This is a genomic window from Halomonas smyrnensis AAD6, from assembly GCF_000265245.1.
GTDB lineage: Bacteria > Pseudomonadota > Gammaproteobacteria > Pseudomonadales > Halomonadaceae > Halomonas > Halomonas smyrnensis.
The window spans coordinates 336004-444267 of the sequence record NZ_AJKS02000001.1; the positions used below are offsets into that span (position 1 = coordinate 336004).

Sequence of the window (108264 nt, forward strand, 5' to 3'; positions counted from 1 at the left end):
GTTCGCCGGCGCCATGGACCAGATCCTCGCCGCCCGCGGCAGCGACTTGCGCACCGTCGCCGAGCAGACCCAGAGCGGCGCCGAAGAAGGCTGCGACGTCGGCGTCTTCGTGACCCGTCCGATCGCCGACATCTCGAACAACGCGCAGGGCTGAGGAGGCATCACCCATGGCATTCGACGCGATCTTCCAGCCGATCGAGATCGGCAACCTCATCATTCGCAACCGCGTGGTCAGCACCGCCCACGCCGAGGTCTACGCGACCGACGGCGGCATGACCACCGACCGCTACGTCAAGTACTACGAAGAGAAGGCCAAGGGCGGCTGCGGCCTGTGCATCTGCGGCGGCTCCTCGGTGGTCTCCATCGACAGCCCGCAGGCCTGGTGGAGCTCGGTGAACCTGTCCACCGACCGCATCATCCCGCACTTCCAGAATCTGGCCGACGCCGTGCACAAGCACGGCGGCAAGATCATGATCCAGATCACCCACATGGGTCGTCGCTCGCGCTGGGACGGCTTCAACTGGTCGACCCTGCTGTCGCCGTCCGGCATCCGCGAGCCGGTGCACCGCTCTACCTGCAAGACCATCGAGGAGGAGGAGATCTGGCGCATCATCGGTGACTTCGCCCAGGCCGCGCGCCGGGCGAAGGAAGGCGGCCTGGACGGCGTCGAGCTGTCCGCCGTGCACCAGCACCTGATCGACCAGTTCTGGAGCCCGCGCGTCAACAAGCGCACCGACCAGTGGGGCGGCAGTTTCGAGAACCGCATGCGCTTCGGCATGGAAGTGCTCAAGGCCGTGCGCGCCGAGGTCGGCGACGACTTCACGGTCGGCCTGCGCATCTGCGGCGACGAGTTCCACCCGGACGGCCTGTCGCACGACGACATGAAGCAGATCGCCGCCTACTACGATGCCACCGGCCAGGTGGACTTCTTCGGCGTGGTCGGCTCGGGCTGCGACACCCACGACACCCTGGCCAACGTCATCCCCAACATGTCCTTCCCGCCGGAGCCGTTCCTGCACCTGGCGGCGGGCATCAAGGAAGTGGTCTCCAAGCCGGTGATCCACGCCCAGAACATCAAGGACCCGAACCAGGCCAGCCGCATCCTCGAGGGGGGCTACGTGGACCTGGTGGGCATGACCCGCGCGCACATCGCCGACCCGCACCTGATCACCAAGATCAAGATGGACCAGGTCGACCAGATCCGGCAGTGCGTCGGCGCCAACTACTGCATCGACCGCCAGTACCAGGGGCTGGACGTGCTGTGCATCCAGAATGCCGCGACCTCCCGCGAGTACATGGGCCTGCCGCACATCATCGAGCCGAGCGAAGGCAGGAAGCGCAAGGTGGTGGTGGTCGGCGGTGGCCCCGGCGGCATGGAGGCGGCCCGCGTGGCCGCCGAGCGTGGCCATGACGTGACCCTGTTCGAGGCCGCCGAGGCCATCGGCGGGCAGATCACCACCGCCGCCAAGGCGCCGCAGCGCGACCAGATCGCCGGCATCACCCGCTGGTACCAGCTCGAGCTGGCCCGCCTCAACGTCGACCAGCGCCTCGGCACCTATGCCGACGAGGCCACCATCAAGGACCTCAAGGCCGACATCGTGGTGCTGGCCACCGGCGGCAAGCCGTACCTGGACCAGCATCCCGAGTGGGGCTACTCCGAGAACCCCGAGGAGAGCCTGATCGTCAGCACCTGGGACGTGCTCAACGGCAAGGTCGAGCCGGGCAAGAACGTGCTGATCTACGACGCCCTGTGCGAGTTCGCCGGCATGTCCGCGGCCGACTACCTGGCCGACAAGGGCGCCAAGGTCGAGATCGTCACCGACGACATCAAGCCCGGTGCGGCGGTCGGCGGCACCACCTTCCCGACCTACTACCGCAGCCTCTACGAGAAGGAGGTGATCATGACCTCCGACCTGATGCTGCATAAGGTCTATCGCGAGGGCGATTCCCTGGTGGCGGTGCTCGAGAACGAGTACACCGGCCAGCAGGAGGAGCGCGTGGTCGATCAGATCGTGGTCGAGAACGGCGTGCGCCCGGACGAGGGGCTCTACTACGCGCTCAAGCAGGAGTCGCGCAACAAGGGCCAGGTGGATCTCGAGGCGCTGTACGACATCAAGCCGCAGCCCTGCCTGAGCGAGGACGGCGACGGCTTCCTGCTGTTCCGTCTGGGCGACTGCACCGCGCCGCGTAACACCCATGCCGCGATCTACGACGCCCTGCGCCTCTGCAAGGACTTTTAACCCCTCGCTGGAAGTCCGAAGCTTGGAGCTGGAAGGAATCCCCGCGCGTTGCGCCCTTTCTTTCAGCTTCCGGCTTGCCGCTTCCGGCTCGCCGATGAGGTGAGCGTCATGCTCGATATCCTATTGCCGATCCTGATCTTCGCCGCGCTGGGCCTGGCGGCGATCGGCGTCGTCCGGCGCGTGCGCCTGTGGCGCCAGGGGCGTCCCTCACCCGTGCCGCTGGTCAAGGGGCTGGCCTCCGTGCCGCGGCGCTACCTGGTCGACCTGCACCATGTGGTGGCCCGCGACAAGGTCATGTCCAACACCCACGTCGCCACCGCCGGCGGCTTCGTCGCCGCGGCCGTGCTGATGGTCCTGGTGCACGGCCTGGGCCTGGCAGAAGGCGTGCTCGGCTGGGGGCTGCTGGCCGCCAGTGCCACCATGTTCGTCGGCAGCTGCTTCGTGGCACGCCGTCGCCGTAATCCGCCGTCCCGGCTCTCCAAGGGCCCGTGGATGCGCCTGCCCAAGAGCCTGATGGCTTTCTCGCTGAGCGTCTTCGCCATCACCCTGCCCGCCGTGGGCCTGCTGCCCGACAACTTTTTCGAAGGGAGCGTCAGCTGGGTGCTGGCGCTGGCGCTGTCCGCCGTGCTGGTCTGGGGCCTGGGCGAGATGGTCTTCGGCATGGCCTGGGGCGGGCCCATGAAGCACGCCTTCGCCGGCGCCCTGCACCTGGCCTTCCACCGTCGCGCCGAGCGCTTCTCCACGAGGGGGGGCGAGGGCAAACGCTCCACCGGCCTCAAGGCCCTGAACCTGGACGACCAGGACGCCACCCTGGGCGTCGAGAAGCCAAGCGACTTCACCTGGAACCAGTTGCTCGGCTTCGACGCCTGCGTGCAGTGCGGCCGCTGTGAGGCGATGTGCCCGGCCTTCGCCGCCGGCCAGCCGCTCAACCCCAAGAAGCTGATCCAGGACATGGTGGTCGGCATGGCCGGCGGCAGCGACGCCAATTACGCCGGCAGCCCCTATCCCGGCCAGCCGGTGGGCGAACACCAGGGCTCGCCCCAGGGCCCGATCGTGGCCCGCGAGGGCAAGGCCCTGGTGGACGCCGAGACCCTGTGGTCCTGCACCACCTGCCGCGCCTGCGTCGAGGAGTGCCCGATGATGATCGAGCACGTCGATGCCATCGTCGACATGCGGCGCTTCCTGACCCTCGAGCACGGCAACACCCCCAACAAGGGCGCCGAGGTGCTCGACAACCTGATCGCCACCGACAACCCGGGCGGCTTCGCGCCCGACGCCCGCATGCACTGGGCCGCCGACCTCGAGCTGCCGCTGATGGCGGATCGCGGCGAGGCCGAGGTGCTGCTGTGGCTGGGTGACGGCGCCTACGACATGCGCAACCAGCGCACCCTGCGCTCGCTGGTCAAGGTGCTGCGCGCCGCCGACGTCGACTTCGCGGTGCTCGGCAACGAGGAGCGCGACAGCGGCGACGTGGCCCGTCGCCTGGGCGATGAAGCGACCTTCCAGAGCCTGGCCAAGCGCAACATCGCCACCCTGTCGAAGTATCGCTTCCAGCGCATCGTCACCTGTGACCCGCACAGCTTCCACGTGCTCGGCAACGAGTACGGCGAGCTGGGCGGCCCCGGGATGCCGGCCCAGTACGAGGTAAGTCACCACAGCACCTACATCGCCGAGCTGTTTGATGCCGGTCGCCTGCACGTCAAGCCCTGGAAGGGCGGCGGCGTGACCTTCCACGATCCCTGCTACCTGGGCCGCTACAACGGCGAGTACGAGGCGCCGCGCAGCGTGCTCAAGGCGCTCGGCATCGAGCTCAAAGAGATGGAGCGCTCCGGCTTCCGCTCCCGCTGCTGCGGCGGTGGCGGCGGCGCGCCGATCACCGACATCCCCGGCGAGCGCCGGATTCCCGACATGCGCATGGGCGACGTGGGCGAGACCGGCGCCGAGCTGGTGGCCGTGGGCTGCCCGCAGTGCACCGCGATGCTCGAGGGCGTGGTCGATGCCACCGCCGAGGTGCGCGACATCGCCGAACTGGTCGCCAGCGCCCTGACCGAGGCGCCCGAGGCGTTCGCCGGCGCGGCCCAGCAATCATCGAACCGGCCCCAGGCCGTGGAGGTGGCGTGATGAGCGATATCGTCCGTCGTGATCCGCGCAAGGCGTGGATCGCCCGTAACCGGCTGCACCCGCAGCATCGGGAAGTCCTGGCCGAGCTTGGACAAAGTGCCGGCCAGGGCGCGACCAGCGAGTGGATGGGACCGGCGGGCATCGTCCGCCGCAATCCGCATGCCGTGGGCTTCATGGGCCCCAACGGCATCAAGCGCATCGACCGCAGCGGCGTCCAGCAGGGCGCCGGTGGCGGCGCGGCCGCCAAGTCGGCCGCCCAGAGCAAGCCGCTGGTCGAGATCGAATCGCCGGCCTTCCTGGTGGCGGTGGTGCCGGACATGGCCGGCGGCCGCCTCTCCGGCCACGACCGCGACCTGCTGGGCCTGGCCCGGCAGCTGGCCGACGCCGATCCGAACGCCCGGGGCGCGGTGCTGGCGGTGGTCTTCGGCGGGTACAACCGCGAGGGGGGCGGCGAGCTGAAAGAGCACGGCTTCGGCGAGGCCGGCGTCGACCGCCTGCTCAGCCTCGACGATCCCCGCTTCGACGGCTTCGCCCCGGAGGCTCGCCTCGGCGCGCTGCTGGCGGTGGAGGAGGCCTGGACGCCGCGCCACTGGCTGGTGCCGGACTCCAGGCTCGGCGGCGCCGACCTGGGCCGCCGCCTGGCGGCGCGGCTCGGCGAGCGCCCGGCCACCGGCGTGTGGCAGCTCGAGCCCGACGCGACTGCCGAGCTCGGCTGGCAGTGCACCGCCCGCGGGGCGGCGGCCACCCTCGACATCCAGCGGCCGCTGCCGCGCATCACCCTCGCACTCGAGGAGTGCGCCGAGCCGGTCGACGACAACCGTCACGCGGCCGAGGCGCTGAGCCTGCCGCAGGAGCTGCCGTCGCCGATCTCGCGCATCGAGGACCTGGGCCAGGTGCCCGTCGATCCGGCGGGCGTGGCGCTGGCCGAGGCCGAGTTCATCCTCTCCGCGGGCAACGGCATCCGCGACTGGGACGGCTACCACACCGCCGCCGAGGTGCTCGGCGCGACCGAGGGCGCGTCCCGCGTGGCGGTCGATGACGGCTTCATGCCGCGCGATCGTCAGGTCGGCGCCACCGGCACCTGGGTCACCGCCCGGGTCTACGTGGCGGTCGGCATCAGCGGCGCCATCCAGCACCTGCAGGGGATCCAGACCTGCGACAAAGTGGTGGCGATCAACATGGATCCCGGCTGCGACATGATCAAGCGGGCCGACCTGGCGGTCATCGGCGACTCGGCCGAGGTGCTCGCGTCGCTGGTGACCATGGTCAAGCAGCAACGAGAGGAGAAGCGCGATGCGGCCTGAAGCCCGAGTCGATGCCTCGCTGGAGATCACCGTACTGGTCTCCGTGGGGCGCCATCCCGTCACCGGTCGCGCGCGTCGCGCCGACCAGGACGCCCGGGCGGTGGAGCTGGCCCGCGGCGTGGCCGACGCCAGCGTCCGGCTGCTGCACGCCGGCGGCAAGGAAGCGGACAGCGAGCCGGCCCTGCGCGGCTACCTGGGCATGGGCTTCGACGCCCTGACCCTGGTCGAGCAGCCCGAGGGCGCCGATGCGCTGCCCGCGCTCGCCGATGCCCTCAACGAGGCGCCGCCGCAGCTGGTGATCACCGGCGAGCGCGCCGAGCAGGGCGAAGGCTCCGGCCTGCTGCCTTATCTGCTGGCCGAGCGCCTGGGCTGGCCGGTGGTCAGCGGTCTGGCGGCGGTGGAAAGCGTCGAGAACGGCGTCGCCACCCTGCTGCAGGCGCTGCCCCGCGGCCAGCGTCGCCGGCTCAAGGTGCGCCTGCCGGCCATCGTCACCGTCGACGGCGCGGCACCGGCACCGCGACAGAGCGCCTACGGCCCGGCCCGTCGCGGCCACCTGGCCGCGGTGCCGGGCAGCGTGACCGTGGACGAGGCCTGGGCGAGCTGGGAGACCCAGCCGGCCCGCAAGCGGCCCAAGCGCCTGAAGATCGTCAAGGCCGCCTCGGCCCGCGACCGCTTCAAGGCCGCGGCCGCCAAGGCCGAGGGCGGCGGGGGCCAGGTGCTCACCGACGTCACCGTGGAAGAGGGCGCCGAGGCGATTCTCAAGCTGTTGAAGGAAGAGGGCGTGCTGCGCTAGCCGCAGCGTCTCTCGCCAGGCACCAAAGCAAAAGCCCCGGTCGATGACCGGGGCTTTTTTCGTGGCGCGATGCGTGACTCAGATCTGCTGGCTGGCGTTGGTGAAGCCCATCAGCGAGATGTTCAGGTCGCGGCGATTGCCGCGCGGGCCGATCAGGCTCAGGGTGGCGTTGCTGCCCCCGCGCAGCTGCTGCATCAGCGACGGCTCCAGCGGCAGGTCGGCGCGGCAGCCCGGCTGGTCGCAGACCTGGTAGGGGAAGGGCACGCCTTCGCCGCCGTCCACGCTGAGCTGCAGGCCCGGCGCCAGGCGCACGCCCAGCGGCAGCAGGAAGGTCATGATCGGCGCCTCGGCCTGGGGCGGCTGGGCGATGATCACGCGCATCACCGGCTGGTCGTCATCCGGGTTGGTGACCAGCTGGGTCATGCTGCACGGGGCGTTCTGGCCGTCGGTGGGGCAGCGCACTTCCCAGCTCTGGTACTGCTCGCTCTCGAAATTGCCGCCCTGGCCCTGGCCGGACATGCTGGTCTGGGCGAGGGCCGAGGAGGCCAGCGGCAGCAGGCACAGCAGGCCGATCAGGCCCGACACGAGTCGTTTGGACATTGGGGTTCTTTCTCCTGACGGTGTGAGACGGGTTTGACGCTCGTGGCCCCGGGCGCCGAGCGGTGCCCGGGCATGGTGCTACCACCATGCCCGGAACCGGCGGCGAGGTCGAGCCCCGGGGGGGCCGGAACGGGGCTCGATAACGCCGACGCCCCCGGCGGGAGGTCCCGGCCGGGGGCATCGAAGGAGAGCGGATCGACGGATCAGGCGGCCCGGGCGGTGCCCAGGGCGCGCTGCTCCTCGCGCAGGCTCTTGACCAGCCCCGCGGCCATCAGCAGCAGCACCAGGGTGAAGGGCAGGCCGGTGGCCACGGCGCCGGCCTGGAGGGCGCCGAGGGCCTTGTCGCCGCCGCCATAGAGCAGCACGCCGGCGATCACGCCTTCCAGGGTGGCCCAGAACACCCGCTGGGTGCGCGGGGCGTCGACCTTGCCGCCGGCGGTGATGTTGTCGATCACCAGCGAGCCGGAGTCCGAGGAGGTGATGAAGAACACCAGCACCAGCACGATGGCCATGGTCGAGGTCAGGGTGGTCAGCGGCAGGTGCTCGAGCATCTGGAACATCGCCAGCGACACCTCGCCGATGCCGTCGGCCAGCGCGCCGACGCCGCCCGCGGACTGGGCCAGGGCGTTGCCGCCGAAGGCGCTCATCCACACGACGGTGACCAGCGTCGGCACCAGCAGCACCGCCATCAGGAATTCCCGCACCGTGCGGCCGCGCGAGACCCGGGCGATGAACATGCCGACGAACGGCGACCAGGAGATCCACCAGGCCCAGTAGAACACGGTCCAGCCGTGGAACCAGGTGTCGTCCTCGCGGCCGATCCAGTTCGACAGCGGCACCAGGTGCGTCAGGTAGGCCACGCCGGTGTCCCACAGGCCGTTGACGAACAGCAGGGTGGAACCGGTGATGACCACGAACGCCAGCAGCAGCAGGGCGATCACCATGTTGATGTTGGAGAACAGCTTGACCCCGCCGTCGATGCCCCGCCACACGGAGAACAGCGCCACCGCGGTGACCGCCACGATGATGGCGAGCTGGGTGCCGAGGGTGTTGGGCACGTCGAACAGGTAGTTGAGGCCGCCGGCGGCCTGGGAGGCGCCGAAGCCCAGCGAGGTGGCCAGGCCGAAGATGGTGGCCAGCACCGCGAGGATGTCCACCAGATGGCCGAACCAGCCGCGGGTGCGCTCGCCGAGCAGCGGCGTGAAGGCCGAACGCAGGGTCAGCGGCAGGCCGCGGTTGTAGGCGAAGAAGGCCAGCGACAGCCCGACCACGCCGTAGATCGCCCAGGGATGGAGGCCCCAGTGGAACATGGTGGCGCCCATGGCGGCGCTGGCGCCTTCCGGGGTGCGGGCGGCGACGTCGAGCGGGGTGCCGTACCAGTCGGTGTAGTAGGCGACCGGCTCGGCCACGCTCCAGAACATCAGGCCGATGCCCATGCCGGCGGCGAACAGCATGCTGAACCAGGACACCAGCGAGTGATCCGGCCGGGCGCCGGGGCCGCCCAGGCGAATGCGGCCCAGCGGCAGCACGATCAGCGCCAGGCACAGCACCACGAACGCGTTGCCGGCGATCATGAACAGCCAGTCGAAGTGCTCGATGGCGAAGCCGCGCGCCGCCCCCAGCTGGGTGTTGGCGGAGTCGGGGTAGACCAGCGCGTAGAGAATGAAGCCGAGAATGGCCAGCGCAGACAGCGGGAACACGGGGTTGTGGAAGTCCAGCCCCATCATCTGCTTGTTGTCCTGTCCGGCCGACAGGACAGGGTCGTCATCGTGAGTCATGCGTATTCCTCGGTTGTTGTTGTGTGCCGCTCCGGGCGGCGCCGACCATTCTTGTCGTCGGGCCGGTTCGAGGAGTGTCGTGAAAGCGACCTGTAGCTGTGCGTCGACAGCAAGTGGCCTCAGGGGGTCGCGGATGGACATGACGAAGCCGCTCGAGGAGCGTTCCGGCCAGGCGAGAGGGGTAGGGTCGGGAGGACGGTCTTGTACCGTGAGTCCACAAAAACCATGAAGGAAGCCAGCCACATGAGTTCTAACAACCGCGGAGTCGTCTACAAGGGCCCGGGCGAGGTCGCCGTCGAGTCCATCGCCTACCCGGAACTCGCCCTCGGCAATCGCAAGTGCGAACACGGCGTGATCCTCAAGGTCGTCACCACCAACATCTGTGGCAGCGACCAGCACATGGTGCGGGGCCGTACCACCGCCCCGGAAGGCCTGGTGCTGGGGCACGAGATCACCGGCATCGTGGTCGAGTGCGGGCGCGACGTTGAATTCCTGAGCCCGGGCGACATGGTGTCGGTGCCGTTCAACATCGCCTGCGGCCGCTGCCGCAACTGCAAGTCGGGCCAGACCGGCATCTGCCTGAACGTCAACCCGTCGCGTCCGGGCGCGGCCTACGGCTACGTCGACATGGGCGGCTGGGTCGGCGGCCAGACCGAATACGTCATGGTCCCCTACGCCGACTTCAACCTGCTGAAGTTCCCGGACGCCGACCAGGCCATGGAGAAGATCAAGGACCTGACGCTTCTGTCCGACATCTTCCCGACCGGCTTCCACGGCTGCGTCACCGCCGGCGTCGGCCCGGGCTCCACCGTCTACATCGCCGGCGCCGGCCCGGTCGGCCTGGCCGCCGCGGTCTCCGCCCAGCTGCTGGGTGCCGCCTGCGTCATCGTCGGCGACATGATCGAGGACCGCCTGGCCCAGGCCCGCAGCTTCGGCTGCGAGACCATCGACCTGACCGAAGACGGCGACATGGCCGACAAGATCGAGGTCATCCTCGGCGAGCGCGAGGTCGATGCCTTCGTCGACTGCGTCGGCTTCGAGGCCCATGCCTGCGGCTGCAACCACGGCCAGGAAGCGCCGGCCGCGGTGCTGAACTCCGCCATGTCGGTGACCCGCGCCGGCGGCCAGATCGGCATCCCCGGCCTGTACGTGACCGAGGACCCGGGCTCTGCCGACGCCGCCGCCCAGCAGGGCAGCCTGAGCATGCGCTTCGGCCTCGGCTGGGCCAAGTCGCACAGCTTCCACACCGGCCAGTGCCCGGTGATGAAGTATCACCGTCCGCTGATGCAGGCGATCCTGTTCGGCAAGGTGAACATCGCCGACGCGGTCAACGTGCAGATGATCACCCTGGACCAGGCGCCGCAGGGCTACGCCGACTTCGATGGCGGTGCGGCCAAGAAATTCGTCATCGACCCGCACGGCAGCGTGGCTGCCTGAGACCTTCGGGAATAGGACCTCCGGGAGCAAGACGCCCGGGATATAGGATGTCGTGGTACGAGGGCGTCTGACTCTCTCCATGACGGCGCCCCTCGGGGCGCCGTCATGCGTTGGGGGGAGAGGTGGGGAGAGCGGCGGCGACGCTCCCGAGGCGACATCGAACAGCAGGCTCGCCGGCATTGCGGCGGTCGCCGCGGAGTGCCAATCTTGGCGCTATCCGGGGGGGCGCCGAGCCCCGCATCGTCACGATCGGCGGCCACCACCGAACCCGAACACCAACAACAGGGGGAACCCGCCATGATGATTGTCGACCTGATCGACGGGGATGACTTCCGCGACCGCCTGGTGGCGCTGGACATTCATGTCCCCAGGGACGCCTGCCCCGAGACCTGTGCCCGTCTGGCGCGGCTCAAGCATGACGAGGCCGGCGTGCCGGGGCTCGAGGCGCTGGTGCGAGAGCTGATGGCCCAGACCGACGTGATGCTGCCCGCGGTGCGCGAGGCCATCGAGCAGCACCTGATGGAGCTGCCGAGCGGAGACGGCGAACCGGCCTGAGGGCCGCGGCCGCTTCCTCGAGCCGTCGAACGAACGCGCCCCGCCCGGAGGTCCGGGCGGGGCGCATTGGTGTCTGGCCGCTCGTGTCGGCGCCGACGCGGCGACGATAGAGAGGGACCCGTCGAGGCGGGTCCTTGCGATGGCGGGCGCGAGCGGGGACGAGATCAGCCGTTGGCGATCTGCAGGTCGGGCCGGCTGTGGCCCAGGTTCTCCAGCATGCGCTCGCTGTACCAGTTGACGAAGTCGATGACGCCATACTCGTAGGTCTCGGAGTACGGGCCCGGCTGGTAGCTCTTGGAGTTGATGCCGCGCTGGTTTTCCTCGGCCAGGCGACGGTCCTGGTCGTTGGTGGCGTCCCACACCTTGCGCATCTGCTCGGGGTGGTAGTCGACGCCTTCCACGGCATCCTTGTGCACCAGCCACTTGGTGGTCACCACCGTCTGCTGCGGGCCGATCGGCATGACCCGGAAGACGAGGGCGTGATCGCCCATGAAGTGGTTCCAGGAGTTCGGCAGGTGCAGGATGCGCAGCGAGCCCAGGTCGGCGCTCTGCAGGTTGCCCATCAGCTTCTGGCAGGCGCGCTTGCCGTCCATGGTCATCGATTCCGCGCCGTCCAGCAGCGGGGTGCGGGTCAGGCGGTTGCGACGATCCAGGCGGGTCAGCTTGTAGGGCACGCACTGGGCTTCCCAGTCGGCCTGCTTGCGCGCGACCAGGTCCTTGTAGGCCGGGGTGGCGCGGGGATCGTCGGTGTCGTCGAACTCCTGCAGGGAGTTGAGCAGCTCCGGGTGGGCGCCGTTGCAGTGGTAGCACTCGCGGTTGTTCTCGAGCACCAGCTTCCAGTTGCACTGCTCGACGATGCTGGATTCCACGGCGACCTTGAGGTTTTCCATGTCGTAGGGCGCCAGGTAGTGGTCCAGCGTCTCGAGGAAACCGTCGATCGCCGGGGCCTCGTCGGCCAGGCTGACGAAGATGAAGCCGCCGCCGGTGCGCACGTGAACCGGCTTGAGGCCGTGATCGGCGAGGTTGAATGCCTGGCCCATCTCGGTGCCGGCGAACAAAAGGCGGCCGTCCAGCTCGTAGGTCCACTGATGGTAGGGGCAGACCAGCTTGGCGACCTTGCCCTTGTCGGTCACGCACAGGCGCGAGCCGCGGTGGCGGCAGACGTTGTGGAAGGCGTGCACTTCACCGTCGTTGCCGCGCACGATCACCACCGGGTTGTCCCCGACCTCCAGGGTCATGAAATTGCCCTTGGCGGGAATCTCGGAGGTCATGCCCGCGAACAGCCACTCCTTCTCGAAGATTTCCTGCATGTCGAGGGCGAACAGCCGCTCGTCGTTGTAGAAGGGCTGAGGCAGCGAGTAGTTGTGCTGACGCTGCTTCAGCATCTCGGCGGTGGCCTCGCGTGCCGGGGCCAGGGGGTCATCCAGGCGGGCAGGTGACAGTGAATCCATGGTGGGACGCTTCCTCATTGCTGGGCTGCTGTGACAGCCTCGGGATTGTTGAAATGCGGGCCAAGGTCTAGCGAATTCACGCCCCGGTGGGGCCGCGGCGGGTGAGGTGAGTTTGAAACAGCGTCAGCGGGGGGGGTTGTCCACCGGCGACGCGTGATGATGCAACAGCGACCAGGGGGGGAGAAGAAATGTCGCACAGGTGGACCTGTCGGGTATGGCCATGTCGCTGACAGGCAAGTGGGGGAGCGCAGGCGTGCGCAGAATTCTGCCAACGGCAGGCGGTGTCTCCGCCGTCGGACCGAGCGCTTCACGCTGCAGCCCCAGGCGACCCCAGGCGATACCATCATGACAATGAACTATCTCAATCCCGTCAATCCCGTCACCACCCAGACCTGGACCAACGGCCGCCACCAGGTGCGTTGCGTCAAGGTGATCCAGGAGACCTGGGATACCCGCACCTTCTGCTTCATGGCCGAGCAGCCGGTGATGTTCTTCTTCAAGCCGGGACAGTTCGTGACCCTGGAGCTGGAGATCGACGGCGAGCAGGTGATGCGCTCCTACACCATCTCCAGCTCCCCGTCGGTGCCCTACAGCTTCTCGATCACCGTCAAGCGCATGCCGGGCGGCGTGGTCTCCAACTGGCTGCACGACAACCTCAAGGTCAACGACGAGCTGGCCGTGCACGGCCCGGTCGGCAAGTTCAACATCATCGACTATCCGGCCGACAAGGTGCTGATGCTGTCCGGCGGCGTGGGCATCACCCCGCTGATGTCGATGGTGCGCTGGCTGTTCGACACCAACGCCACGGTGGACCTGCAGTTCGTGCACAGCTCGCGCACGCCCCAGGACATCATCTTCCACCGCGAGCTGGAGCACATCTTCTCGCGGATCCCCGAGTTCAAGATGCACATCGTCTGTGAGCGCAGCGACGAGCTGGGCGAGGCCTGGTCCGGCTTCCGCGGCTACCTGAGCCAGGCGATGCTGGAGCTGATGGCGCCGGACTTCATGGACCGCGAGATCTTCTGCTGCGGCCCGACGCCGTACATGAACGCGGTCAAGCGCCTGCTCCAGGAAAACGGCTTCGACATGAGCCACTACCACGAGGAGGCCTTCGGCGCCACGCCGCAGGACGTGCAGGAAGACGTCATCGAGAACGTGGAGCAGGCCGAGGCCGAGGCCGAGGAGCTCGACGTTTCCGACATGCTGAGCGTCGAGTTCAGCACCACCGGCAAGAGCGTGCGCATCCAGCCGGGCGAGACCGTGCACACCGCCGCCGCCAAGCTGGGCCTGCATATCCCCAAGGCCTGCGGCATGGGCATCTGCGGCACCTGCCGCGTGGCCGTGACCGAGGGCGAGGTCGAGATGGAGCACAACGGCGGCATCACCGACGAGGACGTCGCCGAGGGCTACATCCTGTCCTGCTGCAGCACGCCCAAGACCAACCTGGTCGTGGACTACTGAGGTGGGTATTTCGAGCTCAAGCCTGAAACGGCATGGCGGCATGGGGCTCTTTCCTGACGGCACCTGCCGCGTGGCCGTGACCGAGGGCGAGGTCGAGATGGAGCACAACGGCGGCATCACCGACGAGGACGTCGCCGAGGGTGACATCCTGTCCTGCGGCAGCACGCCCAAGACCAATCGGGTCGTGGACTACTGAGGCGGGTATTTCGAGCTCAAGCCTGAAACGGCATGGCGGCATGGGGCTCTTTCCTGACGGCACCTGCCGCGTGGCCGTGACCGAGGGCGAGGTCGAGGTCGAGATGGGGCACAACGGCGGCATCACCGACGAGGACGTCGCCGAGGGTGACATCCTGTCCTGCTGCAGCACGCCCAAGACCAATCGGGTCGTGGACTACCAGCACGCCGGACGCCGATGTCGCGGAGGCGAATGTCGTGCGGCACGCCGACAGCCCCGACGCCCGGGTTCGTGGCTTTTCATTTTGCGGCCGTTCAGGTGTTGGCAGGGGGCTCGACGATCCGGCCTCATGAGGCTCGGCGACGCTGGCCTGTCACCGGACCCGCGTTGCGCCCTGTCGTCCCGTGTCGGACACTAGCGGCGATCCGGCGAGAGCGAAGAGTCCCCTTCCCATGCGTCATTCCCACGACAACGAGCCCCTGTCCGTCGGCTTCGTGCTGCTGCGGCGTTTCACCCTGATGCCCTTCGCGGCCTTCGTCGACTGCCTGCGCCTGGCCGCCGACGAGGGCGACCGCTCGCGCCAGCTGCGCTGCCATTGGGTGTTCATGACCAGCGGCGGGCACGACGCCATGTCCAGCTGCGGCGCCGCCATCACGCCCTGCTCGCCGTTTCGCGATCCGCGCGACTTCGACTACATCGTGGTCATCGGCGGCGTGCAGGACGAGCACGACGCGGTGGACGAGGCGGCGCTCCATTACCTGCAGGGCGTGGCCGAGGCCGGCGTGCCGCTGGTGGGGGTATGCACCGGCGTCTTCGCGCTGATTCAGGCGGAGCTGATGAGCGGGCGGCGCTGCTGCGTGAGCTGGTACCACCACGGCGACCTGGCCCACCGCTTCCCCGACATCGAGCCGGTGGCGGACCGGCTGTTCATCGACGACGGCGACCGGCTGACCTGCGCCGGCGGCATCGCCTCGGCGGACCTGGCCGCCTACCTGGTCGAGCGCCACCTGGGCAAGGCCTGGGCGATGAAGAGCCTGCACATCATGCTGATCGACGAGGCGCGACGCGGCGAGCATCCCCAGCCCCAGCCGGTGGTCTTCGACAAGGTGGAGGATCGCCTGGTGCGCCGCGCCATCACCATCATCGAGCAGCACCTGGGCGAGGCGATCACGGTGGACGAGCTGGCGCGGCGGGTGGGCTCGTCGCGGCGCAACATCGAGCGCAAGTTCCGCGAGGAACTGGGCATCGGGCCGCAGAAGTTCGCCCGCGACCTGCGCCTGCGCTACGGGCTGTGGCTCCTGCACTACACCGCCAAGAGCGTCACCGAGATCGGCGAGCGCTGCGGTTTCGCCGACACCGCGCATTTCTCGCGCCACTTCCGCGAGGCCTTCGGCGACACGCCCACCGCCCTGCGCAAGGCCGCGCAGCGCGGCGAGACGCCGGTGGATCCGTTCTTCCTGCATATCGCCTCCCGCGAGGGGGCGAGCGGTCAGGCGTAGCAGGGGGTGGCGCTTTTTGCCGAAAGTCACCCGTTCTATTCTTTAGAGAAGTCACTATAAAACCGTCTTCTACATCGTGATGTCGCAGACATCACGGTGAAGATGTCGCATTCGTTCAATCTCCTTGAGGCGGGTTGTCGTATCTCTGTATGTGAAGGCCCGGGCGGGCCTTCACGACAACGTCATGACAACAACAAGCCATCATAAGGAGAGTTTCCATGTCGTCCTCTCAGGCCGCGAGGCCGGGTCTCGCGCTGGCCCTGCTGCCCATCGTGCTGACGTTCGGCGTGCTGGGCGTTCAGCTGTTCGCGTTCGGGGATTTCACGCCCCACGTGCCGCTGATCATCGGCATCGCCATCACCGCCCTGGTCGGGCGTTATCTCGGGCTGCGCTGGCAGCAGCTGGAAGCGGGCATGCTGCACGTGGTGAGCATCGGCCTGCCCGCGGTGGGCATCCTGATGCTGGTGGGCATGATCACCGGCGTGTGGATCGCCAGCGGCACCGTGCCGACGCTGATCTACTTCGGCCTGGAGCTGCTCAGCCCGCAGGTGTTCCTGGCCGCCGCGGCCCTGCTGTGCGCCGTGGTCTCGGTGTCGCTGGGCACGTCCTGGGGCACCGTAGGCACGGTGGGCCTGGCGCTGATGGGCATCGGCGCCGGCTTCGATATCCCGGCCTACTGGACCGCGGGCGCGGTGGTCTCCGGTGCCTTCTTCGGCGACAAGGTCTCGCCGCTGTCCGATACCACCAACCTGGCCCCCGCCGTGACCGGTGTGAACCTGTTCGATCATATCCGCAACCTGATGCCGACCACGCTGCCGGCGATGGTCATCGCGCTGGTGATCTATCTGCTGGCGGGGCAGGGCCTGGTCGGCGAGGAGGCCGCCTCGCTCGAGCGCATCGCCTCGATCACCCAGGGGCTCTCGCAGCATTTCGAGATCAGCGTGCTGTCGCTGCTGCCGGTGTTGGTGGTGATCGGTCTGGCCGTGATGCGCCTGCCGGCGCTGCCGGTGCTGTTCGTCGGGGTGGTCCTCGGCGGGGCGACGGCCTGGCTGCTGCAGGGCGAGGGGGTAAGCGCGCTGTTCGGCTTCGCCTTCTCGGGCTATGCCATCGACACCGGCGTGGCCGAGATCGACGGCCTGCTCAACCGCGGCGGCCTGCAGTCGATGACCTGGGTGATCACGCTGCTGCTGATCGCGCTGTCGTTCGGCGGCATCCTCGAGCGCACCGGCTGCATGCACGCCATCATCGCGGCCATCATGCGCCGGGTGAAGCGCTTCGGCGGCCTGCAGACCTCGGCCATCGTCAGCTCCATGAGCACCAACCTGGTGGCCGGCGACCCCTACCTGGCGATCACCCTCACCGGGCGCATGTTCGGCCCCGTCTATCGCGGCAAGGGCGTCTCGATGCTCAACCTGTCCCGCGCCACGGAGGAGGGCGGCACCCTGATCTCGCCGCTGATTCCCTGGAACGCCGGCGGCGCCGTGGTGATCACCTCGCTGGGGCTGAGTGTCGCCGACGGCAACATGGGCGACCTGATGTACATCCCGCTGGCCTTCGCCTGCTGGCTGTCGCCGCTGATCGGCGTGCTCTACGCCTGGCTGGGCTGGTTCTCGCCGCGCGCGAGCGAGGCCGAGCAGGCCCGGTGGCAGGCCGACGGCGAGCCGATCATGGCGGTCGAGGAGGGCGATCGTCGTTCCCTCGATGGCGTCGGTTCCAGCGTCGCCGGCTAGGGGCGACGAGGCCATTCAACGGGGCCGGTGCATCTGCACCGGCCCTTTGTATAGGGCATGTAGAAATACAAAATCCGCCGAAAAATTAAATGATTAAAAATCAGTTATTTGAAAAAGCTGGCGGGAATTTGTCGGTAAATCTGTCGCATATATTCAATCTTTGAGCGACGGGCTTGGCTATCAATGTACCCAAGGTGAAACGAGTGAGACCGCGGTGTCTCGTTCAACGAAGATGATGTCGTTTCCAGAACGCCTCGATCGCCGCCTTCTTTTAACGTTGTGACGCTAACCCCAGGGTGATGACGAATGAATGACAACAACCTGACAATGACCGATCCCCAGATCGCTGCCGCCATCGGTGACGAGCTGGCGCGCCAGGAAGCCCACATCGAGCTGATCGCCTCCGAGAACTACGCCAGCCCCCAGGTGATGGCGGCTCAGGGCAGTCAGCTGACCAACAAGTACGCCGAAGGCTACCCGGGCAAGCGCTACTACGGCGGCTGCGAGTACGTCGACGTGGTCGAGCAGCTGGCCATCGATTACGCCAAGGAACTGTTCGGCGCCACCTACGCCAACGTCCAGCCGCACTCCGGCTCCCAGGCCAACGGCGCCGTCTTCCAGGCGCTGGTCACCCCGGGCGACACCGTGCTGGGCATGAGCCTGGACGCCGGCGGTCACCTGACCCACGGCGCCAAGCCGAACTTCTCCGGCAAGCACTACAACGCCGTGCAGTACGGCATCGACGAGAACGGCCGCATCGACTATGAGCAGGTCGCCGAGCTGGCGCGCGAGCACCAGCCGAAGATGATCATCGCCGGCTTCTCCGCCTACTCCCAGATCATCGACTGGGCCAAGTTCCGCGAGATCGCCGACGAGGTGGGTGCCTACCTGCTGGTCGACATGGCCCACATCGCCGGCCTGGTGGCCGCCGGGGTCTACCCGAGCCCGATGTCCCACGCCCACGTGGTCACCACCACCACCCACAAGACCCTGCGTGGCCCGCGTGGTGGCCTGATCCTGTCCGCCGAGGGCAACGCCGACATCGAGAAGAAGCTGCAGTCCGCGGTCTTCCCGGGCATCCAGGGCGGCCCGCTGGAGCACGTCATCGCCGCCAAGGCGATCTGCTTCAAGGAAGCCATGGCGCCCGAGTTCAAGACCTACCAACAGCAGGTGCTGAAGAATGCCAAGGCCATGGCCGGCGTGTTCATCGAGCGCGGCTTCGACATCGTCTCCGGCGGCACCGACGATCACCTGTTCCTGGTCTCGCTGATCAAGCAGGGCGTGACCGGCAAGGACGCGGACGCCGCCCTGGGCCGTTCGCACATCACCGTCAACAAGAATGCCGTGCCGGGCGACCCGCAGAGCCCGTTCGTCACCTCCGGCCTGCGCCTCGGCACGCCGGCCGTGACCACCCGCGGCTTCAGCCAGGCCGACTGCGAGGCCCTGGCCGGCTGGATCTGCGACATCCTCGACGTGCTGGAAAAGCAGGAAGACACCTCCGCCATCGAGGCGGAAGTCCGCGGCAAGGTGGCCGAGCTGTGTGCCCGCCACCCCGTCTATGCCAAGGCCGTCGCCGAACAGGCCGATACCGCCACCGCGTGAGCCCGTTCCCCGCCGGTGAACCGGCGGGGCCCTTGAGGAGTAGACCCCTATGCAACGTTATTCAGGTTTCGGGCTGGTCAAGCACGCGCTGAGCCACCACGAGAACTGGCAGCGCCAGTGGCGCAACCCGACGCCCAAGAAGTCCTACGATGTCATCATCGTCGGCGGCGGCGGCCACGGGCTGGCCACGGCCTATTACCTGGCCAAGCAGCACGGCATCACCAACGTCGCCGTGATCGAGAAGGGCTGGCTGGGCGGCGGCAACACCGCGCGCAACACCACCATCGTGCGTTCCAACTATCTGTGGGACGAGGCGGCGGCGCTCTACGAGCATTCCATGAAACTGTGGGAAGGCCTGTCCCAGGACCTCAACTACAACGTCATGTTCTCCCAGCGCGGCGTGCTCAACCTGGGCCACACCCTGCAGGACATGCGTGACATCCAGCGCCGCGTCAACGCCAACCGCCTGAACGGCGTCGACGGCGAGGTAGTCACCCCGGAGCAGATCAAGGAGATCGAGCCGCTGCTGGACACCTCCAAGCGCGCTCGCTACCCGATCCTCGGCGCCTCCTGGCAGCCCCGCGGCGGCGTGGCCCGTCACGACGCCGTGGCCTGGGGCTTCGCCCGCGGTGCCGACGCCCTGGGCGTGGACATCCTGCAGCAGACCGAGGTCACCGGCTTCAAGATCCGCGACGGCCAGATCTTCGGGGTGCACACCAACCGCGGTGACATCGAGGCCAAGACCGTCGGCTGCGTGACCGCCGGCAACTCCGGCGTGATGGCCAAGATGGCCGGCATCAAGCTGCCGCTGGAATCGCATCCGCTGCAGGCGCTGGTCTCCGAGCCGCTCAAGCCGGTGCTCAACACCGTGACCATGTCCAACCACGTGCACGGCTACGTCAGCCAGTCGGACAAGGGCGACCTGGTCATCGGCGCCGGCATCGACGGCTACAACGGCTACGGCCAGCGCGGCAGCTACCCGACCATCGAGCACACCCTGCAGGCGATCGTCGAGATGTTCCCGATGTTCTCGCGGGTGCGCATGAACCGTCAGTGGGGCGGCATCGTCGACACCTGCCCGGACGCCTGCCCGATCATCTCCAAGACCAAGGTCAAGGGCCTGTACTTCAACTGCGGCTGGGGCACCGGCGGCTTCAAGGCCACGCCGGGCTCGGCCAACGTGTTCGCGGCGAGCCTGGCCAAGGGCGAGATGCATCCGATCGCCGCCCCGTTCTCCATCGACCGCTTCAATACCGGAGCGCTGATCGACGAGCACGGCGCCGCCGGCGTGGCCCACTGATTTCCGCAGAGGAGAGCCGACATGTTCTATATCCATTGCCCCTACTGCGGCGAATACCGCGAGGAAGAGGAATTCCATCCGAAGGGTGAGGCGCACATCGCCCGCCCGGCGGATCCGGAGAACTGCAGCGACGACGAATGGGGCGACTACCTGTTCTTCCGCGACAACCCCCGTGGCATCCACCACGAGCTGTGGGTGCACGCCGTGGGCTGCCGCAAGTTCTTCAACATCACGCGCAACACCGTGAGCTACGAGATCCTCGAGACCTACAAGATGGGCGAGCAGCCGACGTACACCGCCGAGCACCCCGAGGGCCGGCCGTCCGCTGAAGCCGAAACGGCATCGCTTCGTGAAGGAGTCCGCGCATGAGCCAGCCCAACGCTCAAGAGAACCGTCTCGCCCAGGGCGGCCGCATCGACCGCAGCCGTCGGCTGAGCTTCACCTTCAACGGGAAGACGTATCAGGGCCATGCCGGTGACACCCTGGCCTCCGCCCTGCTGGCCAACGGCGTCGACATCGTCAACCGCAGCTTCAAGTACTCGCGTCCCCGCGGCATCTTCGCCGCCGGCGCCGAGGAGCCGAACGCGCTGGTCCAGCTCGGTGTCAGCGAGGCCGGCCAGGTGCCGAACGTGCGCGCCACCCAGCAGGCGCTGTACGACGGCCTGACCGCGCGCAGCACCAACGGCTGGCCGAACGTCCAGCGCGACCTGATGGGCCTGGTCGGCAAGCTGGGCGGTGGCTTCATGCCGCCGGGCTTCTACTACAAGACCTTCATGGCTCCGGCCTCCATGTGGATGACCTACGAGAAGGTCATCCGCAAGGGCGCCGGCCTCGGTCGCAGCCCGCTGGAAAGCGATCCGGACATCTACGATCACATGCACCAGCACTGTGACGTGCTGGTGGTCGGCGCCGGCCCGGCCGGCCTGGCTGCGGCCCTGGCCGCCGCCAGGAGCGGCGCGCGGGTGATCGTCGCCGACGAGCAGGAAGAGATGGGCGGCACGCTGCTCGATTCCCGGGAGCTGCTCGACGATAAGCCGGCCGAGCAGTGGGTCGCCGAGACCGTCGAGGCGCTGTCCAACATGGACAACGTGACCCTGCTGCCGCGCACCACCGCCAACGGCTATCACGATCACAACTTCGTGACCCTGCACGAGCGCCGCACCGAGCACCTGGCCGACACCGCGCCGCTCAAGGATGGCCTGCGTCAGGTCCGCTCGCGCCTGCATCGCGTGCGTGCCGGCCGCGTCGTGCTGGCCACCGGCGCCCACGAGCGTCCGCTGGTCTACGGCAACAACGACGTGCCGGGCAACATGCTGGCCGGCGCCGTCTCCACCTATGTCCGCCGCTACGGCGTGGTGCCGGGCAATAAGCTGGTGCTGTCCGTCAGCAACGATCACGCCTACCGCGCCGCCCTGGACTGGGTCGAGGCCGGCCGTGACGTGGTCGCCATCGCCGACGCCCGGGCCAACCCGGACGGCGAGCTGGTCGAACAGGCCCGCGCCAAGGGCATCCGCATCATCGCCGGCGCCGCGGTCGTCGAGGCCAAGGGCGACGCCCGCGTCAGCGCCGCCCGCATCGCCAAGGTCGACCTCCAGGGCTTCCGCGTGGTCGGTGGCGCCGAGACCCTGAGCTGCGACACCATCGCCAGCTCCGGCGGCTACAGCCCGGTCATCCACCTGGCGTCCCACACCGGCAGCCGTCCGACCTGGAACGAGGAGCTGCTCGGCTTCGTCCCGAACACCGTGAAGGGCGTCGCCGCCGCCGGGGGCGCGCGTGGCGTCTATGCCACCGGCGCGGTGCTGGCCGACGGCGCCGAGGCCGGCCTGGACGCGGCCACCGAGGCCGGCTTCTCCGCCGCCTCCTTGGGCCTGCCCCGGGTCGCCGAGCGCAGTGACGGCGCCGCCGTGGCGCTCTATCAGGTGCCCCACGAGAAGGCGACCCTGCGCGCGCCGAAGCAGTTCGTCGACCTGCAGAACGACGTCACCGCGGCCGGCATCGAAGTGGCCACCCGCGAGGGCTTCGAGTCCATCGAGCACGTCAAGCGCTACACCGCCATGGGCTTCGGTACCGACCAGGGCAAGCTCGGCAACATCAACGGCATGGCCATCGCCGCCCGCGTCCTGGGTCGCTCGATCCCCGAGGTCGGCACCACGGTGTTCCGTCCGAACTACACCCCGGTGACCTTCGGCGCCATCGTCGGCCGCCACTGCGGCGAGCTGTTCGATCCCGAGCGCTACACCGCCATGCATCAGTGGCACGTGGAGCAGGGCGCCGCGTTCGAGGAAGTCGGCCAGTGGATGCGTCCGTGGTACTTCCCGCGCAAGGTCAACGGCAAGACCGAGACCATGCACGAGGCGGTGGCTCGCGAGTGCCTGGCCGTGCGCGAGAAGGTCGGCATCCTCGACGCCTCCACCCTGGGCAAGATCGACATCCAGGGCCCGGACGCGCGTGAGTTCCTGGGGCGCGTCTACACCAACAAGTGGGCCAAGCTGGCTCCCGGCCGCGTCCGCTACGGCCTGATGTGCAAGGACGACGGCATGGTGTTCGACGACGGCACCACCAGCTGCCTCGGCGACAACCACTTCCTGATGACCACCAGCACCGGCGGCGCCGCCACCGTGCTCGAGTGGCTCGAGATCTGGCACCAGACCGAGTGGCCGGAGCTGGACGTCTACTTCAACTCCGTGACCGATCACTGGGCGACCATGACCATCACCGGTCCGGAAGCGCGCAAGCTGATGGAAGAGGTCACCACCGAGGTCGACCTCGACAAGGACAGCTTCAAGTTCATGGACTGGAAGGAAGGCAAGGTGGCCGGCGTGCCGGCGCGCATCTTCCGCATCTCCTTCACCGGTGAGCTGGCCTACGAGATCAACGTCCAGGCCAACTACGCCCTGCACGTCTGGGAGACGCTGTTCGCCCACGGCGACAAGTACGGCCTGACGCCGTACGGCACCGAGACCATGCACGTGCTGCGCGCCGAGAAGGGCTTCATCATCGCCGGTCAGGACACCGACGGCTCGGTGACCCCGGAAGACCTCGGCATGCACTGGGCGATCGGCTACGACAAGCCGTTCTCCTGGATCGGCAAGCGTGCCCTGACGCGGCCGGACACCTCGCGCGAGAACCGCAAGCAGATGGTCGGCCTCAAGCCGAAGGATCCGACGGTGGTGCTGGAGGAGGGCGCGCAGATCGTGCTCGACCCGAACCACTCGATCCCGATGCCGATGGAGGGTCACGTGACCTCCAGCTACTACAGCCCGACCCTGGCATCCGGCTTCGCCCTGGCCGTGGTCAAGGGCGGTCACCAGAAGATGGGCGAGACCGTCTATCTGCCCATGGTCGACGGCCAGGTCCACGAGGCCGAGATCGTCAGCCCCATCTTCCTCGACCCCAAGGGAGAGCGTCAGAATGTCTAACACTGCTGTTGAAACGGTCAGGACCTTCGATACCCGCACCGAGGCCAAGATCCCGGTCGAATCGCCGCTCACCTACAGCTATCGTCGTTCGGGGGCTCCGGCCCCCACCGCCAAGAGCCGGGTGGTGATGCGCGAGAGGGCCTTCCTCGGCCACCTGGTGCTGTGCGGCGGCGCCGTGGTGCTCGACGGCGCGGTGCGCGCGGTGCTCGGCATCTCCCTGCCCGGCGAGCCCCAGGGCCTGGTCCAGGACGACGAGGGCAAGCGCTCGATCCAGTGGGTCTCCCCGGACGAGTGGCTGGTGATCGTGCCCGGCGGCGAGGAGTTCGAGCTCGAGAACCGCCTGCGCGCGGCGCTGGGCGACGCCCACTTCGCGATCAGCAACGTCAGCGGCGGCCAGACCCTGGTCGAGCTCGAGGGCGAGGCCGCCCGCGAGGTGCTGATGAAGTCGGTGGTCTATGACGTCCATCCGAGCCACTTCCCGGTCGGCAAGGGCGTGACCACCATCTTCGCCAAGACCACCGTGGTGCTGCGTCGTCCGAGCGAGGAGCGCTGGGAGCTGGTGGTGCGCCGCAGCTTCGCCGACTATACCTATCGCTGGCTGCTGGATGCCGGCGAGGAATACGCCATCGGCGTCGAGCGCTGAGCGCCCCGCCATCCCGTTGTGCTATCAGGCCGGGGCTTCCCCGGCCTGCTTCGTCAGGAGATTCTCCCATGAGCCACAGCGCCGGCAAGAGCGCCGATACCTGGATTCTCACTGCCCAGTGCCCCAGCCGCCTGGGCACCGTCGACGTGGTGACCCGCTTCCTGAAGGAGAGCCGCTGCTACATCACCGAGCAGCAGTCCTTCGACGACCATCACGGCGAGCGCTTCTTCATCCGCACCGAGTTCCGCCCGCTGGAGCCGGACTTCGATGCCGAGGCCTTCCAGGCCGCCTTCGCCGCCCGCGCCGCCGAGTTCGAGATGGCCTTCGAGCTGACCGCGCCGGACGCTCGGATGCCGGTGGTGATCATGGTGTCCAAGGCGGACCATTGCCTGAACGACCTGCTGTATCGCTATCGCACCGGTCAGCTGCCGATCGAGATTCGCGCGGTGGTCTCCAACCACCCGGACCTCCAGCCGCTGGCCGACTGGCACGGGCTGCCGTACTACCACTTCCCGATCACCGCCGAGACCAAGGCCGAGCAGGAGGCCAGAGTGTGGGAGGTGGTCGAGGAGACCGGCGCCGAGCTGGTGATCCTGGCCCGCTACATGCAGGTGCTCTCCAGCGACATGTGCGAGAAGCTCTCCGGCCGCGCGATCAACATCCATCACTCGCTGCTGCCGGGCTTCAAGGGCGCCAAGCCCTATCACCAGGCCTTCGAGAAGGGCGTCAAGCTGGTCGGCGCCACCGCGCACTACATCAACGACGACCTGGACGAGGGGCCCATCATCACCCAGGGCGTGGAGCCGGTCGGCCACGCCGACGATCCCGAGGATCTGGTGGCCAAGGGCCGCGACATCGAATGCCTGACCCTGGCGCGCGCCGTCGACGCCCACGTGGCACGTCGGGTGTTCCTGCACGGCCGCCGCACGGTGGTGTTCTCGCGCTAACCAAGGCCAAGGGGGCAGGGGCGCCAGATCGAGTGCCCCTGATGCCTGCCGCACGCGCCGTCGACGCCCACGTGGCGCGTCGGGTGTTCCTGCACGGCCGCCGCACGGTGGTGTTCTCGCGCTGATCGTTCGCTGTGATCTCAGGGCCGCTCGCCCGAGCGGCCTTGCACGGCCATCGCTTCCCCGGCGATGGCCGTCGTCTTTTTCCTGCTCCACCGCCTCCCGCTCTGTCCCGTCCTGGCCCCTCGTCACTCGTTCAATAGTCGTAGGGCGGGTGCTTCGCCTGCGCCGCCCCTGAGCGTGAATTGTTATATATAACAGCGTGTTACTTCGTTGTCGGTGCGTATCGTTGAGCGATGTACGTTGAAAGTCGCTGTTGGCCGCGGCCTCCGGGGACACTACGTTTTGATGCGGAAGGTATTTCCAGAGACATGGATCGTGTTGCCCATGTCGTCGGCGTCCCTCGGGCGCCGGCGGCATGGGGTCAAACCAGAACAGACAACAACAAGCCCTCCGTCATCGCGCCGTGCGGGACGGACGCAACACCAACGAGGAGTCCTCGCCATGCAAGACGACCAGCAGCCCAAGCGCACTTCGTCCGATCGCGTCGCGACATCGGGCAGCGGTGCCGGCAATCGTCGCAACTTCCTGAAGGCCGCCGCGATCGGCTCCGCGGCGGCGGTCGCGGCCCCCTGGATCGGCAATGTCCAGGCCCAGCAGGGCATCCGCATCCGCATGCAGTCCTCCTGGCAGCCGGGTACCGTCGGCTATCGCACCTTCGAGTCCTGGGCCAACGGCGTGGCCGAGGCCACCAGCGGTGAGGTCAGCATTGAGCCGTTCCCGGCCGGCGCCGTGGCCGGGGCCTTCGAGGTCGCCGATGCGGTGCGCAACGGCGTGCTCGACGGTCAGAACTGGTTCACCGTCTACTGGCCCGGCAAGATGCCGGCCGGCGTCTTCCTCACCGCCTTCCCCATGGGCCTGTCGCTGCCCCACCAGTGGGACATGATGTTCGGCGCCTACGGCGGCTTCGGCATCGCCAAGGAGCTGTACCGCAAGCAGGGCCAGGAGCTGCTGGGCTATGTCCACCATGACCTCAACCTGATCCACTCCAAGATCCCGCTACGCAGCTTCGACGACTTCGACGGGGTCAAGATCCGCATGCCCGGCGGCATCGTGGCCGAGACCTTCGCCGAGATGGGGGCGCGGACCACGCTGCTGCCCGGTTCCGAGGTCTATCCGGCGCTGGAGAAGGGCACCATCGACGCCGCCGACTTCACCGGGGCGGCGGTCAACTACGAGCTCGGCTTCTGGCAGGTGGCCGACTACATCATCATGGGCCCGCCCTCCACGCCGTGCCTGCACCAGGCGGTCGACCTGATGGACATCTCGGTCAACCGCCGCGTCTATGAGCGCATGTCCTCCCAGACCCAGGATCTGATGCACGACCTGGTGGCGGCCTATTCCCGCGAGCACTATGCGGCGATCCAGAAGGCCAACGCCGAGGCCTGGCCCAAGTACCGCGAGAAGGGCGTCGAGATCATCCACCTCTCCGAGGAGGACGCCGATCGCTTCCGCCAGGTGTCCATTCCGCTGTGGTTCAAGTGGGCCAACAAGGACCCGGATGCCGCGCGCATGTTCCGCGCCCACCTCGACACCATGATGGATCCGGCGGTGGCGCTGATCACCGAGGACGACATCAAGGACTTCGAGCTCAACGTCTGATCCCTCTGATCGACCCGCCGGGGGTTGTGGGCCGAGCGCCGCAGCCCCCGGCCTGCCTGGGTCGCCATGCCCTGATCCTGCATCCCGTCGGCTAGATGATCCGTCGCCATCGCCGGGAAGCGATGGTATCGCGGAGGAGTTTTCATGAATCTCGAGATCAATTTCGTGCTGCCGCACTGGCTCTACTGGTCGGTCCTGTTCTTCCTGCCGCTGCTGGTGATGTGGCTCGTCGACCGCAGCTTCCGGCGCGGCGGGACCATCAGCGGCGGCGACACCGGAGAGATTCCCGGCGAGGCCCCGGTGGAGAGCTACCGGCCCCCGGGCAACGTCTTCACCGCCGTGATCGATCGCATTTCCGGGTTCTTCGGCCGCTACGTGGCCTACTGGGCGCTGATCGCGCCCTTCGTGTTCGCCTATGAAGTGCTGATGCGCTACGCCTTCAATTCGCCGACCAACTGGGCCCACGAGTCTATGACCCTGATGTTCGGCATGCAGTACCTGATCGCCGGGGCCTTCGCCCTGCGCGAAGGCGGGCACGTGCGCGTCGACATCCTCTATCAGCGGGCCAGGCCGGTGAACAAGGCGGCGCTCGATCTGGTGACCTCGGTCTTCTTCTTCATCTTCACTGTCGCGCTGCTGGTGACCGGCTGGAAGTTCTTCTCCCAGGCGGTGAGCGACAAGCTGTTCTTCGGCTCGAGCTACGCCAACGAGACCTCCTTCACCGAATGGGCGATCCAGTTCTATCCGGTGAAGTTCATGCTGTTCTTCGGCGCGCTGCTGCTGCTGCTGCAGGGCATCGCCCAGCTGATCCGCGATTTCCAGGCCTTCCGCCATCATCGTGCCGCCGAGCATCACGGCCGCGGCTTCGCCCACCTGCTGGTGGCGCTGGGGGCGGTGCTGGCCGCCTGGACGCTGTTCGAGATGGTCAACATCGCGGTCACCGACTACCAGAGCCTGGCCGGCAGCCTCGAGAACATCCTCAGCGGGCTGGGCATCGGCGGCCTGACCCTGGTGATGTTCGGCACCCTGATGGTGGTGCTGGTGGCGGGCCTGCCGCTGGCCTTCGTCACCGGCGGTCTGGGGGTGGCCTTCCTCTACCTGGTGGGCGATCAGCACATGCTCAACCTGATGCCGTCGCGCATCTTCCCGATGATGACCAACTACCAGCTGTCGGCCATTCCGCTGTTCATCTTCATGGCCTCGGTGCTGGAGAAGGCCGGGATCATCGAGGAGCTGTTCGATGTCGTCTACAAGTGGATGGGCGGCCTCAAGGCGGGCCTGGCCATCGCCACCATCATCGCCTCCACGCTGCTCGCCGCCATGGTCGGCGTGATCGGCGCCGCGGTGGTGACCATGGGCCTGATCGCCCTGCCGGCGATGCTCAAGCGCCACTACGACCCGGAGATCGCCATCGGCTCGATCATGGCCGGCGGCACCCTGGGCATCCTGATTCCGCCGTCGATCCTGGCGATCATCTACGGCGTCATCGCCCAGCAGTCGGTGGGCGAGCTGTATCTCGGCTCGCTGATTCCCGGCCTGCTGCTGGCCTTCATGTACGGCTTCTACTGCTGGATGCGCGGCACGCTGAACATCAAGGTGGCACCGCCGATGCCGGTGGAGGACCGCGTCGATATGAAGGAGAAGCTGCGCCTGCTGCGCAACATGCTGGCGCCCATCGTGCTGGTGGTGCTGGTGCTGGGCATCATCTTCACCGGTATCGCCACCCCGGTGGAGGCGGCCGGCATCGGCACCTTCGGCGCGCTGGTGGTGGCGGCGCTGCACAAGCGCCTGACCTGGCCCAATCTGCATGCCGCCTGCATGACCACCCTGGTCGCCTCGGCGATGGTGATGTGGATCATCTTCGGCGCCAGCATCTTCGTCGGCTTCTATATCCTGCAGGGCGGCCAGACCTTCGTGCAGGAGCTGATCTCCGGCGCCGGCCTCGGCCCCTACGCGGTGCTGGCGCTGATGATGGTGCTGCTGGTGGCGCTGGGCATGTTCCTGGACTGGGTCGGCATCCTGCTGCTGGCGGTGCCGATCTTCGTGCCGCTGATCAAGGGGCTCTCCTTCGACGGGGTGTTCGGCCTGCCCGGCGTGGCACCCGCCGATGTGTCGCTGTGGTTCGGGGTCATCTACCTGGTGAACATGCAGATGTCCTTCCTCAGCCCGCCGTTCGGCTACGCCCTGTTCTACATCAAGGGGGTGTGTCCGCCGCACATCACCATGGGCCAGATCTTCCGTTCGTCCTTCCCGTTCCTGGGCATCCAGGCGCTGGGGCTGATCCTGGTGATCATGTTCCCGGCACTGGTGACCTGGCTGCCGAATCTCGCCTACGGCTAGGCGACGGCGCAGGCCATCAGCGACGACGCCCCCGATCGGGGGCGTCATCTTTTCAAACTGTTACACGATGGCGGTGAACCCTCGCCGATGATCATCGTCACAGGGGGGCAGCCCACGCATGCATGACAATGTTTTCGGAGGTATCTATGCAACGTATCACCGCCCTGTTCTCCGCCGCCCTGCTCAGTGCCGGCATGATGAGCTCCATGGCGTATGCACAGGACAGCGCCGACGCCACCGCCAGCCAGGGCCAGGCGCAGGCCGCGACCCAGAACTTCTCCGACGCCCAGCTTCAGAAGTTCGCCGACGCCTCCGAGGAAATCGCGGTGATCTCCCAGGATTACACCCAGCAGCTGCAGAATGCCGAGGGTGAGAAGGCCCAGCAGGACGTCCGCCAGGAAGCCAACGACCAGATGGTCGAAGCGGTCCAGGATAGCGGCCTCGAGGTAGAAACCTTCAACGCCATCGGCCAGGCGATCCAGCAGAACCCCGAGCTGATGCAGCGCGTCCAGGGCATGGCGCAGGGCAACGGTGAATCCGCTTCCTGATCCCGTCATCCCGCCACATCCCTGTGCGATGAAAGGCCACCCCTCGGGGTGGCCTTTCTGCGTTTGACCGGCGAGATGACGGCTCTTTACACCGTCCCCGGCGCCTTTCAGACTTGGCTTATCCTCAACGACCGGGTAGGCACTGGGCCATGGATGTGGAACTGCTGGAAATCCGCCAGCATCTCGGGCGCTTCCCGCCCTTCGAGACGCTGTCAGACGAACTGCTCGACGAGGTGGCGAGCAACGTCGAGGTGGCCTATTTCAAGGCCGACACCGACATCCTGACCCTCGACCAGGAGCTCCACGAGCTGTGCTACATCCGTAGCGGCGCGGTGGAGGTCTACCGTCGCGGTGGCGAGCTCTACAACCGCCGAGGCGAGGGCGAGATCTTCGGCCAGTTCAGCCTGCTGCGAAACAACCGGGTCCGCTATCCCGTGCGGGCGATGGAAGACTCGCTGATCTACTTCATTCCCGAGGCGGTCTTCCAGCGTCTCTGCCAGGCCGACGACGACTTCGCCGACTTCGTCGAGCTGCTGCGCCCGCGCCTCGAGAGCGTGGTCGAGGAGCAGAAGAAGAACAACGACATGATGATCACCCGGGTGCGCAAGCTGGTCACGCGCTACCCGCTGATGGTCGATGCCTCGACCACCGTTCAGGAGGCTGCGCGCCAGATCACCGACTTCCAGGCCTCGGCGGTGCTGGTGCTCGACGACCCCGGCGAGGACGACAACCCGCGCTATACCTTCCGCGACATCGAGGAGCGCGCCTGGCAGCTTCGCGGCATCCTCACCGACAGCGACTTCCGCACCCGGGTGGTGGCCGAGGGGCTGTCGCCGGACACGCCGGTCGGCGAGGTGGTGGTCGGCAACGTCATCGCCATCCAGTCCGACGAGTCGGTGCAGGAAGCGATGCTGATCATGCTGCGCCATAACATTCATCACCTGCCGGTGATGTATCGTCGCCGCCCGGTGGGCATCGTGCACCTCTCGGACATCATCCGCTACGAGACCCAGAGCAGCCTTTACCTGGTCAGCAACATCTTCCACCAGCCCAACGCCGAGGGTCTGGCGCGGTTGGCGCCGGACGTCAGTGCGGCCTTCGTGCGCATGGTCGAGGAGGGCGCCGACTCGCGCATGGTGGGCAGTGCCCTGTCGACCATCGGGCGGAGCTTCACCCGTCGGCTGCTGGAACTGGGCGAGGAACGGCTGGGGCCGCCGCCGGTGCCTTACTGCTTCATGGCGCTGGGCTCCATGGCCCGCAACGAGCAGTCGATCGCCACCGATCAGGACAATGCCCTGGTGCTGTCCGACGACTTCGATCCCGAACAGCACGACGCCTACTTCCTCGAGCTGGCCCAGTTCGTCAGCGATGGCCTGGACGCCTGCGGTTATCCCTACTGCAAGGGCGACATCATGGCCACCAACCAGAGCTGGCGGCAGCCCCTGGCCATCTGGAAACGCTATTTCACCGAGTGGATCGAGCACCCCAATCCCGAGCGGCTGCTGCACAGCTCGATCTTCTTCGATCTCGACGCCGTCTATGGGGAAAACGTGCTGGTAGAGCAGCTTCAGGACCTGGTGGCCTACCAGGCCGCGCGGCATCCGCGCTTCCTGGCGGCGATGGCCCGCAACGCGCTGAATCGCACGCCGCCGCTGGGGTTCTTCCGCACCTTCGTGATGGAGAAGGACGGCAAGCACAACAACTCGATCAACCTGAAGCGCCGCGGCACCGCACCGATGGTCGACCTGATCCGGGTGCATGCGCTGGCCTGCGGCTCCAGTGCCCAGAACAGCTTCGACCGGCTCGACGACATCGATCGCACCCAGCTGCTGGCCCCGGGGGTCAGCGATCGCCTGCGCTACGCCCTGGAGTTCCTGTCGATGTCGCGGATTCGTCACCAGGTGATCGACATCCAGCACGACCAGACGCCGGACAACAACATCGAGCCGGAGAACGTCTCGAGCAGTGAGCGTCATCACCTCAAGGATGCCTTCCAGGCGCTGAGCCACGCCCAGAAGTTCCTCAAGTTCCGCTACCCGATGCCCTCGCGGTCCAAATGAGCGAGGTGCACGGATGCTGATGCGTCGCAGGACTCAGATTCCCGACTGGGCGAACTACCTGGCGCGTCGCGCCGAGGCGGCCCAGGATCCGCGACTGGCAAGTTTCTTCGCCGCCGGGGCCCCGACGGCGGAGACGCCGATCGGCGAGGCCCCGCTGGTGGCGCTGGACATGGAGACCACCGGCCTCGATGCTCGGCGCAACTCCATCGTCAGCATCGGCGTGGTGCCCTTTACCCTGGGGCGCATCGCCATGACCGAGCGCCGCTACTGGATCGTGCGCCCGCGGCGCACGCTCCACGCCGAGTCGGTGACCTTCCACCACATCACCCATGCCGACATCGCCCACGCGCCGGAGCTGGACGACATCCTGGAGGACCTGCTCGATGCCCTGGCCGGCCGGCTGGCGGTAGTGCACTACCGGCACATCGAGCGTCCCTTCCTCGACGTGGCCGTCAAGGCGCGGCTGGGGGAGGGCGTGGTCTATCCGATGATCGACACCATGTCGCTCGAGGCGCGCATTCATCGGCAGTCGCTGGTGGCGCGCTTCAAGCGCTGGATCGGTCGGCCGCCGGCCTCCATTCGGCTGTTCGACAGCCGTGCCCGCTACGGGCTGCCGCCCTACCAGGGCCATCATGCGCTGACCGATGCACTGGCGACCGCGGAGCTGCTGCAGGCGCAGATCGCCTACCACTACAGTCCCGAGACCCCGGTGGGCGCGATCTGGAGCTAAGCCTGGTGGGCGGCGATGCCGCGCTTTCCTGAGCACGGCCATCATGCGCCGACCGATGCGCTGGCGGCCGCGGAGTTGCTGCAGGCGCAGATCGCCTACCACGACAGTTCCGAGACCCCGGTGGGCGCGATCTGGAGCTAGGCCTGGTGGGCGGCGATGCCGCGCTTTCCTGAACACGGCCATCCTGCGCCGACCGATGCACTGGCGACCGCGGAGCGGCTGCAGGCGCAGATCGCCCACCACTACAGTCCCGAGACCCCGGTGGGCACGATCTGGAGCTAGGCCTGGTGGGCGGCGATGCCGCGCTTTCCTGAACAGGGCCATCCTGCGCCGACCAGTGCACTGGCGACCGCGGAGCGGCTGCAGGCGCAGATCGCCCACCACTACAGTCCCGAGACTCCGGTGGGCACGATCTGGAGCTGATCCGGGCCGGCGCAAGGCGGCATGGGCACCGGCGAGTCGTTAGTAATCGATGCCGCGCCGCGCCTCCAGGCCGGCATTGAAGGCGTGGCGCACCTCCGTCATCTCGGTGATGGTGTCGGCCATGGCCTGCAGCTCGCGGTGGGCGTTGCGTCCGGTGACGATCACCGTCTGCTCGGCGGGGCGGTTCTGTAGCGCCTGCCGGACCGTGTCGATGTCCAGGTAGCCGAACTTGAGCATGTAGGTGATCTCGTCGAGCACCACCAGGTAGACCCCGGGGTCGGCGAGCATCCGCTCGGCCTCGGCCCACACCTCGCGGCAGGCCTCGGTGTCGCTCTCGCGGTTCTGGGTCTCCCAGGTGAAGCCGGTGGCCATGATCGCCACCTCGAGGTTGGGATCGTCCTCGAGCCGGTCGCGCTCGCCGCACTCCCACTGGCCCTTGATGAACTGCACCACACCGACGCGGTAGCCGTAGCCCAGCGCGCGGGTCACCGTGCCCCAGGCGGCGGTGGTCTTGCCCTTGCCATTGCCGGTGAACACCAGCAGCTGGCCGCGGCGCTCGTCGGCGGCGGCGACCTTCTCGTCGACGCGGGACTTGAGGGTCTGCATGGCCTTGCGGTGGCGCTCGTCGCGTTCGCTCATCTCGGTTCCTGCTCGTGTCGTGGTGGGAAGGGCAGCCTACCCCAGGCGACGGATGGCGTCAGCCGTCGGCGCCGGGGCACTTGAGCCGGCTATGGCGCGTCGCGGTCGCAGACTGAAAAGATTTCATCGCAGACGCCAAAGACAGCGTCATCCATGGTGCCCAGAATCCTCGAGTAGTGTCCCTGGAAGCCTCGTCATGCCCGCGATCCTTCGTCCGGCGGTTGCCGCCGATCTCGCCGCACTCCATGCCCTCGAGCAGCTGGCCTTCAGCGGTGATCGCTTCACCCGGCGCCAGCTCTGGCACCTGCTCAACCGGGCCAACGCCCTGACGCTGCTGGCCGAGGACGCGGCGGGCCGGCTGCTCGGCTATGGCACCCTGCTGTTTCGTCAGGACAGCGTGCGTACCCGGCTGTACTCGTTCTGCGTGCATCCCGAGGCGCGCGGCGAGGGGCTCGGGCGGCGCATGCTCGAAAGGCTGGAGGCCGAGGCCTGGGAGCGGGGCGGTGACTGGCTGGTGCTCGAGGTGCGGGTCGACAATCAGGCGGCGCTGGCGCTCTACCGGGGCACGGGCTTCGCGCCGTGCGACTGGATGGGTGACTACTACGAGGATGGCTGTGCGGCCTGGCGCATGAGCAAGGCGCTGACGCCGCTCGCCGTTGGCACCGAGGCCCGGGCCGGCTAGGCGCCGTGGCTCGTGATGCTTAGAATGGTGGCATCGTTCATCATCGGGAAATCACCATGCCCTCCTTCGATATCGTCTCCGAGTTCGACAAGCACGAGGCGAGCAACGCCGTCGATCAGGCCAACCGCGAGCTGCAGAGCCGCTTCGACTTCAAGGGCGTGACCGCCTCCTTCGCGCTTGAGGGCGAGACCGTGACCCTCGAGGCCGAGGTCGATTTCCAGCTGCGCCAGATGCTCGACATGCTGCGCAACAAGCTGATCGGCCGGGGCATCGATCCGCGCTGCCTGGAGGTCGACGACCCCGAGCTCTCGGGCGTGCGCGCCCGCCAGACCGTGCGCCTCAAGCAGGGCCTCGAACAGAAGGAGGCCAAGGACATCGTCAAGCGCATCAAGGACACCAAGCTCAAGGTCCAGGCCCAGATCCAGGGCGAGAAGGTGCGCGTCACCGGCAAGAAGCGCGACGACCTGCAGCAGGTCATGGCCCTGCTGCGCGGCGAGGATGGCCCCGACCTGGCGCTGCAGTTCGACAACTTCCGCGACTGAGTCCGCCGCTCGCTGTCATCACCCATTGCTGTTGCCCCCATTGGCGATGGCGATTGGCAGCGGGAGAGGGCTTGGGCTTCAATGTATCTGTGCCCTGTCGCCAAAGGAGTGAGCGCCCGATGTCCCACGCGCGCCGCATCGTCTACCTGACCATCGCCGGGATCAGCTTCGCCCTGGGCGTGATCGGCGCCTTCCTGCCGCTGATGCCCACCACCTGCTTCATGCTGGTGGCGGTGTGGGCGGCGTCCAAGGGCTCGCCGCGCTTCGCCGGCTGGATCCGCTCGCACCCGCGCTTCGGTGCCACCATCGTGGCCTGGGAGTCCGAGCGGGCCATCCCTCGCCATGCCAAGTGGACCGCCGGCGTCATGCTGCTGATCTCGATGGTGATCCTGGCCTTCGTCATCGGCGTGCTGTGGCTGAAGCTGGCGCTGATCCTCGGCCTGGGGGCCCTCACCGGCTGGATACTGACCCGGCCGGAGCCGGTCGCCGACGCCTGAGCCGCTGCGGCGCCGCCGAACCGCCCGGGGTTGAGGGCGGCACTTTGAGGTCGAGGCAGAGAGGGCCGTACAATGGTCGGCAATCTTCACAGGAGCCATCCTCGATGTCCGAACCCCAGCCGATCTACCTGAGCGATTATCGTCCCCCCGCCTACCGCGTCACCCACACCGAGCTGACCTTCGATCTCGATCCCGCGGCCACCCGGGTCAAGGCGCGCCTGCACGTGGAGCGCCATCCCGAGCGCGAGGCCGGCGAGCCGCTGGAGCTCGACGGCGAGCAGCTGGCGCTGAAGGCCATCGCCATCGACGGCCAGCCGCTGGGCGACGACGAGTACGCGCTGACCGAGCGCGGCCTGCGCATCGAGCGGGCCCCGGATCGCTTCCTGCTGGATACCGAGGTCGAGATCGCCCCCGAGGCCAACACCGCCCTGGAGGGGCTCTACCAGTCCGGCGGCATGTTCTGCACCCAGTGCGAGGCCGAGGGCTTCCGGCGCATCACCTTCTACCCGGATCGCCCCGACGTCATGGCGACCTTCTCCACCACCGTGATCGGCCGCGCCGACCGCGAGCCGGTGCTGCTGTCCAACGGCAACCCGGTGGAGCGCGGCGAGCTGCCGAACGGTCGTCACTTCGTGACCTGGGAAGACCCGCACCCCAAGCCCTGTTACCTGTTCGCGCTGGTGGCCGGCGATCTCGAGAAGGTCGAGGACCGCTTTACCACCCAGAGCGGCCGCGAGGTGACGCTGCAGATCTGGGTCGAGGAGGAGAACCTCGGCAAGACCGATCACGCCATGGCCTCGCTCAAGCGCGCCATGCGCTGGGACGAGGAGGCCTACGGCCGCGAGTACGATCTCGATCTGTTCATGATCGTGGCGGTCAACGACTTCAACATGGGCGCCATGGAGAACAAGGGGCTCAACATCTTCAACTCGGCGGCGGTGCTGACTCACCCGCACACCGCCACCGATGCCGCCTTCCAGCGTGTCGAGGGCATCGTCGCCCACGAGTACTTCCACAACTGGTCCGGCAACCGCGTGACCTGCCGCGACTGGTTCCAGCTGTCGCTGAAGGAGGGCTTCACCGTCTTCCGCGACCAGACCTTCAGCGCCGACACCAACTCCGCGCCGGTCAAGCGCATCGAGGACGTGTCCTTCTTCCGCACCGCCCAGTTCGCCGAGGATGCCGGCCCCACCGCCCACCCCGTGCGGCCGGACCACTACATCGAGATCGGCAACTTCTACACCCTGACCATCTACGAGAAGGGCGCCGAGATCGTGCGCATGCTGCGCAACCTGGTGGGCGGCGAGGCCTTCCGCCGCGGCAGCGACCTGTACTTCTCGCGCTTCGACGGCCAGGCGGTGACCATCGAGGACTTCGTGGCCTGCATGGCGGAGGCCTCCGGCCAGGACCTCGACCAGTTCATGCGCTGGTACTCCCAGGCCGGCACCCCGGAGATCGATGCCCACGGCGAGTACGACTATGCCAACGGCGCCTATCGCCTGCTGCTGCGTCAGCGCACTCCGGCCACGCCGGGCCAGCCCGACAAGGCGCCGCAGCACATCCCGATCCGCCTGGGCCTGGTCGGCACCAAGAGCGGGCGCGACCTGCGCCTGACCCTGGACGGCGAGACCCTCGGCACCGACGGCGTGATCCACCTGCGCGAGGAAGAGCAGGAGTTCCTGTTCACCGACGTGGAGGAGGCCCCGGTGCCGTCGCTGGCGCGCGGCTTCTCGGCGCCGGTCAAGCTCAACTTCCCCTATTCCCGCGAGGATCTGGCCTTCCTGCAGACCCATGACAGCGACGGCTTCAATCGCTGGGACGCCGGCCAGCGCCTGGCGCTGCTGGCGCTGGACGACCTCATCGCCGCCCACCGCAACGGCGTCGAGAAGGTCATGGATCCACGGGTGGTGGAGGCCTTCCGCGAGCTGCTCAAGCGCCAGACCGACGACAAGGCGGTGCTGGCCGAGATGCTCACGCTGCCCTCCGAGGCCTATATCGCCGAGCAGCAGCCGCTGGTCGACGTGGACGCCATCCACGCCGCCCGCCGGTTCGTGAAGCAGTCGCTGGCCACGGCTCTGCGCGACGACTTCCGGCGCCTCTACGAGGAGAACGTCAGCGACGCGCCCTACGCACCGGAGCCCGAGCAGATCGCCGCGCGCAGCCTCAAGAACGTGGCGCTGTCGTACCTGGTCAGCATCGAGGACGAGGAGGGCATCGAGCTGGCCCGCCGTCAGTTCGAGGCCGACCACAACATGACCGACGTGCGTACCGCCCTGACGCTGCTGGTGCACTCCAGCCGCGACGACTTGGCCGATCCGGCGCTGCGCGCCTTCGGCGAGAAGTGGGCCCACGACCCGCTGGTCATGGACCAGTGGTTCAGCGTCCAGGTCTCGCGCCCGCAGTCCGATGCCCTGGAGCGGGTCAAGTTCCTGATGGATCACCCGGCCTTCTCGCTGACCAATCCCAACAAGGTGCGCGCGCTGATCGGTGCCTTCGCCCAGAACCGGGTCAACTTCCACCGGCTCGACGGCGAGGGCTACAAGCTGCTGGCCGATGTGGTCATCGAGCTCAACCGCCTGAACCCCGAGATCGCCTCGCGGCTGGTGACTCCGCTGACCCGCTGGCGTCGCTTCGACGAGCCCCGTCAGGCGCTCATGAGGGGCGAGCTCGAGCGCATTCGTTCCGAGAAGCTCTCGCCGAACGTGTATGAGGTGATCGAGAAGGCCCTCGCGTAATCGCGACATTCGCTCGCGAGAACGACAAGACGCCGCCCGCAAGGGCGGTGTCTTGGTTTGACCAGCGGTAACGGCAGCGAAGCCTCGTCACGAGACCTTGCCCGAAACGTTGGCGAGCGAAGGCTAGACAAGGCAAAACTCAGCGAGAAGCCGGAGTTTACGAGCTGTAAATGAGGGCTTTGACCGGGCTCGCGCACGAGCTGATTTTTCACGCCGTATAGCCGAGCGCAGACACTTTTCTGGCATGGTCTAGTTGATCAGCCAGCTCAGCACGCTGACGCCCAGCAGCACCCAGATCAGGGTGGCGACCACGGCTCGACGGCGCAGGGCCGAGAAGGCCTTCCACAGCAGCCACAGGCCGAGCACCAGCACCAGCAGGCTGAGCAGGTTGGTGGGAATGCCGAGGCCCCCGGCGACGCCGCCGATCAGGCTGCTGGCGGCGTCGTCCAGGCCGCTCAGGCCGGCGCTGAGCGCATCGACGATGAAGCGGATGACGTGGCCGATGAACTGGCCGATCGCGGTGAGGAAGTCGTTCATGCGCGGGAAATCTCGAGACGAAGGGGCGTCGGGGATGGCGCGACATAGTAGCACGCCCGCCGGGGCGGGCGCGGTGGTTGCTGGCTGTCTAGCCGAGCAGGCTGGTGCGTGAGGTCAGCCCGGCCTCCTCGGCGGCGCTGTCGGCCAGCGCGCGGCCGGCCTCGTCGTAGACGTGGAAGACGGCGCTGGCGCCGAGCTCGCGGATCGGCTCGATCTCCTCGGGGTATTCCACCACCGCGGTGATGCGTCCGGGGAAGTGGCGCGAGCGCAGCTGTCGCAGGGCGGCCAGGTTACCGGCGTGGTGCGGCATGGCCAGCACCACCAGGCGCACCTCGGACGACATCAGCAGCTTGTCCCAGAACTCCGAGTCTACGGCGTCGCCCTCCAGGGCGTTGAAGCCCATGGCGGTGAGCCGTTCGATGCTCTTGGGGTTGCTGTCGATGCCCAGCACCTGCAGGCCATACTCCTTCTGCAGTCGCCGGTAGACGCCCTTGCCGATGCGGCCCATGCCCAGCACCACCGCCTCGGCGTCGCCGACCTCGATGGGACGGTCGCTGGGCGCCAGCTCGTGCTCGTCGATCTCGGGCAGGCGCGGTTCCAGCCAGCGATAGAAGCGCTCGCCGTAGCCGTTGACCACCGCCGAGGCGGCGAAGCTCAGCGCTACCGCCAGCGACAGCACCACCAGGAAACTCTCCGGCAGCCAGCCCTCGGCGGTGGCGATGGCGCCGACGATCAGCCCGAACTCCGAGTAGTTGGTCAGGCTCAGGGCGGTCAGCACCGAGGTGCGGTGGCGCATGCGGAAACGCATGAACACCAGCTGATAGAGCAGGCCCTTGAGCGGCAGTGCCAGCACCAGCAGCAGCGCGGTGCCGAGCAGCTCCCAGCTGGGCATGGCGGTCAGGCCCAGGCTCAGGAAGAAGCCCACCAGCAGCAGTTCCTTGAGGCTGAACATCGAGCGCGCCAGGGCCTGGGCGGCGGGGTGGGGGGCCAGCAGCAGACCGATGATCAGGGCGCCGAGGTCGCCCTTGAGCCCCACCGCCGAGAACAGCGCATAGCCCAGCACCAGCGCCAGCAGCATGCCGAACAGCATCTGCATCTCGCCGTGGCCGAGGCGGTCCAGCAGGGCGCGCAGCGCCGGGGCGAGCGGAATCAGCAGCAGCAGGCCCAGCGTCCAGGGGCTCGGCAGGCTGCCGGTGGAGGCGGTGAGGAAGACGACGGCGAAGATGTCCTGCATGATCAGCACGCCGATGGCCAGTCGGCCGTAGGCGGTCTGGCTCTCGCTGCGCTTTTCCAGCACCTTGACCACGAACACCGTGCTGGAGAACGACAGCGCGAAGCCCAGCAGGGCCAGGGTCGGCCAGCCGGCCTCGGCCAGCAGCGGCAGGCTCAGCCATTTCAGCAGCCCGAGCAGCGCCACCATGGTCAGGCTGGAGATCAGCATGTGCAGGGTGGCCCCGCCCCAGACGTCGCGGCGCAGCAGGGTGCGGATATCGAGCTTGAGGCCGATGCTGAACAACAGCAGGGTGACGCCGACATCGGCCACCAGCTCGAGCAGCGGGGTGGGGGTGAAGCCCAGCGCATTGAGCACGAAGCCGCCGGCCAGGAAGCCCACCAGGGGCGGCAGGCGCAGGCACATGGCGGCGAGGCCGCCTAGAAAGGCCGCCAGGAGAAAGGCCGGTGCGATCATGACAACTCCCTGTATCGCGATGGTCGAGGAAAGGGGCGGGAAGACAGACAGTGTAAGGAAGTCATAGAGTGAATGGGACTCATCCATCGAGCATGCCCGCCGAGCGTGAAGCGGCCATGACGACGATCAAGGAGAAGGAACGTGAGACCATGGCAACGCTGATCCTGAATGGTAAGTCGGCGCAGCTGCCGGCCGTGCGCCAGGCGGTGGGCGCCTGCCGCGAGGCCGGCGCCGCGCTGCGGGTACAGGTCACCTGGGAGGCGGGCGACGCCGAACGCATGGCCGAGCAGGCCGGGCGCGACGGCGTCGACCGGGTGATCGCCGGCGGCGGCGACGGCTCGATCAACGAGGTGGTCAACGGCCTGATGCGCCTGCCGGCAGAGGATCGCCCGGGGCTCGGCCTGATGCCGCTGGGCAGCGCCAACGACCTGGCCTGCGGCCTGGGGCTGTCCCTGGAGCCGGCGGCGGCGCTGCAGGCGGCGCTGTCGCTGCCGCTGCGGCCGGTCGACGTGCCGAGTCTCGACGGCCAGCACTTCCTCAACATGGCCACCGGCGGCTTCGGTGCCGAGATCAGTTCCTCGACGCCCAAGAGCCTCAAGCGGCTGCTCGGCGGCGGGGCCTATTCGCTGATCGGTGCCCTCAAGGCCTGGCAGTACCGTCCCTACCCGGTGCGGCTGCGCTGGGCGGAGGGCGAGCGTGAGGCGTCGCTGTTCGTGCTGGCGCTGGGCAACGGCACCCGCTCCGGCGGCGGTCAGCATCTGACCCCCGAGGCGCGCATCGACGATGGCCTGCTCGACGTGCTGATCCTGCGCGACTTCGCCTCGCTCGGCGACATGGCGCGGATGCGTCGCGAGCTGCAGCGACGCCCCGGGGAAGGCACCTTCGTCGAGACCTTCCGCACCCCCTGGCTCAGCGTCGAGGCGGACACCGACCTGCCGCTGACCCTCGACGGCGAGCCCTGCCATCGCCGCGCCTTTCGGGGCGAGGTCGCGCCGGGAGCGCTGTCGCTGGCGCTGCCGGACGAGTGTCCGCTGCTGTCGACGCCGGTGACTGGCCAGCCGGCGTCGGGCCGGGCATCATGACATGATCCTGGCTCATGGAGGTGCATGCATGTTGACTCCCTTTCATCTCGCCATGCCGGTTCGCGATCTGGCAGAGGCGCGGCGTTTCTACGGCGATCTGCTGGGCTGCCCCGAGGGGCGCAGCAGCGACACCTGGATCGACTTCGACCTCTACGGTCATCAGTTCGTCTGCCATCTCGATCCCTCCCTCGGCGAGTCGCCCAGGGACACGCATCGCAATCCGGTCGACGGGCACGGCGTGCCGGTGCCGCACTTCGGCGTGGTGCTGGAGATGGACGACTGGGAGGCGCTGGTCGACCGGCTGACTCATGCCGGCATTCGCTTCGAGATCGAGCCCTACGTGCGCTTCGCCGGCGAGCCCGGCGAGCAGGCCACCATGTTCTTCCGTGATCCCAGCGGCAATGCCATCGAGTTCAAGGCGTTCCGCGACATCGAAGGCCAGCTGTTCGCGCGCTGAGCCGCGCCTTGCGGCGCCGGGCCCCCTTTGGTGCAATGACACGTGACACCCATCGAAGAGAAGGAAGGCCATGATCCCCTGGAAACCGCTCGTTCTGGCGGTCACGCTTGCCCTGGCAGGCTGCGGCAACGATGAGGGCGAGCCGAGCGACGAGACCGCGCCCGCCGGCGACGCCACGAACCCCGCGCCTGCCGTCGAGGAGGGGAGTGCCTCCCAGGCCGACACCGCGATGCCGAGCCAGGCCGACGGCGCCGACGCGGCATCCGATGCCGACGCGTCCGTCGAGGACGAGGCCACGATGCCGGAGGCCACGGCCGAGGAAGCCGCGCCGGCCGGTGAGCCCGAAACCGCCGACGCCGTGCCCGCGGGCGAGATGGCGCCGCCCTCCGAGCAGGAAACCGAGGCCGAGGTCGAGCAGATCCTGAAGGACACCGAGCGTCGCTTCGAGGAGGCCAAGCAGAACATCGACAGCCAGTACGAGGAGGTCTCGCGGCAGACGCCCGACGAGGCGTCGCTGCCGGAGATGGACGCCACGGACGCGAGCGAGCTGGACGAGGCCCTCGACGCCGAGCCGATGTCGACGGACGGCATCGCGCCGACCYCCGATCCCGAGGTCGAGGCGATCCTCGAGGAGACCGAGCGCCGCTTCGAGGAAGCCAGCCGCCAGATCGACGAGCAGTTCGAGCAGGCCGAGCAGGGCGTGCCGAGCGAGATCCGCGAGTCGACCCGCGCGGAGCAGGAGCGCGTCGCCTCGCCGGACGGCGAGACCGCCGGCGGCGACGCGCCCTGATGCATGAGCGCCCACGAAAAAGGCCCGCCGGAAGGCGGGCCTTTTTCTTGTCGAACCGCCGGCCACACCGGCGGTTCGATCGTCGTGTCGGTCGAGGTTACTCGGCGACGCGAACGTTGGAGGCCTGAAGGCCTTTCTTGCCCTGAGTCACTTCGAAGGAGACCTTCTGGCCGTCCTGCAGGGACTTGAAGCCTTCAGCCTGAATTTCGGAGAAGTGGACAAACAGGTCATCACCGCCGTCTTCCGGAGAGATGAAGCCGTAGCCCTTGGTGTCGTTGAACCACTTGACAGTGCCAGTTGCCATTGTCGATTTYCTTAACAAACTAAATATTGATGCTGGGTCGTATTGGCCGTGAGACCACGGCACGAGCCCGTCTTGCGTGGGCAGACAAAGAAGAAGTGCGCACCGGGTGCATCGAAGGAATCGAAGTACAACTGACGACTTTCTACTTGCTAACCTACGCAGCGGATAGTGCATCAGCACCAGGGTTGCGTCAACATCGTGGCGCAGTGAAACTGGTGCCTCCGCCCGCTAGGTCAATGTAGCCACTCCGTTCCCTGGCGTCCAGCGACCTCAAGGGCATCGACGAGACTTTTCCATGGAACACACACGTATCGCTTCGCAGGATACGCACAGCAAGGTGGTCGGCTATCTGCTTTGGCTGTTCGGCTTCCTCGGTGCGCACCGCTTCTATTACGGCAAGCCGGTCACCGGCACGATCTGGTTCTTCACCCTCGGGCTGCTCGGCATCGGCTGGCTGATCGACCTGTTCCTGATTCCGTCCATGGATCGCCAGGCCGACCTGCGCTTCCAGGCCGGGCCCACCAATTACACCCTGGCCTGGCTGCTGCTGACCTTCCTCGGCGCCTTCGGCGTGCACCGTTTCTACTTGGGCAAGTGGGTCAGCGGGCTGATCTATCTGTGCACCCTGGGACTGTTCGGCCTGGGGGTGCTCTACGACTTCTGGACGCTCAACGACCAGATCTCCATGCGCCACGCCAAGCGCGGCGTGTTCGGCGGGTGAGGGCGACCTGATGTGGTTCGACGCCCAGTTCTGGCCCTTCCTGTTGGCCATCACCCTGCTCAGCATCACCCCCGGCGTGGACACCCTGCTGGTGATCCGCAATACCGCCCGCGGCGGCGTGCGTGACGGCGTGCTGACCAGCCTGGCGATCTGCGCCGGGCTGTTCGTGCATGCCACCGTCTCGGCGCTGGGGATCTCGCTGATCCTGCTGCAGTCGGCCTGGGCCTTCTCCGCGCTCAAGCTGGCCGGCGCCGCCTATCTGGTCTGGCTGGGGATCGCCAGCCTCTGCGAGGCGCGCCGCGGCCAGGGCCTGCCGGTGGCGGCGGTGGACGGCGAGCGCCAGCGGGTGCCGGCCTGGCGGCCGCTGCGCGAGGGGCTGCTGTCCAACGTGCTCAACCCCAAGACGGTGGTCTTCTACATGGCCTTCCTGCCGCAGTTCATCGCCCCGGGCGATCCGGCCCTGGCCAAGTCGCTGTGGCTCGCCGGCGTGCACTTCGTGATCGCCAACGTCTGGCAGATCGCCGTGGTGCTGCTGGTCGGCCGGGCCGGCCGCTGGCTGGCGAGCCCCGTGCTCGCGCGCTGGCTCAACGGTCTCACCGGCGGCGTGCTGGTGGCCTTCGGGGCCAAGCTGGCGCTGACCCGGTCGCCGGCCTAGCGCTGACCCGGGCGCCGACATAGCGCTGACCCACCGGTTCGGCATCGGGCCCTTGAATGAGAAGGCCCGCCATTCGGCGGGCCTTCTCGATGACGGGCCGGGCAGGAACCTCAGCGGCGTGCCAGCAGCGAGCCGTTGTAGTCGTCCTGGCGCTCCGCCGGCGTCAGCATGGCCACGCCGCGGGTGTCGCCGTCGTTGGCCAGGCTCTCGAAGATCACCCGGTAGGCCAGCACCGCTTGCACATAGCGGCGCGTCTCGCGGAAGGGGATCGACTCGACGAACAGGTCGAACTGCTGCGGGGCGTCGCGCAGCCAGCGGTCGACCCGCCCGGGGCCGGCGTTGTAGGCGGCGGTGGCGGCCAGGCGGTTGCCGCGATAGCGCTCGATCATCTCGCCGATATAGGCGCTGCCGAGGCGAATGTTGATCGCGGGCTCGAGCACTCCGAAGCGGCCCGGGTCGGCCATGCCGAGCTTGCGGCTGACCTGGCTGGCGGTACCCGGCATCAGCTGCATCAGGCCGCGGGCGCCGACCGGCGACAGGGCTTCCGGATTGTAGGCGCTCTCGCGCCGGGCGATGCCCATCAGCAGATAGGGGTCGACGTCGTGGCGCCGGCCCCACTGCAGGAAGTCGTCGCGATAGGCCTCGGGGAAGCGCCATTCCAGGGCGTCCCACAGCTGGGCGGCGATGGTGGTCTGGACCAGCCGGGCGGGCCAGTCGCGGCGCGAGGCGTAGTCGGCCATCGCCATGGCCCGGTCGGGGGAGACGCGAGCCGCGGCGGCATACCACTCGCTGTTGGCCAGGCCCGGCTCGCCGATGCGCAGCAGCGCCTCGGTGCGCTGGACCGCCGGCAGGGCGGCGATTTCCTGGCGACGGGCCTCGTCGACCGAGGTGTCGGCCCGGTTCAGGGCGTAGGGCTGGTCGAGGTGGTCGGCGGCGGCGAAGCCATAGAAGCTGCGCTGTTCGGCGGCGCGGGCGTAGGCCGCGTTTGCGCCGTCGTCGCCGAGCTGTTCCAGGGCGCGGGCCTGCCAGTACTGCCAGCGGGCATCGCTGGCCTCTTCGGCGGGCAGGCGATCGGCCCAGGCCAGCACGCCGCCCCAGTCGCGGTCGGCCAGGGCGACCCGGATGCGCAGCACGGTGAGGTCGGTGTCGTCGAGGCGCGGCAGCACGCCGTCGACCCAGTCACGGTTGGGGCCGACGTCGCGCACCAGCGAATAGAAGGCCAGGTCATGCTCGATCTCGTGGCGATGGGCCTCGTCGATGCCGAGCTGCGGCGACAGCCGGCGCCAGGCCGCGAGCGCCGCCTCGGTGTCGGCGCGGGTGTAGTCGTGCATGGCGGCGGCGAACAGCGCGCCGCTGCCGCGGCAGTCCGGTCCGATGCAGCTCGGCACCCGGGTGATCGCCGACAGGTCGTCGTCGAGGCGTTCCAGGGCGGCTCGGGCGCCGGCCCAGTCGTCGCTCAGCTGGCGGCCGAGGTAGCCGACCATGCCGGTTTCGCCGGCCTGCCAGGCCAGGGTGAGACGCTCCCACACCTGCTCCGGGCCGATCTCCCCGCGGGCGCGCAGGGTGTTGAACAGTGGATCGCAGGCGTCCGGCTGCGAGTGGCCGGCCCGCCACAGCGCGCGGCCGCCCTCGGCGGCGGTGGCCGGATCGCTGCCGAGCAGGGCGGCATAGTAGTGGCACTGGCGCGCGGTGCCGCCGGGCTCGCCATCGGCCACCGCCAGCAGGTCCTGGTAGCGGCCGGCCTCGCCGTAGGCCGAGATGGCCTGACCGCGCATCCAGCCGGCCAGCGGCGAGTCGGCGTTGGCGTCGATGAAGGCCTGCACCTCGCGGGTCGTGGCGCCGGGCAGTCGTGCCTTGAGGCGGTGATAATCGACATAGCCGGCCAGCGCGTGGTCGGCGATGGCGGCCCGGTCGATGGCCTGCCAGTCCTTGTCGCGCGCGGCCTGGAGGGCATCGCGCATGGCGTCGTCACCGGACTGGGCCTGGCCGGCGGTCGGCAGGCACAGCAGGGCGGCGGTCAGCAGGGGCTTCCAGGGGATGCGGAACGGGGTGCTGGGCATCGTGTCGCCTCTCGAAGGGGGTGCGTTGAGCGGGTTCCCATGGTCGCCCATGGCGCGGCGCTTGAGTAGTGTCGCTCGGGGCCGACGGCTGGCATTCGGCCGGAACTGTCCTCATTCTGTAGTGGTGAATCCGAGACTCGGCAAGGAGAGCGCCCATGGCCCGCCCCGATGGTTCCCCGCCGCTCACGCGCATCAAGCGACGCGCCGGCGTCTTCCTGCGCATGCGCCGCGCCCTGCGCTGGTTCCCGCCGATGCTGGCCGACGTGGTGCGCGGGCGCTATCGGCCGGTGCCCTGGTCGGCGCTGCTGTGGATGCTGGTCGCCCTGATCTACCTGGTCTCGCCGCTGGATCTGATTCCGGACGTGCTGCTGGTGGTCGGGCTGGCCGATGATGCGATGATCGTCGGCTGGCTGCTGACCCGGGTCGACCGGGCGCTGGAGGACTATCGCGCCTGGCGCGAGAAAGACGGTTGAAAAACCTTCGCCGGTCCCCATATCGACGGTATCCAAGCCATGGGTGGCCTCGCCACCGCCGAACCGTCGACAAGGGGTCCGCAAGAGATGACCACTGCTACTCGTGAAGAGACTCTCGGCTTCCAGACCGAGGTCAAGCAACTGCTGCACCTGATGATCCACTCCCTGTATTCCAACAGGGAGATCTTCCTGCGCGAGCTGATCTCCAACGCCGCCGACGCCTGCGACAAGCTGCGCTACGCCGCGCTGGACAACGACGCCCTCTACGAGGGCGACAGCGAGCTGCGCATCGAGATCGAGCACGACGCCGAGGCCGGCACCGTGACCGTGCGCGACAACGGCATCGGCATGAATCGCGACGAGGTGATCGAGAACCTCGGCACCATCGCCCGCAGCGGCACCGCCGAGTTCCTCAAGCAGCTCTCCGGCGAGCAGCAGAAGGACGCCCGCCTGATCGGCCAGTTCGGCGTCGGCTTCTATTCCGGCTTCATCGTCGCCGACGAGGTCACCGTGCGCACCCGCAAGGCGGGCACCGACCAGGGCGAAGGCGTCGAGTGGCACTCCCGCGGCGAGGGCGAGTTCAGCGTCGCCGACATCGAGCGCGAGGTCCACGGCACCGAGATCGTGCTGCACCTCAAGGAAGACGCCGGCGAGTTCGCCGACGACTTCCGCCTGCAGAACCTGGTGCGCAAGTACTCCGACCACATCGAAGTGCCGGTGCGCATGCCCAAGGTCGAGACCGCCCGCGACGAGGACGGCAACGAGATCGAGGGTAGCGAGACCGTCAGCTGGGAGACCGTCAACGAGGCCACCGCGCTCTGGGTGCGCCCCAAGAGCGAGCTCACCGACGACGAGTACAAGGCCTTCTACAAGCACGTGGCCCACGACTTCAGCGATCCGCTGACCTGGAGCCACAACAAGGTCGAGGGCAAGCTCGAGTACACCAGCCTGCTCTACGTGCCGGGCCGCGCCCCGTTCGATCTCTACGAGCGTGACGGCGCCCGCGGCGTGAAGCTCTACGTGCAGCGCGTCTTCATCATGGACGACGCCGAGCAGTTCCTGCCGCTCTACCTGCGCTTCGTGAAGGGCGTGCTGGACACCCGCGACCTGTCGCTGAACGTCTCCCGCGAGCTGCTGCAGCAGGACCCGCAGGTCGAGAAGATCAAGAGCGCGCTGACCAAGCGTTCCCTCGACATGCTCAAGAAGCTGGCCAAGGATCCCGAGGCCTACCAGACCTTCTGGAACACCTTCGGCAGCGTGCTGAAGGAGGGCCCGGCGGAGGATCACGCCAACCGCGAGAAGATCGCCGGCCTGCTGCGCTTCTCCAGCACCCACACCGACAGCGCCACCCAGGACCAGTCGCTGGCCGACTACATCGGGCGCATGAAGGAAGGGCAGGAGAAGATCTACTACATCGTCGCCGACGGCTTCAACGCGACCAAGAACAGCCCGCACCTGGAGATCTTCCGCAAGAAGGGCATCGAGGTCCTGCTGCTCCACGACCGCATCGACGAGTGGCTGATGAGCCACCTCACCGAGTTCGAGGGCAAGTCGTTCGTCGACGTGGCCAAGGGCGACCTGGACCTCGGCGAGGTCGAGGACGAGGACGAGAAGAAGGCCCAGGAAGAGACCGCCAAGGCCAAGGAAGACTTGGTCAAGCGGGTCAAGGAAGCGCTCGGCGACGAGGTCCAGGAGGTCAAGGTGACCCATCGCCTGACCGACTCCCCGGCCTGTGTGGTGCTGCCCGAGCACGAGATGGGCTACCAGATGCGCCGCATCATGGAAGCCGCCGGCCAGCCGCTGCCCGAGGTCAAGCCGATCCTCGAGCTGAACCCCGAGCACGCCCTGGTGGCGCGCCTCGAGGGCGTCGAGGGCGACGGCTTCGCCGATCTGTCGCGGATCCTGCTCGACCAGGCGATCATCGCCGAGGGCGGCCACCTCGACGACCCGGCGGCCTACGTCAAGCGCCTCAACGCCCTGTTGAGCGCCTGATAGCGCCGCCCGAAGCCCGTGCCGTCCAACGGGGCGGCATCCAGCACGCGCCGATCACCTCCGAGGTGGTCGGCGCGTTTTTTTTCTGCATGCCGGCTGTTGTGGATCGCCGCCTGCCCGTCATCCGGTGCCCGATCGGCCCTGGTCGAGGAGGTGCCGTCGTGCCGCGCCTCGTCGCTTGACCTTTACGTCAACGTTACTATGAAACGGCCGATTTTCAACGACATATCGTTTCCGACAGCGACGCTCCCATGGCCGTCATGCGGGTTGAGATTCCGATCTGGCTGGGCAAGACTGCGGTGTTTTGAAAGTTTCAATAACGCCAAAACGGGAGATCCAACGTGAAGATTGGTGCACCCAAGGAGCATGCCTCCGGGGAGGCGCGTGTCGCCCTGACCCCGGAAAGCGCGCAACAGATCCAGAAGCTGGGACACGAATGCCTGATCGAGAGCGGCGCCGGTGCGGCCGCCGGTTTCGATGACGACGCCTACCGGTCGGTCGGCGTCACCGTCGTCGACGGTGCCGAGGCCCTGTGGAACACCGCCGAGGTGGTGGTCAAGGTCCGCGAGCCCGTCGAGGAGGAGGTCGGCTACCTCGGGAAGGGCAAGACCCTGATCTCGTTCTTCTGGCCGGCCCAGAACGAGCCGCTGCTCGAGCGCTGCCGCGACACCGGCGCCAACGTCATCGCCATGGACATGGTGCCGCGCATCTCGCGGGCCCAGAAGATGGATGCCCTGTCCTCCACCGCCAACATCGCCGGCTATCGCGCGGTGATCGAGGCCGGCAACCAGTTCGGGCGCTTCTTCACCGGCCAGGTGACCGCCGCGGGCAAGGTGCCGCCGGCCAAGGTGCTGATCGTCGGCGCCGGCGTCGCGGGGCTCGCCGCCATCGGCACCGCGACCAGCCTGGGCGCGGTGGTGCGCGCCTTCGACGTGCGCCCCGAAGTGGCCGAGCAGATCGAGTCCATGGGCGCCGAGTTCCTGTTCCTCGACTTCGAGGACAGCCAGGACGGCTCCGGCAGCGGCGGCTATGCGGCGCCGTCGAGCCCCGAGTTCCGCGAGAAACAGCTGGCGCTGTTCCGCGAGCAGGCCCCGGACGTCGACATCGTCATCACCACCGCGCTGATTCCCGGTCGCCCCGCGCCCAAGCTGTGGCTCGAGGACATGGTCAAGGCCATGAAGCCGGGTTCGGTGATCGTCGACCTGGCCGCCGAGAAGGGCGGCAACTGCGACCTGACCGTGCCCGACGAGCGCGTGGTCACCGACAACGGCGTGATCGTGGTCGGCTACACCGACTTCCCGTCGCGCATGGCGACCCAGGCCTCGCTGCTCTACGCCACCAACATCCGCCACATGCTGACCGACCTGACGCCGGAGAAGGATGGCGTCATCGATCACAACATGGACGACGACGTCATCCGCGGCGCCACGGTGGCCTATGAAGGCGACATCACCTTCCCGCCGCCGCCGCCCAAGGTGCAGGCGATCGCCGCGGCCAAGCCCAAGCCGAAGGAGCCGGAGCCCACGCCGGAGGAGAAGAAGGCCGCCGAACACGCCGCCTTCGTCTCCCAGACCAAGCGTCAGGCGACGCTGCTGGGCATCGGCGGCGCGCTGATGCTGCTGCTCGGCCAGGTGGCGCCGGCGTCGTTCATGTCGCACTTCATCGTCTTCGTGCTGGCCTGCTTCGTCGGCTTCCAGGTGATCTGGGGCGTCAGCCACTCGCTGCATACCCCGCTGATGGCCGTGACCAATGCCATCTCCGGGATCATCGTGCTCGGGGCGGTGCTGCAGATCGGCTCGGGGAGTGTCCTGGTGAGCCTGCTCGCCGGCATCTCGGTGCTGATCGCCACCATCAACATCGTGGGGGGCTTCCAGGTCACGCGCCGTATGCTCGCCATGTTCCAGAAGTCCTGAGGCCGGAGATCAAGAGATGTTGAGTCAAGGATTCGTATCCGCCGCCTCGATCGCGGCAAGCGTACTGTTCATCCTCTCGCTGGGGGGCTTGAGCAACCAGGAGAAGGCCAAGCGTGCCGTCTGGTACGGCATCATCGGCATGGGCGTGGCCGTCTTCTTCACCGGCCTCGGGCCGGGCATCGGCGGTTACTGGTGGATGCTGCCGATGATGGCCATCGGCGCCGTCATCGGCGCCTATCTGGCCAAGAAGGTCGAGATGACCGAGATGCCGCAGCTGGTCGCGGCCCTGCACAGCTTCGTCGGCCTGGCCGCGGTGTTCGTCGGCTTCAATGCCGATCTGGAGCGGCGCCGGGTGCTGGCCGCCCAGCTCGCCGAGCAGGGTACCGAGGGCTTCTCCGCCTTCGCCGCCCTGGTGGCGCACAAGACGCCGGCGGAGCTCACCTTCCTGCAGATCGAGGTGGTGCTCGGGGTGTTCATCGGCGCGGTGACCTTCACCGGCTCGGTGATCGCCTTCGGCAAGCTGGCCGGCAAGGTCGACGGCAAGCCGAAGCAGCTGCCCGGCGGCCACCTGCTGAACGCCGCTGCCGCGGCCGCCTCCGTGGGTCTGGCGGTGCTCTACCTCAACGGAGCGGGCGTCTGGACCCTGCTGCTGCTGGCCCTGCTGGCGTTCTTCATCGGCTACCACCTGATCATGGGCATCGGCGGCGCCGACATGCCGGTGGTGGTGTCGATGCTGAACAGCTACTCCGGCTGGGCCGCGGCGGCCATCGGCTTCACGCTGTCCAATGACCTGCTGATCGTCACCGGCGCCCTGGTGGGCTCCTCGGGCGCGATCCTCTCCTACATCATGTGCAAGGCGATGAACCGCAACTTCGTCAACGTGATCCTGGGCGGCTTCGGCGGCAGCCAGGGCCCGGCGGCGGAGATCGAGGGCGAGCAGGTCGCCATCGACACCGCCGGTGTGGCCAGCGCGCTGAACGACGCCGACAGCGTGGTCATCGTGCCGGGCTACGGCATGGCGGTGGCCCAGGCGCAGAACGCGGTCAGCGAGCTGACCCGCAAGTTGCGCAGCGCCGGCAAGGAAGTGCGCTTCGGCATCCACCCGGTCGCCGGCCGCCTGCCGGGGCACATGAACGTGCTGCTGGCCGAGGCCAAGGTGCCCTACGACATCGTGCTCGAGATGGACGAGATCAACGACGATTTCGCCAGCACCGACGTGGTGATCGTCATCGGCTCCAACGACATCGTCAATCCGGCCGCCCAGGAAGACCCCAACAGCCCGATCGCCGGCATGCCGGTATTGAAGGTCTGGGAAGCCAAGAACGTGTTCGTCTGCAAGCGTGGTCAGGGCACCGGCTACTCCGGCATCGAGAACCCGCTGTTCTTCAAGGAGAACACGCGGATGCTCTACGGCGATGCCCGGTCGAGCATCGACACCCTGGTGCCGCTGATCGACTGATCGGCTTGTTCGGGCCGCCCCGGTGGCCCGACGCCAGGTGCCAAGACGCCCCCACTGGGGGCGTTTTTCGTTACAATCGCCGGACCATTTCCACTCCCGGGGCGACCATGTCCGACGATCGCAGCAATCCTGATCGCAGCAGCGATGATCGCAGTCAGCGGGTGGCGGTGCTCGGTGGCGGCAGCTTCGGCACCGCGCTCGCCAGCATCGCCGCCGACAACGGCTTCGAGGTGCGCCAGTGGCTGCGCGACCCCGCGTTGGTCGAGCAGATCAACCGCGAGCATCGCAACGGCCGCTACCTGCCTGACTACGCCATCAATCCCGCCGTGAAGGCCTCCAGCGCCTTCGAGGACGTGCTGCCCGGTGCCGGCCTGGTGCTGGTGGCGATTCCGTCACAGGCCTTCCGTCAGGTGGTCCGTCAGGCGCTGCCCTGGCTGACGCCCTCCCAGATACTGGTCAGCACCACCAAGGGCATCCAGGAGGACGGCTTCAAGCTGATGAGTCAGCTGCTCGAGGAAGAGACCGGCTTCGCGCACATCGGCGTGCTCTCCGGCCCCAACCTCGCCACCGAGGTGGCCGAACGTCAGCTGACCGCCACGGTGATCGCCAGCGATGATCCGCTGACCCGCACCCGGGTGCAGACGGCGCTGGGCTGCGACTACTTCCGCGTCTATGCCAGCAACGACCGCTACGGCGTCGAGCTGGGCGGGGCGCTCAAGAACCTCTATGCCATCGCCGCCGGCATGGCCGCGGCGCTGGGCATGGGCGAGAACACCCGCAGCATGCTGATGACCCGAGCGCTGGCCGAGATGAGCCGCTTCGCCGTGTCCCAGGGCGCCAATCCCATGACCTTCCTCGGCCTGGCCGGGGTCGGCGACCTGATCGTCACCTGCTCCTCCAGCCGCTCGCGCAACTACCGGGTCGGCTTCGCGCTCGGCGAGGGCCGCACCCTCGACGAGGCCGTCGAGGCGCTGGGCCAGGTCGCCGAGGGCGTCAACACCGTGCGCCTGGTGCGCGACAAGTCCCGCGCTGAGGGCGTCTACATGCCGATCGCCGAGGGGCTCTACCAGGTGCTGTTCGAGGGCGTGCCCGCGCGCGAGATGGCGCGGCTGCTGATGCGTGGCGAGCAGAGCAGCGACGTGGAGTTCGTGCTCTCGCGCGAGAACGTCCAGCAGGATCATCGCGACACCGGAGGCCCGCATGGCTGAGCCGCTGCTGATCATGCGCCACGGCGAGGCGGGGGCGGGCAGTCCCGATGCCTGCCGTGAGCTGACCGCCCGGGGCCTCGCCGAGGCCGCCCGCATGGGCACCTGGCTGGCCGGGCGTGAGGATCTCGATCTCGCGCGCCTGCGGCTGGCGGCGAGTCCGTATCGACGGGCGCAGCAGACCGCCGAGCGCGTGGGCGAGGCGCTCGGCGTGCCGGTGGAGACGCTGCCCTGTATCACTCCGGATGATCCGCCCCAGGCGGTGGTCGACTGGCTGCTCGAGCAGGACGACGACCGCCCGCTGCTGCTGGTCAGCCACATGCCGCTGGTCGGAGCGTTCACCGGGCTGCTGGTCGAGGGGCGCGGCGATCGCGGCCTCGGCTTTCCCACCGCCGCCGTCGCCGAGCTCGATGCCGAGGTGCGGGCCGCCGGCTGCGCGCGGCTGCGTCGTTTCACGTCACCCGCCGACATCACCTGAGAGAAGGACGCGCCGAACCATGAGCTACATCGTCAACAACCGCATCCACGTGAATCCGGGCTTCGAGGACGAGTTCGAGGCGCGCTTCCGGGCCCGCGCCGGCGAGATCGACAAGCAGCCGGGGTTCGTCGCCATGCGCGTGTTGCGCCCCCAGGGCAACCAGGCCCCCTACGTGGTGGAGACCGAGTGGGAGAGCCAGGCGGCCTTCCGCGCCTGGGTGGGCAGCGACGACTTCAAGCGTGCCCATGCCAACCCGCTGCCGGCGGAGGCCACCGCCGAGGGCGGCGGGATCGAGCAGTTCGAGGTGGTCGAGGGCACCCTGGCCGGCGCCTGCCGCTTTACCGAGCGCGCGATCCGCTAGATGAGGCCCGCGGCGCGCAGGCTGAAGATCCCCAGCGTCACCGTGACGCTGGCCATCAGCGTCGTCATGGCGATGATGTTGGCGGTCAGGGTCTCGTCGTTGCCCATGGCCTTGGCCATCACGAAGGCGGCCGCCGCGGTGGGGCTGGCGAAGAACAGGAACAGCACGCCCAGGGGCGGGCCCGAGAAGCCCGCCAGCACCGCCAGCAGCGTCGCCACGGCGGGTACCACTACCATCTTGGCCAGGCTGGCGCTGACGGTGGTGCGATAGCCCTTCTTGAGTGCGCGGGTGGACAGGGTCGCGCCGATGCAGATCAGCGCCAGGGGCAGGGTCAGCGAGGCGAAGTAGTCGCCGGTGGTGGTCAGCCAGGCGGGCAGCGACACCTCGAGGATGGCGAAGGGCACGCCCGCCAGCACGCCGAGAATCAGCGGGTTGGTGACGATGTTGCGCACGATGTTGGTCCAGTCGACGCCCTTGCCGCCTTCCTCACGGGGCTGGTAGGTGGCCAGCACGATCACCGACAGCACGTTGTAGGTCAGGATCACCACGCCCAGCAGCAGGCCGGCCAGCGACAGCCCGGCGTCGCCGTACATGCCGGCCGCCAGGGCCAGCCCCACGATGCCGCAGTTGCCGCGGAAGGCGCCCTGGACGTAGACGCCGCGCAGCGGCCGCCGCACCCGCAGCAGCGCCCAGCCCCAGCTGCCGGCGAAGCTCAGCAGGGTGGCCAGGGCGAAGAACACCAGCATCCAGGGATCGAGGGTGGCCTCCAGGTCGGCGCCGGCCATGCCGAAGAACAGCAGGGTCGGCAGGGTGCCGCGGAAGACCAGCTTGGAGGCCGTGTTGACGAAGGCCTGGTCGATCCAGTGGAAGCGCTTCAGGCCGATGCCGATGAAGACCATGGCGAACACCGGCAGGGTGATGTTCAGCGTCGAGAGAAAGATGTCGATCAGTGACATGAAGGCGTCCGATGCAGGATAAGACCAGCTCGCTTCAGCGGGCCAGCCACAGGCCGACCACGATGGCGGCGATCACGGTGGCGAAGAACAGGCGGTTGCGCAGGCGGGTATCGCGGGGCGGCTTGTGGGGATTCACGCGGGACTCCGTTGGAGGGGGTGGCCGAAAGACGACTTGGCGGCCCATGGTATTCTCGTTAGCCTGCCATCGCCACTCGCGCCCCGCGCCTCGACACGGATGATGCCATGCGCCGACACGCCCCCGTTGCCCCCTCACCGCTGGTCTTCGCTCATGCCAACGGCTTCCCGGGCCAGAGCTACCGCAGCCTGCTGGCGCCGCTGGCCGAGCGCTTCGACCTCCATCCCCTGGACCGGCTCGGCCACCACCCCGACTTCCCGGTCGGCCACAACTGGCTGGCGCTGCGCGACGAGCTGCTCGAGCATCTCGCCGCATTCGACGAGCCAGTCATCGGCGTCGGCCACTCCATGGGCGGCGTGCTGATGGCCATGGCCGCGGAGCAGGCGCCGGAGCGCTTCCGCTGCGTGGTGATGCTCGACCCGCCGCTGATGCTGGGCTTCGATGCCCTGGCGATGAAGGCGGTCAAGCGCCTGGGGCTGACCGACCGCTTCACGCCGGCGGGCCGCACCGTCGGCCGCCGCGACAGCTGGTCGAGCCCCCAGGCGATGCGCGATTACCTGCGCCGTCGGCGGCTGTTCCGGCACTTCACCGACCAGGCCCTCGACGACTACGTGGAGGGCGGCACCCGCACCCTGGATGACGGCCGCGTGGTGCTGCTGTTCGACCCCGATATCGAGGTGGCGGTGTTCCGTCATCTGCCCGATCACCTGGACGAACTGCCCGATCTGCTGCGGGTGCCGGTGGGCGTGCTGGCCGGCGGCGAGTCCGACCTGCTGACGCCGCACCGCTGCCGGCGGCTGAAGCGTCGCGGCGTGCGCCTGGCCGAGGTGCCGGGCGGCCACATGTTCCCCATGGAGCATCCCGACGCCACCCGGCGTGCCCTGACGACGATGATCGACGAGATGCTGGAGACCACGCCATGACGGCGCCGGAAGCGCTGCGGCTGGCCGACGGCCGCCTCGCCGCCCTGGCCTGGGGAGACGCATCGGCGCCGACCTGGCTGGCGCTGCACGGCTGGCTCGACAACGCCGCCAGCTTCTCGCGGCTCGCCCCGCCGCTGGTCGAGCGCCTGGGCATTCGCCTGGTGGCGATGGACTTTGCCGGCCACGGCCATTCGTCGCCGCCGCCGGGCGGGGCCGACGTGGCGCTCTGGGACTACTGCCACGACGTGCTCGATGTCATGGAGGCCCTGGGCCTCGAGCGGACCACGCTGCTCGGCCACTCCATGGGCGCCGGCGTGGCCTGCCTGCTGGCCGCCGCCATGCCGGAGCGCGTCGCGGCGCTGCGCCTGATCGACGGACTCGGCGTGCTGACCACCGAGGCCGCTGAGGCGCCGACGCAGCTGCGCAAGGGGTTGCGGGCCCATCGGCGGCCGGTGTCGCGGGCGCCGCGCTATCCTGATGAAGAGAGTGCCGTGGCGGCCCGGGTGGCCGGCGGCGTCACCCCGATCGATGCCGAGACCGCCCGCCCGCTGGTGAGGCGCAACCTGGCCGAGGAGGGCGATGGCCATCTTCGCCTGCGCACCGATCCGCGCCTGCTGCGGGCGTCGCCGGTGCGCTTCACGCCCGAGCAGGCGACGGCCATGCTGGCGGCGATCCTCTGTCCGGTGCTCTGCGTGGAGGGGGAGGCGGGGATCCTCGGCGAGCGGGAACGGGCGCAGCGGGCCCGCGCGGCGGTGGGCGACCTGCAGCGGCGCGTGCTGCCGGGCGGGCATCACCTGCACCTGGAACCGGACCGGGTGGCGGCGGTGGCCGAGGCGATCGTGGCCGGCCAGGCGTGACGGGGGGGCGAGCGATGAACGCGAGACGGGAAAGCGAGGGTCGGCGGGTCTCGCTGACGCTGGGCAGCGGCGGCGCCCGGGGCTATGCCCATATCGGCGTGATCGAGGAGCTGGAGGCACGCGGCTACGAGGTGGTGGCGCTGTCGGGGTGCTCCATGGGCGCGCTGGTGGCCGGCGTCTACGCGGCCGGGCAGCTCGATCGCTACAAGGAGTGGGTGTGTCGGCTCGACTACTTCGACGTGCTGCGGCTGGTGGACGTCTCCTGGAGCCCGATGGGGGCCATGAAGGCCAGCAAGGTGATGAGCAAGCTCGACGAACTGATCGGCGATATCCGCCTGGAGGACCTGTCGATCCCGGTGACCACCGTGGCCACCGACCTGATCCGTCAGCGCGAGGTGTGGTTCCAGGACGGCCCGCTGCTCGAGGCGATCCGCGCCTCCATCGCCGTGCCCGGCGTGATCACCCCGGTCCATCGCGGCGACCAGGTGCTGGTCGACGGCGGGCTGCTCAATCCGCTGCCGATCATGCCGACCGTGTCCACCCACGCCGATCTGGTGATGGCGGTCAACGTCACCGCCCAGAGCTCCCAGCCGGTCACCCTGGAGGCGCTGCTGCCGCCGGAGGAGGCGGCCGAGGAGCAGGCCCGCGAGGTGGCGCGGGACAAGGGCGCGGTCGACTTCGGCGGCTGGATGGAGGGCGTGCGCGGTGCCACCCGGCGGCTGTTCGGCAACGGCAGCGAGGGCGAGCCCGCCGATGCCGTGGAGCCTGAGCCGGGGCGCCGCGCCTGGGGGCGGCTGGACATGATCCTGGCGTCCTTCGACATCGCCCAGGCGGCGCTGGCCAAGTACAAGGTGGCGGGCTATCCGCCGGACGTGCTGATCGAGGTGCCGAAGACCGTGTGCGGGGCCTACGAATTCCATCGCGCCGAGGCGCTGATCTCGCTGGGGCGGCACCTGGCCCGGGAAGCGCTCGACCGCCGCGAGCAGGGGCTCGGTCGGGTCTCCGGGCCGGAGGTGGTGGAGGCGCGGCCGCTGTCCGCGGACGACCGCGGCGAGGAGGAATAGCGCCTCAGCGGCCGTCGCGCTGGCGCCTCAGCATCACGTAGACCGCGCCGGTGCCGCCGTCGGCCTCGGTGGCCGAGCAGAAGGCCAGCACGCTGGGCCACTCGCGCAGCCAGGCGTTGACGTGGCTCTTGATCACCGGGTAATCGGCCTGGCCGGTCCAGGCCTTGCCATGCACCACCAGCACGCAGCGGGCGCGGTTGGCGGCGGCATCGGCGAGGAAGGTCTCCAGCTCGGCGCGCGCTTCCTCCAGGGTGTAGCCGTGCAGGTCGAGCCCCGCCTCCCAGGCGAGCTGGCCGCGCTTGAGCTGCTGGCGGTCGCGATAGGGCATGTCCGGCAGGAAGAAATCCAGATACTCCGAGGGGCGCACCGCTTCCACCCGGCCGTCGGAGGTGCGACCGCTGGCGGCGTCCTCGCTGGCCGAGGTGGCCGCCTCTCGCCGCGCCCGGGCGGCCTCGTCGGCGCGCCGGGGGCGCCCCGGGTCGGCTCGGTTGCTCGCGAGCGGACGCACGCCGGCGTCGCTCAGGGCCTGGCGGAAGGCGCTGATCTCGTCGTCGTCGGGGCGGTGGCGGCGTCGGCTCATGGGGGCTCTCTCGAGGCTCTCTGGCGGTGGCAGGGGAAACGAGGCGATGACGACGCGTCGGCCTCGGCGGGCGCGTCGCGAGAGACTCGAGTATACCGGCCCTGACGTGGCTGTGAACCGCCGCCGCGGTTACAATCACGGGCCTTGCCGCTTTCCAACCGTCAACCACAGGATGTCTCGTGGCCGAACCTTCCGCTTCCTCGTCCGCTTCGACCCTGACGCTCTCCGATGAGGCCCTCGCCGAGGGGCTGATCACGCTCAGGGACTGCCTGCGCTGGACCGCCAGCGAGTTTCACCTGGCCGGCCTGCACTACGGGCACGGCACCGACTCCGCCTGGGACGAGGCCGTGGCGCTGACGCTCGGCGCCCTGCACCTGCCGTGGGACGTCGATCCCGGGGTGCAGGATGCCCGCCTGCTGCCCATGGAGCGTGCGCGCATCGTGGCCCTGGTGCGCGAGCGCATCACCAGCCGTCGCCCGCTGCCTTACCTGCTCGGCGAGGCCTTCTTCGCCGGCCTGCCGTTCAGCGTCGACGAGCGGGTGCTGATTCCGCGCTCGCCGATCGCCGAGCTGATCGAGCACGGCTTCGGCGCCTGGTTCCCGATGGAGCCGCCGGCGCGGGTGCTCGACCTGTGCACCGGCTCGGGCTGCATCGGCCTGGCCACCGCCCTGTACCTGGCGACCTGCGAGGTCGACCTGGCCGACATCAGCCCCGAGGCGCTAGCGGTGGCGCGGCAGAACATCGCCCGCCATGACGTCGCCGACCGGGTGCGGGCCGTCGAGTCGGACCTGTTCGCCGGCCTCCAGGGCGAGCGCTACGACCTGATCGTCTCCAACCCGCCCTACGTGGACGCGCGCGATCTGGCCACCATGCCCGCCGAGTTCGGCCACGAGCCGGGCCTGGCGCTGGGCGCCGGCGACGACGGCCTGGACATCGTGCGGCGCATCCTGCGCGAGGCCCGCGACCATCTGACCGACGACGGCGTGCTGATCGTCGAGGTCGGCAACTCCGATCGCCACCTGGAGGCCGCCTTCCCCGAGGTGCCCTTCCTGTGGCTGGAATTCGAGCGCGGCGGCCAGGGCGTGTTTGCCCTCACCGCCGCGGAACTCGACGCCCATGCGGCGTCCTTCAGCTGAGCAGTCAAGAGGCACGCCCATGTCCGGCAATACCTTCGGCAAGTTGTTCACCGTCACCACCTTCGGCGAGAGCCACGGCCCGGCGCTCGGCGCCATCGTCGACGGCTGCCCGCCGGGCCTGCCGCTGACCGAGGAGGACCTGCAGCGCGACCTCGACCGTCGGCGTCCCGGCTCTTCGCGCCATACCACCCAGCGTCAGGAGCTGGACCGGGTGCGCATCCTGTCCGGCGTCTTCGAGGGCGTGACCACCGGCACCTCGATCGGCCTTGTGATCGAGAACACCGACCAGCGCTCCAAGGACTACTCGAAGATCAAGGACCAGTTCCGCCCGGCCCACGCCGACTATACCTACCAGCACAAGTACGGTATCCGCGACTATCGCGGCGGCGGACGCTCCAGCGCCCGCGAGACCGCCATGCGCGTGGCGGCCGGGGCCATCGCCAAGAAGTACCTGGCGAGCCAGGGCATCACCATCCGCGGCTACATGAGCCAGCTCGGCCCCATCGCCATCGACTTCAAGCAGTGGGAGGCCGTCGAGCAGAACCCCTTCTTCTGCCCCGATCCGGACCGGGTGCCTGAGCTCGAGGCCTACATGGACCAGCTGCGTCGCGATCAGGACTCGGTGGGGGCCAAGGTCTCGGTGGTCGCCGAAGGCGTACCGCCGGGGCTCGGCGAGCCGGTGTTCGACCGGCTGGACGCCGAGCTGGCCCACGGGCTGATGAGCATCAACGCGGTCAAGGGCGTGGAGATCGGCGACGGCTTCGCCGCGGTGGCAAGTCGCGGCAGCGAGCATCGCGACGAGATGACCCCGGAGGGCTTTCTCTCCAACCATGCCGGCGGTGTGCTGGGCGGCATCTCCAGCGGCCAGGCGATCGTCGCGCATCTGGCGCTCAAGCCGACCTCCAGCATCACCACGCCGGGGCAGTCCATCGATCTGGACGGCAATCCGGTGGAGGTGGTCACCAAGGGGCGCCACGATCCCTGCGTGGGCATTCGCGCCACGCCGATCGCCGAGGCCATGATGGCCCTGACCCTGCTGGATCATCTGCTGCGCCATCGCGGCCAGAACGCCGACGTCAGCGTGAGCACGCCGCGGCTGTCCTGAGGCCACGACTGCTACACTGATCGGCACAGCCACCCATCTTCGACAAGGCGGTCATATGAAGATCAACGTCGAGTTCGACCTGACCCCGGACGAGTTTCGCCGCGCCCTGGGCCTGCCCGACGTGGAGGCCTTCCAGCAGGAGCTGCTGGCGCGCATCCAGAAGCAGATGGAATCCGGCGTCGAGGGCTACGACCCCATGAGCCTGATGCAGCCCTTCCTGCAGCAGTCGATGTTCCAGCAGCCCGGCTTCCAGCAGGGGCTGTCCCAGGGCCTGGCCAGCTTCGGCAACTACCAGCAGATGATGCTCGACATGCTCAGCAAGGCCGCCGCGGGAAACCGTGGCGGGGAGGGCGGCAGCGCCGGGGGTGACCCGGGCGGTGGTGCCGAGGGTGGCTCGGGCGGCGGAGCCTCGGCCGCCAGCGCCCGCTCCCGGGGCAAGCGCGAGGGCTGATGCCGCGCGCGGCTCGCGCGCTTTTCCAGCGGGACTCGACGCCTGTCATGCGCTTGCAACGGCAGGCGTGCAAGACTAGTCTTTGTGCAGTGCAGCACGGCTTTCGTCAGCATTCCCTCGGGAGGAGCGACCATGCAGGACAAGACGTTCGATGCCTTCAACGAACAGACCCGCCAGTTCTTCGAGCCCATGCGCAAGCTGAACTCGCTGATGCTTCAGAACATGGAGCGCGTCAGCGAGTACCAGATGGAGTCCCTCAAGCGCTACAGCCAGATGGGGACCGAGCGCCTGCGCGACGCCACCGAGATCAACGATGCCGAAAGTCTGCGCGACTTCGGCACCCGCCAGGCCGAGATGATGAACGCGCTCTCCCAGCAGATGCTGGAGGATGCCCGCACGCTCGGCGAGATGAGCCTCAAGTTCAAGGCCGAGCTCGAGCAGCTCTACACCGAATCCGGACAGGCCTTTGCCGAGCAGGCCGGCCAGGCCGCCGAGGCGGCCAAGCCTGCCGCGGCGGCCGCCAAGCCCACGGCGACCGAGAAGCCCGCGGCGGCGGAGAAGCCCGCCGCCGAGAAGCCGGCGCCGGCCAAGTCCACCAGCCAGGCCACGCGCAAGCGCAGCAGCGGCGGTAGCGCCAGCTGATCGTACGACCCGCTATGTGATGGCCACCGCCCCGTGGTGCGAGGGGCGGTGGTCGTGCGTTTATGACAGCGCGACAGGAGGTGTCAATGCAGCCAGGGAGTGAAGCATTCTCGCAGGCCGAACTGGAGGCCTGGAGCGCCCAGATCCAGGCGATCGGCGAGGAGTACAAGGCCCTCCTGGAGGACCTGATTCCGCGGATGGTGCCGGATGACGCGGCCCAGTCCGTCCATGCCCACATGCGCGAGGCCTTCCAGGCCGGGGCGGAATCGCTGATGCAGGATCCGACCCTGCTGTGGGAGACCCAGGCGCGCCTGGTGCAGGACCAGTTCCAGCTGTGGCAGAACGGTATGCGCGCCCTGGCCGGCGAGGCCGTGGAGCCGCTGATCACGCCGGCCAGGGGGGATCGCCGCTTCCAGGACGAGGCCTGGACCAGCGACCCGCACTATCTCGCCATCATGCAGCAGTACCTGCTGTTCTCGCGCTGGGTCGAGGAGCTGATCGAGCGCCTCGACGGGCTGTCCGCCGAGCAGAAACGCAACCTGGCCTTCTACGCGCGCCAGCTGGTCAACGCCATGGCGCCGACCAACTTCGTCTCCACCAATCCCGAGGTCATGCGCCGCACTATCGAGACCCGCGGCGAGAATCTGGTCGAGGGGCTGGCCCGGCTGCGCCAGGACCTGCTGGCCTCCGCCGAGGGGCTGAATGTCACCATGACCGACCGCAGCGCCTTCACCGTGGGCGAGAACATCGCCGTCACGCCGGGCTCGGTGGTGTACGAGAACGAGCTGATCCAGCTGATCCAGTACGCGCCGACCACCGAGCAGACGTTCAAGACGCCGCTTCTGATCGTGCCGCCCTGGATCAACAAGTACTACATCCTCGACCTTCGCCAGGACAACTCCCTGGTCAAGTGGCTGGTGGACCAGGGCCACACCGTGTTCCTGATCTCGTGGCGCAATCCCGGCCCCGAACAGGGTGACCTGACCTGGGCCGACTACATGCAGCTGGGCCCGATCAACGCCATGGAGGCGATCGAGCAGGCCACCGGCGAGAAGTCGGTCAACCTGCTGAGCTATTGCGTCGGCGGCACCCTGGCCGGCTCCACGGTGGCCTACCTGACCAGCACCCGGCGCGGGCGCAAGGTCAAGTCGGCGACCTACATGACCAGCCTGTGGGACTTCCGCGATCCCGGCGAGATCGGTGTCTTCCTCGGCGAGCCGGTGCTCAGCGGCATCGAGGCCAAGCTCGAGCAGGACGGCTACCTGGACGGGCGCATCATGGCCTACTCCTTCAACCTGCTGCGCGAGAACGACCTGTTCTGGTCCTTCTACATCAACAACTACCTCAAGGGCGACATCCCGGCGCCCTTCGACCTGCTGTACTGGAACACCGACGGCACCAACCTGCCGGCGGCCACCCACGGCTGGTATCTGCGCCATCTCTATGCCGAGAACCGCCTGGTCGAGCCCGGCGGCATCGAGCTCGATGGCGTGAAGATCGACCTGCGCAAGATCTCGGTGCCGAGCTACTTCGTCTCCACCCGCGACGATCACATCGCCAAGTGGAACAGCACCTACTACGGGGCCCTGCTGCCCAAGGGGCCGGTGAAGTTCGTGCTGGGCGGGTCCGGCCATATCGCCGGTATCGTTAATCCGCCGCACAAGAACAAGTACGGCTTCTGGACCAACGACGCGCTGCCGCCGACCCCGGAGGAGTGGCTGGAAGGGGCCGAGGCCCACGAAGGCTCGTGGTGGCCGAACTGGCAGGCCTGGATGACCGACAACGGCTACGCCGACGCCGAGAAGATGGTGCCGGCGCGCCAGCCGGGCGACGGCGAGCTGGATATCCTCGAGCCGGCGCCCGGGCGCTTCGTGCGCATGACCATCCCCGAGGTGCTGGGCGAGCCCCAGGCCTGACGCCGCCGCCTTCTGACGCTCGAAACGACGACACCCCGCTGCCTGGCAGCGGGGTGTCGTCGTTCTGGGTTGCTTGGTGGCGTCGAGCCTACGCCTTGCGACGCCTGAGGCCGGGCAGCACCAGCAGCGCGCCGAGCAGCCACACCGGCCAGCTGCCGAGGCGCGAGAAGGGCGTGAGGCCCTGCATCGGCGAGACCTCGCCGGTGAGGGTCGCGACCTCGAACTGCGGCGCACGGTCGATGACCCGGCCCCGGTCATCGATCAGCGCGGTGACGCCGTTGCTGGTGGCACGGATCACCGGACGGCCGTTCTCCAGCGCCCGCAGCCGGGCCATCTGCAGGTGCTGCAGCGGGCCGATGGAGGCGCCGAACCAGGTGTCGTTGGAGACCGTGAGGATCACGTTCGAGCGACGCGCCTGGCGGGCCACCAGGTCGGCGTAGATGATCTCGTAGCAGATGGCGTTGCCGATGCGGGTGCCGGCGGCGTCCAGCGGCGCCTGATGGGCCGGCCCCGGGGTCATGGCCGGCATCGGCAGGTCGAAGAAGGCGATGGCGCCGCGCAGCAGCGGCTCCAGCGGCAGGTACTCGCCGAACGGCACCAGGTGGCGCTTGAGGTAGGTCTCGCCGTCGGCGACGTCGAGCACGCCGTTGTAGTAGCGGTCGTCCTCGCGGGTCAGGATGCCGGTGAGCAGGGTGCTCTGGGGCGGCAGCAGGGTCTGGGCGCGCTCGAGGATCGGCCGGGCCTGGTCGGCGAACATCGGCAGCGCCGCCTCGGGCCAGATTACCAGATCCGGGGCCTCGTCCAGCTCGGCGGTCAGCGACAGATAGGTGTTGGCGGCCTGGCGCTGGCCCTCCGGCGTCCACTTGATCAGCTGGGGCAGGTTGCCCTGCAGCAGGGCGACGCGCAGCGGCTCGCCGGCGGGCGTCGTCCACTGGGTGGGCAACGCCAGCGGCACCAGCCACAGCACCGCCAGCGGCAGGGCGGCCCACCAGCGCCGGCGCAGCAGCGACACGCCGAGCGCCCCGCTGAGGGCCACGATCAGCGACAGCCAATAGACGCCGCCGACCGGCGCCCAGGGTGCCAGCGGCGAGTCCACCTGGCCGCTGCCCAGCAGCAGCCAGGGGAAGCCGGTGAACAGCCAGGTGCGCAGCGCCTCGCCCAGCACCCAGGCGCCGGCGAAGGTCAGCACCGACAGCCGCGGCCCGCACAGGCGCCGGTAGAGGCCCAGGGTGACGGCGAAGAACAGCGACAGGGCGGCGACGAACAGCGCGGTCAGCGCCAGCGCCAGGGGCACGCCGGTATAGCCGTAGTCGTGGATCGAGACATAGACCCAGGACGCGCCGGCGCCGAACAGGCCGAGCCCGTAGCACCAGCCCCGCCAGGCGGCCTGGCGGGCGGAGAGCGATGGCAGCCCGGCATAGAGCAGGCCGGCGGCCACCGGGGCCAGCCACCAGAGATGAAACGGGGCGGCGGAGAGGGTCGTGAGCACGCCGGCGGCGATCGCCGCCAGGGGCCCGAGGAACCGATGAAGGCGAGGGGGCGTCATGGCACCGTCCTTGGTGAAAAAGCCGACGGAAAATGGCCGGGGAAAATCGGTGAGCGGATCAGTCCTCGGCGGACTCCGAGGCCGGCTCGGCTTCCAGCAGGCGGATGCGGCGATTGTCGGCGTTGAGCACGGTGAAGCGCCAGCCGCCGATCTCGGTGTGCTCACCGCGGCCGGGCAGGTGGCCGAAGCGCTGCATCACCAGGCCGCCGAGGGTGTCGAACTCCTCGTCGGAGAAGCGCGTGCCGAAGCGCTCGTTGAAGTCCTCGATGGGGGTCAGGGCACGGATCGCGTAGCGCGACTCGCCGAGGGCGCGGATGTCCTCTTCCTCGTCGGTGTCGTGCTCGTCCTCGATGTCGCCGACGATCTCCTCGAGGATGTCCTCGATGGTGATGATGCCGGCGGTGCCGCCGTATTCGTCCACCACCAGGGCCATGTGGTTGTGGGTGTCGCGGAATTCCTTGAGCAGGCTGTTCAGGCGCTTGGATTCCGGCACGAACATGGCCGGGCGCAGCACCTCCTCGAGCCGGAAGGGGTGGTCGTTGCCCTGGCGCAGCAGCGGCAGCAGGTCCTTGACCAGCAGGATGCCCTTCACCTCGTCGAGATTCTCGCCGACGACCGGGTAGCGCGAGTGGCCGGTCTCGAGGATCAGCGGCAGGTACTCCTCCAGCGGCTGGTCGAGGCCGATGGCGGTGATCTGGGAGCGCGGGATCAGCACCTCGCGCACCTGCTGATCGCTGATGTTCAGGGCGCCCTCGATGATCATCATGGCGTCCTGTTCGAGCTTGAGGCGGGTCGCCGCCTGGCGCAGGAACTCCAGCAGCTCGTCTCGCGAGCTGGGCTCGTCGCTGTCGCTGGACAGCGCGCTGAACAACTTATCGAGCCAGGACCTTTGGCCCTGGCCGGTCGATCGGTCTTCGCTCATGCGTCGGCTCTCTCGTCATCGGGGTCGGAATCGCGATGCGCCGGGCCGGAGGCCCGATAGGGGTCGGCGATGCCGAGGCCGGCGAGGATCTCTCGCTCCAGCGCTTCCATGACCTCGGCTTCGTCGTCCTCGATATGGTCGTAGCCCATCAGGTGCAGGGTGCCGTGAACCACCATATGAGCGTAGTGATCGCCGAGCGCCTTGTCCTGATCGCGGGCCTCGTCGATCACCACCGGATGGCAGATCACCAGATCGCCGAGCAGCGGCAGCGGCACGCCCGGCGGACACTCGAAGGGGAAGGACAGCACGTTGGTGGGCTTGTCCTTGCTGCGGTAGTCGCGGTTGAGCGCCTGGCTCTCCTCGGCGTCGACGAAGCGCACCGTCAGCTCGTGACGTTCCTCGTCGGGCAGCCGGGCCAGCACCGCGCCCACCCAGGCCTCGAGCTCGGCCTGGCTCGGCAGGCCATCGGCGTCGATGGCCCGCTGGCGGTCGACCTCGGCCAGGCTCATTCCTCGTCCTCGCGGCCGTTCTGTCGCTCGAGGCGTTCCTGGCGGATGGCCTCGCGCTCCTGCTCGCGGGCCTCGCGCTTGGCGCGTGCCTGGGCTTCTTCCTCGGCCTCGAACTGGTCGTAGGCCTCGATGATGCGCTGCACCAGGGGGTGGCGGACCACGTCCTTGGCGGCGAAGTGGGTGACGCCGATGCCCGGGGTGCCGCTGAGCACGTCGAGCACCTGGATCAGCCCGGAGGCCTGGCCGCGGGGCAGGTCGACTTGGGTGATGTCGCCGGTGATCACCGCGGTGGAGCCGAAGCCGATGCGGGTCAGGAACATCTTCATCTGCTCGCGGGTGGTGTTCTGGCTCTCGTCGAGGATGATGAAGGCGTTGTTCAGGGTGCGCCCGCGCATGTAGGCCAGCGGCGCGATCTCGATCACCTGGCGCTCGATCAGCTTGGCGACCTGCTCGAAGCCGATCATCTCGTACAGGGCGTCGTAGAGCGGGCGCAGGTAGGGGTCGATCTTCTGCGCCAGGTCGCCGGGCAGGAAGCCGAGCTTCTCGCCGGCCTCGACCGCCGGACGCACCAGCAGGATGCGGCGCACCTGCTGCTGGTTCAGCGCTTCCACCGCGGCGGCGACGGCCAGGTAGGTCTTGCCGGTGCCGGCCGGGCCGATGCCGAAGTTGATATCGTGGTCGCGGATGCTCGAGACGTAGCTCTGCTGGTTGAGCCCGCGGGGCTTGATCAGCGCCTTGGGCGTGCGCAGCAGCACCTCGCCGTCGCCGCTGCCGCCTTCTTCCTCCTCTAGGGCCTCGAGGCCGGATTCCTGCAGGAACAGGTGCACGGTGTCCGGGGTCAGCTCGCCGGCCTCGGTCTCGCGATAGAGGTGCTCGACGACGTTGGAGGCGGCCTTGACCCGGGGGCCGGGGCCGGCCAGCTGGAAGACGTTGCCCCGGTTGCGCAGGGTGACGCCGAGGCGCTCCTCGATCAGCTTGAGGTGCTCGTCCTGCTGGCCGCAGAGGTTGGCCAGGCGCTGGGGATCGTTGGGCTCGAGATTCAGGGTGATGACGCGGTTGGCCGCGGAGGCTGCTGGCTGGCTCAAGACGGGCAAGTCCGTGAGTTGATGGATGTCGGGGTCAGCTTACTGCCCCGGAAGCTACAAGGGCAATGAAGGGGGCTCGGAAACAGGGCGGGGCTGATCCGGCGACAGGCCTTCGAGGAGACGCTGTGAACCCATCCCTGGGCGCTACCGACGCCATCCATGGCGTAGGACCTCCTCTTCGGCCTGTCCCCGGCGCCCCTTGTGCCCGTGCATCAGCCCATCGTGTCGTGCCGGCGTTTAGAAACGCTCCGGCGAGGCCAGATCACCGCGCAGCGAGTTGGGCAGCGCCTCGGTGATCTCCACGTCGACGAAGTAGCCGATCAGCTCGGTGGGGTTCGGCGCGCGGAAGTTGACCACCCGGTTGTTCTCGGTGCGGCCGGACAGCTGGCCCGGGTCCTTCGGCGAGAAGCCGGTGACCAGCACGCGCTGGACGGTGCCCACCATGCGGCGGCTGATCTGCATGGCCTGCTGGTTGATGCGCTCCTGCAGGATCGCCAGGCGCTGCTTCTTGATCGCTTCCGGCGTGTCGTCCTCGAGGCCGGCGGCCGGGGTGCCGGGGCGGGCCGAGTAGACGAAGCTGAAGGACACGTCGAAGCCGATGCGACCGATCAGGTCCATGGTGTTCGCGAAGTCTTCCTCGGTCTCGCCGGGGAAGCCGATGATGAAGTCCGAGGAGAAGCTGATGTCCGGACGCAGCGCACGGATGCGCTCCATCTTGTCCACATACTCCTCGACGGTGTGGCCGCGCTTCATGGCCGCCAGGATGCGGTCGGAGCCGGCCTGCACCGGCAGGTGCAGGTGGCTGACCAGCTCCGGGATCTCGCCGTAGGCCTCGATCAGGCTGTCGGAGAACTCCACCGGGTGCGAGGTGGTGAAGCGGATGCGGTCGATGCCTTCCACCGCCGCCACGCAGGCGATCAGTTCGGCCAGGTCGATCTCCTCGCCGAGCTGGTTCTCGCCGCGGTAGGCGTTGACGTTCTGGCCCAGCAGATTGATCTCGCGCACGCCCTGATCGGCCAGGTGGATGACCTCGTCCATCACCGCCTCGAAGGGCCGCGAGACCTCCTCGCCGCGGGTGTAGGGCACCACGCAGAAGGTGCAGTACTTGGAGCAGCCTTCCATCACCGAGACGAAGGCGGTGGCGCCGTCGGAGTTCGGCTTGGGCAGGTGGTCGAACTTCTCCACCTCGGGGAAGGTCACGTCGACCACCGAGATCTGGTTGTCCTGGCGGGCGTCGAGCATCGACGGCACCCGGTGCAGGGTCTGGGGGCCGAAGACCATGTCGACCTGGGGCGCGCGCTTGCGCAGCGCCTCGCCTTCCTGACTGGCGACGCAGCCGCCCACGCCGATGACCAGATCCGGGTTGGCGTCCTTGAGCTTCTTCCAGCGGCCGAGCTGGTGGAAGACCTTCTCCTGGGCCTTCTCGCGGATCGAGCAGGTGTTGAGCAGGATGACGTCGGCATCGCGCTCGTCGTCGGTGAGCTCCAGCTGGTGGGATTCTCCGAGCAGATCCGCCATGCGCGCGGAATCGTACTCGTTCATCTGGCAGCCATGCGTCTTGATGAAGAGTTTCTTCGCCATAAGAATAGGTCGTGGCGCCTGGGCCCGACGTTGCACCGGTGGATATTCGTTCGCAGGAGAGGCGGCCGGCAGGGCCGTCCGATTGAGAGCGAAGATTATACGCGCCCAGTCGGGACGGGGCCAGAGTGCGCGGAACGCCCGGCGCGCGGGCCTGTGGTACCCTTGGCGGCTTCGGAGGCGCCGGCGAGGTGGTCAGGAAATGACCGAAATGTTGCCGTATCGGCAGCCATGCCGCCTGGCCGCGGGTTTCCAGCGGTTTTCCCGACACTTGTCCACAGATGCTGTGGATGATCCGGAGACGCACTCTCATCTCGGCGGACCGGGCAGGGATGGTCCGGTCACGACCGCCATCGCCGCGAGCGGCGGACACAGAGCCTTGGACAGCCAGGACGACGCATGACGATGCAACGATACAAGACACTGATGACGCTGGGCGCACTGCTCGGGGCCCTGGCCCTGCCGGTGCAGGCCCAGCAGGACGACGCCCAGAACGCCGATGCGCGCTGGGTGTCCGGCGACCTCACCACCTTCGTGCGCAGCGGCCCCACCGACGGCTATCGCATCGTCGGTACCCTGACCGCCGGCGACCCGGTCGAGCTGCTCGAGACCCAGGGCGACTACAGCCGCGTGCGCAGCCAGAGCGGCGACGTGGTCTGGGTGCCCTCGAGCGACCTGCAGGGCGAGCCCAGCGCCAAGGTCCGGCTGCCCGAGCTGGAGGCGCGAGTGGAGGAGCTCTCCGAGGAGCTCTCGGGGATCAATGAGACCTGGGAGAGTCGCATGGCCTCGGTCACCGAGACCCTCGACGTGCGCGAGCAGCGCATCGCCGAACTCGAGCAGCGCAATCAGGCGCTGGCCTCGGAGAGCGAGGACGCCGGTGCCCGGGTGCGCCAGCTGCAGGCGCGCCTGGATACCCAGGAGGAAGACCTGCTGATGCGCTACTTCATGTACGGCGGCGGGGTGGCCGGTGCCGGGCTGCTGGTGGGCCTGATCGTGCCGCACCTGCCGCGTCGTCGCCGCAAGCGCGACCGCTGGTTCTGAGGCCGGCCATGGACAACGAGTGGCTCGCGCGCTGGCGCGAGGGACGCATCGGCTTCCATCGCCACGAGGCCCATCCGGCCTTGGTGCGTTACTGGCCGACGCTGGGCGCGGCACCCGGTACCAAGGTGCTGGTGCCGCTGTGCGGCAAGAGCCTGGACATGCGCTGGCTGGCCGGCGAAGGCTATCCGGTGCTGGGCATCGAGCTGGCCGACGAGGCCATCGAGCAGTTTCTGGCGGAGGGCGAGGGTGAGGTCTCCCGCTATCGGGGCGACGGCTTCGACATCAGCCGCCAGGGCAGCGTGGAGCTGTGGCGCGGCGACTTCTTCCACTTCCATATCGAGGCCGCCGCCGAGCTGGGGGCCTTCTATGATCGGGCGGCGCTGATCGCGCTGCCCGAGGCGACCCGCCAGCGCTACGCCTTCCACCTGGCCCAGCTGCTGCCGCCCGGCAGCCAGGGGCTCCTGATCGGCCTGACCCGAGCCCCCGGGGACGAGGGTGGGCCGCCCTTCAGCGTCGGCGCCGACGAGATTCGCGAGCTGTTCGCCCCCAACTTCGAGGTGGTGCACCTGGAAGAGGGCGAGCCCGAGCCGGGCAGCGGCTTTCGCGAGAGCGTCTGGTCGCTGACGCGCCGCGGCCCTCGGGGCGGCTGATCGCGCCGTTCACCACACGAGCCCGTCGGCGTCGCGCCGGCGGGCCCGCGTTTCCATCGGGGGCGTGGTGACGCAAGCGTGATCAGCGCGCCAGCAGGCCCGCCAGCTCCGGATCGCGAAAGGCGCGGTCCAGGGCATCGGAGAGCAGCTCCTCGATCATCGCCTGGTTGGCCTCGCGATCCGGCTTCACCGCGTATTGCTGGGTGCGGCGCGCGGTGTAGCTGCCGGTGTAAGTGGTGCCGTCGTTCTGGGCCTCGGCCTCCAGCACCGCCGTCAGGCGCACGCTGCCGACCATCGGCGGGGCGTCGCCGCGGCCGTATTCGAGCCGCTTCAGGGTCAGCGTCAGGCCGGGCCGGCCCGGTGCGGCCTCGCCGACCGGCCGGAAGCCCATGTCGCGCACCGCGCGCTCGGCCTCGGCCTGCAGGCGGGGCGTCAGCTCGCCCGGATCGACGATCACCACCGCCGTGGAGCCGGCACTGCCGGAGCGGGTGCCGATTACCGCCTCCTGGCGAGTGTCCCGGGCGGTCACGCTGACCTCTTGGCCCTGACCGGCGGCCGGCACCTGGACGCTGCGCTTGGGATCCGGCGTCAGATAGTGGGGGCCGGCGCAGCCGGCGAGCCCGCTGGTGGCCAGCAGCATCAGGCCGAGGCCGAGAAGGCGTCGAGTCGTCATGGGCGGTCTCCTTGTCGGTCGCAAAGGCCCGAGTATAGCGACTCTTCTCGCGGCGCATCATGTCGATGAACGGCCGTGCCGCCGAGCGGCGGCACGGCCGAGGGATGGGCTAGAGCCCCATCGCCGAAGAGGTGGAACGGCGCGGATCGGCGCCGCCGTAGAAGCGGTCGTCGTCGATCACGATCGACTGAGCGGCGCCCATGGCGGACTGCTGGCTGATGGTGTGGCCTCGGGCCTCGAGCAGCGACAGGGTGTCGGGGCTGAAGCCGGCCTCGACGCGCAGCTCGTCGGGCAGCCACTGGTGGTGCAGGCGCGGGGCGCTCACCGCCGACTGAACGTTCATGTCGTGGTCGATGACGTTCATCAGCACCTGCAGGGTGGTGGTGATGATCCGCGAGCCGCCGGGGCTGCCGGTGACCAGGAAGTTCTCGCCGTCGCGCTTGACGATGGTCGGGGTCATCGACGACAGCATGCGCTTGCCGGGCTCGATCTTGTTGGCCTCGCCGCCGATCAGGCCGTAGGCGTTGGGCACGCCGGGCTTGGCGGAGAAGTCGTCCATCTCGTTGTTGAGCAGGAAGCCCGCGCCGTCCACGACGATGCCAGAGCCGTAGCTGAAGTTGATGGTGTAGGTGTTGGAGACCGCCAGGCCGTCGTCATCGGCGATCGAGAAGTGGGTGGTCTCGTTGGACTCATAGGGCGCCGGGTCGCCGGCGGCGATCTCGTCGCTGGGCGTGGCGCGGTCGATGGCGATCTCGGCGCGCAGCTCGTCGGCGTAGCCTTCGGAGGTCAGCCCCTCGAGCGGCACGTCGACGAAGTCGGTGTCGCCCAGGTACTCGGCGCGGTCGGCATAGGCGCGTTTCATGGCCTCGGCCATCAGGTGCATGGTGTCGGCGGCGCCGAAGCCCAGCTCGTCGATGTCGTAGGCCTCGAGGATATTGAGCATCTGCACGATGTGGGCGCCGCCGGAGGAGGGCGGGCTCATGGCGTAGACGTCGTGGCCGCGGTAGGTGCCGTGGCTGGGTTCGCGGATCTCCGCCTGGTAGCCGGCCAGGTCCTCGCGGGTGATCAGGCCGTCGTGGCGCTCCATCTCGGCGACGATCAGCTCGGCGGTCTCGCCCTCGTAGAACTCCCGTGCCCCCTGCTCGGCGATGCGCTTGAGCGTCGCGGCGAGGTCCGGCTGGCGGAAGGTCTCGCCCACGGCGTAGGGGCTGCCGTCCTGCTTGTAGAACATCGCCTCGGTGGCGTCCCATTTCGTCAGGCGTTCGCCGGCCTCGGCCACGCCGTCGACGAACCGCTGGGGCACCACGAAGCCGTCCTCGGCCAGGCGGATCGCCGGTGCCAGCGCCTCGGCCAGGCTCAGGGTGCCGTACTCCTCGAGGGCCAGCGCCAGGCCGGCCACGGTGCCGGGGACCCCGGCGGCGCGGTGGGTGAAGCGCGACCACTCGGAGACGGCGTTGCCGTCCTCGTCCTGGAACATGGTCTCGGTGGCGGCGGCCGGCGCGGTCTCGCGATAGTCGATGGCGATCACCTCGCCGCTGTCCTCGTCGGAGATCAGCATGAAGCCGCCGCCGCCGATGTTGCCCGAGCGCGGCTGGGTCACCGCCAGGGCGAAGCCGGCGGTGACCGCCGCATCCACGGCGTTGCCGCCGTCGGCGAGCACGTCATGGGCGACCTGCGAGGCCAGGAAGTGGCTGGTGGCCACCATGCCCCGTTCGCCCACCTCGGGGTGGAAGCGCTCGCCCTCGAGGATGGCCGACTGGGCCAGGGCGGCGCTCGGGGCGGCGAGCGCGGCGCTCAAGAGGCCGGTGCCGAGGGCACGGCGCAGCTGGGGGAAAGGCATGGACGCCTCCTTGGTCGTGAACGGCGGAACCTTCACTATTGTCGCCGAACGCCGATGGTGCAAGGCGGTCGCGCGCGTTCCTGTTAGAATGCCGGCCATCATGACCGTGACCCGACAGGACCCCGTTCCCATGAGCGATTCGACGACCGACTTCCAGATTGCCCCCTCGATTCTCTCCGCCGACTTCGCCCGCCTCGGCGCGGAGGTCGACGACGTCCTCGCCTCCGGCGCCGACATCGTGCACTTCGACGTCATGGACAATCATTACGTGCCGAACCTGACCATCGGCCCGATGGTCTGCGAGGCGCTGCGGAAGCACGGCGTGACCGCTCCCATCGACGCCCACCTGATGGTCAAGCCGGTGGATCGGCTGATCGGCGACTTCATCGATGCCGGCGCCAGCTACATCACCTTCCATCCCGAGGCCTCCGAGCACATCGACCGCTCGCTGCAGCTGATCCGCGACGGCGGCTGCAAGGCCGGCCTGGTGTTCAATCCGGCCACGCCGCTGTCCTATCTCGACTACGTGATGGACAAGGTCGACATGGTGCTGCTGATGAGCGTCAACCCGGGCTTCGGCGGCCAGTCGTTCATTCCCGGCACCCTCGACAAGCTGCGCGAGGCGCGCCGGCGTATCGATGCCTCCGGGCGCCCGATCCGCCTGGAGATCGACGGCGGGGTTAAGGTCGACAACATCGCCGAGATCGCCCGCGCCGGCGCCGATACCTTCGTCGCCGGCTCGGCGGTGTTCAAGGCCAGAAACGAGGCCGACCCGAACCGCTACGACGGCGTCATCGCCGACTTCCGCCGCGCCCTGGCCGAGGCCTGAGCGTGACGGACGAGGCCGTCCCTCGCTGGCATCTCTATGTGATCGAGACGGCCGCCGGGGCCCTCTACACCGGCATCACCACCGACGTGACGCGGCGCCTCGGCGAGCATCGCGCGGGGCGGGGCGCCAAGGCGCTGCGTGGCAAGGGGCCTTTGCATCTGGTATATCACGAATGTATTGGTGAACACGGTGAGGCGCTGCGTCGCGAGGCGGCGATGAAGCGCCTCACCGCCGCGGCCAAGCGCCGCTGGCTGGCCGAGCGGCGAGCCATGCAGGCAAGCGGGGAATCCTTCCCCTAGGCTGTGTCGATAGCGTCGGCCGGGTGCCGGCGCGACCTTCGACACGGCCTCAACACGACAGGGAGCGCCTATGGACCTTCAAGGAATCATCGACTTCGTGCAGTTTCAGGGCACCAGCCTGGCCGTCAATCTGGTGGCGGCGCTGGCCATCTTCGTGGTCGGCCGCTGGGTGGTGAAGCTGCTGCATTCGCTCAGCATCAAGGCCATGCAGCGCGGCAAGCTCGACCCGCTGCTGATCAAGTTCCTGGGCAATATCCTCTATGCGCTGCTGATGGTGTTCGTGGTGCTGGCGGCGATCAGCCAGGTCGGCATCCAGACCACCTCGCTGATCGCGGTGATCGGTGCCGCCGGCCTGGCGGTGGGGCTGGCGCTGCAGGGCTCGCTGGCCAACTTCGCCGCCGGCGTGCTGGTGATCATCTTCCGCCCCTACAAGATCGGCGACTACGTGGAGGCCGGCGGCGTGGCCGGCACCATCGACGACGTGCAGATCTTCACCACCGAGCTGAAGACCGCGGACAACCGCAAGATCATCGTGCCCAACGGCCAGATGATGAACGGTGCCATCACCAACTACTCCAGCCACGACACCCGCCGGGTGGACCTGGTGGTCGGCGTCGGCTATGACGATGACATCGACGTCGTGCGCCGGGTGCTGGAGAGCGTGGTGGCCGACGATCCGCGGGTGCTGGCCGACCCCGCGCCCAACATCCGCATGAGCGCCATGGGCGACTCCTCCGTCAGCTGGATCGTGCGCCCCTGGGTCGAGGCCGCGGACTACTGGGACGTCTACTGGGAGATGACCGAGGAGATCAAGCGTCGCTTCGACGCCGAGGGCATCAGCATTCCCTTCCCGCAGCGCGACGTGCACGTCTATCACCATCCCGAGAAGGACGGCGAGGCGAGCCTCGAGCGCTGAGCCTGACGCTCGGAAACGACACGGGCCCCGGCATTTGCCGGGGCCCGTGTCGTTTCAGGCGGTGCTCAATGCCTCAGTGCAGCTTGAGGCGCGGCTTGAGGAACTTGTTGAGACCGTCGACGACGACCATCAGGCCGGTCTTCAGCGCGCCGTGGATCGCCCGCTGGTGCATGCGGTAGAGCGAGGCGTAGAAGAACCGGGCCAGGTGGCCCTCGATGAACAGGCTGCGCGCCGAGGCGCCGCGCATCAGGCTGCCGATGGCGTCGAAGTGGGCCAGCGAGATCAGCGAGCCGCGGTCGCGGAACACGAAGGGCTTGAGCGGCTTGCCGTCCAGCCGGGCGACCAGGTTCCTGTACAGGCGGTCGGCCTGCTGGTGCGCGGCCTGGGCCCGTGGCGGCACCGTGGAGCCGTCCTCCTGGGGGCAGCTGGCGCAGTCGCCGAAGGCGAAGACGTGCTCGTCGTCGAGGCTCTTGAGCGTGGCATCGACCTTGAGCCGATGGTTGCGCTCGGTGGAGAGTCCGAGCTCGGAGAGCAGCGCCGGCGCCTTGATGCCGGCCGCCCAGACGCCGAGGTCGATGTCGATGCGCTCGTCGCCGGCGGTGATGATGGCCTCGTCGTTCACCTCGGTGACCCGGGTGTCGACGTGCACCTTGACCCCCAGGCGCTCCAGCTCGGCGTGCACGGCGCCGCTGATGCGCTCCGGCAGGGCCGGCAGCACCTTGGGCGCGGCTTCGATCAGGTGGACCTCGAGGTGGTCGCTGTCCAGGGTGGTGAAGCCGTAGCTGTTGAGCATTTCGGAGGCGCCGTAGAGCTCGGCGGCCAGCTCCACGCCGGTGGCGCCGGCTCCGACGATGCCCACCACCATCTTCGCCGACGTCTCCTGCGGCGCGCTGTAGCGTAAAAAGGCGTTGAGCATTGACTGACGGAAGAGTTCGGCCTGATGGGGGCTGTCGAGGAAGTGGCAGTGCTCGGCGACGCCGGGGGTGCCGAAGTCGTTGCTGACGCTGCCCAGCGAGAGCACGAGGTCGTCATAGGGCAGGGTGCGGGCGGGGAGAATCTCCTCGCCGTCGTCGTCCAGCACCGGCGCCAGGGTCAGGGTCTGGCCGTCGCGGTCGAGGTCGGTGAGGGTGCCGAGCTGGAACTGATAGCCGTTGGCGCGGGCGTGGCCCTGGTAGGAGATTTCATCGAGGCCGGAATCCAGCGCGCCGGTGGCGACTTCGTGGAGCAGCGGCTTCCAGATGTGGGTGGGGTTGCGATCGACGAGCACGATCTCGGCGCGCTTGCGCTTGCCGAGCTTGCGGCCGAGCCGGGTGACCAGCTCGAGTCCGCCCGCACCTCCGCCGACCACCACGATGCGTGGTAGTGTCATGGAGACTCCTGACTGAATGCGTGGGAACGTGGCAAAGAGTTGCCCGGGTCAGGGCTCAGCCTCGATACGGCGGTCGGGCGTCACGGCGGGTGTCGTCGGCGTCCGGCCGAGGTAGGGGACATGCCCTGCAGTCGGCAACGGCTGGCTCCAGCATAACGCCGCGACCCTGGCCTGCCTATGGGCGACAGGAAATGAGCGGTATTTTCTCGTAATATTACATGCATAATCATGCTTCACTCGCCGATACCGATACGCCCAGGATAAGAGAGAAACGCGCCCATGCACCCCTGTCTGGAAGACATCACGCTGGTCACCTTCGACCTGGACGGCACCCTGGTGGACTCGGTGCCCGACCTCGCCGCGGCGGTGGGTGCCGCCCTGACCGATCTGGGGCTGCCTGCCCCCGGCGAGGACAAGGTGCGCGACTGGGTCGGCAACGGCTCGCGTTCACTGGTGGAGCGCGCGCTGACCGATGCCCTGGGCGAAGCGCCGGCCGAGGCGTTCCTGGGCACCGCCCACGAGGGCTTCCTGGCGTGCTACGGCGAGGCGCCCTGCGCGCGAACTCGCCTGTATCCCGGCGTGCGCGAGGCGCTGGAGGGGCTCTCGGCCAGCGGTCGACGGCTGGTGCTGGTGACCAACAAGCCCGAGGCCTTCATCGCACCGATCCTCGAGGCGACCGGCATCGCCGGGCATTTCTCGCTGTGCCTGGGCGGCGACAGCCTGCCGCGCCGCAAGCCCGACCCGCTGCCGCTGATCCACGCCGCCGAGCGCTTCGACGTGGCCCCCGGCCGCTGCCTGATGGTCGGCGATTCGCGCCACGATATCGCCGCGGGCAGGGCGGCGGGCTTCCGCACCCTGGCCGTGCCGTACGGCTATAACCACGGCGAGCCGGTGGCGGCGAGCGGGCCGGATGCGACGGTTGAATCGCTGGCACAACTCGTTTAATGTAAATCGAGTTGCGCTATAACGATGTAATTATTGATTGTTTTTCGTTATATACGATTCCGCCCTTGCCGATGGAACCCCGCATCATGCCGGCTTTTTCCGTATCCTCGACCGTCTTCCGCCTTCCCCGTGCCACCGGCATGCTCGGCGGCTGGCGATGGTAACGCTCGCTTCCTGACACGGCGCCTTCCGGGGCGACCGTCGCCGCTTCACCGTCGCACACCCTTCATCGAGGATACGGGCCCATGATGACCCCCGAACGCTTCCAGTCCCTGGCCGAGGACGGCTACAACCGCATTCCGGTCACCCGCGAGGTGCTGGCCGATCTCGACACGCCGCTGTCCACCTACCTCAAGCTCGCCGACGTGCCCTGGACCTTCCTGCTGGAGTCCGTGCAGGGCGGCGAGAAGTGGGGCCGCTACTCGATCATCGGCCTGCCGTGCCAGGAGCGCATCGAGGTGCGCGGCTTCCAGGTCACTCACGTCATCGACGGCGAGACGGAGGGCGTGACCGAGGTCGAGGACCCGCTGGCCTGGATCGAGACCTTCCAGGCGCGCTTCAAGGTACCGCGCCTCGACGATCAGCCGCGCTTCGACGGCGGCCTGGTGGGCTACTTCGGCTACGACACCATCCGCTACATCGAGCCGCGCCTGCGCGGGGTGGAGAAGCCCGATCCCATCGGCGTGCCCGACATCCTGCTGATGGTCTGCAACGACCTGGTGGTGTTCGACAACCTGTCCGGGCGCCTGACGCTGTGGACCCACGCCGACCCGGCCGAGCCCGAGGCCTACGAGCGTGCCGTGGCCCGCCTGGCCGCGCTCGAGGAGCAGCTGCGCGGGGCGGTCCTGGACCCCCGCAGCCCCGGCACCGGCGGCCGGGCGGTGGAGGAGGGGCACTTCACCTCCGGCTTCACCGAGGGCGGCTTCAAGTCGGCGGTGGAGACGATCAAGGAATACGTGCTGGCCGGCGACATCATGCAATGCGTGCCCTCCCAGCGGATGTCGATTCCCTATCAGGCGCCGCCGCTGGATCTGTATCGCGCGCTGCGCAGCCTCAACCCTTCGCCCTACATGTTCTACTTCGACCTGGGCGATCATCAGGTGGTGGGCTCCTCGCCGGAGATCCTGACCCGCCTCGAGGAGGGCGAGGTCACCGTGCGGCCGATCGCCGGCACCCGCGTGCGCGGCCGCACCGAGGCGGAGGATCAGGCGCTCGAGGCCGATCTGCTGAACGACCCCAAGGAATGCGCCGAGCACCTGATGCTGATCGACCTGGGGCGCAACGACGTGGGCCGCATCTGCGAGACCGGCTCGGTGACCGTCACCGACAACATGGCCGTCGAGCGCTATTCCCACGTCATGCACATCGTGTCCCAGGTCACCGGCCGGCTACGGCCCGGGCTGACCGCCATGGACGCCCTGCGCGCCACCTTCCCGGCGGGCACGCTCTCCGGGGCGCCGAAGATCCGCGCCATGGAGATCATCGACGAGCTGGAGCCGGTCAAGCGCGGCGTCTATTCCGGGGCCGTGGGCTATCTGTCCTGGCACGGCAACATGGACACCGCCATCGCCATCCGCACCGCGGTGATCAAGGACGGCGAGCTGCACGTCCAGGCGGGCGCCGGCGTGGTGGCCGATTCCGTGCCCGAGATGGAGTGGCAGGAGACGCTCAACAAGGGGCGCGCGCTTTTCCGCGCCGTGGCCATGGCCGAGCACGGCCTGGACAATCTCGAGTAAGGCTCTCTCGAACGCGCGCGAGGCCCCGTCGCTCCGGGGCCCGGGCATCTTGACACGGTCGGCCGCCGGCGAGCACTATGATGACCATGAACGTACCAGATCAGACATTCGGCCCGATGGCGTGGTGGCGCTCCTGAGCGAAGGGGCGGCACGCTTGCGACCGAACGAAATGCCGCCGTCAGGGCGGCATTTTTGTGTCTATTGATCCCTGCACGGCTGGCAGGCCCGACGCGTCGACCCGGGCAAGATGCTGGGTAACAATCACTGGATCACGAATCCAAGCCAAGGAAATCAGGACTCTATCGCCATGTCCGTGCTGATGATCGATAACTACGACAGCTTCACCTTCAACGTCGTGCAGTACCTCGGCGAACTCGGTGCCGAGGTGGTGACCCATCGCAACGATGCCATCACCCTGGAGGAGATCGAGGCGCTGGCGCCGAGCCACCTGGTGGTGTCGCCGGGGCCCTGCACGCCCAACGAGGCGGGCATCTCCATGGAGGCGATCCGCCACTTCGCCGGCTGCCTGCCGATCCTCGGCATCTGCCTCGGCCATCAGGCCATCGGCCAGGTGTTCGGCGGCCGTGTGGGCCGCGCCCCGCAGGTGATGCACGGCAAGACCTCGCGTATCCGCCACCATGGCCTCGGCGTGTTCGAGGGCCTCGAGGATCCGCTGGAGGTCACCCGCTACCATTCGCTGGTGGTGGATCGTGACAGCCTGCCGGACTGCCTGGAGGTCACCTCCTGGACCGACGAGGACGACGTGACCCCGGGCCTGATCATGGGCATGCGCCACCGCGAGCTCGACATCGAAGGCGTCCAGTTCCACCCGGAATCGATCCTGACCCGCCAGGGCCATGAGCTTCTGGCCAACTTTCTCAAGCGTCGCTGAATCGCTGACACTGCCACAAGGAGACGACGGCCATGCAGATGCGGGAAGCCCTCGGTGCCCTGATGCGCCACGAGAACCTGAGCTTCGACCAGACCCATGCGCTGATGACCGCCATCATGACCGGGGAGGCCAGCGACGCCCAGATCGCCGCCTTCCTGATGGGCATGGCGATGAAGGGCGAGACCCCCGAGGAGATCAGCGCCGCCGCCCAGGTGATGCGCGAGCTGATGTCGCCGGTCACGCTGCACGCCGAGAACGTGGTCGACATCGTCGGCACCGGCGGTGACGGGGCCAACCTGTTCAACGTGTCCACCGCCTCGAGCTTCGTCGCCGCCGCCGCCGGCGCCCACGTGGCCAAGCACGGCAACCGCGGCGTGTCATCGTCGTCGGGCAGCGCCGACCTGTTCGCCGTGGCCGGCATCGGCCTCGACCTGGACGCCGACCAGGTGGCGCGCTGCATCGAGGACGTGGGGGTCGGCTTCATGTTCGCCCCCAACCACCATCCCGCCATGCGCCATGCCATCACCGCGCGGCGCGAGATGGGCGTGCGCACCCTGTTCAACATCCTCGGCCCGCTGACCAACCCGGCCGGGGCCCGTAGCCAGCTGCTCGGCGTCTATTCCGCCGAGCTGGTGCCGCTGATGGCCGAGGTGCTCAAGCGCCTCGGCAGCGAGCACGTGCTGGTGGTGTACGCCGAGGACGGCCTCGACGAGATCTCGCTGGCCGCACCGACCAAGGTCGCCGAGCTCAAGGACGGCGAGATCCACGAGTACACCATCGCCCCCGAGGACTTCGGCATCGCCCGCCAGGAGCTCGACGCCCTCAAGGTGAAGACCGCCGAGGGCAGCCTGCGGCTGGTGGAGCAGGCGCTGATCGGCGAGGGCCCGGCGGCGGACATCGTGGCGCTCAACGCCGGCGCGGCGCTGTATGCCGCCGACGTCGCCGATACCCTCAAGGAAGGCGTGGCCCTGGCGCAGGACGCCCAGGACTGCAAGCTGGCCCGTGAGAAGCTCAAGGAGCTGGCCAACTTCACTCGCGTCTTCGCCCAGTAGTCACCCGTCCAGGATCCTTTGATGACCGCATCTACCGCTACTCCGACCATCCTGACCCGCATCCTGGCGCGCAAGGACGCCGAGGTCGCCGAGCGCCGCCAGGCCGTGTCCGAGGACGAGCTGCTGCGCCTGGCCGGCCTGCAGTCCGCGCCGCGCGGCTTCGTGGCCGCCCTCGACGCGCGCATGCGTGACGGCGACCCGGCGGTGATCGCCGAGGTCAAGAAGGCGTCGCCCTCCAAGGGCGTGATCCGCGAGGACTTCCGTCCGGCCGAGATCGCCGCCAGCTATGCCGCGGGCGGGGCCGCCTGCCTGTCGGTGCTCACCGACGCCGACTTCTTCCAGGGCCATGAGGACTTCCTGGTCGAGGCCCGGGAGGCCTGCTCGCTGCCGGTGATCCGCAAGGACTTCATCACCCACGGCTATCAGGTCAGCGAGGCGCGGGCCATCGGCGCCGACTGCATCCTGCTGATCGTCGCCGCCCTGGACGACGCCCGGCTGGCCGACCTGCACCGCCAGGCCACCGAGCTCGGCATGGACGTGCTGGTCGAGGTCCACGATGCCGCCGAGCTGGAGCGCGCCCTGGCGCTGGACCTGGCGCTGGTCGGCATCAACAACCGCGACCTGCACACCTTCGCGACCCGGCTCGAGACCACCCTGGACCTGCTGCCGCGCATCCCCGCCGGCGTCACCGTGGTCACCGAGTCCGGCATCCACAGCCGCAACGACGTGCTGCGCATGCGCGAGCACGACGTCCACGGCTTCCTGGTGGGCGAGGCCTTCATGCGCGAGGAGGATCCAGGCGAGGCGCTGCGCCGCCTGTTCTACTAGGCAACGTCTGAACAGTGTCTGCGCTCGGCTATACGGTGTTAAAAATCAGCTCAAAGTCCTCATTTACACCTCGTAAACTCCGGCTTTTCGCTGATTTTTGCCTTGTCTAGCCTTCGCTCGCCGACTTTTCAGAAGGCCTAGTCAATTCACCGTCATGCCTCACGCAACGACGCCCCCGGCGAGCCATCGCCGGGGGCGTCGTCGTTCCAGAGTGTGCCGCTGCGTCAGTGGCGGTGCCGGGACAGGGTGGCGGAGGGCGATTCGCCGAACAGCCGGCGGTAGTCCCGAGCGAACTGCCCCAGATGGTAGAAGCCCCAGTCGGCGGCCGCCTGGCTCACCGTGGTCTCGGCCTCGGGCTCGCACAGGCGACGGCGCACCCGGTTGAGGCGCGTCAGGCGCAGGAACTGGATGGGGCTGACGCCGAGGATGCTGGTGAAGCTGTAGCGCAGGGTGCGCTGGCTGACGTGGGCGATCTCGCACAGTTCCTCGAGGCTGACCGGCGGCGTCGCGCCGCTCTCCAGGTGGTCGCGGACGCGATCCACGACCCGGCGGCGGTGGCGATAGCTGGGCGGGCGCTCGGTGTTGGGCGTCTCCTCGCGCAGGATATCCTGCAGCGCCAGGCCGAGGATGTCCTGATGCACCCGGGGCTCGAGTCCTTCGCCCTCGAGGCCCAGCAGGCGCTCGATCAGGAAGGTCGTGGCCTGGCGCGTCTGGCGCGGCAGCTGCAGGCGCATCAGCCGCTCCGGGTCGGCGTCCAGCAGCGGGCGCGCCGCCGCGCCGCATGCCCTGGCCAGCCACTCGCGGCCGACCACCAGCCCGTAGATGCCGAACGCATCCGGGGTGACCAGCTCGAAGTCGTGGCCGCCGGGCTGGCACATGATCTCCCGCTCGCCGACCCGGTGGCCGTTGATGCGGCAGTCGCCGGCGGCGGCGGGGATGCCGATCCACAGCGAGTCCGGCCAGACGTTGCACTGCTGGCCCAGCGCATGGCTGGTGTATTCCTTGAACACCTGCATCGCCGGCAGGTGGATCTCGTCGATGCGGCCATAGAAGCCGCCCTGGCCGAACTGGTCGTACTCCTGGGACCAGTCGGTCAGGTTGTGGGCGTGTTCGTTGGCGTCCCATGCCTCCCACATGCACTTCCTTGGTGCACGCTCGGTGGTTCGACCCTCTGATGGCACGCGTCGTCACTCCTTCTGCCCCGGTCCTGGCGGTGATACGTAGGGCAAGATGTTGTTTCAATTTAATTATTCTGTTTTTGCCGGAAAACGATAACGCCCGCGAAGCGTCGTCGATAGGCTTTTAGAAAGCAAGTTCCGTTCCGGCGCCTCGCGGCGGCCCGAACGCTCGACCAGGAGACGCTCATGGCCCAAGCCTATCACCATACGCTGGGAAGCCGGCACTATCGCTTCGACAGTCTCGCCGAGCTGATGGCCAAGGCCACGCCGGCCCGCTCCGGCGACCGGCTGGCCGGGGTCATCGCCGATTCCGCCGAGGAGCGGGTGGTGGCCCAGATGGCGCTGGCGGAGCTGCCGCTCTCGACCTTCCTCGAGGACCATCTGGTGCCCTACGGCGAGGACGAGATCACCCGCCTGATCGTCGATACCCACGACGCCGATGCCTTCGCGCCGATTCGCCATCTGACGGTGGGTGACTTCCGCAACTGGCTGCTGAGCGATCTCGCCACGCCTGAGACGATCGCCCGGGCGCGTGCCGGCATCACCCCGGAGATGGCCGCCGCGGTGAGCAAGATCATGCGCAACCAGGACCTCATTCTCGTCGCCCGCAAGTGCCGGGTGACCACCGCCTTTCGCAACACCATCGGCCTGCCCGGGCGGCTCTCCACCCGGCTGCAGCCCAATCACCCCACCGACGACGCCACCGGCATCGCCGCCAGCCTTCTCGACGGCCTGCTGTACGGCAACGGCGACGCGGTGCTCGGCATCAATCCGGCCACCGACAACGTCGCCCAGAGCATCAAGCTGATGACGCTGATGGACGAGGTGATCCAGAAGTATTCGATTCCCACCCAGTCCTGCGTGCTGACCCACGTCACCAACACCCTGGAGGCGATCGAGCAGGGCGCCCCCGTGGACCTGGTGTTCCAGTCCATCGGCGGCACCCAGGCCACCAACGAGAGCTTCGGCTTCGATCTCGCTACCCTCGGCGAGGCGCGGGATGCCGCCCGCAGCCTCAAGCGCGGCACCGTGGGCGACAACGTCATGTACTTCGAGACCGGGCAGGGCAGCTCGCTGTCCGCCAACGCCCATCACGGCCTCGATCAGCAGACCTGCGAGGCCCGCGCCTATGCCGTGGCCCGCCACTTCGAGCCGCTGCTGGTCAACACCGTGGTCGGCTTCATCGGCCCCGAGTACCTGTTCGACGGCAAGCAGATCATCCGCGCCGGCCTCGAGGATCACTTCTGCGCCAAGCTGCTCGGCGTGCCCATGGGCTGCGACATCTGCTACACCAACCACGCCGATGCCGACCAGAACGACATGGACAATCTGCTGACGCTGCTGGGCGCGGCGGGCTGCACCTTCATCATGGGCATCCCCGGATCCGACGACATCATGCTCAACTATCAGACCACCTCCTTCCACGACGCCCTCTACGCGCGCCGGGTGCTCGACCTGTCACCGGCCCCGGAGTTCGAACGCTGGCTCGACGAGATGGCGATCTTCGAGGACGTGGCCCGCCACCGCCCCAGCGGCCGGCTGCCCGACGCCTTCGCCCGTCCGCTGAGCCGCCTGCCCGAGGGAGGTGTCCGATGAGCGATGCGACTCCCACCCACGGCGTCACCGACAACCCCTGGCATCGGCTGCGCGAGTTCACCGACGCGCGCATCGGCCTCGGCCGCGCCGGCACCAGCCTGCCCACCCGGCGTTCGCTGGAGTTCCAGCTGGCCCATGCCCGCGCCCAGGACGCCGTGCATCTGCCGCTGGACGTCGAGGCGCTGTGCCGCGACCTCGACGGCCTGAAGACCGGCCGGCCGATCCATCGCCTGCACAGCCGGGCGGCCGACCGCGAGACCTACCTGCAGCGTCCTGACCTGGGACGACGCCTCGACGAGGCCTCCCGCGAGCGGCTGGCCGAGGCCGACGAGGCGCCGCGTCCCGCCGTCGACCTGGCCATCGCCGTGGTCGACGGGCTGTCGTCGCTGGCCGTGCAGCAGAACGCGCCGCCCTTCCTCGAGGCGCTGACCCAGGCACTGGCCGAGGCCGACCAGGACTGGTCGCTGGCGCCGCTGACGGTGGTCGAGCAGGGTCGGGTGGCGATCGGCGACGAGATCGGCGAGGGCCTCAACGCCCGCGCCGTGCTGGTGCTGATCGGCGAGCGTCCGGGGCTCAGCTCGCCGGACAGCCTCGGCCTCTACCTGACCTGGGGACCGCGGATCGGGCTGAACGATGCCGCCCGCAACTGCATCTCCAACGTGCGCCCGGCGGGCTTCGTCTTCGACGAGGCCAGCCGCCGGCTGATGTACCTGCTGCGCGAGGCGCGGGCCAAGGGCCTGTCCGGCGTGCAGCTCAAGGATCGTACCCAGGACGACGTCATCGAGTCCTCGGGCGGCGTCCAGAACTTCCTGATCTCCTGATACCGGCGGGTGTCGCACCCGCCATGCTCCATCGCGACCTCCAACGACATTGCATAACAACAGCGCAAAGGTGACTCGATGAACGACGCGAACCTGGACCAGGACTACCTGGCCAAACGACAGCTGAAGAAGGGCAGCGCCGGCTGGCTGCTGCTGGCCGGCCTCGGCGTGTCCTACGTGATCTCCGGCGATTTCGCCGGTTGGAACTTCGGCATCGCCGAGGCGGGCTGGGGCGGCTTCGTCATCGCCGCCGGCCTGATGGGGCTGATGTACTTCGCCCTGGTGCTGTCGCTGGCCGAGATGTCGGCGGCGATTCCCGCCGCCGGTGGCGGCTACAGCTTCGCCCGCCAGGCCATGGGGCCGGCCGGCGGCTACCTGACCGGGCTGGCGGTGCTGATCGAATATGCCCTGGCGCCGGCGGCCATCGTCATCTTCATCGGTGCCGCGGTGGAAGAGCTGCTGGGGCTCAACGGCCCCGCGGTCTATGCGCTGTTCTACGCGGTGTTCATCGGCATTCACCTGACCGGTGCCGGCGAGGCGCTCAAGGTGATGATGGTGATCAGCGGCCTGGCGGTGTTCGCCATCCTGGCCACCGCCCTGGCGCTGTTCGGCGTCTTCGATGCGCGCAACCTGTTCGACATCGCGCCCACCGACGCCGCCGGCGCCAGCGCCTTCCTGCCCTTCGGCTGGGCCGGGGTGTGGGCCGCGCTGCCGTTCGGCATGTGGCTGTTCCTGGCGGTGGAGGGCGTGCCGCTGGCCGCCGAGGAAGCCAAGAATCCGGCCCGTGACGTGCCCCGCGGCATCATCGGCGCGATGCTGTTCCTGCTGGTCACGGCGGTGCTGGTGGTGGTGCTGCTGGCAGGGGCCGCCGGGGCCGGCGCCATCGGCGCAAGCGGCGTGCCGCTGGTCGATGCACTCAAGGCCGCCGATCATCCGACGCTGGCCACCCTGGTCAACGTGCTGGGCCTGGCCGGGCTGGTCGCCTCCTTCTTCTCGATCATCTACGGCTACAGCCGCCTGGTGTTCGCCCTGTCGCGGGCCGGCTATCTGCCGAAGATGCTGTCGCTGACCAGCCGTCGCAAGGCGCCGACCTGGGCGCTGGTGGTGCCGGGCGTGTTCGGCTTCCTGGTCTCGCTGAGCGGCGAAGGCGACCTGATCCTGGGCATGGCCGTGGTCGGCGCCACTGTGTCCTACGCGCTGATGGCGCTGAGCCATATCCTGCTGCGCCTGAAGCGTCCGGAGCTGGCGCGCCCCTACAGGACGCCCGGTGGCATCCTGACCTCCGGGGTGGCGCTGGTGCTGTCGCTGGTGGCGCTGTCCGGCGTGTACGCCTTCGATCCGCGGGCCTTCATCTACACCCTGGGGCTGTTCGCGGTCGGCGCGGCCTACTTCTTCCTGTACAGCAGGAACACCCTGGTGGCGAAGACCGCCGACGAGGAGTTCGCCCTGGTGGCGGACGCCGAGGAGAGCCTCGAGGCCAGCCCTGCCGGCTGAGCGTGAGGACCCGCCGCCAACGCAACGGGGCCGCCCAGATGGGCGGCCCCGTTGCGTGGTGGGCAGCAGAGACGATGGCGCCTAGATCGGACTCGCCACCGTCTGCAGCGAGTGCCTGGGCGAGTCGGCATAGACCAGGCTGATCAGGGTGTCGCCGCGCTTGGGCGACAGGCCGGTCTCGCCGGTCGCAATCCTGAGTCGTCCGCTCGGGCCGATGCACAGCATCGGCAGCCAGCGACCGGCGTGGGCCTGGCGCTGCGGCTCCATGCGGAACTTCTCGCCGCAGCGCTCCAGGCGCACCTCGCCGCCTTCCGCCACCAGGCGCGACAGCTTGGCGAAGGTCACGTCGCGGCCGAACAGCAGCGGCAGGTGATCCAGCGCCTGGCCCTGGGGGCGGTTGCCGCGCCGGCCCTCGTCCACCGCCAGGCGGAAGACCCGGTCACGGCCCAGCAGGTGCTCGAAGTGCAGCGCCGCCAGGTCGTTGAGCTCGCGGTACGGCGAGAGCGGCAGCAGATAGCCGATGCCGCTGAGCTCCAGGTGCTGGGCGGCATGCTCGGAGAGCGGGTCACCGTAGTAGGTGGTCAGGCCCTCGTTGCGGGCCAGCTGGATGGCGTCCCAGCTGCTGTCGGCCAGCACCACGCTGACGCCGGCGTCGCGCAGGGTGCAGGCCAGCTGACGCGCCACGGCGTTGGCGCCGATGATCAGTACGCCGTTCGGGGAGGGGCGCTGAACGCCCAGCCAGCGGGCCAGGGGGCGCGACAGCAGGCTCTGGCTGACCACGGTGCTGATGATCACCAGGAAGGTCACCGGCACCAGCATCTCGGCGCCGGGCATGCCTTCCTCTTCGAGGCGCAGGGCGAACAGCGAGGCCACGGCGGCGGCCACGATGCCGCGCGGCGAGATGAACGCCAGCAGCGCCTTCTCGCGCCACGCCAGGCCGCTGCCCAGGGTGCACAGCCAGACGGACAGCGGCCGGGCGACGGCCACCAGCACCAGCAGGAAGACCCAGGCCGGCCAGTTCAGCAGCGCCAGCTGTTCCACGGTCAGCCGTGCGGCGAGCAGCAGGAACAGCCCCGAGATCAGCAGCACCGAGAGGGTTTCCTTGAACTCGATGATGGGGCGGGTGGGCACGCCGCGCATGTTGGCCATCCACACGCCCATCACCGTCACCGTCAGCAGGCCCGACTCGTGGAACAGCTGGTTGGACACGGTGAACAGCGTCAGCATCAGCATCAGGGTGCCGAAGCTGTGCAGCTGGTGGGGCAGCCAGTGGTGGCGGAGCATGAGGCCCCAGCAGTAGCCGCCGGCGATGCCCAGACCGAAGCCGATCAGCGCCGTCTGGCCGAACAGCGCCAGGGTATGGGTGGCCGCCTCGCCGCCGGCGCCCAGGGCCACGAACTCGTAGACCAGCACCGCGCCGATGGCGCCCATGGGATCGATCAGGATGCCTTCCCAGCGCAGGATCTGGGTCAGGTGCTCGCGGGCGCGAAGCGTTTGCAGCATCGGCAGGATCACCGTGGGACCGGTGACCACCAGCAGCGCACCCAGCACGCTGGCCATCTCCCAGGAGAGGCCCAGCAGCAGCCGTGCCGCGACCGTGGCGATGACGCCGGTGATCAGCGCGCCCCAGGTCACCAGCCGGCGCACCGTGCGGCCGTGGCCGCCCAGCTCGCGGAAGTTCAGCGTCAGGCTGCCCTCGAACAGGATCACTGCCACCGCCAGCGACACCAGCGGGAACAGCAGTTCGTCGAACAGCGCATCGGGGCTCAGCAGGCCCGTGACCGGGCCGGCGGCGATGCCGGCGACCAGCAGCGTCAGGATGGCGGGCAGCTTCAGCTGCCAGGCGAGCCATTGGCAGATCAGCGCCAGCAGGCCGATCATCGCCAGGTCGAAACCGGCATGCTCCATGGTCGTTCGCTCTCTCGTCAGGGTTGGGGTAAAGGGCGCGCAGACTAGCGCTGCCGACCCCGACATGCAATCGATGGAAGCGATGAATCACGTCGATAACGCGTCATCGTCGGAAAAGCCACGGCAGCAGCGTCAGTATGGCGCCGATCAGCAGCATGCCGGTGAGGGGAACGTAGAAGTGGGTGTGGCCGCGGCGGATCAGGATATCGCCGGCAGCTGCCCCAGGGGCAGCCGGCCGAGCCAGGGCCACGGCAGCCCGGCGGCGACCGGCAGCAGGCCGATGACGATCGGCGTGCGTGACATGATCTCGCCTCCGGGCCGGGGTGAGGTGCGGCCGCGCTCAGGTGGCCCGCTTGAGCGCGGTAAGAAGCCCCTGCAGCGGATGGGGCAGGGCGGCATCCGAGAGCCGCCTGGCCTGGCTGCGGCAGGAGTAGCCGCTGGCCAGCAGCCGTCCGGCGTTGGCCGGGTCCTCGACCTTGGGCTGCCAGGACTGGGCGTAGATGGTCTTCGAGGTCTCGAGGTTGCGCGCCTCGTGACCATAGGTGCCGGACATGCCGCAGCAGCCGGTGGCGACCACCTCGAGCTCGAGGCCGAAGGCGGCGAACAGCCGCTGCCAGGCCCTGGGCGTGCCCGGGGCATTGGTCTTCTCGGTGCAGTGGGCGAGCAGCCGGTAGCCGGGGTCGTCGAGGCGGGCGCCCTGCGGCGCCAGCTCGGGCGCTCGCTCTGCCAACCGCTCACTCAGCCATTCGGGCAGCAGCTGCACCTCGGGCACGGCCTCGGCGCCCAGCGCCTTCACGTATTCCTGGCGGTAGGTCAGGGTCATCGCCGGGTCGATGCCGACCAGCGGCACGCCGGCCTCGGCCAGCGTCCGCAGGCGCTCGGCCTGCTTCTCGGCGGTGCGCTCGAAGGCGCCGAGGAAGCCCTGCACGTGCAGCGGCTTGCCGTTGGGCGCGAAGGGCGCGACGAACACCCGCACGTCGAGGCGCTCGAGCAGCTCGACCACGTCCATCACCAGCCGGGACTCGAAGTGGCTGGTGAAGGCGTCCTGCACCAGCACCACGCTGTTGGCCTTCTGAGCCGCGGTGAGTCGGCCAAGCGTGGTCGGCGTGGCCTCGGGCACGCCCCAGGCCTCGAGCTGCTTGTCGAGGCGCGCCCGGGACAACCGGGGGCTGTCGACCATGCCCACGGGGCCTGCCAGCAGGCGGCTGATCCAGCGGTTGCCCAGGGCGGCGTTGTAGAGCGGCGCGACGCGGGACAGCGCCGGCATCATGAACTCCAGCCCGCCGATCAGGTAGTCGCGGGGCGGACGCAGGTAGCGGCCGTGATAGACCTCGAGGAACTGCGAGCGGAAGGTCGGCACGCTGACCTTCACCGGGCACTGGCCGGCGCAGGACTTGCAGGCCAGGCAGCCCGCCATGGCGTCGTAGACCTCGTGGGAGAAGTCGTCCTCGCCGCGGCGTTTGGCCAGGGTGTTCTTCAGCTTGCCGGGGAAGGCCTTGAGCGCGCCCCAGGCGCCGCCGCGTCGGGCGTCGCGCGAGGCCTCGAGCACGTCGACGCCGGCCTCGCCCTGCAGGCGCAGCCATTCACGCATCAGGCTGGCGCGGCCCTTGGGCGAATGGATGCGCTGGCGGGTGGCCTTCCACGACGGGCACATGGCGTCGTCGGGGTCGTAGTTGTAGCAGGCGCCGTTGCCGTTGCAGTAGACGGCGTCGCCGTGGGCCTGCCAGACCCGCTCGTCGATCCGGCGGTCGTGCTGGCCGCGGGTCGGCACCCCGTCGATGGCCAGCAGGCCCGGGTCGACCCATTTCACGGCCTGCTCGTCGTCGTCCGGCGTTTCGTTCTCTTCGAAAGGCGTCGCGATCTTGCCCGGATTAAGCTGGTTATGCGGGTCGAAGGCGCCCTTGAGCCGCTGCAGGCTCGGGTAGAGCGGGCCGAAGAAGGCCGGGGCGTACTCCGAGCGCACGCCCTTGCCGTGCTCGCCCCACAGCAGGCCGCCGTATTTCTGCGTCAGCGCGGCGACCTCGTCGGAGATCTCGCGGATCATCGCCTCCTGGGCCGGGTCCTTCATGTCCAGCGCCGGGCGCACGTGCAGCACGCCGGCGTCGACGTGGCCGAACATGCCGTAGGCCAGGCCGCGGGCGTCGAGCAGGGCGCGGAACTCGGCGATGTAATCGGCCAGCTGCTCCGGCGGCACCGCGGTGTCCTCGACGAAGGGCAGCGGGCGCTTCTCGCCCTGGACGTTGCCGAGCAGGCCCACGGCGCGCTTGCGCATGCCGTAGACCCGGGTGATCGCCGCGCGGCCCACGGCCTGGGTGTAGCCCAGGCGGGTGACGCTGTCGTCCTGGGCGAGGTGCTCGCAGAAGGCCGCGACCCGCTCACTCAGGCGCTCGGGATCGTCGTCGTTGAACTCGACCAGGTTGATGCCGTGGGTCGGCGTGTCGCCGGTGTCAGGAAAGAACTCGCCGACGCTGTCCCACACGAAGTCCTGCTGGGCCAGGCCCAGCACCTTGTCGTCCACCGTCTCGATGGACGTTGGAGAGGCGGAGCTCGCCATCAGCGCCTTGGCGTCGCGCAGGGCGTCCATGAAGCCGGCGTAGCGCACGTTGACCAGGGTCGAATGCTTCGGGATCGGCAGCACGTTGAGCACCGCCTCGCTGGTGAAGGCCAGCGAGCCCTCGGCGCCGCACAGCACGCTGTTGAGGTCGAACTTGCCGTCCTCGGTGCGCAGATGGGCGAGATCGTAGCCGGTCAGGCAGCGGTTGAGCGGCGGGAAGGTGTCGCGGATGCGCTCGCGCTCGGTGTCGATGATCTCGCGGGCCATGCGATGCACCCGGCCCACGGCGTCGTCGCGCTGGCACAGCGCCTCGAGCTCGTCGTCGTCCACCGGGCGGGTGACCAGGCGCTCGCCGCCGAGCAGCACGCTGTCGAGTTCGAGCACATGGTCGCGGGTCTTGCCGTACTCGCAGCTGCCCTGGCCGCTGGCATCGGTGGCGATCATGCCACCGAGGGTGGCGCGGTTGGAGGTGGAGAGCTCGGGGGCGAAGAACAGCCCGTGGGGCTTGAGCGCGGCATTGAGCTGGTCCTTGACCACGCCGGCCTGGACGCGCACCCGGCGCGCCTCGACGTCGATGTCGAGGATGGCGTTCATGTGCTTGGAGACGTCGACCACCAGGCCGTCGGTCAGCGACTGGCCGTTGGTGCCGGTGCCGCCGCCGCGCGGGGCGAGCGCCACCCGGCGGAACTCGTCGCGAGCGGCCAGCCGGGCCAGGCGCTCGAGATCCTCGGCGTTGCTGGGATAGATCACCGCCTGGGGCAGGCGCTGGTAGATCGAGTTGTCGGTGGCCAGCACCGTGCGGTTGGCGTAGTCGGGGGCGATCTCGCCCTCGAAGCCGGCGTCCTTCAGGGCCTCGAGAAAGTGCAGGTAGGGGGCGTCGGAACGGTCGGAGGCGCTGAGGCGCCCGGTGTCCAGTCTGGCGATCATGGCGTTTTTCGGTCGCTGTCGCTGCCGCGCACGGCAGGGGAGAAGGAATCCCCTACTGTACCGCGACGGGCCGCGACACGCATCCTGGCGCGTGGCGCCGGGGCGGGCTTTTGCCTACAATGGCCGCCTTGCGTTTGTTGATTTCACCGACTGCGACGGACCGGATTCCATGCTCGATCCCAAACTGCTGCGCGGCGACCTCGAGATGGTCGCCCAACGACTGGCCACCCGGGGCTTTGCCCTCGATACCGCTCGTCTCGCCGACCTCGAATCCCGGCGCCGGGAGCTTCAGGCCGAGACCGAGCGCCTGCAGAACGAGCGCAACACCCGGTCCAAGGCGATCGGCAAGGCCAAGGCCGCCGGCGAGGACATCCAGCCGCTGCTCGACGAGGTCAGCGATCTGGGCGAGCGCCTGGATGCCGCCAAGGCGCGCCTGGCCGAGCTGCAGGCCGAGTGGGACGAGCAGATCAGTGGCCTGCCGAACCTGCCCCACGAGAGTGTCCCTCAGGGCGACAGCGAAGACGACAACGTCGAGCTGCACCGCTGGGGCACGCCGCGCGGCTTCGACTTCGAGGTCCGTGACCACGTCGATCTGGGCGCCCGGACCGGCCAGCTCGACTTCGATCTGGCGTCCAAGCTGACCGGCGCCCGCTTCGCGGTGATGCGCGGCACCATCGCCCGCCTGCACCGCGCCCTCACGCAGTTCATGCTCGACAAGCAGACCCTCGAGCACGGCTACGAGGAGTGCTACGTCCCCTACATGGTCAACGATGACTCGCTGTACGGGACCGGCCAGCTGCCCAAGTTCGGTGAGGACCTGTTCCGCCTTGAGGACGAGCGCGGCTATCGCCTGATCCCCACCGCCGAGGTGCCGCTGACCAACTTCGCCCGCGACGAGATCCTTGAGCACAAGCGGCTGCCGATGCGCCTGACCGCGCACACGCCGTGTTTCCGCAGCGAGGCCGGCTCCCACGGCCGCGATACCCGCGGCATGATCCGCCAGCACCAGTTCGACAAGGTCGAGATGGTGCAGCTGGTCGAGCCCGAGACCAGCTACGACACCCTGGAGGAGATGCGCGGCCACGCCGAGGCGCTGCTGCAGGCGCTGGAGCTGCCATACCGCGTGGTGACCCTGTGCACCGGCGACATGGGCTTCGGTGCCGCCAAGACCTACGACCTGGAGGTCTGGCTGCCGAGCCAGGACACCTACCGCGAGATCTCCTCGGTCTCCAACTGCGAGGACTTCCAGGCGCGCCGCATGCAGGCCCGCTTCCGTCATCCCGACGAGAAGAAGCCGCGGCTGCTGCACACCCTCAACGGCTCCGGCCTGGCCGTGGGCCGCTGCCTGATCGCGGTGATGGAGAACCATCAGAACGCCGACGGCTCGATCACGGTGCCCGAGGCGCTGCGGCCCTACCTGGGTGGCGTCGAGACGGTTAACGTCTAAGCGCCGAGCTAGAAGGTAAGCGCCGAGCGACAAGAAACCCCGAGGGTTGAGCCTTCGGGGTTTTCTTTTGCTTCAGGCGATTTCAGGCTGTCGACCTGCAGCTTGCAGCTTGCAGCTTGCAGCTTGCAGCTTGCAGCTTGCAGCTTGCAGCTTGCTCCTTACGCCTCACTCCTCACCCTGTGGCCCCTCGATCTCCCAGCTGACGCTGACCGCGGCGTCGATGGAGAGGGTGCCGGGGCGGTACTCGGTGGCGCCGCCGCTTTCCCGGGCGTCGGCACTCATCGCCATCATTCGCGGCTGAAAGACCGGCGCCTGGTTCTCGCTGACCGACAGCACGTCGCCCAGCGTGACGTCGAGGGTGCCGGCCATCAGCTCGGCCTTGTGTTTCGCGCGCTGAAGGGCCTGGCTCAGGGCCTCGTCGGTGGCCGCGTCGCGATCGGCGAGGTCGTAGGTGACGCCGTCGAGGGCGTCGACGCCGGCCTCGGTCAGGGCGTCGAGAATCGTCGGCAGGCGGTCGAGCTCGTGGATCTCGACTTTCATGGGCCGTTCGAGGCGGGTGCGCGCGAGCGTCTCGGTCTCGCCGTCGGGGCCGCTGGATTCGCGAATCCTCTCGGGCTGCACGCGCAGCGAGCCGGCGCTGATGGCGTCGCGCTCGACGCCGGCCCCCTCGAGCGCCTGAATCAGCGTGGCGGCGCGCTCCTCGAGCTGGCTGCGGGCCTGGCTCAGCGCCAGGGCGTCGCCGCCGCTGGCGTCGCGCTGGGCGATCGCCGGCGTGCGCTCCCACAGCCGGGCGTTGAGCGTGGCCTGGTCCGGCACCACCTCGAGTTCGGCGCGGGCCTGGACGTCGAGGCGATGCGGCGCGGGCTGGCCATTGGCCGCGGCGGCCATCGGCAGCGTGGCAAGGGTCAGGGCGAGCAGGCCGCCGGACAGGCGGGCACCAGGGCGAAGCGAATGGCGGTCGAGGCGCATGACGTCTTCCTTGTTGGCGAGGGATTCGTCCGCTTTGAGCCGTCAGACGCGCCCGGGTTCCTGAGCGCCGGCCGATTCCTTCGAGCTTGCACGATGGCGCCACCGCGCCGCGTTGTGTGGCGGGGCGTCAGGCGTCATGATGGCGGTCCTTTCAATGGTGGAGTGGGCGGCATGGCGGCACCCGAGAACGATACCCCGAGCAGTATCCCTCTCAATCTGACGCTGGCGCTGGCTGCCCTGGTGGTGATCGTCGCCGGCATGCGGTTGGGGTCCAGCCTGCTGGTACCGTTGCTGCTGTCGCTGTTCATCGCCGTGGTCTGTACCGGGCCGGTGCACTGGCTGAACCGGCTGGGCCTCGGCCTGCGGCTCTCGGTCTGGCTGACGCTGGTGGTGATCGGCGGGCTGATCTCGCTGCTGGGCCTGCTGCTGGTCAACAGCGTCGGCACCTTCGTCGATGCCCTGCCGGGCATCGAGGAGAAGCTCAATCAGTATTACCTGAGCCTGCTCGATGGCCTGGCTAGCCTGGGGCTGGCCATCGACACCGATCGCCTGGCCGAGCTGATCGACGCCCAGCAGCTCGGCGACTGGCTGCCGACGGTGCTCGGCCAGGTCGGCAACCTGATGATGCAGAGCGTGGTGGTGGCGCTGCTGGTGATGTTCCTGATGTTCGAGACGCTGAACTTCCGCGACAAGGTCTCCCGGGCGCTGGTCAACCCGGCGCCCAGCCTGCGTCGCTTCCAGGAGTTCAGCCTGACCCTGAAGCGCTATCTGGCGGTGAAGACGGTGATCAGCCTGGCCACCGGGGCGCTGATCTGGTTGGCCTGCAGGCTGATCGGTGTGGAGTTCCCGCTGCTGTGGGCGGTGCTGGCCTTCTCCCTCAACTATATCCCCAACATCGGCTCGGCCATCGCCGCGGTGCCGCCGGTGATGCTGCTGCTGGTGTCGCCGGAGGGCGGGGTGGTCAAGGCGGTGATGCTCAGCGGGGCCTATCTGGGCGTGAACTTCGTGCTCGGCAACCTGGTCGAGCCGCGGGTCATGGGGCGTGCCCTGGGGCTTTCCACCTTCGTGGCCTTCCTGTCGCTGGTGGTGTGGGGCTGGATCTTCGGCGCGGTGGGCATGCTGCTGTCGGTGGTGCTGACCATGACCCTGAAGATCGCCCTGGACAGCCATCCCCAGACGCGCTGGATCGCCCACCTGCTGGGATCGGGCAGCGCGCCTCTCGAGACCGCCAATCGTCCTCCCTCCGAGCGTCGTCAGGGCAAGAGCCGGGACCGCGGCGACGACTGACCCCAGACGACGACGCCCCGGCCGGAGCCGGGGCGTCGTGGAGACCGCAGCCTGGGTCGATCGATCAGGCGTTCTGGTCGATGAACTGGGTCAGCTGGGACTTGGACTGGGCGCCGACCAGAGAGGCGACCTTGGCGCCTGACTTGAACAGCATCACGGTGGGCACGCCGCGAACGCCCTGTTCGGCGGCGATTTCCGGGGCGTCATCCACGTTGATGCTGACGATCTTGAGGCTGCCGTCGCGTTCCTCGGCGACCTCGTCGACCACCGGTGCCATGACCTTGCAGGGGCCGCACCAGGGGGCCCAGAACTTCAGCAGCACCGGGGTGTCGGCGTTGAGCACTTCCTGCTCGAAGTTGGCATTGGTGACATCGACGTTGTTGGCCATGGGGATTCTCCAATTACTGCATTGCGCATCATGCGCGGATGGTCTGGGCATGCTCTCGGGCATGCTGGGTGGCTCGATGTTAGCGGTCGGTTAGGATGCTGGCAAATCCCGCGTTTCAGCGTGGTGCCTCGTCCCCGGGCGTGTGTCGGTGGGTCTGCTATGCTATAAAGTAATTATGGATGATATTCTTATTTCACAATGGTCTTTACGCGGCCGGGCGAGCCAGGGGGAGAGGCAGGCATGAAGCTTCAGCAGCTGAGATATATCTGGGAAGTCTCGCGTCACAATCTCAACGTCTCGGCCACCGCCCAGAGTCTCTATACCTCGCAGCCGGGCATTTCCAAGCAGATCCGCCTGCTCGAGGACGAGCTGGGCGTGGAGATCTTCGCCCGCAGCGGCAAGCATCTGACCCGGGTCACCCCGGCGGGGCAGGCGATCATCGACCTGGCCGGCCAGGTACTGCGCCTCACCGAGAATATCAAGCACGTCGCCCAGGAGCATAGCGACGAGCGGCGTGGCAGCCTGTCCATCTCCACCACCCATACCCAGGCGCGCTACGCGCTGCCGCCGGTGATCCGCGATTTCACCCGCAAGTATCCCGACGTCGCCCTGCACATGCAGCAGGGCACGCCCAAGCAGATCGCCCAGATGGTCAGCGAAGGGCAGGCCGATTTCGCCATCTGCACCGAGTCGCTGGAGCTGTTCAACGACCTGGTGCTGCTGCCCTGCTATCGCTGGAACCGCTGCCTGCTGGTGCCCCGCGATCATCCGCTGGCGGCGCTGGAGTCGCTGACCCTGGAAGCGCTGGCCGAGTACCCGCTGGTGACCTACGTGTTCGGCTTCACCGGCCGCTCGCAGCTCGACGATGCCTTCCGTGCCGAGGGGCTGACGCCCAATGTGGTACTGACCGCCGCCGACGCCGACGTCATCAAGACCTATGTGCGACTGGGCATGGGCGTGGGCATCGTCGCCCACATGGCGGTGGATCCGGAGCTCGATGGCGATCTGGTGGCGCTGGATGCCAGCCACCTGTTCGAGAGCTCCACCACCAAGATCGCCATCCGACGCGGCACCTTCATGCGCAGCTTCATGTACGACTTCCTGCAGGGCTTCGCCGATCATCTGGATCGCGAGCTGGTCGATGCCGCCCTGGCCGCCGGGCCGCGTCACGAGCAGGCGCTGTTCGACGACATCGAGCTGCCGGTGCGCTGAGGGCAGGCTTCCTTGCCGCTTGAGCTCAAGGGCCGAGCCGCGCGTCGGCTGTCCGGCGGAGGCGCGGAGGCCGGCCCTTCACCAGGGCCACGCACCGGTCGGGGGCGTTCGGTCCAATAAAGCGCCGGCGCCCGTCCAGATGGACGGGCGCCGGCGTTGGCGTTCACGGTCGGCTCAGTGCTGCAGGTGCAGGCCGCACTCGCGCTTCTCTTCCACCTTGGTGGGGTCGAAGTAGTCGAACTCGTTGGGCAGGCCGTGGGCTTCCAGGTACTGGTACATGTCGCGGGCGCTCCAGTGCAGCAGCGGGGCGATCTTCAGCAGGCCGTCGGCGTTGCGGCTGACCGGGTCCATCTTGGCGCGCTCCGGGGTGTCCTCGGCGCGCAGCGCGGTGAACCAGACGTCCGGGGCCATCTCGCTCAGGGCACGATGGAACGGCTCGAGCTTGACCTCTTCGGTGAAGGCCTCGTGGCGCGGGTCGTCGATGCCCGGCATGGGGCCCTCGACGGCCTCGCGGTGCGCCCGGGTGCGACGCGGAATGTAGCTGACCAGGTTGAGGCCGAGCTGCTTCACCACCGCATCGGCGAAGCGATAGGTGGCTTCGGTGTTGTAGCCGTGGTCCATCCATACCACCGGGATGTCCGGGCGCACCTGGCTGACCATGTGCAGGATCACCGCCTCGAAGGGGCGGAAGTTGGTGGTGACGATCGGTCGGGCCCCCTGTTCCAGGGCCCAGCGGATCAGGGCCTCGGGGTCCTGGCCCAGGTCGCGATTGATGGCGTCGAGTTGCGGCTCCATGAGCGCCTCCCAGAATGATGGTGTTCTCGTTGACGCTACCCTAGCAGAGCCGCCATGAGCGGCCCCAATACCGATTGCTTGGGTGTTTATTCCGCTAAGAATTAAAGGCGGATTTCTTTATTCCATGACGGCTTGTTCCGGCGGGGTGGGCGAGGGCTTCTCGGGAGGCGTCAGTCGGGGTCGCTCAGCGCCGCCATCAGATGGCGGATCTTGTCCAGGGTCTCGGTATATTCCGCCTCGCCCTCGGAGTCCGCCACCAGGCCGCCGCCGCCCCACAGGTGCAGCCGGCCGCGGTCGGCCACGGCGGTGCGGATGGCGATGGAGGTGTCCATGTGGCCGCGCACGTCGACGTAGCCGAGGCTGCCGCAGTAGGCGCTGCGCGCCGAGGGTTCCAGCTCGTCGATGATCTGCATGGCGCGCACCTTGGGGGCCCCAGTGATCGAGCCGCCGGGGAAGGCGGCGGCCAGCAGCGCCAGGGGCGAGTGCTGCTCGGCCAGCTCGCCGGTCACCACGCTGACCAGGTGATGGACGTTGGCGTAGCTTTCCAGCCCGCACAGCTGGGGCACTCGCACCGTGCCGGGGCGGCATACCCGCCCCAGATCGTTGCGCAGCAGGTCGACGATCATCACGTTCTCGGCGCGATCCTTGACGCTCGCCGTGAGCTCCTCCTCCAGCCCGCGGTCCTCTTCCGGCGTGGCGCCCCGCGGCCGGGTGCCCTTGATCGGGCGCGTTTCCACCTGGCCCTCGGCGCAGTGCAAGAAGCGCTCCGGCGACATCGACAGGATCGCCTGCTGGCCCCATTCGAGGAAGCCGGAGAAGGGCGTTGGCGTGGCCTGGCGCAGGCGGCGATAGGCCGTCCACAGGTCGCCCTCGTAGGGCGCGCTGAAGCGCTGGGCGAGATTGATCTGGTAGCAGTCCCCGGCGCGGATGTAGCGCTGCACGGCGTCGAAGCGGGCCAGGTAGTCGTCGCGGCTCATCTCCGCCGCGAACTCGCCGGTCAGCCGGAACCCGCCGTCGTGGGCCTGGGGAGCGTCTCGAGCGTCGGCCGCCGCGTCCAGCCAGCTCAGCACCTCGGTGCGGCGTTCCGGCGTGGCGACCAGCCAGGCCTCCCGGCGGTCGTGATCCTGGATCAGCGCCCAGTCATAGAGGCCGACCCGGGCCGCCGGCAGCTCGGCCGCGGGGCGGGCACTGCCGGGAATCGGCTCCAGGCAGCGGCCGAGGTCGTAGCTCCAGTAGCCGATCAGTCCGCCGAGGAAGGGCAGTTCGCTGGCGGGCACGTCGCGCGGCAGCCGCTCGAGCAGGGCTCGCTGGGCGTCGAAGGGCGCCAGGTCCGTGGGCGCATCATCGCCGTGGCAGCGGCCCTCGGCGTCGACCTCCAGCACGCTCAGGGGGTCGCAGGAGAGAATGTCGTAGCGGCCACCCGGGGCGGCGGGGCGGCCGCTGTCGAGCAGCACGGCGCCGGGACGATGGCGCAGGGCGGCGAAGGCGGCCAGGGGAGCGTCCCGATAGGGATGGGGGGTGATCTCGAGTGGTGATGTCATCGATGCGGTTTCCCTCGTCAGGCGGCACATTCTAGGCGCCACGAGGGGCTTTGTCCCGTCGCCGCATGGTCGCTCGACGACGGGGTGTCCCTGCCGGCGTCGTTGGACGGGGCGACGCGCCGGGTTGTTTACAACCAAAGGGGGATAGGTGCGATCATGGCGCGTATTGACCCCTGAGACGGCACTGGCTAGAGTGCCTACATCCCTTGATTGTCGACAATTAACATGACCAACGCCCAGACACCATCGGTTCAGACGCCCGAGGTCCGCACCCTGGCGGAGCGCGTCTTCCAGCAGCTGCAGGACGCCATCGTCCGCGGTGAGCTGGCGCCGGGCAGCAAGATCACCGAACCCGGCCTGTCGAGTACCTACGGCATTTCCCGTGGGCCCTTGCGCGAGGCGATGCGTCGCCTCGAGGCGCACCGGCTGATCGAACGGGTGCCGCACGTGGGGGCTCGGGTGGTGAAGCTCTCGATTCAGGAGCTGCTCGAGCTGTTCGACGTGCGCGAGGCGCTGGAAAGCATGGCGGCGCGGATCGCCGCCGAGCACATGACGCCCGAGGAGATCGCCGGGCTGCGCGAGGTGCTGGCGCTTCACGAGCGGCAGAGCGACCTGAGCCGCGGCGAGGCCTACTATCAGCGCGAGGGCGACCTGGACTTCCACTACCGCATCGTCCAGGGCAGCCACAACAGGATGCTGATGGGCATGCTGTGCGATGACCTCTACTACCTGGTGCGGCTGTATCGCACCCAGTTCAGCGCCAGCGGCTCGCGTCCCCAGCGGGCCTTCGTCGAGCACCACCGCATCGTCGATGCCATCGAGGCCGGCGACGCCGAGCTCGCCGAGCTGCTGATGCGGCGCCACGTCAGCGCCTCGCGGGAGAACGTCGTCGAGCGCTACGCCGCCGTCCTCGAACAGGAACAGGAGGCCGCTGACCAGGCCTCCGCCACCGACCGGAGAAACCCATGACCCAAGCGACGCCCGGCGCCCGTTTCCGCGCCGCCCTCGAGGCCAGTCGGCCGCTGCCGATCGTCGGCACCATCAATGCCTACACCGCGATGATGGCAGAACGCGTCGGCCATCAGGCGATCTACCTGTCCGGCGGCGGGGTGGCCAACGCCTCCTTCGGCCTGCCGGACCTCGGCATGACCACCATGAATGACGTGGTCGAGGACGCCCATCGCATCTGCGGCGCCACCGACCTGCCGCTGCTGGTGGACATCGACACCGGCTGGGGCGGCGCCTTCAACATCGCCCGCACGGTGAAGGAGATGCAGCGTGCCGGCGTCGCCGCCGTGCATCTGGAGGACCAGGTGGCCCAGAAGCGCTGCGGTCATCGACCCAACAAGGCCATCGTCTCCCAGCAGGAGATGGTCGACCGCATCAAGGCCGCCGCCGATGCGCGCCTCGATCCCGACTTCTACCTGATCGCCCGCACCGATGCCTTCCAGAAGGAAGGGCTCGAGGCCGCCATCGAGCGTGCCAACGCCTGCATCGAGGCGGGCGCCGATGCCATCTTCGCCGAGGCCGTGCATACGCTGGACGACTACCGCGCCTTCTGCGAGCGCCTCGACGCGCCGATACTGGCCAACATCACCGAGTTCGGCGCCACCCCGCTGTTCACCCAGCAGGAGCTCGCCGAGGTCGGCTGCCGCATGGTGCTCTATCCGCTGTCGGCCTTCCGCGCCATGAACGCCGCGGCGCTCAGGGTCTATCAGAGCATTCACGATCAGGGCCACCAGCGCGACGTGGTGGACCAGATGCAGACCCGCGAGGAGCTCTACGACTTCCTCAACTACCACGACTTCGAGCGCAAGCTCGATGCGCTCTTTGCCGACAAGGGCGAGGACGCATAAGCGCGTCCCGAACCGTCTTCCAACAACAACACCACGCCAAGCTCACGCAGCAAGAGGAGAGACACCATGGCAGACAAACCGATCGGCGGCGCCGGCCTGCGCGGTCAGAGCGCCGGCTCCACCGCCCTGTGCACCGTCGGCAAGAGCGGTGCCGGCCTGACCTACCGTGGCTTCGACATCAGCGAACTCGCCGACAAGGCGCGCTTCGAGGAAGTGGCCTACCTGCTGCTCAAGGGCAAGCTGCCCAACCGGGAAGAGCTCGATGCCTACATCGCCAAGCTCCAGGGCCTGCGCGGCCTGCCGCCGGCGCTGAAGGCCGTGCTCGAGCAGATTCCGGCCGATGCCCACCCCATGGACGTGATGCGCACCGGCGCCTCGATGCTCGGCAACCTCGAGACCGAGGAGAGCTTCGATCAGCAGCAGGACGTCGCCGACCGCCTGCTGGCGGCGCTGCCTTCGATCATCTGCTACTGGTATCGCTTCAGCCACGATGGCGTGCGTATCGAGACCGAGACCGACGACGCGTCCGTGGGCGGGCACTTCCTGCACCTGCTGCGCGGCGAGCCGGCCTCCGAGCTGCACGCCCGGGTGATGAACGTCTCGCTGATCCTCTACGCCGAGCACGAGTTCAACGCCTCGACCTTCACCGCGCGGGTCTGTGCCTCGACCCTCTCCGACATGCATTCCTGCGTGACCGGGGCCATTGGCTCGCTGCGCGGCCCGCTGCACGGCGGCGCCAACGAGGCCGCCATGGCGATGATCGAGCATTGGCAGTCGCCGGAGGAGGCCGAGCGCGAGATCCTCGGCATGCTCTCCCGCCGCGACAAGATCATGGGCTTCGGCCATGCGATCTATCGCGAGTCCGATCCGCGCAACGCCATCATCAAGAAGTGGTCGAAGCAGCTGGCCGAAGATGTGGGCGACAGCGTGCTCTATCCGGTCTCCGAGCGCGTCGAGGCGGTGATGTGGCGCGAGAAGAAGCTGTTCTGCAACGCCGACTTCTTCCACGCCAGCGCCTATCACTTCATGGGTATTCCCACCAAGCTGTTCACCCCGATCTTCGTCTGCTCGCGGGTCACCGGCTGGTGCGCCCACGTCTTCGAGCAGCGCGAGAACAATCGCATCATCCGCCCGAGCGCCGACTACACCGGGCCGGAGCATAGCGAGTGGGTGCCGATCGAGGAGCGAGACTGACGCTTCAGTTCGATGCCCGGCATGAGCATCGCCGGGGACAAGTCTGCGCGAGGGCGCTGTGAACCCATCCCTGGGCGCTACCGACGCCATCCATGGCGTAGGACCCTCGCTTCGCCTTGTCCCCGGCTTCACTGCTGCTTCCGGCGCGTCCTTTCCTGTCCACGACCCGATCCGAGGGTGGCCACGCCATGAATACCGATTACCGCAAGCCCCTGCCCGGCACCGGGCTGGACTACTTCGATACCCGCGAGGCGGTCGAGGCGATTCGCCCCGGCGCCTACGATACCCTGACCTACACCGCCCGAGTGCTGGCCGAGCAGCTGGTTCGCCGCTGCGAGCCGGGCCTGCGCGACGCCGCCCTCGAGCAGATCATCGACGGCAAGCGCGACCTGGACTTCCCCTGGTACCCGGCCCGCGTGGTCTGTCACGACATCCTCGGCCAGACGGCGCTGGTCGATCTGGCCGGACTGCGCGACGCCATCGCCGAGCGCGGCGGCGACCCGGCCAAGGTCAATCCGGTGGTGCCGACCCAGCTGATCGTCGACCACTCCCTGGCCGTGGAGCATGCCGGCTTCGAGCAGGACGCCTTCGAGCAGAACCGGGCGGTGGAGGATCGCCGCAACGAGGATCGCTTCGACTTCATCGACTGGACGCGCACCGCCTTCGAGAACGTCGACGTCATTCCCGCCGGCAACGGCATCATGCACCAGATCAACCTGGAGAAGATGTCGCCGGTGGTGCAGGCGCGCCCCGATGAGAATGGAAAGCGCATCGCCTTCCCGGATACCTGCGTCGGCACCGACAGCCACACCCCGCATATCGACTGCCTGGGGGTGATCGCCATCGGCGTCGGCGGCCTCGAGGCCGAGACCGTGATGCTGGGCCGCCCCTCGATGATGCGCCTGCCCGACATCGTCGGCGTGCGGCTGACCGGCAAGCGCAAGCCCGGCATCACCGCCACCGATATCGTGCTGGCGATCACCGAGTTCCTGCGCAACGAACGGGTGGTGGGGGCCTATCTGGAGTTCTTCGGCGAGGGGGCGGCGAGCCTGACCATCGGCGACCGTGCCACCATCTCCAACATGACGCCGGAGTACGGTGCCTCCGCGGCGATGTTCTACATCGACGACCAGACCCTCGACTACCTCAAGATCACCGGGCGCGAGCCCGAGCAGGTCGAGCTGGTCGAGACCTACGCCAAGCAGGCCGGCCTGTGGGCGGACGACCTGGCCGGCGCCGAGTACGAGCGGGTGCTGGAATTCGACCTGTCGACCGTGGAGCGCAACCTGGCCGGCCCCTCCAACCCGCATCGCCGCCTGCCGACCAGCGCGCTGCACGACCGCGGCGTCGCGGTCGATTACGCGAAGGCGCAGCAGGAAGAGCGCGAGGGACTGATGCCCGATGGCGCGGTGATCATCGCCGCCATCACCAGCTGCACCAATACCTCCAATCCGCGCAACGTGGTGGCCGCCGGCCTGCTGGCGAAGAAGGCCAACGCGCTGGGCCTCGTGCGCAAGCCCTGGGTGAAGTCGTCCTTCGCGCCGGGGTCCAAGGTCGCACGCCTCTACCTGGAAGAGGCCGGCCTGCTGCCGGAGCTCGAGAGGCTCGGCTTCGGCATCGTCGCCTACGCCTGCACCACCTGTAACGGCATGTCCGGTGCCCTGGACCCGAAGATCCAGCAGGAGATCATCGACCGCGATCTCTATTCCACCGCCGTGCTGTCCGGCAACCGCAACTTCGACGGGCGCATTCATCCCTATGCCAAGCAGGCCTTCCTGGCCTCGCCGCCGTTGGTGGTGGCCTACGCCATCGCCGGCACGGTGCGCTTCGATATCGAGCAGGATGCCTTGGGCTTCGATCCCGACGGCCAGCCGATCACCCTCAAGGACCTGTGGCCCTCGGACGAGGAGATCGACGCCATCGTCGGCGAGTACGTCAAGCCCGAGCAGTTCCGGGAGGTCTATATCCCGATGTTCGATCTCGATGCGGTGGAGGCCGCCGAGAGCCCGCTCTACGACTGGCGCCCGCAGAGCACCTATATCCGCCGGCCGCCCTACTGGGAAGGCACCATGGCCGCCGAGCGCGGGCTCAAGGGCATGCGGCCGCTGGCGATCCTGCCGGACAACATCACCACCGACCATCTGTCGCCGTCCAACGCCATCATGGCCGACAGCGCCGCCGGCGAGTATCTGGCGAAGATGGGCCTGCCGGAAGAGGACTTCAATTCCTACGCCACCCACCGCGGTGACCATCTCACCGCCCAGCGCGCGACGCTGGCCAATCCCAAGCTGTTCAACGAGATGGTGCGCGACGAAGCGGGTGAGGTGATCCAGGGCTCGCTGGCGCGGATCGAGCCGGAAGGGAAGGTCACCCGCATGTGGGAGGCCATCGAGGCCTACATGGCGCGTCGTCAGCCGCTGATCATCATCGCCGGCGCCGACTATGGCCAGGGTTCGTCGCGGGACTGGGCGGCCAAGGGCGTGGCGCTCGCCGGCGTGGAGGCGATCGTCGCCGAGGGCTTCGAGCGCATCCACCGCACCAATCTCATCGGCATGGGCGTGATGCCGCTGCAGTTCGAGCCCGGCACGACCCGTCATACGCTGGCGCTCGACGGCACCGAGACCTACGACGTGGAGGGCGACCCCGCTCCGGGCGCGATGCTGACGCTGGTGATCCACCGCAAGAGTGGGGGCACGGAGCGGGTGCCGGTGATCTGCCGCCTGGATACCGCCGAGGAGGTCTCCATCTACAAGGCGGGCGGCGTGCTGCAGCGCTTCGCCGAGGACTTCCTAGAAGGGGAAGAGAGCGAGGAGGCGACCCACGCATGACCCAGATTCGCATTCCCGCCACCTATTTGCGTGGCGGCACCAGCAAGGGCGTGTTCTTCTGCCTGGACGACCTGCCCGAGGCCGCTCGTGCGCCCGGGGCGGCCCGCGATGCGCTGCTGCTGCGGGTGATCGGCAGCCCCGATCCCTATGGCAAGCAGATCGACGGCATGGGCGGGGCCACCTCCAGCACCAGCAAGACGGTGATCCTGTCGAAGAGCGAGCGCCCGGATCACGACGTCGACTATCTGTTCGGCCAGGTGTCCATCGACGCTCCCTTCGTCGACTGGAGCGGCAACTGCGGCAATCTCTCGTCGGCCGTGGGGCCCTTCGCCATCGCCAGCGGTCTGGTCGACCCCGAGCGCCTGCCGCGGGACGGCATCGCCGAGGTGCGCATCTGGCAGGCCAACATCGGCAAGACCATTGTCGGCCACGTCCCAATGCGGGACGGTGAGGTCCTGGAGACCGGCGACTTCGAACTCGATGGCGTCACCTTCCCGGCCGCCGAGGTGGCGGTGGATTTCATGGATCCCGCGGACGGGGAGGGCGCCATGTTCCCTACCGGCAACGTGGTCGATGAGCTCGAGGTGCCGGGCATCGGCACCCTGCAGGCGACCCTGGTCGACGCCGGCATTCCGACCGTCTTCGTCGAGGCGGCGGCCATCGGCTATACCGGCACCGAACTGCAGGAGGCGATCAACAATGACCCCGAGGCGCTCGCGCGCCTCGAGGCGATTCGCACCCAGGGCGCGCTGCGTATGGGGTTGATCGCCCGAGCCGAGGAAGCGGCTCAGCGACAGCACACGCCCAAGGTGGCCTTCGTGGCGCCGCCGGCCGACTATCTCGCCTCCAGCGGCAAGACCGTGGCCGCCGAGGATATCGACCTGCTGGTGAGGGCGATGTCCATGGGCAAGCTGCATCACGCCATGATGGGTACCGCCGCGGTGGCCATCGCCAGCGCGGCCGCCGTGCCGGGCACCCTGGTCAGCAAGGCCGCCGGCGGCGGCGAGCGTACCTCGGTGTGCTTCGGTCACCCCTCCGGCACGCTGCGGGTGGGGGCAGAGGCCCGCAAGGCCGCCAGCGGCTGGACGGCGCTCAAGGCCACCATGAGTCGAAGCGCGCGGGTGCTAATGGAAGGCTTCGTTCGGGTGCCTGAAGACAGCTTCTAGGGCGGCGGGGCAGGGCGATGCCGAAACGGCATGGGCATCGTCTTGGTCCGCACGGTCGGCCGGACTATATTTGTATAGAGGGCTTGCGTGACCCCGGGAGAATCCGTAAAGTACGCATCCGCTGCCGGCGACGGGCAACGTTGCAGGCGGTGATGAGTGGCAGAAGCGCTTGTTTTTCTTGAGATTTTTCGGCGGTTGTCGGAAACGCTCGATTGACAAGGCCAGCGGAATCGGTAGAATGCCCGCCACTCGCTACGGTAGCCCGCTGAGGGCTCGATCGGATGTCGCTTCACGCTGTTGTCGCGATGGTCGGTCATCCGCTTCGCTCTCTCGAGAGCTTGAAGATCACTGGTTGACACGACGCGCCGATCACGTAGAATACGCCTTCCTTGCGAGGCACTGGCCAAGCGGCCGGGAACGCAAGATGCTCTCCCCAACACGAGTCGAGCGGCTCTTAACAATCGATCAGATAATTCATGT

General features: G+C 68.4%; 94 protein-coding genes and 1 pseudogene (1 of these 95 only partly in view). 69 read left to right on the forward strand and 26 right to left on the reverse strand.

What is annotated here, in order from left to right; genetic code table 11:
- The 5 genes from UYS_RS0201555 to etfB all read left to right on the forward strand — a co-directional run.
- Window positions 1-154: the end of a DUF5943 domain-containing protein gene (locus tag UYS_RS0201555; RefSeq protein WP_016853728.1), read on the forward strand. The gene continues 404 nt to the left of window position 1, outside the view; the window shows 154 of its 558 coding nt (coding positions 405-558); its start codon lies beyond the left edge, outside the window; it ends in the stop codon at window positions 152-154.
- A 13-nt stretch (window positions 155-167) separates the two neighbouring features.
- A complete protein-coding gene (gene dgcA, locus UYS_RS0201560; RefSeq protein ID WP_016853729.1) occupies window positions 168-2240 on the forward strand; it encodes a dimethylglycine demethylation protein DgcA in 2073 nt (690 codons plus the stop codon).
- Window positions 2241-2348: 108 nt separating this feature from the next.
- On the forward strand, window positions 2349-4361 hold the full coding sequence (locus UYS_RS0201565; protein ID WP_016853730.1) for a (Fe-S)-binding protein: 2013 nt from the start codon (window positions 2349-2351) through the stop codon (window positions 4359-4361).
- Window positions 4361-5665 carry an electron transfer flavoprotein subunit alpha gene (gene etfA, locus UYS_RS0201570; protein ID WP_016853731.1) on the forward strand — a complete coding sequence of 435 codons (1305 nt, stop codon included), beginning with the start codon at window positions 4361-4363 and terminating at the stop codon, window positions 5663-5665. Before UYS_RS0201565 ends, etfA begins: the two co-directional genes overlap by 1 nt.
- Window positions 5655-6458: an electron transfer flavoprotein subunit beta gene (etfB, locus tag UYS_RS0201575; RefSeq protein ID WP_016853732.1), complete on the forward strand. Its 804-nt coding sequence runs from the start codon at window positions 5655-5657 to the stop codon at window positions 6456-6458. Before etfA ends, etfB begins: the two co-directional genes overlap by 11 nt.
- 78 nt (window positions 6459-6536) lie before the next feature.
- On the opposite strand, the gene UYS_RS0201580 is transcribed toward etfB, so the two are convergent.
- Entirely contained in the window at window positions 6537-7058 is a 522-nt protein-coding gene (locus tag UYS_RS0201580; RefSeq protein WP_016853733.1) for an invasion associated locus B family protein, read from the reverse strand.
- Between the two features lie 203 nt (window positions 7059-7261).
- Window positions 7262-8836, reverse strand: a complete 1575-nt coding sequence (locus tag UYS_RS0201585) for a BCCT family transporter (protein WP_016853734.1) — start codon at window positions 8834-8836, stop codon at window positions 7262-7264.
- Window positions 8837-9079: 243 nt separating this feature from the next.
- Between UYS_RS0201585 and fdhA the strand changes: the two genes are divergently transcribed.
- Window positions 9080-10273 carry a formaldehyde dehydrogenase, glutathione-independent gene (gene fdhA, locus UYS_RS0201590; protein WP_016853735.1) on the forward strand — a complete coding sequence of 398 codons (1194 nt, stop codon included), beginning with the start codon at window positions 9080-9082 and terminating at the stop codon, window positions 10271-10273.
- 297 nt (window positions 10274-10570) lie between these two features.
- Window positions 10571-10828 carry a hypothetical protein gene (locus tag UYS_RS0201595; protein WP_016853736.1) on the forward strand — a complete coding sequence of 86 codons (258 nt, stop codon included), beginning with the start codon at window positions 10571-10573 and terminating at the stop codon, window positions 10826-10828.
- 164 nt (window positions 10829-10992) lie between these two features.
- Here UYS_RS0201595 and UYS_RS0201600 read toward each other — a convergent pair whose 3' ends face one another.
- Window positions 10993-12279, reverse strand: a complete 1287-nt coding sequence (locus UYS_RS0201600; protein WP_016853737.1) for an aromatic ring-hydroxylating oxygenase subunit alpha — start codon at window positions 12277-12279, stop codon at window positions 10993-10995.
- 345 nt (window positions 12280-12624) lie between these two features.
- On the opposite strand from UYS_RS0201600, the gene UYS_RS0201605 reads away from it, so the two are divergent.
- From UYS_RS0201605 to UYS_RS18625, 17 genes and pseudogenes are all read left to right on the forward strand, one after another.
- Window positions 12625-13740, forward strand: a complete 1116-nt coding sequence (locus UYS_RS0201605) for an FAD-binding oxidoreductase (protein ID WP_026068277.1) — start codon at window positions 12625-12627, stop codon at window positions 13738-13740.
- A 40-nt stretch (window positions 13741-13780) separates the two neighbouring features.
- Entirely contained in the window at window positions 13781-13936 is a 156-nt protein-coding gene (locus tag UYS_RS0201610) for a 2Fe-2S iron-sulfur cluster-binding protein (RefSeq protein WP_016853739.1), read from the forward strand.
- Window positions 13937-13973: 37 nt separating this feature from the next.
- Window positions 13974-14135: pseudogene (locus UYS_RS18775) on the forward strand (2Fe-2S iron-sulfur cluster-binding protein); the annotation flags it as partial.
- A 232-nt stretch (window positions 14136-14367) separates the two neighbouring features.
- Complete coding sequence (locus tag UYS_RS0201615; RefSeq protein WP_016853740.1) at window positions 14368-15414, forward strand: GlxA family transcriptional regulator; 1047 nt, start codon at window positions 14368-14370, stop codon at window positions 15412-15414.
- A 218-nt stretch (window positions 15415-15632) separates the two neighbouring features.
- The gene (gene nhaC / locus UYS_RS16685) at window positions 15633-17144 is read left to right on the forward strand and encodes a Na+/H+ antiporter NhaC (protein ID WP_016853741.1); all 1512 of its coding nucleotides are present in this window, start codon (window positions 15633-15635) and stop codon (window positions 17142-17144) included.
- A 306-nt stretch (window positions 17145-17450) separates the two neighbouring features.
- Complete coding sequence (gene glyA / locus UYS_RS0201625; RefSeq protein ID WP_016853742.1) at window positions 17451-18746, forward strand: serine hydroxymethyltransferase; 1296 nt, start codon at window positions 17451-17453, stop codon at window positions 18744-18746.
- Window positions 18747-18795: 49 nt separating this feature from the next.
- Entirely contained in the window at window positions 18796-20046 is a 1251-nt protein-coding gene (locus tag UYS_RS0201630) for a sarcosine oxidase subunit beta family protein (protein ID WP_016853743.1), read from the forward strand.
- Between the two features lie 21 nt (window positions 20047-20067).
- The gene (locus tag UYS_RS0201635; protein WP_016853744.1) at window positions 20068-20415 is read left to right on the forward strand and encodes a sarcosine oxidase subunit delta; all 348 of its coding nucleotides are present in this window, start codon (window positions 20068-20070) and stop codon (window positions 20413-20415) included.
- A complete protein-coding gene (locus UYS_RS0201640) occupies window positions 20412-23465 on the forward strand; it encodes a sarcosine oxidase subunit alpha family protein (protein WP_016853745.1) in 3054 nt (1017 codons plus the stop codon). The genes UYS_RS0201635 and UYS_RS0201640 overlap by 4 nt, the downstream gene beginning before the upstream one ends.
- On the forward strand, window positions 23458-24108 hold the full coding sequence (locus UYS_RS0201645) for a sarcosine oxidase subunit gamma (protein WP_016853746.1): 651 nt from the start codon (window positions 23458-23460) through the stop codon (window positions 24106-24108). Before UYS_RS0201640 ends, UYS_RS0201645 begins: the two co-directional genes overlap by 8 nt.
- Before the next feature lie 68 nt (window positions 24109-24176).
- Window positions 24177-25055 carry a formyltetrahydrofolate deformylase gene (gene purU / locus UYS_RS0201650; protein WP_016853747.1) on the forward strand — a complete coding sequence of 293 codons (879 nt, stop codon included), beginning with the start codon at window positions 24177-24179 and terminating at the stop codon, window positions 25053-25055.
- Window positions 25056-25619: 564 nt separating this feature from the next.
- Window positions 25620-26777: a TRAP transporter substrate-binding protein DctP gene (gene dctP, locus UYS_RS0201660; RefSeq protein ID WP_016853748.1), complete on the forward strand. Its 1158-nt coding sequence runs from the start codon at window positions 25620-25622 to the stop codon at window positions 26775-26777.
- Between the two features lie 144 nt (window positions 26778-26921).
- Window positions 26922-29117: a TRAP transporter large permease subunit gene (locus UYS_RS0201665; RefSeq protein ID WP_016853749.1), complete on the forward strand. Its 2196-nt coding sequence runs from the start codon at window positions 26922-26924 to the stop codon at window positions 29115-29117.
- A 146-nt stretch (window positions 29118-29263) separates the two neighbouring features.
- Window positions 29264-29665: a DUF4168 domain-containing protein gene (locus UYS_RS0201670; protein WP_016853750.1), complete on the forward strand. Its 402-nt coding sequence runs from the start codon at window positions 29264-29266 to the stop codon at window positions 29663-29665.
- 149 nt (window positions 29666-29814) lie between these two features.
- Window positions 29815-31725, forward strand: coding sequence for a DUF294 nucleotidyltransferase-like domain-containing protein (locus tag UYS_RS0201675; RefSeq protein ID WP_016853751.1), 1911 nt, complete (start codon window positions 29815-29817; stop codon window positions 31723-31725).
- 13 nt (window positions 31726-31738) lie between these two features.
- Complete coding sequence (locus tag UYS_RS0201680; RefSeq protein ID WP_016853752.1) at window positions 31739-32455, forward strand: 3'-5' exonuclease; 717 nt, start codon at window positions 31739-31741, stop codon at window positions 32453-32455.
- Between the two features lie 15 nt (window positions 32456-32470).
- Window positions 32471-32596 (forward strand): hypothetical protein, encoded by a 126-nt coding sequence (locus UYS_RS18625; protein ID WP_016853753.1) that lies wholly within the window; start codon window positions 32471-32473, stop codon window positions 32594-32596.
- Window positions 32597-32917: 321 nt separating this feature from the next.
- On the opposite strand, the gene cobO is transcribed toward UYS_RS18625, so the two are convergent.
- Complete coding sequence (gene cobO, locus UYS_RS0201695; RefSeq protein ID WP_016853755.1) at window positions 32918-33517, reverse strand: cob(I)yrinic acid a,c-diamide adenosyltransferase; 600 nt, start codon at window positions 33515-33517, stop codon at window positions 32918-32920.
- A gap of 196 nt (window positions 33518-33713) precedes the next feature.
- On the opposite strand from cobO, the gene UYS_RS0201700 reads away from it, so the two are divergent.
- The 4 genes from UYS_RS0201700 to pepN all read left to right on the forward strand — a co-directional run bounded on the left by UYS_RS0201700 (window position 33714) and on the right by pepN (window position 37973).
- Window positions 33714-34199 carry a GNAT family N-acetyltransferase gene (locus UYS_RS0201700; protein ID WP_016853756.1) on the forward strand — a complete coding sequence of 162 codons (486 nt, stop codon included), beginning with the start codon at window positions 33714-33716 and terminating at the stop codon, window positions 34197-34199.
- A 56-nt stretch (window positions 34200-34255) separates the two neighbouring features.
- Window positions 34256-34741: a YajQ family cyclic di-GMP-binding protein gene (locus tag UYS_RS0201705; RefSeq protein ID WP_016853757.1), complete on the forward strand. Its 486-nt coding sequence runs from the start codon at window positions 34256-34258 to the stop codon at window positions 34739-34741.
- Window positions 34742-34860: 119 nt separating this feature from the next.
- On the forward strand, window positions 34861-35238 hold the full coding sequence (locus UYS_RS0201710) for a YbaN family protein (RefSeq protein WP_016853758.1): 378 nt from the start codon (window positions 34861-34863) through the stop codon (window positions 35236-35238).
- A 104-nt stretch (window positions 35239-35342) separates the two neighbouring features.
- Window positions 35343-37973: an aminopeptidase N gene (gene pepN / locus UYS_RS0201715; protein ID WP_016853759.1), complete on the forward strand. Its 2631-nt coding sequence runs from the start codon at window positions 35343-35345 to the stop codon at window positions 37971-37973.
- A 249-nt stretch (window positions 37974-38222) separates the two neighbouring features.
- Here the strand turns inward: pepN and UYS_RS0201720 are convergent, their stop codons facing one another.
- Complete coding sequence (locus UYS_RS0201720) at window positions 38223-38510, reverse strand: hypothetical protein (RefSeq protein ID WP_016853760.1); 288 nt, start codon at window positions 38508-38510, stop codon at window positions 38223-38225.
- A gap of 88 nt (window positions 38511-38598) precedes the next feature.
- Entirely contained in the window at window positions 38599-40197 is a 1599-nt protein-coding gene (locus UYS_RS0201725; protein WP_016853761.1) for a cation:proton antiporter family protein, read from the reverse strand.
- Window positions 40198-40313: 116 nt separating this feature from the next.
- Here UYS_RS0201725 and yegS point away from each other — a divergent pair, with 116 nt between their 5' ends.
- From yegS to UYS_RS0201740, 3 genes are all read left to right on the forward strand, one after another.
- Window positions 40314-41279 carry a lipid kinase YegS gene (yegS, locus tag UYS_RS0201730; RefSeq protein WP_237738411.1) on the forward strand — a complete coding sequence of 322 codons (966 nt, stop codon included), beginning with the start codon at window positions 40314-40316 and terminating at the stop codon, window positions 41277-41279.
- A 28-nt stretch (window positions 41280-41307) separates the two neighbouring features.
- Window positions 41308-41736 (forward strand): VOC family protein, encoded by a 429-nt coding sequence (locus tag UYS_RS0201735; protein WP_016853763.1) that lies wholly within the window; start codon window positions 41308-41310, stop codon window positions 41734-41736.
- Between the two features lie 70 nt (window positions 41737-41806).
- Window positions 41807-42526 carry a hypothetical protein gene (locus tag UYS_RS0201740; protein ID WP_016853764.1) on the forward strand — a complete coding sequence of 240 codons (720 nt, stop codon included), beginning with the start codon at window positions 41807-41809 and terminating at the stop codon, window positions 42524-42526.
- 97 nt (window positions 42527-42623) lie between these two features.
- Here UYS_RS0201740 and UYS_RS0201745 read toward each other — a convergent pair whose 3' ends face one another.
- Complete coding sequence (locus UYS_RS0201745; RefSeq protein WP_016853765.1) at window positions 42624-42830, reverse strand: cold-shock protein; 207 nt, start codon at window positions 42828-42830, stop codon at window positions 42624-42626.
- A gap of 295 nt (window positions 42831-43125) precedes the next feature.
- Here UYS_RS0201745 and UYS_RS0201750 point away from each other — a divergent pair, with 295 nt between their 5' ends.
- Together UYS_RS0201750 and UYS_RS0201755 are read left to right on the forward strand one after the other, a co-directional pair.
- Window positions 43126-43551, forward strand: a complete 426-nt coding sequence (locus UYS_RS0201750; RefSeq protein WP_016853766.1) for an NINE protein — start codon at window positions 43126-43128, stop codon at window positions 43549-43551.
- A gap of 10 nt (window positions 43552-43561) precedes the next feature.
- Window positions 43562-44206: a LysE family translocator gene (locus UYS_RS0201755; RefSeq protein ID WP_016853767.1), complete on the forward strand. Its 645-nt coding sequence runs from the start codon at window positions 43562-43564 to the stop codon at window positions 44204-44206.
- A 110-nt stretch (window positions 44207-44316) separates the two neighbouring features.
- Here the strand turns inward: UYS_RS0201755 and UYS_RS0201760 are convergent, their stop codons facing one another.
- The gene (locus UYS_RS0201760; RefSeq protein WP_016853768.1) at window positions 44317-46266 is read right to left on the reverse strand and encodes a transglycosylase SLT domain-containing protein; all 1950 of its coding nucleotides are present in this window, start codon (window positions 46264-46266) and stop codon (window positions 44317-44319) included.
- A gap of 155 nt (window positions 46267-46421) precedes the next feature.
- On the opposite strand from UYS_RS0201760, the gene UYS_RS0201765 reads away from it, so the two are divergent.
- From UYS_RS0201765 to UYS_RS0201795, 7 genes are all read left to right on the forward strand, one after another.
- Window positions 46422-46739, forward strand: a complete 318-nt coding sequence (locus UYS_RS0201765; protein WP_016853769.1) for a YkvA family protein — start codon at window positions 46422-46424, stop codon at window positions 46737-46739.
- Between the two features lie 87 nt (window positions 46740-46826).
- Entirely contained in the window at window positions 46827-48731 is a 1905-nt protein-coding gene (gene htpG / locus UYS_RS0201770) for a molecular chaperone HtpG (RefSeq protein WP_016853770.1), read from the forward strand.
- A 341-nt stretch (window positions 48732-49072) separates the two neighbouring features.
- A complete protein-coding gene (locus UYS_RS0201775) occupies window positions 49073-50644 on the forward strand; it encodes a Re/Si-specific NAD(P)(+) transhydrogenase subunit alpha (protein WP_016853771.1) in 1572 nt (523 codons plus the stop codon).
- 16 nt (window positions 50645-50660) lie between these two features.
- On the forward strand, window positions 50661-52103 hold the full coding sequence (locus UYS_RS0201780) for an NAD(P)(+) transhydrogenase (Re/Si-specific) subunit beta (protein ID WP_016853772.1): 1443 nt from the start codon (window positions 50661-50663) through the stop codon (window positions 52101-52103).
- A 107-nt stretch (window positions 52104-52210) separates the two neighbouring features.
- On the forward strand, window positions 52211-53311 hold the full coding sequence (locus tag UYS_RS0201785; protein ID WP_016853773.1) for an NAD(P)H-dependent glycerol-3-phosphate dehydrogenase: 1101 nt from the start codon (window positions 52211-52213) through the stop codon (window positions 53309-53311).
- Window positions 53304-53786: a phosphohistidine phosphatase SixA gene (gene sixA / locus UYS_RS0201790; protein WP_016853774.1), complete on the forward strand. Its 483-nt coding sequence runs from the start codon at window positions 53304-53306 to the stop codon at window positions 53784-53786. Before UYS_RS0201785 ends, sixA begins: the two co-directional genes overlap by 8 nt.
- Window positions 53787-53805: 19 nt before the next feature.
- Window positions 53806-54147 carry an antibiotic biosynthesis monooxygenase family protein gene (locus tag UYS_RS0201795; RefSeq protein WP_016853775.1) on the forward strand — a complete coding sequence of 114 codons (342 nt, stop codon included), beginning with the start codon at window positions 53806-53808 and terminating at the stop codon, window positions 54145-54147.
- Here UYS_RS0201795 and UYS_RS0201800 read toward each other — a convergent pair.
- Window positions 54144-55103, reverse strand: a complete 960-nt coding sequence (locus tag UYS_RS0201800; RefSeq protein WP_016853776.1) for an AEC family transporter — start codon at window positions 55101-55103, stop codon at window positions 54144-54146. The genes UYS_RS0201795 and UYS_RS0201800 overlap by 4 nt on opposite strands.
- A gap of 243 nt (window positions 55104-55346) precedes the next feature.
- Here UYS_RS0201800 and UYS_RS0201810 point away from each other — a divergent pair, with 243 nt between their 5' ends.
- Genes UYS_RS0201810 through UYS_RS16690 form a run of 3 tightly spaced genes read left to right on the forward strand, consistent with a single transcriptional unit; the run spans window position 55347 to window position 58083 of the window.
- A complete protein-coding gene (locus UYS_RS0201810; protein WP_016853778.1) occupies window positions 55347-56162 on the forward strand; it encodes an alpha/beta fold hydrolase in 816 nt (271 codons plus the stop codon).
- Window positions 56159-57019: an alpha/beta fold hydrolase gene (locus tag UYS_RS0201815; RefSeq protein ID WP_016853779.1), complete on the forward strand. Its 861-nt coding sequence runs from the start codon at window positions 56159-56161 to the stop codon at window positions 57017-57019. Before UYS_RS0201810 ends, UYS_RS0201815 begins: the two co-directional genes overlap by 4 nt.
- Before the next feature lie 14 nt (window positions 57020-57033).
- Window positions 57034-58083, forward strand: a complete 1050-nt coding sequence (locus tag UYS_RS16690; protein ID WP_016853780.1) for a patatin-like phospholipase family protein — start codon at window positions 57034-57036, stop codon at window positions 58081-58083.
- 4 nt (window positions 58084-58087) lie between these two features.
- On the opposite strand, the gene UYS_RS0201825 is transcribed toward UYS_RS16690, so the two are convergent.
- Window positions 58088-58663, reverse strand: coding sequence for a Smr/MutS family protein (locus UYS_RS0201825; protein WP_016853781.1), 576 nt, complete (start codon window positions 58661-58663; stop codon window positions 58088-58090).
- A gap of 179 nt (window positions 58664-58842) precedes the next feature.
- On the opposite strand from UYS_RS0201825, the gene prmB reads away from it, so the two are divergent.
- The 5 genes from prmB to phaC all read left to right on the forward strand — a co-directional run bounded on the left by prmB (window position 58843) and on the right by phaC (window position 63913).
- Entirely contained in the window at window positions 58843-59799 is a 957-nt protein-coding gene (prmB, locus tag UYS_RS0201830; protein ID WP_016853782.1) for a 50S ribosomal protein L3 N(5)-glutamine methyltransferase, read from the forward strand.
- Window positions 59800-59818: 19 nt separating this feature from the next.
- Window positions 59819-60904, forward strand: coding sequence for a chorismate synthase (gene aroC, locus UYS_RS0201835; protein WP_016853783.1), 1086 nt, complete (start codon window positions 59819-59821; stop codon window positions 60902-60904).
- 55 nt (window positions 60905-60959) lie between these two features.
- Entirely contained in the window at window positions 60960-61355 is a 396-nt protein-coding gene (locus UYS_RS0201840) for a DUF6489 family protein (RefSeq protein WP_016853784.1), read from the forward strand.
- 132 nt (window positions 61356-61487) lie between these two features.
- Window positions 61488-61997 carry a phasin family protein gene (locus UYS_RS0201845; RefSeq protein ID WP_016853785.1) on the forward strand — a complete coding sequence of 170 codons (510 nt, stop codon included), beginning with the start codon at window positions 61488-61490 and terminating at the stop codon, window positions 61995-61997.
- An 86-nt stretch (window positions 61998-62083) separates the two neighbouring features.
- Entirely contained in the window at window positions 62084-63913 is a 1830-nt protein-coding gene (gene phaC, locus UYS_RS0201850) for a class I poly(R)-hydroxyalkanoic acid synthase (protein ID WP_016853786.1), read from the forward strand.
- An 88-nt stretch (window positions 63914-64001) separates the two neighbouring features.
- On the opposite strand, the gene lnt is transcribed toward phaC, so the two are convergent.
- The 5 genes from lnt to miaB all read right to left on the reverse strand — a co-directional run bounded on the left by lnt (window position 64002) and on the right by miaB (window position 69556).
- A complete protein-coding gene (lnt, locus tag UYS_RS0201855; RefSeq protein WP_016853787.1) occupies window positions 64002-65459 on the reverse strand; it encodes an apolipoprotein N-acyltransferase in 1458 nt (485 codons plus the stop codon).
- 58 nt (window positions 65460-65517) lie between these two features.
- The gene (locus UYS_RS0201860) at window positions 65518-66381 is read right to left on the reverse strand and encodes an HlyC/CorC family transporter (RefSeq protein WP_016853788.1); all 864 of its coding nucleotides are present in this window, start codon (window positions 66379-66381) and stop codon (window positions 65518-65520) included.
- Window positions 66378-66890 (reverse strand): rRNA maturation RNase YbeY, encoded by a 513-nt coding sequence (gene ybeY, locus UYS_RS0201865; RefSeq protein WP_016853789.1) that lies wholly within the window; start codon window positions 66888-66890, stop codon window positions 66378-66380. The genes UYS_RS0201860 and ybeY overlap by 4 nt, the downstream gene beginning before the upstream one ends.
- Entirely contained in the window at window positions 66887-67975 is a 1089-nt protein-coding gene (locus tag UYS_RS0201870) for a PhoH family protein (RefSeq protein ID WP_016853790.1), read from the reverse strand. Before UYS_RS0201870 ends, ybeY begins: the two co-directional genes overlap by 4 nt.
- A 237-nt stretch (window positions 67976-68212) precedes the next feature.
- The gene (gene miaB, locus UYS_RS0201875; RefSeq protein ID WP_016853791.1) at window positions 68213-69556 is read right to left on the reverse strand and encodes a tRNA (N6-isopentenyl adenosine(37)-C2)-methylthiotransferase MiaB; all 1344 of its coding nucleotides are present in this window, start codon (window positions 69554-69556) and stop codon (window positions 68213-68215) included.
- 396 nt (window positions 69557-69952) lie between these two features.
- Here miaB and UYS_RS0201880 point away from each other — a divergent pair, with 396 nt between their 5' ends.
- Both UYS_RS0201880 and UYS_RS0201885 read left to right on the forward strand, forming a co-directional pair.
- Entirely contained in the window at window positions 69953-70594 is a 642-nt protein-coding gene (locus tag UYS_RS0201880; protein WP_016853792.1) for a TIGR04211 family SH3 domain-containing protein, read from the forward strand.
- An 8-nt stretch (window positions 70595-70602) separates the two neighbouring features.
- Window positions 70603-71244, forward strand: coding sequence for a class I SAM-dependent methyltransferase (locus UYS_RS0201885; RefSeq protein ID WP_016853793.1), 642 nt, complete (start codon window positions 70603-70605; stop codon window positions 71242-71244).
- An 82-nt stretch (window positions 71245-71326) separates the two neighbouring features.
- Here UYS_RS0201885 and UYS_RS0201890 read toward each other — a convergent pair whose 3' ends face one another.
- Window positions 71327-71917, reverse strand: coding sequence for a YajG family lipoprotein (locus UYS_RS0201890; protein WP_016853794.1), 591 nt, complete (start codon window positions 71915-71917; stop codon window positions 71327-71329).
- Between the two features lie 109 nt (window positions 71918-72026).
- Complete coding sequence (gene ggt / locus UYS_RS0201895; protein ID WP_016853795.1) at window positions 72027-73757, reverse strand: gamma-glutamyltransferase; 1731 nt, start codon at window positions 73755-73757, stop codon at window positions 72027-72029.
- Window positions 73758-73887: 130 nt separating this feature from the next.
- Between ggt and rpe the strand changes: the two genes are divergently transcribed.
- From rpe to UYS_RS0201910, 3 genes are all read left to right on the forward strand, one after another.
- The gene (rpe, locus tag UYS_RS0201900; RefSeq protein WP_016853796.1) at window positions 73888-74586 is read left to right on the forward strand and encodes a ribulose-phosphate 3-epimerase; all 699 of its coding nucleotides are present in this window, start codon (window positions 73888-73890) and stop codon (window positions 74584-74586) included.
- Between the two features lie 2 nt (window positions 74587-74588).
- Window positions 74589-74885 (forward strand): GIY-YIG nuclease family protein, encoded by a 297-nt coding sequence (locus UYS_RS0201905; protein WP_016853797.1) that lies wholly within the window; start codon window positions 74589-74591, stop codon window positions 74883-74885.
- Between the two features lie 70 nt (window positions 74886-74955).
- Entirely contained in the window at window positions 74956-75801 is an 846-nt protein-coding gene (locus UYS_RS0201910) for a mechanosensitive ion channel family protein (protein ID WP_016853798.1), read from the forward strand.
- Window positions 75802-75874: 73 nt separating this feature from the next.
- Here UYS_RS0201910 and UYS_RS0201915 read toward each other — a convergent pair whose 3' ends face one another.
- Complete coding sequence (locus UYS_RS0201915; protein WP_016853799.1) at window positions 75875-77170, reverse strand: NAD(P)/FAD-dependent oxidoreductase; 1296 nt, start codon at window positions 77168-77170, stop codon at window positions 75875-75877.
- A gap of 279 nt (window positions 77171-77449) precedes the next feature.
- Here UYS_RS0201915 and UYS_RS0201920 point away from each other — a divergent pair, with 279 nt between their 5' ends.
- From UYS_RS0201920 to trpC, 5 genes are all read left to right on the forward strand, one after another.
- Window positions 77450-78115 (forward strand): phosphoglycolate phosphatase, encoded by a 666-nt coding sequence (locus tag UYS_RS0201920; RefSeq protein ID WP_016853800.1) that lies wholly within the window; start codon window positions 77450-77452, stop codon window positions 78113-78115.
- Between the two features lie 248 nt (window positions 78116-78363).
- Entirely contained in the window at window positions 78364-79851 is a 1488-nt protein-coding gene (trpE, locus tag UYS_RS0201925) for an anthranilate synthase component I (protein WP_040477834.1), read from the forward strand.
- Between the two features lie 307 nt (window positions 79852-80158).
- Window positions 80159-80743 carry an anthranilate synthase component II gene (locus tag UYS_RS0201930; RefSeq protein ID WP_016853802.1) on the forward strand — a complete coding sequence of 195 codons (585 nt, stop codon included), beginning with the start codon at window positions 80159-80161 and terminating at the stop codon, window positions 80741-80743.
- Between the two features lie 32 nt (window positions 80744-80775).
- Entirely contained in the window at window positions 80776-81795 is a 1020-nt protein-coding gene (gene trpD, locus UYS_RS0201935; RefSeq protein WP_016853803.1) for an anthranilate phosphoribosyltransferase, read from the forward strand.
- 21 nt (window positions 81796-81816) lie between these two features.
- Window positions 81817-82623 (forward strand): indole-3-glycerol phosphate synthase TrpC, encoded by an 807-nt coding sequence (gene trpC, locus UYS_RS0201940; RefSeq protein WP_016853804.1) that lies wholly within the window; start codon window positions 81817-81819, stop codon window positions 82621-82623.
- 224 nt (window positions 82624-82847) lie between these two features.
- Here the strand turns inward: trpC and UYS_RS0201945 are convergent, their stop codons facing one another.
- Window positions 82848-83759 carry a helix-turn-helix domain-containing protein gene (locus UYS_RS0201945; RefSeq protein ID WP_016853805.1) on the reverse strand — a complete coding sequence of 304 codons (912 nt, stop codon included), beginning with the start codon at window positions 83757-83759 and terminating at the stop codon, window positions 82848-82850.
- A gap of 228 nt (window positions 83760-83987) precedes the next feature.
- Here UYS_RS0201945 and UYS_RS0201950 point away from each other — a divergent pair, with 228 nt between their 5' ends.
- The 3 genes from UYS_RS0201950 to eat all read left to right on the forward strand — a co-directional run bounded on the left by UYS_RS0201950 (window position 83988) and on the right by eat (window position 87712).
- Complete coding sequence (locus tag UYS_RS0201950; RefSeq protein ID WP_016853806.1) at window positions 83988-85397, forward strand: ethanolamine ammonia-lyase subunit EutB; 1410 nt, start codon at window positions 83988-83990, stop codon at window positions 85395-85397.
- Complete coding sequence (eutC, locus tag UYS_RS0201955) at window positions 85394-86218, forward strand: ethanolamine ammonia-lyase subunit EutC (protein ID WP_016853807.1); 825 nt, start codon at window positions 85394-85396, stop codon at window positions 86216-86218. Before UYS_RS0201950 ends, eutC begins: the two co-directional genes overlap by 4 nt.
- Window positions 86219-86296: 78 nt before the next feature.
- Window positions 86297-87712 (forward strand): ethanolamine permease, encoded by a 1416-nt coding sequence (gene eat, locus UYS_RS0201960; protein WP_016853808.1) that lies wholly within the window; start codon window positions 86297-86299, stop codon window positions 87710-87712.
- A gap of 81 nt (window positions 87713-87793) precedes the next feature.
- Here the strand turns inward: eat and UYS_RS0201965 are convergent, their stop codons facing one another.
- The 3 genes from UYS_RS0201965 to ydiJ form a co-directional block, all read right to left on the reverse strand.
- Complete coding sequence (locus UYS_RS0201965) at window positions 87794-89620, reverse strand: cation:proton antiporter (RefSeq protein ID WP_016853809.1); 1827 nt, start codon at window positions 89618-89620, stop codon at window positions 87794-87796.
- Window positions 89621-89723: 103 nt separating this feature from the next.
- Complete coding sequence (locus UYS_RS16695; RefSeq protein WP_237738413.1) at window positions 89724-89864, reverse strand: DUF2905 family protein; 141 nt, start codon at window positions 89862-89864, stop codon at window positions 89724-89726.
- Window positions 89865-89960: 96 nt separating this feature from the next.
- Window positions 89961-93101, reverse strand: coding sequence for a D-2-hydroxyglutarate dehydrogenase YdiJ (gene ydiJ / locus UYS_RS0201975; protein ID WP_016853811.1), 3141 nt, complete (start codon window positions 93099-93101; stop codon window positions 89961-89963).
- A 169-nt stretch (window positions 93102-93270) separates the two neighbouring features.
- Between ydiJ and serS the strand changes: the two genes are divergently transcribed.
- Window positions 93271-94548 carry a serine--tRNA ligase gene (gene serS, locus UYS_RS0201980; protein WP_016853812.1) on the forward strand — a complete coding sequence of 426 codons (1278 nt, stop codon included), beginning with the start codon at window positions 93271-93273 and terminating at the stop codon, window positions 94546-94548.
- A gap of 165 nt (window positions 94549-94713) precedes the next feature.
- On the opposite strand, the gene UYS_RS16700 is transcribed toward serS, so the two are convergent.
- Window positions 94714-95517 carry an SIMPL domain-containing protein gene (locus UYS_RS16700; RefSeq protein WP_016853813.1) on the reverse strand — a complete coding sequence of 268 codons (804 nt, stop codon included), beginning with the start codon at window positions 95515-95517 and terminating at the stop codon, window positions 94714-94716.
- Window positions 95518-95688: 171 nt separating this feature from the next.
- Between UYS_RS16700 and UYS_RS0201990 the strand changes: the two genes are divergently transcribed.
- Window positions 95689-96804 carry an AI-2E family transporter gene (locus UYS_RS0201990; RefSeq protein WP_016853814.1) on the forward strand — a complete coding sequence of 372 codons (1116 nt, stop codon included), beginning with the start codon at window positions 95689-95691 and terminating at the stop codon, window positions 96802-96804.
- A gap of 64 nt (window positions 96805-96868) precedes the next feature.
- Here UYS_RS0201990 and trxA read toward each other — a convergent pair whose 3' ends face one another.
- Entirely contained in the window at window positions 96869-97192 is a 324-nt protein-coding gene (gene trxA / locus UYS_RS0201995; protein WP_016853815.1) for a thioredoxin, read from the reverse strand.
- A 240-nt stretch (window positions 97193-97432) separates the two neighbouring features.
- On the opposite strand from trxA, the gene cysB reads away from it, so the two are divergent.
- Complete coding sequence (cysB, locus tag UYS_RS0202000; RefSeq protein WP_016853816.1) at window positions 97433-98404, forward strand: HTH-type transcriptional regulator CysB; 972 nt, start codon at window positions 97433-97435, stop codon at window positions 98402-98404.
- A 174-nt stretch (window positions 98405-98578) separates the two neighbouring features.
- Here the strand turns inward: cysB and UYS_RS0202005 are convergent, their stop codons facing one another.
- Together UYS_RS0202005 and pabB are read right to left on the reverse strand one after the other, a co-directional pair.
- Window positions 98579-99199 (reverse strand): phosphoadenosine phosphosulfate reductase domain-containing protein, encoded by a 621-nt coding sequence (locus tag UYS_RS0202005; protein WP_016853817.1) that lies wholly within the window; start codon window positions 99197-99199, stop codon window positions 98579-98581.
- A gap of 170 nt (window positions 99200-99369) precedes the next feature.
- A complete protein-coding gene (gene pabB / locus UYS_RS0202010) occupies window positions 99370-100740 on the reverse strand; it encodes an aminodeoxychorismate synthase component I (RefSeq protein WP_016853818.1) in 1371 nt (456 codons plus the stop codon).
- A gap of 225 nt (window positions 100741-100965) precedes the next feature.
- Between pabB and UYS_RS0202015 the strand changes: the two genes are divergently transcribed.
- From UYS_RS0202015 to prpF, 5 genes are all read left to right on the forward strand, one after another.
- Complete coding sequence (locus UYS_RS0202015) at window positions 100966-101709, forward strand: GntR family transcriptional regulator (protein WP_016853819.1); 744 nt, start codon at window positions 100966-100968, stop codon at window positions 101707-101709.
- Window positions 101706-102596, forward strand: coding sequence for a methylisocitrate lyase (gene prpB, locus UYS_RS0202020; protein ID WP_016853820.1), 891 nt, complete (start codon window positions 101706-101708; stop codon window positions 102594-102596). Before UYS_RS0202015 ends, prpB begins: the two co-directional genes overlap by 4 nt.
- Before the next feature lie 66 nt (window positions 102597-102662).
- Window positions 102663-103790, forward strand: a complete 1128-nt coding sequence (gene prpC / locus UYS_RS0202025) for a bifunctional 2-methylcitrate synthase/citrate synthase (protein WP_016853821.1) — start codon at window positions 102663-102665, stop codon at window positions 103788-103790.
- A 188-nt stretch (window positions 103791-103978) separates the two neighbouring features.
- Complete coding sequence (gene acnD, locus UYS_RS0202030) at window positions 103979-106618, forward strand: Fe/S-dependent 2-methylisocitrate dehydratase AcnD (protein WP_016853822.1); 2640 nt, start codon at window positions 103979-103981, stop codon at window positions 106616-106618.
- Window positions 106615-107784 carry a 2-methylaconitate cis-trans isomerase PrpF gene (gene prpF, locus UYS_RS0202035; protein WP_016853823.1) on the forward strand — a complete coding sequence of 390 codons (1170 nt, stop codon included), beginning with the start codon at window positions 106615-106617 and terminating at the stop codon, window positions 107782-107784. The genes acnD and prpF overlap by 4 nt, the downstream gene beginning before the upstream one ends.
- Window positions 107785-108264: the final 480 nt, after the last annotated feature.

What these genes read in the sequence shown, in the direction of transcription:
- dgcA (WP_016853729.1), top strand. Translation starts at nt 168, where the DNA reads ATGGCATTCGACGCGATCTTCCAGCCGATCGAGATCGGCAACCTCATC.
- UYS_RS0201565 (WP_016853730.1), top strand. Translation starts at nt 2,349, where the DNA reads ATGCTCGATATCCTATTGCCGATCCTGATCTTCGCCGCGCTGGGCCTG.
- etfA (WP_016853731.1), top strand. Translation starts at nt 4,361, where the DNA reads ATGAGCGATATCGTCCGTCGTGATCCGCGCAAGGCGTGGATCGCCCGT.
- etfB (WP_016853732.1), top strand. Translation starts at nt 5,655, where the DNA reads ATGCGGCCTGAAGCCCGAGTCGATGCCTCGCTGGAGATCACCGTACTG.
- UYS_RS0201580 (WP_016853733.1), bottom strand. Translation starts at nt 7,058, where the DNA reads ATGTCCAAACGACTCGTGTCGGGCCTGATCGGCCTGCTGTGCCTGCTG.
- UYS_RS0201585 (WP_016853734.1), bottom strand. Translation starts at nt 8,836, where the DNA reads ATGACTCACGATGACGACCCTGTCCTGTCGGCCGGACAGGACAACAAG.
- fdhA (WP_016853735.1), top strand. Translation starts at nt 9,080, where the DNA reads ATGAGTTCTAACAACCGCGGAGTCGTCTACAAGGGCCCGGGCGAGGTC.
- UYS_RS0201595 (WP_016853736.1), top strand. Translation starts at nt 10,571, where the DNA reads ATGATGATTGTCGACCTGATCGACGGGGATGACTTCCGCGACCGCCTG.
- UYS_RS0201600 (WP_016853737.1), bottom strand. Translation starts at nt 12,279, where the DNA reads ATGGATTCACTGTCACCTGCCCGCCTGGATGACCCCCTGGCCCCGGCA.
- UYS_RS0201605 (WP_026068277.1), top strand. Translation starts at nt 12,625, where the DNA reads ATGACAATGAACTATCTCAATCCCGTCAATCCCGTCACCACCCAGACC.
- UYS_RS0201610 (WP_016853739.1), top strand. Translation starts at nt 13,781, where the DNA reads ATGGGGCTCTTTCCTGACGGCACCTGCCGCGTGGCCGTGACCGAGGGC.
- UYS_RS0201615 (WP_016853740.1), top strand. Translation starts at nt 14,368, where the DNA reads ATGCGTCATTCCCACGACAACGAGCCCCTGTCCGTCGGCTTCGTGCTG.
- nhaC (WP_016853741.1), top strand. Translation starts at nt 15,633, where the DNA reads ATGTCGTCCTCTCAGGCCGCGAGGCCGGGTCTCGCGCTGGCCCTGCTG.
- glyA (WP_016853742.1), top strand. Translation starts at nt 17,451, where the DNA reads ATGAATGACAACAACCTGACAATGACCGATCCCCAGATCGCTGCCGCC.
- UYS_RS0201630 (WP_016853743.1), top strand. Translation starts at nt 18,796, where the DNA reads ATGCAACGTTATTCAGGTTTCGGGCTGGTCAAGCACGCGCTGAGCCAC.
- UYS_RS0201635 (WP_016853744.1), top strand. Translation starts at nt 20,068, where the DNA reads ATGTTCTATATCCATTGCCCCTACTGCGGCGAATACCGCGAGGAAGAG.
- UYS_RS0201640 (WP_016853745.1), top strand. Translation starts at nt 20,412, where the DNA reads ATGAGCCAGCCCAACGCTCAAGAGAACCGTCTCGCCCAGGGCGGCCGC.
- UYS_RS0201645 (WP_016853746.1), top strand. Translation starts at nt 23,458, where the DNA reads ATGTCTAACACTGCTGTTGAAACGGTCAGGACCTTCGATACCCGCACC.
- purU (WP_016853747.1), top strand. Translation starts at nt 24,177, where the DNA reads ATGAGCCACAGCGCCGGCAAGAGCGCCGATACCTGGATTCTCACTGCC.
- dctP (WP_016853748.1), top strand. Translation starts at nt 25,620, where the DNA reads ATGCAAGACGACCAGCAGCCCAAGCGCACTTCGTCCGATCGCGTCGCG.
- UYS_RS0201665 (WP_016853749.1), top strand. Translation starts at nt 26,922, where the DNA reads ATGAATCTCGAGATCAATTTCGTGCTGCCGCACTGGCTCTACTGGTCG.
- UYS_RS0201670 (WP_016853750.1), top strand. Translation starts at nt 29,264, where the DNA reads ATGCAACGTATCACCGCCCTGTTCTCCGCCGCCCTGCTCAGTGCCGGC.
- UYS_RS0201675 (WP_016853751.1), top strand. Translation starts at nt 29,815, where the DNA reads ATGGATGTGGAACTGCTGGAAATCCGCCAGCATCTCGGGCGCTTCCCG.
- UYS_RS0201680 (WP_016853752.1), top strand. Translation starts at nt 31,739, where the DNA reads ATGCTGATGCGTCGCAGGACTCAGATTCCCGACTGGGCGAACTACCTG.
- UYS_RS18625 (WP_016853753.1), top strand. Translation starts at nt 32,471, where the DNA reads ATGCCGCGCTTTCCTGAGCACGGCCATCATGCGCCGACCGATGCGCTG.
- cobO (WP_016853755.1), bottom strand. Translation starts at nt 33,517, where the DNA reads ATGAGCGAACGCGACGAGCGCCACCGCAAGGCCATGCAGACCCTCAAG.
- UYS_RS0201700 (WP_016853756.1), top strand. Translation starts at nt 33,714, where the DNA reads ATGCCCGCGATCCTTCGTCCGGCGGTTGCCGCCGATCTCGCCGCACTC.
- UYS_RS0201705 (WP_016853757.1), top strand. Translation starts at nt 34,256, where the DNA reads ATGCCCTCCTTCGATATCGTCTCCGAGTTCGACAAGCACGAGGCGAGC.
- UYS_RS0201710 (WP_016853758.1), top strand. Translation starts at nt 34,861, where the DNA reads ATGTCCCACGCGCGCCGCATCGTCTACCTGACCATCGCCGGGATCAGC.
- pepN (WP_016853759.1), top strand. Translation starts at nt 35,343, where the DNA reads ATGTCCGAACCCCAGCCGATCTACCTGAGCGATTATCGTCCCCCCGCC.
- UYS_RS0201720 (WP_016853760.1), bottom strand. Translation starts at nt 38,510, where the DNA reads ATGAACGACTTCCTCACCGCGATCGGCCAGTTCATCGGCCACGTCATC.
- UYS_RS0201725 (WP_016853761.1), bottom strand. Translation starts at nt 40,197, where the DNA reads ATGATCGCACCGGCCTTTCTCCTGGCGGCCTTTCTAGGCGGCCTCGCC.
- yegS (WP_237738411.1), top strand. Translation starts at nt 40,314, where the DNA reads ATGACGACGATCAAGGAGAAGGAACGTGAGACCATGGCAACGCTGATC.
- UYS_RS0201735 (WP_016853763.1), top strand. Translation starts at nt 41,308, where the DNA reads ATGTTGACTCCCTTTCATCTCGCCATGCCGGTTCGCGATCTGGCAGAG.
- UYS_RS0201745 (WP_016853765.1), bottom strand. Translation starts at nt 42,830, where the DNA reads ATGGCAACTGGCACTGTCAAGTGGTTCAACGACACCAAGGGCTACGGC.
- UYS_RS0201750 (WP_016853766.1), top strand. Translation starts at nt 43,126, where the DNA reads ATGGAACACACACGTATCGCTTCGCAGGATACGCACAGCAAGGTGGTC.
- UYS_RS0201755 (WP_016853767.1), top strand. Translation starts at nt 43,562, where the DNA reads ATGTGGTTCGACGCCCAGTTCTGGCCCTTCCTGTTGGCCATCACCCTG.
- UYS_RS0201760 (WP_016853768.1), bottom strand. Translation starts at nt 46,266, where the DNA reads ATGCCCAGCACCCCGTTCCGCATCCCCTGGAAGCCCCTGCTGACCGCC.
- UYS_RS0201765 (WP_016853769.1), top strand. Translation starts at nt 46,422, where the DNA reads ATGGCCCGCCCCGATGGTTCCCCGCCGCTCACGCGCATCAAGCGACGC.
- htpG (WP_016853770.1), top strand. Translation starts at nt 46,827, where the DNA reads ATGACCACTGCTACTCGTGAAGAGACTCTCGGCTTCCAGACCGAGGTC.
- UYS_RS0201780 (WP_016853772.1), top strand. Translation starts at nt 50,661, where the DNA reads ATGTTGAGTCAAGGATTCGTATCCGCCGCCTCGATCGCGGCAAGCGTA.
- UYS_RS0201785 (WP_016853773.1), top strand. Translation starts at nt 52,211, where the DNA reads ATGTCCGACGATCGCAGCAATCCTGATCGCAGCAGCGATGATCGCAGT.
- sixA (WP_016853774.1), top strand. Translation starts at nt 53,304, where the DNA reads ATGGCTGAGCCGCTGCTGATCATGCGCCACGGCGAGGCGGGGGCGGGC.
- UYS_RS0201795 (WP_016853775.1), top strand. Translation starts at nt 53,806, where the DNA reads ATGAGCTACATCGTCAACAACCGCATCCACGTGAATCCGGGCTTCGAG.
- UYS_RS0201800 (WP_016853776.1), bottom strand. Translation starts at nt 55,103, where the DNA reads ATGTCACTGATCGACATCTTTCTCTCGACGCTGAACATCACCCTGCCG.
- UYS_RS0201810 (WP_016853778.1), top strand. Translation starts at nt 55,347, where the DNA reads ATGCGCCGACACGCCCCCGTTGCCCCCTCACCGCTGGTCTTCGCTCAT.
- UYS_RS0201815 (WP_016853779.1), top strand. Translation starts at nt 56,159, where the DNA reads ATGACGGCGCCGGAAGCGCTGCGGCTGGCCGACGGCCGCCTCGCCGCC.
- UYS_RS16690 (WP_016853780.1), top strand. Translation starts at nt 57,034, where the DNA reads ATGAACGCGAGACGGGAAAGCGAGGGTCGGCGGGTCTCGCTGACGCTG.
- UYS_RS0201825 (WP_016853781.1), bottom strand. Translation starts at nt 58,663, where the DNA reads ATGAGCCGACGCCGCCACCGCCCCGACGACGACGAGATCAGCGCCTTC.
- aroC (WP_016853783.1), top strand. Translation starts at nt 59,819, where the DNA reads ATGTCCGGCAATACCTTCGGCAAGTTGTTCACCGTCACCACCTTCGGC.
- UYS_RS0201840 (WP_016853784.1), top strand. Translation starts at nt 60,960, where the DNA reads ATGAAGATCAACGTCGAGTTCGACCTGACCCCGGACGAGTTTCGCCGC.
- UYS_RS0201845 (WP_016853785.1), top strand. Translation starts at nt 61,488, where the DNA reads ATGCAGGACAAGACGTTCGATGCCTTCAACGAACAGACCCGCCAGTTC.
- phaC (WP_016853786.1), top strand. Translation starts at nt 62,084, where the DNA reads ATGCAGCCAGGGAGTGAAGCATTCTCGCAGGCCGAACTGGAGGCCTGG.
- lnt (WP_016853787.1), bottom strand. Translation starts at nt 65,459, where the DNA reads ATGACGCCCCCTCGCCTTCATCGGTTCCTCGGGCCCCTGGCGGCGATC.
- UYS_RS0201860 (WP_016853788.1), bottom strand. Translation starts at nt 66,381, where the DNA reads ATGAGCGAAGACCGATCGACCGGCCAGGGCCAAAGGTCCTGGCTCGAT.
- ybeY (WP_016853789.1), bottom strand. Translation starts at nt 66,890, where the DNA reads ATGAGCCTGGCCGAGGTCGACCGCCAGCGGGCCATCGACGCCGATGGC.
- miaB (WP_016853791.1), bottom strand. Translation starts at nt 69,556, where the DNA reads ATGGCGAAGAAACTCTTCATCAAGACGCATGGCTGCCAGATGAACGAG.
- UYS_RS0201880 (WP_016853792.1), top strand. Translation starts at nt 69,953, where the DNA reads ATGACGATGCAACGATACAAGACACTGATGACGCTGGGCGCACTGCTC.
- UYS_RS0201885 (WP_016853793.1), top strand. Translation starts at nt 70,603, where the DNA reads ATGGACAACGAGTGGCTCGCGCGCTGGCGCGAGGGACGCATCGGCTTC.
- UYS_RS0201890 (WP_016853794.1), bottom strand. Translation starts at nt 71,917, where the DNA reads ATGACGACTCGACGCCTTCTCGGCCTCGGCCTGATGCTGCTGGCCACC.
- ggt (WP_016853795.1), bottom strand. Translation starts at nt 73,757, where the DNA reads ATGCCTTTCCCCCAGCTGCGCCGTGCCCTCGGCACCGGCCTCTTGAGC.
- rpe (WP_016853796.1), top strand. Translation starts at nt 73,888, where the DNA reads ATGAGCGATTCGACGACCGACTTCCAGATTGCCCCCTCGATTCTCTCC.
- UYS_RS0201910 (WP_016853798.1), top strand. Translation starts at nt 74,956, where the DNA reads ATGGACCTTCAAGGAATCATCGACTTCGTGCAGTTTCAGGGCACCAGC.
- UYS_RS0201915 (WP_016853799.1), bottom strand. Translation starts at nt 77,170, where the DNA reads ATGACACTACCACGCATCGTGGTGGTCGGCGGAGGTGCGGGCGGACTC.
- UYS_RS0201920 (WP_016853800.1), top strand. Translation starts at nt 77,450, where the DNA reads ATGCACCCCTGTCTGGAAGACATCACGCTGGTCACCTTCGACCTGGAC.
- trpE (WP_040477834.1), top strand. Translation starts at nt 78,364, where the DNA reads ATGACCCCCGAACGCTTCCAGTCCCTGGCCGAGGACGGCTACAACCGC.
- UYS_RS0201930 (WP_016853802.1), top strand. Translation starts at nt 80,159, where the DNA reads ATGTCCGTGCTGATGATCGATAACTACGACAGCTTCACCTTCAACGTC.
- trpD (WP_016853803.1), top strand. Translation starts at nt 80,776, where the DNA reads ATGCAGATGCGGGAAGCCCTCGGTGCCCTGATGCGCCACGAGAACCTG.
- trpC (WP_016853804.1), top strand. Translation starts at nt 81,817, where the DNA reads ATGACCGCATCTACCGCTACTCCGACCATCCTGACCCGCATCCTGGCG.
- UYS_RS0201945 (WP_016853805.1), bottom strand. Translation starts at nt 83,759, where the DNA reads ATGTGGGAGGCATGGGACGCCAACGAACACGCCCACAACCTGACCGAC.
- UYS_RS0201950 (WP_016853806.1), top strand. Translation starts at nt 83,988, where the DNA reads ATGGCCCAAGCCTATCACCATACGCTGGGAAGCCGGCACTATCGCTTC.
- eutC (WP_016853807.1), top strand. Translation starts at nt 85,394, where the DNA reads ATGAGCGATGCGACTCCCACCCACGGCGTCACCGACAACCCCTGGCAT.
- eat (WP_016853808.1), top strand. Translation starts at nt 86,297, where the DNA reads ATGAACGACGCGAACCTGGACCAGGACTACCTGGCCAAACGACAGCTG.
- UYS_RS0201965 (WP_016853809.1), bottom strand. Translation starts at nt 89,620, where the DNA reads ATGGAGCATGCCGGTTTCGACCTGGCGATGATCGGCCTGCTGGCGCTG.
- ydiJ (WP_016853811.1), bottom strand. Translation starts at nt 93,101, where the DNA reads ATGATCGCCAGACTGGACACCGGGCGCCTCAGCGCCTCCGACCGTTCC.
- serS (WP_016853812.1), top strand. Translation starts at nt 93,271, where the DNA reads ATGCTCGATCCCAAACTGCTGCGCGGCGACCTCGAGATGGTCGCCCAA.
- UYS_RS16700 (WP_016853813.1), bottom strand. Translation starts at nt 95,517, where the DNA reads ATGCGCCTCGACCGCCATTCGCTTCGCCCTGGTGCCCGCCTGTCCGGC.
- UYS_RS0201990 (WP_016853814.1), top strand. Translation starts at nt 95,689, where the DNA reads ATGGCGGCACCCGAGAACGATACCCCGAGCAGTATCCCTCTCAATCTG.
- trxA (WP_016853815.1), bottom strand. Translation starts at nt 97,192, where the DNA reads ATGGCCAACAACGTCGATGTCACCAATGCCAACTTCGAGCAGGAAGTG.
- cysB (WP_016853816.1), top strand. Translation starts at nt 97,433, where the DNA reads ATGAAGCTTCAGCAGCTGAGATATATCTGGGAAGTCTCGCGTCACAAT.
- UYS_RS0202005 (WP_016853817.1), bottom strand. Translation starts at nt 99,199, where the DNA reads ATGGAGCCGCAACTCGACGCCATCAATCGCGACCTGGGCCAGGACCCC.
- pabB (WP_016853818.1), bottom strand. Translation starts at nt 100,740, where the DNA reads ATGACATCACCACTCGAGATCACCCCCCATCCCTATCGGGACGCTCCC.
- UYS_RS0202015 (WP_016853819.1), top strand. Translation starts at nt 100,966, where the DNA reads ATGACCAACGCCCAGACACCATCGGTTCAGACGCCCGAGGTCCGCACC.
- prpB (WP_016853820.1), top strand. Translation starts at nt 101,706, where the DNA reads ATGACCCAAGCGACGCCCGGCGCCCGTTTCCGCGCCGCCCTCGAGGCC.
- prpC (WP_016853821.1), top strand. Translation starts at nt 102,663, where the DNA reads ATGGCAGACAAACCGATCGGCGGCGCCGGCCTGCGCGGTCAGAGCGCC.
- acnD (WP_016853822.1), top strand. Translation starts at nt 103,979, where the DNA reads ATGAATACCGATTACCGCAAGCCCCTGCCCGGCACCGGGCTGGACTAC.
- prpF (WP_016853823.1), top strand. Translation starts at nt 106,615, where the DNA reads ATGACCCAGATTCGCATTCCCGCCACCTATTTGCGTGGCGGCACCAGC.